This window comes from Mesorhizobium sp. CO1-1-8 (genome assembly GCF_020164875.1).
GTDB lineage: Bacteria > Pseudomonadota > Alphaproteobacteria > Rhizobiales > Rhizobiaceae > Mesorhizobium.
The window spans coordinates 54818-168764 of sequence record NZ_JAIUGZ010000005.1 but is presented as its reverse complement, the minus strand read 5'-3'; the positions used below and the strand labels follow the sequence as shown (position 1 = coordinate 168764).

Annotated in this window: 105 protein-coding genes, 1 tRNA gene, 3 pseudogenes and 1 riboswitch (2 of these 110 cut by a window edge); of the genes and pseudogenes, 54 read left to right on the top strand and 55 right to left on the bottom strand. The window is 61.9% G+C overall.

Features of this window, described 5'->3' with window-relative positions; genetic code table 11:
* The 4 genes from proS to LB558_RS12375 all read left to right on the top strand — a co-directional run.
* Positions 1-858 carry the 3' portion of a proline--tRNA ligase gene (proS, locus tag LB558_RS12390; protein ID WP_224697816.1) on the top strand. 471 nt of this gene lie to the left of the window's left edge, so 858 of the gene's 1329 nt are visible here — the last part of the coding sequence; its start codon lies beyond the left edge, outside the window; its stop codon occupies positions 856-858.
* Entirely contained in the window at positions 855-2141 is a 1287-nt protein-coding gene (locus tag LB558_RS12385; RefSeq protein WP_013531108.1) for a lipoprotein-releasing ABC transporter permease subunit, read from the top strand. The genes proS and LB558_RS12385 overlap by 4 nt, the downstream gene beginning before the upstream one ends.
* On the top strand, positions 2138-2821 hold the full coding sequence (locus LB558_RS12380) for an ABC transporter ATP-binding protein (RefSeq protein WP_174800360.1): 684 nt from the start codon (positions 2138-2140) through the stop codon (positions 2819-2821). The genes LB558_RS12385 and LB558_RS12380 overlap by 4 nt, the downstream gene beginning before the upstream one ends.
* Positions 2822-3220: 399 nt before the next feature.
* Positions 3221-4471: a site-2 protease family protein gene (locus LB558_RS12375; RefSeq protein ID WP_224697815.1), complete on the top strand. Its 1251-nt coding sequence runs from the start codon at positions 3221-3223 to the stop codon at positions 4469-4471.
* 70 nt (positions 4472-4541) lie between these two features.
* Here the strand turns inward: LB558_RS12375 and lipB are convergent, their stop codons facing one another.
* Complete coding sequence (gene lipB, locus LB558_RS12370) at positions 4542-5285, bottom strand: lipoyl(octanoyl) transferase LipB (RefSeq protein ID WP_224697814.1); 744 nt, start codon at positions 5283-5285, stop codon at positions 4542-4544.
* A gap of 235 nt (positions 5286-5520) precedes the next feature.
* Here lipB and LB558_RS12365 point away from each other — a divergent pair.
* Positions 5521-5605: transfer RNA gene (locus LB558_RS12365), tRNA-Leu, on the top strand.
* A gap of 145 nt (positions 5606-5750) precedes the next feature.
* Here the strand turns inward: LB558_RS12365 and LB558_RS12360 are convergent.
* The 9 genes and pseudogenes from LB558_RS12360 to LB558_RS12315 all read right to left on the bottom strand — a co-directional run.
* A pseudogene (locus tag LB558_RS12360) lies at positions 5751-5873 on the bottom strand (integrase); the annotation flags it as partial.
* 106 nt (positions 5874-5979) lie between these two features.
* The gene (locus LB558_RS12355) at positions 5980-6714 is read right to left on the bottom strand and encodes an ABC transporter permease (RefSeq protein WP_224697813.1); all 735 of its coding nucleotides are present in this window, start codon (positions 6712-6714) and stop codon (positions 5980-5982) included.
* On the bottom strand, positions 6711-7424 hold the full coding sequence (locus tag LB558_RS12350) for an ABC transporter permease (RefSeq protein WP_224697812.1): 714 nt from the start codon (positions 7422-7424) through the stop codon (positions 6711-6713). Before LB558_RS12350 ends, LB558_RS12355 begins: the two co-directional genes overlap by 4 nt.
* A 77-nt stretch (positions 7425-7501) precedes the next feature.
* Positions 7502-8299 (bottom strand): transporter substrate-binding domain-containing protein, encoded by a 798-nt coding sequence (locus tag LB558_RS12345; protein ID WP_224697811.1) that lies wholly within the window; start codon positions 8297-8299, stop codon positions 7502-7504.
* Positions 8300-8374: 75 nt separating this feature from the next.
* Positions 8375-10390 carry a DUF2817 domain-containing protein gene (locus tag LB558_RS33050; protein ID WP_318011637.1) on the bottom strand — a complete coding sequence of 672 codons (2016 nt, stop codon included), beginning with the start codon at positions 10388-10390 and terminating at the stop codon, positions 8375-8377.
* Positions 10391-10412: 22 nt separating this feature from the next.
* Positions 10413-11939, bottom strand: coding sequence for an FAD-binding oxidoreductase (locus LB558_RS12330; protein ID WP_224697810.1), 1527 nt, complete (start codon positions 11937-11939; stop codon positions 10413-10415).
* A complete protein-coding gene (hisC, locus tag LB558_RS12325; RefSeq protein WP_224697809.1) occupies positions 11936-13057 on the bottom strand; it encodes a histidinol-phosphate transaminase in 1122 nt (373 codons plus the stop codon). The genes LB558_RS12330 and hisC overlap by 4 nt, the downstream gene beginning before the upstream one ends.
* A 47-nt stretch (positions 13058-13104) precedes the next feature.
* The gene (locus LB558_RS12320; RefSeq protein ID WP_224697808.1) at positions 13105-14229 is read right to left on the bottom strand and encodes a 2Fe-2S iron-sulfur cluster-binding protein; all 1125 of its coding nucleotides are present in this window, start codon (positions 14227-14229) and stop codon (positions 13105-13107) included.
* Complete coding sequence (locus LB558_RS12315; protein ID WP_224697807.1) at positions 14226-15266, bottom strand: aromatic ring-hydroxylating dioxygenase subunit alpha; 1041 nt, start codon at positions 15264-15266, stop codon at positions 14226-14228. The genes LB558_RS12320 and LB558_RS12315 overlap by 4 nt, the downstream gene beginning before the upstream one ends.
* 123 nt (positions 15267-15389) lie before the next feature.
* Here LB558_RS12315 and LB558_RS12310 point away from each other — a divergent pair, with 123 nt between their 5' ends.
* Complete coding sequence (locus LB558_RS12310) at positions 15390-16307, top strand: LysR substrate-binding domain-containing protein (protein WP_224697806.1); 918 nt, start codon at positions 15390-15392, stop codon at positions 16305-16307.
* Between the two features lie 156 nt (positions 16308-16463).
* On the opposite strand, the pseudogene LB558_RS12305 reads toward LB558_RS12310, so the two are convergent.
* Positions 16464-16673 (bottom strand): annotated as a pseudogene (locus LB558_RS12305) (beta-ketoacyl synthase N-terminal-like domain-containing protein); the annotation flags it as partial.
* Positions 16674-16719: 46 nt separating this feature from the next.
* Positions 16720-17298: a TetR/AcrR family transcriptional regulator gene (locus LB558_RS12300; RefSeq protein ID WP_224697805.1), complete on the bottom strand. Its 579-nt coding sequence runs from the start codon at positions 17296-17298 to the stop codon at positions 16720-16722.
* Positions 17299-17383: 85 nt separating this feature from the next.
* On the opposite strand from LB558_RS12300, the gene LB558_RS12295 reads away from it, so the two are divergent.
* From LB558_RS12295 to LB558_RS12285, 3 genes are all read left to right on the top strand, one after another.
* Positions 17384-18496 (top strand): efflux RND transporter periplasmic adaptor subunit, encoded by a 1113-nt coding sequence (locus tag LB558_RS12295; RefSeq protein WP_224698032.1) that lies wholly within the window; start codon positions 17384-17386, stop codon positions 18494-18496.
* 2 nt (positions 18497-18498) lie between these two features.
* Positions 18499-21609: an efflux RND transporter permease subunit gene (locus LB558_RS12290; RefSeq protein ID WP_224697804.1), complete on the top strand. Its 3111-nt coding sequence runs from the start codon at positions 18499-18501 to the stop codon at positions 21607-21609.
* A gap of 200 nt (positions 21610-21809) precedes the next feature.
* Positions 21810-22100: a hypothetical protein gene (locus tag LB558_RS12285; protein WP_224697803.1), complete on the top strand. Its 291-nt coding sequence runs from the start codon at positions 21810-21812 to the stop codon at positions 22098-22100.
* Between the two features lie 730 nt (positions 22101-22830).
* Here LB558_RS12285 and LB558_RS12280 read toward each other — a convergent pair.
* Positions 22831-23217 (bottom strand): annotated as a pseudogene (locus tag LB558_RS12280) (1,3-1,4-beta-glycanase); the annotation flags it as partial.
* A gap of 661 nt (positions 23218-23878) precedes the next feature.
* Between LB558_RS12280 and LB558_RS12275 the strand changes: the two are divergent.
* The 4 genes from LB558_RS12275 (at position 23879) to LB558_RS12260 (ending at position 25582) form a co-directional block, all read left to right on the top strand.
* Positions 23879-24121 carry a hypothetical protein gene (locus tag LB558_RS12275; RefSeq protein ID WP_224697802.1) on the top strand — a complete coding sequence of 81 codons (243 nt, stop codon included), beginning with the start codon at positions 23879-23881 and terminating at the stop codon, positions 24119-24121.
* A 178-nt stretch (positions 24122-24299) separates the two neighbouring features.
* Entirely contained in the window at positions 24300-24593 is a 294-nt protein-coding gene (locus LB558_RS12270; protein WP_224697801.1) for a hypothetical protein, read from the top strand.
* 578 nt (positions 24594-25171) lie between these two features.
* Positions 25172-25372 (top strand): hypothetical protein, encoded by a 201-nt coding sequence (locus tag LB558_RS12265; protein ID WP_224697800.1) that lies wholly within the window; start codon positions 25172-25174, stop codon positions 25370-25372.
* Between the two features lie 3 nt (positions 25373-25375).
* Positions 25376-25582 (top strand): hypothetical protein, encoded by a 207-nt coding sequence (locus LB558_RS12260; RefSeq protein ID WP_224697799.1) that lies wholly within the window; start codon positions 25376-25378, stop codon positions 25580-25582.
* A 253-nt stretch (positions 25583-25835) separates the two neighbouring features.
* On the opposite strand, the gene LB558_RS12255 is transcribed toward LB558_RS12260, so the two are convergent.
* The 3 genes from LB558_RS12255 to LB558_RS12245 all read right to left on the bottom strand — a co-directional run bounded on the left by LB558_RS12255 (position 25836) and on the right by LB558_RS12245 (position 30764).
* Entirely contained in the window at positions 25836-27224 is a 1389-nt protein-coding gene (locus LB558_RS12255) for a phospholipase D-like domain-containing protein (protein ID WP_224697798.1), read from the bottom strand.
* Entirely contained in the window at positions 27169-27495 is a 327-nt protein-coding gene (locus LB558_RS12250; RefSeq protein WP_224697797.1) for a low affinity iron permease family protein, read from the bottom strand. Before LB558_RS12250 ends, LB558_RS12255 begins: the two co-directional genes overlap by 56 nt.
* A gap of 122 nt (positions 27496-27617) precedes the next feature.
* The gene (locus LB558_RS12245; protein ID WP_224697796.1) at positions 27618-30764 is read right to left on the bottom strand and encodes a GAF domain-containing protein; all 3147 of its coding nucleotides are present in this window, start codon (positions 30762-30764) and stop codon (positions 27618-27620) included.
* Between the two features lie 276 nt (positions 30765-31040).
* Here LB558_RS12245 and LB558_RS12240 point away from each other — a divergent pair, with 276 nt between their 5' ends.
* The 3 genes from LB558_RS12240 (at position 31041) to LB558_RS12230 (ending at position 32642) form a co-directional block, all read left to right on the top strand.
* Entirely contained in the window at positions 31041-31289 is a 249-nt protein-coding gene (locus tag LB558_RS12240) for a hypothetical protein (RefSeq protein WP_224697795.1), read from the top strand.
* Positions 31290-31400: 111 nt separating this feature from the next.
* Positions 31401-31685, top strand: a complete 285-nt coding sequence (locus LB558_RS12235) for a DUF6894 family protein (RefSeq protein ID WP_224697794.1) — start codon at positions 31401-31403, stop codon at positions 31683-31685.
* A gap of 6 nt (positions 31686-31691) precedes the next feature.
* Positions 31692-32642, top strand: coding sequence for an NAD(P)/FAD-dependent oxidoreductase (locus LB558_RS12230; RefSeq protein WP_224697793.1), 951 nt, complete (start codon positions 31692-31694; stop codon positions 32640-32642).
* Positions 32643-33385: 743 nt separating this feature from the next.
* Here the strand turns inward: LB558_RS12230 and LB558_RS12220 are convergent.
* From LB558_RS12220 to LB558_RS12210, 3 genes are read right to left on the bottom strand one after another with little or no spacing between them, the layout of a single operon-like run.
* A complete protein-coding gene (locus LB558_RS12220; RefSeq protein WP_224697791.1) occupies positions 33386-33805 on the bottom strand; it encodes a hypothetical protein in 420 nt (139 codons plus the stop codon).
* Between the two features lie 57 nt (positions 33806-33862).
* The gene (locus tag LB558_RS12215) at positions 33863-34099 is read right to left on the bottom strand and encodes a DUF6894 family protein (RefSeq protein ID WP_224697790.1); all 237 of its coding nucleotides are present in this window, start codon (positions 34097-34099) and stop codon (positions 33863-33865) included.
* Between the two features lie 19 nt (positions 34100-34118).
* Positions 34119-34835 carry a Crp/Fnr family transcriptional regulator gene (locus LB558_RS12210; RefSeq protein WP_318011636.1) on the bottom strand — a complete coding sequence of 239 codons (717 nt, stop codon included), beginning with the start codon at positions 34833-34835 and terminating at the stop codon, positions 34119-34121.
* Between the two features lie 1170 nt (positions 34836-36005).
* Between LB558_RS12210 and LB558_RS12205 the strand changes: the two genes are divergently transcribed.
* On the top strand, positions 36006-36830 hold the full coding sequence (locus tag LB558_RS12205) for a Ku protein (RefSeq protein WP_224697788.1): 825 nt from the start codon (positions 36006-36008) through the stop codon (positions 36828-36830).
* Positions 36831-36984: 154 nt separating this feature from the next.
* Here LB558_RS12205 and LB558_RS12200 read toward each other — a convergent pair whose 3' ends face one another.
* Positions 36985-37365 carry a hypothetical protein gene (locus tag LB558_RS12200; RefSeq protein ID WP_224697787.1) on the bottom strand — a complete coding sequence of 127 codons (381 nt, stop codon included), beginning with the start codon at positions 37363-37365 and terminating at the stop codon, positions 36985-36987.
* 449 nt (positions 37366-37814) lie between these two features.
* Between LB558_RS12200 and LB558_RS12195 the strand changes: the two genes are divergently transcribed.
* The gene (locus LB558_RS12195) at positions 37815-38981 is read left to right on the top strand and encodes a beta-glucosidase (RefSeq protein WP_224697786.1); all 1167 of its coding nucleotides are present in this window, start codon (positions 37815-37817) and stop codon (positions 38979-38981) included.
* Positions 38982-39068: 87 nt separating this feature from the next.
* Here the strand turns inward: LB558_RS12195 and glf are convergent, their stop codons facing one another.
* Positions 39069-40211 (bottom strand): UDP-galactopyranose mutase, encoded by a 1143-nt coding sequence (gene glf, locus LB558_RS12190; RefSeq protein WP_224697785.1) that lies wholly within the window; start codon positions 40209-40211, stop codon positions 39069-39071.
* Between the two features lie 2 nt (positions 40212-40213).
* A complete protein-coding gene (locus tag LB558_RS12185) occupies positions 40214-41386 on the bottom strand; it encodes a glycosyltransferase (RefSeq protein WP_224697784.1) in 1173 nt (390 codons plus the stop codon).
* Between the two features lie 354 nt (positions 41387-41740).
* Between LB558_RS12185 and LB558_RS12180 the strand changes: the two genes are divergently transcribed.
* The 5 genes from LB558_RS12180 to LB558_RS12160 all read left to right on the top strand — a co-directional run bounded on the left by LB558_RS12180 (position 41741) and on the right by LB558_RS12160 (position 45815).
* Complete coding sequence (locus LB558_RS12180; RefSeq protein ID WP_224697783.1) at positions 41741-42658, top strand: hypothetical protein; 918 nt, start codon at positions 41741-41743, stop codon at positions 42656-42658.
* A 174-nt stretch (positions 42659-42832) separates the two neighbouring features.
* Positions 42833-43678 (top strand): manganese catalase family protein, encoded by an 846-nt coding sequence (locus tag LB558_RS12175; RefSeq protein ID WP_224697782.1) that lies wholly within the window; start codon positions 42833-42835, stop codon positions 43676-43678.
* A gap of 306 nt (positions 43679-43984) precedes the next feature.
* Positions 43985-44593 (top strand): hypothetical protein, encoded by a 609-nt coding sequence (locus LB558_RS12170; protein ID WP_224697781.1) that lies wholly within the window; start codon positions 43985-43987, stop codon positions 44591-44593.
* Positions 44590-44982 (top strand): phage holin family protein, encoded by a 393-nt coding sequence (locus tag LB558_RS12165; protein ID WP_224697780.1) that lies wholly within the window; start codon positions 44590-44592, stop codon positions 44980-44982. Before LB558_RS12170 ends, LB558_RS12165 begins: the two co-directional genes overlap by 4 nt.
* A complete protein-coding gene (locus LB558_RS12160; RefSeq protein WP_224697779.1) occupies positions 44979-45815 on the top strand; it encodes a hypothetical protein in 837 nt (278 codons plus the stop codon). The genes LB558_RS12165 and LB558_RS12160 overlap by 4 nt, the downstream gene beginning before the upstream one ends.
* Positions 45816-45897: 82 nt before the next feature.
* Here LB558_RS12160 and LB558_RS12155 read toward each other — a convergent pair whose 3' ends face one another.
* From LB558_RS12155 to LB558_RS12110, 10 genes are all read right to left on the bottom strand, one after another.
* Complete coding sequence (locus LB558_RS12155; protein WP_224697778.1) at positions 45898-46314, bottom strand: c-type cytochrome; 417 nt, start codon at positions 46312-46314, stop codon at positions 45898-45900.
* Positions 46295-47173 (bottom strand): cytochrome c oxidase assembly protein, encoded by an 879-nt coding sequence (locus tag LB558_RS12150; RefSeq protein ID WP_224697777.1) that lies wholly within the window; start codon positions 47171-47173, stop codon positions 46295-46297. Before LB558_RS12150 ends, LB558_RS12155 begins: the two co-directional genes overlap by 20 nt.
* Positions 47170-47379 (bottom strand): hypothetical protein, encoded by a 210-nt coding sequence (locus LB558_RS12145; protein ID WP_224697776.1) that lies wholly within the window; start codon positions 47377-47379, stop codon positions 47170-47172. Before LB558_RS12145 ends, LB558_RS12150 begins: the two co-directional genes overlap by 4 nt.
* 133 nt (positions 47380-47512) lie before the next feature.
* Complete coding sequence (locus LB558_RS12140; protein WP_224697775.1) at positions 47513-48118, bottom strand: heme-copper oxidase subunit III; 606 nt, start codon at positions 48116-48118, stop codon at positions 47513-47515.
* Entirely contained in the window at positions 48115-50085 is a 1971-nt protein-coding gene (gene ctaD / locus LB558_RS12135; protein ID WP_224697774.1) for a cytochrome c oxidase subunit I, read from the bottom strand. Before ctaD ends, LB558_RS12140 begins: the two co-directional genes overlap by 4 nt.
* Entirely contained in the window at positions 50082-51077 is a 996-nt protein-coding gene (gene coxB / locus LB558_RS12130; protein ID WP_224698031.1) for a cytochrome c oxidase subunit II, read from the bottom strand. Before coxB ends, ctaD begins: the two co-directional genes overlap by 4 nt.
* A gap of 14 nt (positions 51078-51091) precedes the next feature.
* Positions 51092-51625 (bottom strand): c-type cytochrome, encoded by a 534-nt coding sequence (locus LB558_RS12125; protein WP_224697773.1) that lies wholly within the window; start codon positions 51623-51625, stop codon positions 51092-51094.
* Positions 51622-52491, bottom strand: a complete 870-nt coding sequence (locus tag LB558_RS12120) for a substrate-binding domain-containing protein (protein WP_224697772.1) — start codon at positions 52489-52491, stop codon at positions 51622-51624. Before LB558_RS12120 ends, LB558_RS12125 begins: the two co-directional genes overlap by 4 nt.
* Positions 52472-54352 carry a methanol/ethanol family PQQ-dependent dehydrogenase gene (locus LB558_RS12115; protein ID WP_224697771.1) on the bottom strand — a complete coding sequence of 627 codons (1881 nt, stop codon included), beginning with the start codon at positions 54350-54352 and terminating at the stop codon, positions 52472-52474. The genes LB558_RS12120 and LB558_RS12115 overlap by 20 nt, the downstream gene beginning before the upstream one ends.
* Positions 54349-55263: a heme-binding protein gene (locus LB558_RS12110; RefSeq protein WP_412033462.1), complete on the bottom strand. Its 915-nt coding sequence runs from the start codon at positions 55261-55263 to the stop codon at positions 54349-54351. Before LB558_RS12110 ends, LB558_RS12115 begins: the two co-directional genes overlap by 4 nt.
* Positions 55264-55910: 647 nt before the next feature.
* On the opposite strand from LB558_RS12110, the gene mgtE reads away from it, so the two are divergent.
* Both mgtE and LB558_RS12100 read left to right on the top strand, forming a co-directional pair.
* Positions 55911-57329, top strand: coding sequence for a magnesium transporter (gene mgtE / locus LB558_RS12105; protein WP_224697770.1), 1419 nt, complete (start codon positions 55911-55913; stop codon positions 57327-57329).
* Positions 57330-57485: 156 nt separating this feature from the next.
* Positions 57486-57872, top strand: coding sequence for a MerR family transcriptional regulator (locus LB558_RS12100; RefSeq protein WP_023685221.1), 387 nt, complete (start codon positions 57486-57488; stop codon positions 57870-57872).
* 91 nt (positions 57873-57963) lie between these two features.
* Here the strand turns inward: LB558_RS12100 and LB558_RS12095 are convergent, their stop codons facing one another.
* Complete coding sequence (locus tag LB558_RS12095; RefSeq protein ID WP_013531114.1) at positions 57964-58440, bottom strand: methyltransferase family protein; 477 nt, start codon at positions 58438-58440, stop codon at positions 57964-57966.
* Positions 58437-59435 carry a heparan-alpha-glucosaminide N-acetyltransferase gene (locus LB558_RS12090; RefSeq protein WP_224697769.1) on the bottom strand — a complete coding sequence of 333 codons (999 nt, stop codon included), beginning with the start codon at positions 59433-59435 and terminating at the stop codon, positions 58437-58439. Before LB558_RS12090 ends, LB558_RS12095 begins: the two co-directional genes overlap by 4 nt.
* Before the next feature lie 223 nt (positions 59436-59658).
* Between LB558_RS12090 and LB558_RS12085 the strand changes: the two genes are divergently transcribed.
* From LB558_RS12085 to cobO, 5 genes are all read left to right on the top strand, one after another.
* The gene (locus tag LB558_RS12085) at positions 59659-60858 is read left to right on the top strand and encodes an MFS transporter (protein ID WP_224697768.1); all 1200 of its coding nucleotides are present in this window, start codon (positions 59659-59661) and stop codon (positions 60856-60858) included.
* 63 nt (positions 60859-60921) lie between these two features.
* Positions 60922-61117, top strand: a riboswitch (cobalamin riboswitch).
* A gap of 35 nt (positions 61118-61152) precedes the next feature.
* Positions 61153-61332 (top strand): CbtB domain-containing protein, encoded by a 180-nt coding sequence (locus tag LB558_RS12080; RefSeq protein ID WP_224697767.1) that lies wholly within the window; start codon positions 61153-61155, stop codon positions 61330-61332.
* Between the two features lie 15 nt (positions 61333-61347).
* Positions 61348-62139 (top strand): CbtA family protein, encoded by a 792-nt coding sequence (locus LB558_RS12075; protein WP_224697766.1) that lies wholly within the window; start codon positions 61348-61350, stop codon positions 62137-62139.
* Positions 62132-62647 carry a bifunctional adenosylcobinamide kinase/adenosylcobinamide-phosphate guanylyltransferase gene (cobU, locus tag LB558_RS12070; RefSeq protein WP_224697765.1) on the top strand — a complete coding sequence of 172 codons (516 nt, stop codon included), beginning with the start codon at positions 62132-62134 and terminating at the stop codon, positions 62645-62647. Before LB558_RS12075 ends, cobU begins: the two co-directional genes overlap by 8 nt.
* A gap of 1 nt (position 62648) precedes the next feature.
* On the top strand, positions 62649-63263 hold the full coding sequence (cobO, locus tag LB558_RS12065) for a cob(I)yrinic acid a,c-diamide adenosyltransferase (protein ID WP_224697764.1): 615 nt from the start codon (positions 62649-62651) through the stop codon (positions 63261-63263).
* 39 nt (positions 63264-63302) lie between these two features.
* Here the strand turns inward: cobO and cbiB are convergent, their stop codons facing one another.
* Positions 63303-64271, bottom strand: a complete 969-nt coding sequence (gene cbiB, locus LB558_RS12060) for an adenosylcobinamide-phosphate synthase CbiB (RefSeq protein WP_127258451.1) — start codon at positions 64269-64271, stop codon at positions 63303-63305.
* Here cbiB and cobD point away from each other — a divergent pair.
* Together cobD and LB558_RS12050 are read left to right on the top strand one after the other, a co-directional pair.
* Positions 64270-65319, top strand: coding sequence for a threonine-phosphate decarboxylase CobD (cobD, locus tag LB558_RS12055; protein WP_224697763.1), 1050 nt, complete (start codon positions 64270-64272; stop codon positions 65317-65319). The two genes, cbiB and cobD, sit on opposite strands and share 2 nt — an antisense overlap.
* Positions 65316-65825 carry a tyrosine phosphatase family protein gene (locus tag LB558_RS12050; RefSeq protein ID WP_224697762.1) on the top strand — a complete coding sequence of 170 codons (510 nt, stop codon included), beginning with the start codon at positions 65316-65318 and terminating at the stop codon, positions 65823-65825. The genes cobD and LB558_RS12050 overlap by 4 nt, the downstream gene beginning before the upstream one ends.
* A 230-nt stretch (positions 65826-66055) precedes the next feature.
* On the opposite strand, the gene LB558_RS12045 is transcribed toward LB558_RS12050, so the two are convergent.
* Positions 66056-66859, bottom strand: a complete 804-nt coding sequence (locus LB558_RS12045) for a creatininase family protein (RefSeq protein WP_224697761.1) — start codon at positions 66857-66859, stop codon at positions 66056-66058.
* A gap of 55 nt (positions 66860-66914) precedes the next feature.
* Positions 66915-67298 (bottom strand): RidA family protein, encoded by a 384-nt coding sequence (locus LB558_RS12040; RefSeq protein WP_127258458.1) that lies wholly within the window; start codon positions 67296-67298, stop codon positions 66915-66917.
* A 265-nt stretch (positions 67299-67563) separates the two neighbouring features.
* On the opposite strand from LB558_RS12040, the gene LB558_RS12035 reads away from it, so the two are divergent.
* From LB558_RS12035 to LB558_RS12005, 7 genes are all read left to right on the top strand, one after another.
* Complete coding sequence (locus LB558_RS12035; RefSeq protein WP_224697760.1) at positions 67564-68568, top strand: ABC transporter substrate-binding protein; 1005 nt, start codon at positions 67564-67566, stop codon at positions 68566-68568.
* Positions 68569-68580: 12 nt separating this feature from the next.
* Entirely contained in the window at positions 68581-69408 is an 828-nt protein-coding gene (locus LB558_RS12030) for an ABC transporter ATP-binding protein (RefSeq protein WP_224697759.1), read from the top strand.
* Positions 69395-70246 carry an ABC transporter permease gene (locus LB558_RS12025; RefSeq protein WP_224697758.1) on the top strand — a complete coding sequence of 284 codons (852 nt, stop codon included), beginning with the start codon at positions 69395-69397 and terminating at the stop codon, positions 70244-70246. Before LB558_RS12030 ends, LB558_RS12025 begins: the two co-directional genes overlap by 14 nt.
* A gap of 179 nt (positions 70247-70425) precedes the next feature.
* A complete protein-coding gene (locus tag LB558_RS12020) occupies positions 70426-71727 on the top strand; it encodes a cytosine deaminase (RefSeq protein ID WP_224697757.1) in 1302 nt (433 codons plus the stop codon).
* Positions 71727-73130 carry an FAD-binding oxidoreductase gene (locus LB558_RS12015; RefSeq protein ID WP_224698029.1) on the top strand — a complete coding sequence of 468 codons (1404 nt, stop codon included), beginning with the start codon at positions 71727-71729 and terminating at the stop codon, positions 73128-73130. Before LB558_RS12020 ends, LB558_RS12015 begins: the two co-directional genes overlap by 1 nt.
* Entirely contained in the window at positions 73130-73711 is a 582-nt protein-coding gene (locus tag LB558_RS12010; protein WP_224697756.1) for an NAD(P)H-dependent oxidoreductase, read from the top strand. Before LB558_RS12015 ends, LB558_RS12010 begins: the two co-directional genes overlap by 1 nt.
* The gene (locus tag LB558_RS12005) at positions 73711-74298 is read left to right on the top strand and encodes an NAD(P)H-dependent oxidoreductase (protein ID WP_224697755.1); all 588 of its coding nucleotides are present in this window, start codon (positions 73711-73713) and stop codon (positions 74296-74298) included. Before LB558_RS12010 ends, LB558_RS12005 begins: the two co-directional genes overlap by 1 nt.
* Positions 74299-74463: 165 nt before the next feature.
* Here LB558_RS12005 and LB558_RS12000 read toward each other — a convergent pair whose 3' ends face one another.
* Genes LB558_RS12000 through LB558_RS11980 form a run of 5 tightly spaced genes read right to left on the bottom strand, consistent with a single transcriptional unit; the run spans position 74464 to position 82048 of the window.
* Positions 74464-76914, bottom strand: a complete 2451-nt coding sequence (locus LB558_RS12000; protein WP_224697754.1) for a GcvT family protein — start codon at positions 76912-76914, stop codon at positions 74464-74466.
* Positions 76911-78092 (bottom strand): pyridoxal phosphate-dependent aminotransferase, encoded by a 1182-nt coding sequence (locus LB558_RS11995; protein ID WP_224697753.1) that lies wholly within the window; start codon positions 78090-78092, stop codon positions 76911-76913. The genes LB558_RS12000 and LB558_RS11995 overlap by 4 nt, the downstream gene beginning before the upstream one ends.
* Positions 78085-78990, bottom strand: coding sequence for a homocysteine S-methyltransferase family protein (locus tag LB558_RS11990; RefSeq protein ID WP_224697752.1), 906 nt, complete (start codon positions 78988-78990; stop codon positions 78085-78087). The genes LB558_RS11995 and LB558_RS11990 overlap by 8 nt, the downstream gene beginning before the upstream one ends.
* Complete coding sequence (locus LB558_RS11985) at positions 78987-81440, bottom strand: GcvT family protein (RefSeq protein WP_224697751.1); 2454 nt, start codon at positions 81438-81440, stop codon at positions 78987-78989. The genes LB558_RS11990 and LB558_RS11985 overlap by 4 nt, the downstream gene beginning before the upstream one ends.
* Positions 81441-81460: 20 nt before the next feature.
* Positions 81461-82048 (bottom strand): XRE family transcriptional regulator, encoded by a 588-nt coding sequence (locus LB558_RS11980; RefSeq protein WP_263495235.1) that lies wholly within the window; start codon positions 82046-82048, stop codon positions 81461-81463.
* Between the two features lie 180 nt (positions 82049-82228).
* Here LB558_RS11980 and LB558_RS11975 point away from each other — a divergent pair, with 180 nt between their 5' ends.
* On the top strand, positions 82229-82933 hold the full coding sequence (locus LB558_RS11975) for a nitroreductase (protein ID WP_164762705.1): 705 nt from the start codon (positions 82229-82231) through the stop codon (positions 82931-82933).
* Positions 82934-82944: 11 nt separating this feature from the next.
* Here the strand turns inward: LB558_RS11975 and LB558_RS11970 are convergent, their stop codons facing one another.
* The 5 genes from LB558_RS11970 to LB558_RS11950 form a co-directional block, all read right to left on the bottom strand.
* Positions 82945-84387 (bottom strand): MFS transporter, encoded by a 1443-nt coding sequence (locus tag LB558_RS11970; protein ID WP_224697750.1) that lies wholly within the window; start codon positions 84385-84387, stop codon positions 82945-82947.
* A 174-nt stretch (positions 84388-84561) separates the two neighbouring features.
* Positions 84562-85164 carry a sarcosine oxidase subunit gamma family protein gene (gene soxG / locus LB558_RS11965; protein WP_224697749.1) on the bottom strand — a complete coding sequence of 201 codons (603 nt, stop codon included), beginning with the start codon at positions 85162-85164 and terminating at the stop codon, positions 84562-84564.
* Positions 85157-88150: a sarcosine oxidase subunit alpha gene (locus LB558_RS11960; RefSeq protein ID WP_224697748.1), complete on the bottom strand. Its 2994-nt coding sequence runs from the start codon at positions 88148-88150 to the stop codon at positions 85157-85159. The genes soxG and LB558_RS11960 overlap by 8 nt, the downstream gene beginning before the upstream one ends.
* Entirely contained in the window at positions 88147-88458 is a 312-nt protein-coding gene (locus LB558_RS11955) for a sarcosine oxidase subunit delta (protein ID WP_224697747.1), read from the bottom strand. The genes LB558_RS11960 and LB558_RS11955 overlap by 4 nt, the downstream gene beginning before the upstream one ends.
* Before the next feature lie 69 nt (positions 88459-88527).
* Complete coding sequence (locus LB558_RS11950) at positions 88528-89787, bottom strand: sarcosine oxidase subunit beta (protein WP_224697746.1); 1260 nt, start codon at positions 89785-89787, stop codon at positions 88528-88530.
* Positions 89788-90027: 240 nt separating this feature from the next.
* Here LB558_RS11950 and LB558_RS11945 point away from each other — a divergent pair, with 240 nt between their 5' ends.
* The 12 genes from LB558_RS11945 to LB558_RS11890 all read left to right on the top strand — a co-directional run bounded on the left by LB558_RS11945 (position 90028) and on the right by LB558_RS11890 (position 105202).
* Positions 90028-92514, top strand: coding sequence for a mechanosensitive ion channel family protein (locus tag LB558_RS11945; protein ID WP_224697745.1), 2487 nt, complete (start codon positions 90028-90030; stop codon positions 92512-92514).
* A gap of 155 nt (positions 92515-92669) precedes the next feature.
* A complete protein-coding gene (locus tag LB558_RS11940) occupies positions 92670-92933 on the top strand; it encodes a hypothetical protein (RefSeq protein WP_224697744.1) in 264 nt (87 codons plus the stop codon).
* A 206-nt stretch (positions 92934-93139) separates the two neighbouring features.
* The gene (locus LB558_RS11935; protein WP_224697743.1) at positions 93140-94573 is read left to right on the top strand and encodes a UbiA family prenyltransferase; all 1434 of its coding nucleotides are present in this window, start codon (positions 93140-93142) and stop codon (positions 94571-94573) included.
* Between the two features lie 2 nt (positions 94574-94575).
* On the top strand, positions 94576-95928 hold the full coding sequence (locus LB558_RS11930) for an FAD-binding oxidoreductase (RefSeq protein WP_224697742.1): 1353 nt from the start codon (positions 94576-94578) through the stop codon (positions 95926-95928).
* A 124-nt stretch (positions 95929-96052) separates the two neighbouring features.
* Complete coding sequence (locus LB558_RS11925) at positions 96053-96487, top strand: EamA family transporter (RefSeq protein WP_224698028.1); 435 nt, start codon at positions 96053-96055, stop codon at positions 96485-96487.
* Positions 96484-97491 (top strand): NAD-dependent epimerase/dehydratase family protein, encoded by a 1008-nt coding sequence (locus LB558_RS11920; protein WP_224697741.1) that lies wholly within the window; start codon positions 96484-96486, stop codon positions 97489-97491. Before LB558_RS11925 ends, LB558_RS11920 begins: the two co-directional genes overlap by 4 nt.
* Before the next feature lie 104 nt (positions 97492-97595).
* Complete coding sequence (locus tag LB558_RS11915; RefSeq protein WP_224698027.1) at positions 97596-99026, top strand: aspartate aminotransferase family protein; 1431 nt, start codon at positions 97596-97598, stop codon at positions 99024-99026.
* A 24-nt stretch (positions 99027-99050) separates the two neighbouring features.
* The gene (locus LB558_RS11910) at positions 99051-100283 is read left to right on the top strand and encodes a hypothetical protein (RefSeq protein WP_224697740.1); all 1233 of its coding nucleotides are present in this window, start codon (positions 99051-99053) and stop codon (positions 100281-100283) included.
* The gene (locus LB558_RS11905; RefSeq protein ID WP_224697739.1) at positions 100280-101038 is read left to right on the top strand and encodes an FkbM family methyltransferase; all 759 of its coding nucleotides are present in this window, start codon (positions 100280-100282) and stop codon (positions 101036-101038) included. Before LB558_RS11910 ends, LB558_RS11905 begins: the two co-directional genes overlap by 4 nt.
* A gap of 155 nt (positions 101039-101193) precedes the next feature.
* Positions 101194-103755, top strand: coding sequence for a GcvT family protein (locus tag LB558_RS11900; RefSeq protein WP_224697738.1), 2562 nt, complete (start codon positions 101194-101196; stop codon positions 103753-103755).
* 89 nt (positions 103756-103844) lie between these two features.
* Entirely contained in the window at positions 103845-104693 is an 849-nt protein-coding gene (locus tag LB558_RS11895) for a DUF1194 domain-containing protein (RefSeq protein ID WP_224697737.1), read from the top strand.
* A gap of 164 nt (positions 104694-104857) precedes the next feature.
* Complete coding sequence (locus tag LB558_RS11890; RefSeq protein WP_224697736.1) at positions 104858-105202, top strand: peptidase inhibitor family I36 protein; 345 nt, start codon at positions 104858-104860, stop codon at positions 105200-105202.
* 38 nt (positions 105203-105240) lie between these two features.
* Here LB558_RS11890 and LB558_RS11885 read toward each other — a convergent pair whose 3' ends face one another.
* Positions 105241-106179: a GlxA family transcriptional regulator gene (locus LB558_RS11885; RefSeq protein WP_348625597.1), complete on the bottom strand. Its 939-nt coding sequence runs from the start codon at positions 106177-106179 to the stop codon at positions 105241-105243.
* A gap of 129 nt (positions 106180-106308) precedes the next feature.
* Between LB558_RS11885 and LB558_RS11880 the strand changes: the two genes are divergently transcribed.
* A complete protein-coding gene (locus LB558_RS11880) occupies positions 106309-106536 on the top strand; it encodes a hypothetical protein (protein WP_224697735.1) in 228 nt (75 codons plus the stop codon).
* Here LB558_RS11880 and LB558_RS32900 read toward each other — a convergent pair.
* Positions 106526-106660 (bottom strand): hypothetical protein, encoded by a 135-nt coding sequence (locus tag LB558_RS32900; RefSeq protein ID WP_023812324.1) that lies wholly within the window; start codon positions 106658-106660, stop codon positions 106526-106528. The two genes, LB558_RS11880 and LB558_RS32900, sit on opposite strands and share 11 nt — an antisense overlap.
* Positions 106661-106998: 338 nt before the next feature.
* Positions 106999-107184: a hypothetical protein gene (locus LB558_RS11875; RefSeq protein ID WP_013531162.1), complete on the bottom strand. Its 186-nt coding sequence runs from the start codon at positions 107182-107184 to the stop codon at positions 106999-107001.
* 222 nt (positions 107185-107406) lie between these two features.
* On the opposite strand from LB558_RS11875, the gene LB558_RS11870 reads away from it, so the two are divergent.
* Positions 107407-108306 (top strand): LysR substrate-binding domain-containing protein, encoded by a 900-nt coding sequence (locus tag LB558_RS11870; RefSeq protein WP_224697734.1) that lies wholly within the window; start codon positions 107407-107409, stop codon positions 108304-108306.
* A 27-nt stretch (positions 108307-108333) separates the two neighbouring features.
* Here the strand turns inward: LB558_RS11870 and LB558_RS11865 are convergent, their stop codons facing one another.
* From LB558_RS11865 to LB558_RS11845, 5 genes are all read right to left on the bottom strand, one after another.
* Complete coding sequence (locus LB558_RS11865; protein WP_224697733.1) at positions 108334-109281, bottom strand: alpha/beta hydrolase; 948 nt, start codon at positions 109279-109281, stop codon at positions 108334-108336.
* Between the two features lie 223 nt (positions 109282-109504).
* The gene (locus LB558_RS11860; protein WP_318011631.1) at positions 109505-109687 is read right to left on the bottom strand and encodes a hypothetical protein; all 183 of its coding nucleotides are present in this window, start codon (positions 109685-109687) and stop codon (positions 109505-109507) included.
* Positions 109688-109879: 192 nt separating this feature from the next.
* Positions 109880-112033, bottom strand: coding sequence for an ASKHA domain-containing protein (locus LB558_RS11855; protein WP_224697731.1), 2154 nt, complete (start codon positions 112031-112033; stop codon positions 109880-109882).
* Positions 111984-112958 (bottom strand): methyltetrahydrofolate cobalamin methyltransferase, encoded by a 975-nt coding sequence (locus LB558_RS11850; RefSeq protein WP_057142966.1) that lies wholly within the window; start codon positions 112956-112958, stop codon positions 111984-111986. Before LB558_RS11850 ends, LB558_RS11855 begins: the two co-directional genes overlap by 50 nt.
* Before the next feature lie 81 nt (positions 112959-113039).
* Positions 113040-113947, bottom strand: partial view of a methylenetetrahydrofolate reductase gene (locus LB558_RS11845; protein WP_224697730.1) — the 3' portion only. Its footprint extends 184 nt past the window's final position; the window shows 908 of its 1092 coding nt (coding positions 185-1092); its start codon lies beyond the right edge, outside the window; the stop codon is at positions 113040-113042.

The following is a 113947-nucleotide window of genomic DNA, read 5'->3' as shown; positions in this document are numbered from 1 at the left end:
AAGGACGCCTATTCCTTCGACCTCGACTTCGAGGGCGCCAAGGCGGCCTACAACAGGATGTTCGTATCCTATCTCCGGACTTTTACGCGCATGGGGCTGCAGGCGATACCGATGCGGGCCGACACCGGGCCGATCGGCGGCGATCTCAGCCACGAATTCATCATCCTGGCCGACACCGGCGAGAGCCAGGTCTACTGCCACCGCGACTATCTTTCGCTCGATGTGCCGGGCGCCAACACCGATTTTGCCAACGACGTCGAGATCGCCGACATCGTCAAGACATGGACGACGCCCTACGCGGCCACCGACGAGATGCATGACGAGGCGGCGTGGGAAAAGATCGGTGAGAGCGACAAGGTTTCGGCGCGCGGCATCGAGGTCGGCCACATCTTCCATTTCGGCGACAAATATTCGAAGCCCATGGGTGCCAAGGTGACCGGACCCGACGGCAAGGATCATTTCGTCTCCGGCGGCTCCTACGGCATCGGTCCGTCGCGGCTGGTCGCGGCGATCATCGAAGCCAGCCATGACGACAACGGCATCATCTGGCCGGAGGCGGTGGCGCCGTTCGAAATCGGGCTGATCAACATGAAGGCGGGCGACGCCGAGTGCGACCGCGTCTGTGACGAACTGCATGCCGCTTTCGTCGCCGCCGGCAAGGACGTGCTCTACGACGACACCGATCAGCGGCCGGGCGGCAAGTTCGCCACCGCCGACCTGATCGGCCTTCCCTGGCAAGTGATCGTCGGGCCGCGTGGTGTCGCCGCCGGCGAGATCGAGATCAAGAATCGTAAGACCGGCGAGCGCGAGACGCTGCCGATCGCCGACGCGAAAAAGCGCTTCGGTGTCGCCGCATGAGCGAGGCGGTGGCGGCAAGATCGGTCGGCGCCGGACCCTTTTCCATCTTCGAGCGCATGGTCGCCTGGCGCTATCTGCGTTCGCGGCGCAAGGAGACGGTGATCTCGGTGATCGCCTCGATCTCGTTCCTCGGCATCATGCTGGGCGTCGCCACGCTGATCGTGGTCATGGCGGTGATGAACGGTTTCAGGGCGGAGCTTTTGACGCGCATCCTCGGCGTCAACGGCCACCTGATCGTGCAGCCGCTCGATTCGCCGCTGGAGGACTATGCGCAGGTCGCCAGCCGCATCAACGGTGTAGCAGGCGTCAAATACGCCATCCCGCTGATCGATGGCCAGGTGCTTGCGCAAGGCAATGTCGGCGGCGGAACCGGAGCGCTGGTGCGCGGCATACGCGGCGAGGATCTGAGCAAGATCGCCATCGTTGCCAGCAACATCAAGCAGGGTTCGATCGCCGATTTCGACTCTGGCGAGGGCGTTGCCATCGGCAAGCGCATGGCCGAGAATCTCGGCCTGACGCTTGGCGATACCATCACCTTGATCTCGCCCGACGGCGACGTGACGCCGATCGGCACCACACCGCGCATGAAGGGCTACAAGATCGCGGCGATCTTCGAAGTCGGCATGTCCGAATATGACACGTCCATCGTCTACATGCCGTTCTCGGAAGCGCAGCTTTATTTCAACATGGACGGGCGGGCGCAGACGATCGAGATCTATGTCGACAATCCCGACGATGTCGATGCGCTGAAACCGAAGGTGGAGGCGGCGGCGCAGCGGCCGATCGACATGGTCGACTGGCGACAGCGCAACGAGACCTTCTTCTCCGCCCTGCAGGTCGAACGCAACGTCATGTTCATGATCCTGACGCTGATCGTGCTGGTGGCGGCGCTGAACATCATCTCCGGCCTGATCATGCTGGTGAAGGACAAGGGGCACGACATCGCCATCCTGCGTACCATGGGGGCGTCACGCGGCGCCATCCTGCGCATCTTCCTGATGACGGGTGCGGCGATCGGCGTGACCGGCACGCTTGCCGGTGTGCTGCTCGGCGTGCTGATCTGCACCAACATCGAATCCATCCGCCAGTTCTTCTCATGGATGACCGGCAAGGTGCTATTCAATCCAGAGCTCTATTTCCTCAGCCAGTTGCCGGCGAAGATGGATCCGCGTGAGACGACCTATGTCGTCCTGATGGCGCTCGGCCTGTCCTTCCTGGCAACGGTGTTCCCGGCATGGCGGGCCGCGCGTCTCGATCCGGTCGAAGCCTTGAGGTACGAATAGTGGCCGAGGTCATTATCGAGCTGAAGAGCGTCGAGCGGCACTACGTCCAGGGGCCGCGCAAGCTCACCATTCTCAATGGTGCGGACTTCTCGCTGAAGCGCGGCGAGATGGTGGCGCTGGTGGCGCCGTCGGGCACCGGCAAGTCGACGCTGCTGCACACTGCCGGCCTGCTGGAGCGTCCCGACGCCGGCGACGTCATCCTGGCCGGCCGTGCCTGCGGGCGGCTTTCCGACGACGAGCGCACGGCGATCCGCCGCAACGATGTCGGCTTCGTCTACCAGTTCCATCATCTGCTGCCGGAATTCTCGGCGCTGGAAAACATCATGATGCCGCAGCTCATCAAGGGGCTGAGCCGCAAGGACGCGGCCGAGCGCGCGGCGCAGCTGCTCGATTACATGCAGATCGGCAAACGCGCGTCGCACCGGCCGTCCGAGCTCTCCGGCGGCGAGCAGCAGCGCGTCGCCATTGCGCGTGCGGTCGCCAATGCGCCGCTGGTGCTGCTGGCCGACGAGCCGACCGGCAATCTCGACCCGGTCACCGCGTCCTATGTGTTTGAGGCGCTGGCGGCGCTGGTCAAGCAATCGGGCCTCGCGGCGCTGATCGCCACACACAATCACGAACTGGCATCGCGCATGGATCGGCGTGTCACGCTGGCCGACGGCAAAGTGGTGCCGCTTTAGGGCCGGCGCTGCTCGAAGCGGGCCTGACCTGAGTCTCGACGTGCCCTGGTCGGCGCTGGGCAACTATCGTTCGCCATCAACCTTTCCTTAACCCTGCCGATTTGATCGCAGCAAAAATCCGGTCGCGGGCGGATCGTGCCCGTTGACTTTGAAACAAAATCAGAACAAAATGCGAACATATCAACAACAGGAGAGAGCTATGACCGATCTGGTTCAGGATGTCATCTCACTGGTTTGCATGAGCACCTTTCTCGTTTCCATGGCGATCTGGATCGGAGCCATGTGATTTGGCGGCGTTCGCCGCCGTGGGTCCGATGCGGTCGAAGACCGCTCCGCCGTTAAGCTTTTCTTGCCGTCGCGACGTTAGGGTACCCCGGCAAGACAGGGAGCAACGTCCAGGTGTCGCCCATAGTCACCGCCATTCTGGTGGCCAGCAATCTCGGGCTGATCTTTCTGTTGATGACCGTGCCGCTTGGTTTGCGCACGGTGCGGCTGACCCGTCTGGTGGCGATGGACCGCCGGCGCCTCTGGCAGGCGCTGTGGCCGCTCGGCAGCGATGCTGGCTGGTCCGGTGAGATCCTTTCCGCCGAGGCGCCGGACGGCGAGGGCGTGGTTCGCATCACGCTGTCGTGGGAAGGACGCGACGGCAAGCCCATCGAACGCAGGTCGCGGTTTGAAGACGTCGTCGAAGGCAGCCGCTTCTCGATGCGTGTCATCGAGGACACGGCGCTCGACGCTTCGTTCTGGAAGGATTTTCGTGAGACCGCTGAACTCGTTTCCGAAGGCAACGGCACGCGGGTGACCCTCAGCCAGACCGATCGCTATCGCGGCGTCGCCTTCCTGGTGTTCCGCTATTTCGCCCTGCGCCGCGAACTCTCCAAGCTGCAGCGCTGGGCGCGGACCGGAAAGTATCGCAAGGGCGGCTGGTTCGAGCATCCGCTCAGCCAGGTCGGCTTTGCCGGGCTTTCGGCGCTGATCCTGTGGCCGTTCTTCGGCCTTCACCTCGGCGGCCTGGCGCTGGCCGCGATCCTCACATCGGTCGTCGCCTTGCACGAACTCGGCCACATGGCGGCATTCCGCCTGATGGGCCACAACCGGGCGCGAATGATCTTCATCCCGCTGCTTGGTGGCATCGCCATTGGCGGACGGCCCTATGACAGCCGTTTCGAAGTGGCCTTCGTGGCTTTGATGGGCGCCGGCTTCTCCGCATTCCTGGTGCCGGTTGTGATCGCTGCCAGCACCTTTGCCGGCGCGGAAGGACATAGGCTGGCAGCTGGCCTGCTGGCGACGCTGGCCGGCTTCGCCGCGCTGTTCAACATCGCCAATCTGGTGCCGGTGTGGAAATTCGACGGCGGCCAGGTGCTGCGCCAGATCTGTCCGGGACCGGTCGCGCTGGCGCTGGCTTCCTTCTTCCTGCTTTCGGCTTTCCTGGCCGTGGGTTGGCAGGCCGGCTTTTCCTCCAACTTCCTGCTCGCGACGGGAGCGGTGTTTTCGATCCTCAGCCTGCTGACGATGAGCAGCGGGGTCAAGCCGCGTTACGAGCTGAAGCCGATCCGCACCATCGATCGGTTCGCCATGGCGGCGGCGCTGCTGGCGGTGTTCGCCATCCATGGCTATGGCGTGTTGTGGGCCTCCGCCCAGCTCATCTAAGGGGTGATATTCAGGTGATGGCGGCCTGACCTGACTCTCAACACGTTGAGCCGGAACCGGTCAGGAAGAATCAGCCGGCCTTGCGCTCGGCTTCGACAGGCAAGACCGTGGCTGGACCGAACACATCCTCGAAGGCGGATTTCAGCGCCAAATCAAGGTCGGCCATGGTCAGGGGAAGGCCGAGGTCGACGAGGCTGGTGACGCCGTGGTCCTGCACGCCGCAGGGCACGATGCCGCTGAAATGGTCGAGGTCGGGCTCGACATTGATGGCGATGCCGTGGAAGCTCACCCAGCGCCGCAGCCGAATGCCTATTGCCGCGATCTTGTCCTCGGCCGGCGAGCCATCCGGCAGGGCAGGGCGATCCGGCCGCACGACCCAGACGCCGACCCGGTCCTCGCGGCGCTCGCCCTGCACATTGAAGGCGGCGAGCGTGCCGATGATCCACTGTTCGAGCGCCGCGACGAAGGCGCGGACGTCCTCGCGCCGCCGCTTCAGGTCAAGCATGACGTAAGCGACCCGCTGGCCCGGCCCATGATAGGTGTATTCGCCGCCGCGGCCGGCCGCAAACACCGGGAAGCGGCTGGCGTCGATCAGATCCTCGCCGTGGGCGCTGGTGCCGGCCGTGTAGAGCGGCGGGTGTTCGACCAGCCAGACCATTTCGCCGGCAGCCCCGCTGCGGATCGCCTCGGCGCGCGCCTCCATGAAGGCGAGCGCTTCGGGATAGGCGGTAAGGCCGGGCTCGATCAGCCATTCGACCGGTGCTGAACCGGGAAGCGGCAGGAACGACGTGGCGATCTGGCTGCGTTCGGGCATGGCGTATCGTCTTTTCGCTTATGCATGTCGCGTCCCAAAACCGCCTCGCACCTTTGGGTGACATCAACTTGTCTTCCATATGGCGATATCAGGCGCAAACGTCCAGTTCCGGCGCTGCATTCGGGCCCTGTGGAGCATTATGCCAATCGCCTGACATTATTGCTTGCCGTGCACTTGTTTCGCCGGAAACGATTTGCTACACGCCGCGAGCCGGTCGGTTCCGGCTCTACCACGTGCGGTCGTGGCGGAATTGGTAGACGCGCAGCGTTGAGGTCGCTGTGGGGCAACCCGTGGAAGTTCGAGTCTTCTCGACCGCACCATTTGATTTTTTGGCTATCGAAATCATTGCGATTTCTCAGGTTTTCCCCGCACTTCGTTTGTCTGGTGCGGGCGCTGCGCGTTTTCGATCTTTTCCGAAGCCTGCATCGCTAGCCGTTTCCGACGCTTCGAGTTCGCGCATTGTTACCCCGCTTCGGCCGCCCTGACGGCACCAATCTTCCGAACGCCATGCGCTGATTTCTTCACATGGGCCTCGTTGCAGGCAACCCGGAACATATTTCCGAATGATTCTTTGGTCAGCGGCCGCCCATTGTTGCCAACGAAGCGGACCTCCCCGACAGCGAAGTCCAGTTCGAGTTTGTGCTTTGAGCGGACCGTTTGTTTTCGGATCGCTCTATCTTGCTTAACAGGGGCGTCACGAACCCACGGTTGATCGATTTGGTTGCGGCGCAGCCAAATATCGGCCGGAGGAGGTCTCGTGACGCATGAGAAAGCGCTCTATGGCGCGGATGATCCCGATCAGCAGCAGATTGATCACGAGGTAGAGCACGCCGGCAATGGCGAAAATCTCGAAGATCGCGAAGGTCTGGCTCATCAGCCGCTTGGCGTAGCCGGTGATCTCGAGCACCGTGATCGTCGAGGCAAGGCTGGTCCCCTTGACGACAAGGATGAGCTCATTGCCATAGGCCGGCAGCGCCTGGCGGATGGCGAGCGGAAACTCGATGCGCCGGAACCGCAGCATGCGCGACATGCCGCATGCCTGGGCCGCTTCGACGAGGCCAACCGGAACCGACATCAATCCGCCGCGCAGGATCTCGGACGTGTAGGCAGCCGTGTTCAGCGCGAGTGCCAAGACGGCGCAGCGCGCGCCGTCGCTGATCACCCACCACAAAGCCGCATTATCCTTGATCAGCGAAAGCTGGCCGAGCCCGTAGTAAAACAGGAAGATCTGCACCAGCAGTGGAGTCCCGCGAAAGACGTTGCTGTAATATTTGGCGAAGCCCGATAGGAGCCAGTTCGGCGACAGCCGCATGAGTGCCAGTCCGAGACCGAGATTGAAGCCGATCAGCACCGAAACGAAAGTCAGCGCGGCTGTGAGCCATAGGCCCTTGAGCAGAACGGGAACTGCAAGCTGGATGAGGTCTATCATGCTGCTTTTCTCGTCCGTAGCCTGAGCAGGCGTTCGATCCCATCGAAGCCGGCCTGGCTTACAAGCGTGATGGCGAGATAAACCACCGCCGCAATCAGGTAGAAGATGAACGGATGGCGGGTGGAGTTCGCGCCGATGAAGGAAATGCGCATCAACTCCTGAAGGCCGACCACAGAAACCAAGGCAGTGTCCTTGATGGTGGTCTGCCAGACATTGTTGATACCGGGAACCGCGATGCGCAGCATCTGCGGCGCGATGATGCGGCGAAAGATCCGGCCGCCCGATAGGCCGAGCGCGCGAGCGGCCTCGATATGCCCATCGGGGATCGCCCCCAAGGCTCCGCGCACGACCTCGGTCGAATAGGCGCCGGAAATCGCGCCGATGGCGATGACCGCGATGACGAATGCATAGCCGCTCTCCGCGACGCCGGCATAGCCGAATGCGGTCACGACCTTGGTTACGAATTCAACCGAGCTGAAAAACAGGAGGTAGATGATGAGCAGTTCGGGGACGCCGCGCACCAGCGAGGTATAGGCATCGACCAGCAACGAAAGCGGAAATATCCGCGCCCATTTGATCAGGCCGCAGACAATGCCGATCACCAGCCCGGCCGTCATGCTGACGAGACCCACCAGGATCGTTATCGACGCGCCACGCAGGATGGCGGTCACCCAACCCGCTTCCCAAACCTGCCAGAGACCGAATTCCATCTGAGTTGCCCTAGTGTTGTCGTGCCAATGAAGCGCATACGCCCGGCGGTCCGGGCGCATGCGAGGATTCCAAGGCGTTATTTGCAGGGCCGGGAAATGTCCGTCTTGAACCATTTCTGGCTGGCCTTGCCGACCGAGCCGTCGGCGATCAGTTCGCACAGCGCCTTGTCGATCTTGGCCTTGAGTTCGGTGTTGTCCTGAGCGATGCCGACGCCGATGCCTTCGCCAAGCGTCGGGTCGTACGTGCTCTTGATCTCAACGCCGACCAGCTGGAAGTTCTTGCCATCGGGCTTGTCCAGAAAATCCTGCAAGGCGGATTGATCGGCGAAAGCCGTGTCGATGCGGCCGCTCGCCAGGTCGATCTGCATCTGGTCGAGCGTGTCGTAGGTTTTCAGGTCGGCCTTCGGCGCACGCTTCTCGAGGAAATGCGCATGCGTCGTGCCGGCCTGCACGCCGACCTTCTTGCCATCGAGCGATTTCAGCAGCGTGTCGACATCGGTGATGGCGGCCAGATCAGAACCTTTAGCCGCGACGAACATGTTGGCCAGTTCGGCATAGCCGACGCTGAAATTGATCTCCTTCTTGCGATCAGCGGTGATCGACATGCCCGAGATGATGACGTCGAAGCGCTTGGCCTTCAGCGCCGGGATCAACCCATCGAACGCCTGCACGACGAAATGGCACGTCACTGCTAGTTTGGTGCAGAGCAACGCGCCGACATCGGCGTCGAAACCGGTGACGTTGCCATTTGCGTCGGACATGCTCCATGGCGGGTAGGCGCCTTCCGTTCCGATGGACAACTCGCCTTCGGCCGCCGATGCGCTTCCCATGCTTCCCGCAAGACATGCGAGCAGCGTCAAGACTTTCAATTTCATGTTAGTTCCCCTTGTTGTTGATCTTCATTGCCGTTGTCCGGCGCGAACCGGACGCTTCGAGGATGCGGGCCTGCCTCACAGTGTCCGTGCCAGGAATTGGCGCAGACGCTCCGAGCGCGGGCTGCCGAACAGCTCCGCGGGCGCACCCTCTTCCTCCACCTTTCCCTGGTGGAGAAACAGAACCTTGTGGGAGACCTCGCGCGCGAACTGCATCTCGTGCGTCACGAGGATCATGGTGTTGCCTTCCTCCGCCAGTTGACGGATCACCCGCAGCACCTCGCCGACCAACTCGGGATCAAGCGCCGAAGTCGGTTCATCGAAGAGGATGACCTTGGGCCGCATCGCCAGCGTGCGGGCGATCGCCGCTCGCTGCTGCTGTCCGCCGGACAACTGGCCGGGATAATGGGCGTGCTTGTCGGCGAGCCCGACCTTCTTCAACAAGGCGTGCGCATGTTCGACGGCCTTGTCGCGAGGCTCCTTCAACACATGCCGGGGCGCCTCGACGATGTTTTCCACCACCGTCATGTGCGGCCACAGATTGAAGTTCTGGAAAACCATGCCGACGCGGGCACGGATGCGTTCGACCTGCGCCATATCGGCCGGCCCAACACGACCGTTCGACAGCGGCTTCATCTTGATGACCTCACCGTCGATGGCGACCTTGCCGCCGTCCGGCTGTTCCAGAAGATTGATGCAGCGCAGGAACGTGCTCTTGCCCGAGCCCGACGAGCCGATCATGGAAATGACTTCGCCTGCATGGGCGGTGAGGTTGACGCCCTTCAACACCAGAAGCGAGCCGAAGCTCTTGTGAAGCTCGTCAATCTGCACGGCCGGCGTGGCGATCTTCGCCTCTTCAGCGGGTGCCGGATCCGCCACCACGGCGGGAACGGTCGGCCGCGTCTGTTCGCTGCCGATGGCCGCGTCCTGGGTTACCTCGACAGTCACTAGATCCGCCAGCGCACGGTCGAAATAGCGTAGGCTGCTGGACAGGCAGGTGCGTTGCCAGTCCGGGTCATCCGGAAGGAAGGCAGCGCGCAGCGTGTCCCGGATCCGCTTGCCCAGCGGCGATTCGATCTTACCAAAAAGGTGCAGCCAGTTGTCTGCCTGCACCGCCTCCATGACGGCAGGCCCGTCCAGCGTTCCGCATTCGACGACAAGCGGCAGTACGCGCGCGCTCGGCATTGCCTTGCGGACGGCGTCGGAGACGTAGCCGGTCGCTGTCGCCGCGATGCCGGTGCCGGTCCTGGCGCCCGGGCCGGTCAGCACTGTTGCCAGCGCCGGCCCGAAGATGGATTTGCCCCAGGCAAGGCCGGCATGCTCGGAACTCGCGACCGAAAGCAGAGCCGGATAACCGTAAGGCCCTGCTCCTGTATGCAGGTCGAAGGCGATGACCTGGCGTGCCGCGCCGGCAAAAGTCCTCAGGATTTCGTTCAAGGTGCGGTTCGACCAGACCGGGCCGGCACCGCCGTAGAACATGCCGTCGGCGAACTCATACTGGCCGGCCTCGACGATCGCTGCCAGCCCGGCATGCCCAAGCTTCTTGCGCGCAGCCGCGAGCTTCTCGTCGGCCGCTATGCGGTCCGGGCCTTCCCATTCTCGATAGGCCACGGCATCGTGTAGGCCCGCATAGCCATTGTTGACCGGAATATTCGAAGACCAGTCGATGAAGTTGCGGTTGAGGTCGACATTGTCCTCGTTGACGCGCCGCGACCATGCCGTGCCCCAGGGATTGATAAGGTGAATGGCAAGGATCGCTGTGTCGCTTGGCAGGCGCCGCAGGTTCTTCTGGCTGAGCCAGGCGGTCTGGCAGGTCGAGCCGAACGGACCCTCGACACCATGCGTGCCGGAGATGAGCAAGATCAGCTTGCGCGCATCGCGGCGGCCAAGCAGCGCCACATCCGTAGCCAGCGTCTCGCCATCCGGGCCGTTCAGCGGATGAACATACTCAGACAGGTCCGCGCCCGCCCGCTCAGCGGCGTCGCGAAATCCCTGGCGCAAGATGGTGAAATCACAGGCGTAGGCTGATGCTGGCCCATCATGGTGCATGGTCGATCCCGCTGGACCGCCGGCGGTTGCGGTCAATCCGTTCATTCCCTGTCGTTCCACCGTAGGGCTATTCATCGTTGTGATCGCTCGCGTTCTGGGGTGGCAATCGACGCTCATTGCCGGAAAGGAGCGGCCTTGGGGACCGGACGAACCAGACGTCAGAGGGAAGCACCTTGTCGGGGTTCATGATCGACTGATCGTCCAGCGCAAGTTTCACCCGCTCCATCACGGCGAGCTTCGTCGGGTCAGCCGTCGCCAACAGCGAATGGATGCGCTTGGACCCAACACCGTGCTCGGCGGAAAAGGAACCGCCAATCTCCCGCAGTTGTTGATACAAGACGCCCTCGACAGCCTCCGCCTTGTCAGCCGCCAGCGGACCCTGACGGTTGAGGATGATATGCAGGTTCCCATCGGCCAGGTGCCCGAAGACATAAGGCGCAAGGCCCGGTTCGATCGCGGCGAGTCCGGGCAGGATTCTGTCGAGATAGGCCGGAATTTCCGACAGAGGCACCGAAACGTCGAAGGAAGGCGCATTGGGATGGGCGCGATAGAGCACACTGGTGTCCTCGCGCAACCGCCAAAGGTCGTTCTCTTGCCGCCGCGAGCCGGCGATGATGCCGGTGGCTTCGGGATAGCGCTCCATCACTTCCGAATAGATCCGCTCGAAATCCTCGCGCAGCGCGTCTTCGCGTGCGCCGCCAAGCGACAGCAGAAGGAACAGCGGCTGGTGGAGCGGCACGCCGGGTTCGGACCATTCATGCGCGGCGGCGGCCAGGCTGAAATACGAGGTCCACATCGCCTCCGCCGCGCGCAGATGCCCGGCATCTGATTCAAGCGCCAGGCGAATGGTCCGCAGAGCGGCCTCGACCGATGGAAGCCCGAAAAGCGCGGTGACGCTGGTTCGCGGCGATGGGTCGAGCTTGACGACAACACGGGTGACGATGCCGAGCGTGCCCTCGGCGCCGATGAAGAGATGCTTCAGATCGTAGCCGGCGGAATTCTTAACCACCCGGGTCAGATCGGAATAGACCGATCCGTCGGCCAGCACAGCCTCCAGGCCAAGCACGCGGTGGCACATGACGCCGTTGCGAAAGGCCATCACGCCACCAGCATTGGTGGACACCATGCCGCCGATCGTCGCGGAGCCGCGTGCTGCAAGATCAATGCCTGGCTCCAGTCGATGCTCAAGTGCGGCAGCCTGCAAAGCTTCGAGGGTGACGCCGGCACCGACCACGGCCACGCGTTCGAGCGGATCGAGCCGCTCGATGCAATTCATGCGTACCAGGGAAAGAACGATCTCGCCCGGCCGCGAAACGCTGCCGCCGACCAGGCCCGTCTTCCCGCCTTGCGGCACGATGGGAATCTCGTTCTGGCGGCAGATGCGCACCACCGCCGCGACCTCGTCGGTCGATGAAGGCGCAACGACAATGCCGGCGCTGCGATCCGTACCGTTCGAGCCAAGCTCGATCGCCCCGGCATCATCACCGGTGCGGACATTCAGGGCGCCAACGATATCGCAGATCGCGTCGACAACCGGCAACGGCACCGCTTGCTCGATCCAGTTCGTTTGCCGGGGAGACGCGAGGCCGCTCATCGCCCCGCCAATCCCTGAAGCGCTGTGACCAGCCGATCGTTGTCAGCCGGCAAGCCGATGGTGGCGCGCAGATAGTGCTCGTAGCCGGCTTCGCGCCACGCCTTGACGATGATCCCCTGCTTCAGGAGACCGGCGGCAAGGCTAGAACTGTCGCCCTTGCAGTCGAAGAACAGAAAGTTTGTTTGCGATTGGGCAACCCGGAAACCAAGGCCGGCAAGTGCGGCGGTGGTGCGCACACGCTCGGCTCTGACGCGGCCCGCCGACGCCTTCATCCAGCTTTCGTCGGCCAGTGCCGCGATGGCGGCGGTCTGCGCTGCCGCATTGACGTTGAACGGCGTCTTGGCGGCCGCGATCACCCTTGCCAGTTCGAGGCCGGAACAGACGGAATAGCCAACACGCAGTCCCGCCAGACCATAGGCCTTCGAGAATGTCCGCAGCACCACATGGTCGATGCCGCTGTCGCGCAGGACTTCGATGCCATTGGGCGCGCCGGGATCGGCGAATTCGAAATAGGCCTCGTCCAGGACAAGAAGCGTGCCGGGCCGCACGGCGGCGATCAGCCGTTGCAGGCTGGGATGGTCGAGACCCGGCCCGACCGGGTTCCATGGCGAGGATATGAAGACGATGCGTGGCCGAGCGGCGATCGCCGTCTCGAGCGCGGCGAGATCGAACCCCATTTCGGGTGTCATCGCAATCTTGACGACATCGGCACCGGCCGCCAGCGGTTCTATCTCATGCAGGCCGAAGCTCGGCATGGTGGTGACGACCGAGTCCCCCGGGACCAGAACGGCGCGGGAGATGGCGGCGATCATCTCCTCGGAACCATTGCCGGTAACGATCAGGCCGGGATCGACCGCCAGTTTTTCGCCAAGTGCTGCCCGCAGCGCCGTGCAGGCCGGATCGGCATAGCGCCATGGCTCGAAGGATGAGGAGGCCAATGCGGCCATGACGGCGGGAGAACACCCATCCGGGTTCTCGTTGCTGGCCAGCCGCGCGATGTCGTGGCGGCCACTCAACGCCCGCGCCATCGCGATGTTCATGCCGGCATTGTAGGGCGGCAAGGCGGCGATATGCGGGTTGAGCGGCAGGCTCGACGCTGGTTTGACCGACTGTTCCAAATCCCGACTTCCGTTTCCCCGCGCCAACGCGCGGCATGCCAATCTTTTCAAATATCCAGAACGACTGATCCGCGCGGCTTGGAGCAGCACAGCAGCACTTCGCCTGCTCCAAGCTCATCCAGCGGTTCTTCGAAATAGGTGACGTCGCCCAGGATCAGCCGCGACTTGCATGTGCCGCAGATGCCGGCCCGGCAGCTAAACTCCGGCAACAGACCGTGGTTCTCGGCGAAGTCGAGCAACGATGCGGCCGAGCCATCCCAGACGGCCGTCAGGCCCGACTTCCGGAATTCCACGGTTGTAGCCTCCCCGGCCGGCACGATCCTTGCCGGCGCCGGAACCGCGGGAACTCGTACGGCATCGGGTTCAAGCACCGTCGCAGGGCCGAAGAATTCGTAGGCAATGCGATGCTTCGGCACGCCAAGCTCGCGAAGCAGGGCATAGATCGCCTGCATGAACGGCGGCGGGCCACAGAGGTAGAAATCATAATCATCGATCGGCAGCAGGGGCTGCAGCACCTCGCGCGAAATCATGCCTTCGCTGTGGAAGCGCTGCTCGGCTTTGTCGCGCTCGGACGGGAACCGGTAGCAGTAATGGGCGGTCAGGCCGTGCCGGGTCATGACCAGGCCGGTCACCTCGTCGCGCAAGGCATGCACATCCCCGTTCTCGCAAGCGTGGATGAAGAAGGCACGGCGGTCCGGCATCGCAGCCAGCGCATGCAGCATCGACACCATCGGCGTCAGCCCGACGCCGCCGCTGAGCAGCACGACTGGACGGTTGCTGCACTTGTCGAGCACAAAATCGCCGCGCGGCCCTTCCGCCTGAAGAACGTCGCCGATATCGATCCGGTCATGCAGGAAGGACGAGCCGACCCCGTCGGGCAGCCCCGGCGCGGGTGCTGCTTCACGCTTCACGCTGATCCGATAGCGGGTGCTGTCGGGGGAACAGGAGATGCTGTAGTTGCGCAGCACATATCCCCTTTCGCCGGCTGCCTCCCGCGCTACCGGAATCCGGAACACCAGGAACTGGCCCGGCTGGCAGCCACGCCAGTCCTGTGGATTGACCGGCTCGAGATAGAACGACGTGATGATGGCACTTTCGCGCACCTTCGCGACCACTTTCAGGTCGCGAAACCCGCTCCTTGCGATGGTGTCGCGAGCGGTGAATGCGTTCATTCGGCAGCCGCCAATTGCTGGCTCTCGCTGGCGATCAGCTTGGCCAGGTTGCGGCGAAAGCGCAGCGGTCCGACATCGATCTTGAGATCGAGATTGGGCGTGCGCTTGTTGGCCATGCCTTTGTGCACGGCGTTGAGCACGGCTCGGTCCTCGTCAAAGGCGCCGCGCACGGAGGTGGCGAACTGACGCGAAACCTCCAGGTCCTCGGGGGCGAAATTGCGCATCTGGAACCAGTAATATTTCGTCTGGTTCTCATCGACCGGCGTCATGAAATTGTAGCTGTCCATGAGGAACACGTCGTCGTGCAGGGGCTTGCCCTCACCGCCGGTGCGGGCCGGCACGAAGATCGCCTTGATGATGGCGTTGGAGGGGTAGCGCACCTCGTAGTGCTGCTTGCGATCGCAATTGCCTGAGAATTTGAGGAAAGGCGCATAGAAGGGCGCCGGCGCGGCATCGACCACCCAGCGCCACACGGTCACACCGTCCGCGCCCACGGTGGTTTCGAGCGGCGCATCCTCCATTGCCTGAACGCCGCCGAAGGAGGACTGGTGGACCCACGACACATGCGAGGGGTCGAGCAGGTTGTCGGTCATGTAGAGGTAGTTGCAATCGAGCGCCATCGACTCGCCGCGGTTGACGCCCCATGCCGGATCGCCCCAGTGGTCGACCGCGAAAATCAGCGCGGGGTCGGCCTTTGCTGCTTCACCCATCCATATCCAGAGCAGTCCGTAACGTTCGGCGATCGGATAGGAACGAACGCAGGCGACATGCGGTATCTTTTCCGCGCCCGGCACCCGTGTGCAGGTCCCCGTGCTGTCGAAGGTCAGCCCGTGATAGCCGCATTCGACAGTGTCGCCTTTGATGCGGCCCATGGATAGCGGCAACTTGCGGTGCGGACAGGCATCCTCGAGCGCCGCCACCACGCCATCGGTCCGGCGGTAAAGGACAATATTCTCGCCAAGAATCCGGGTCGGCACCAGCCTGTCGGCGACCTCATGGTCCCATGCGGCAACGTACCAGCAGTTTCGAAGAAACATGGCGTCCTCCCGAGCTTGTGAACGCCTAAACGAATAGCTCTCGGGCGAGAGACGACATAGTGCTTGCATCTGCGTTCTATTTTAGAAATGCTAAAGCAAACCGACCCTAGGATCGTTGCCCAGGTGAAGAAGACGCCCCCACTGCGTGCGATACAGGCCTTCGAGGCTTTCGGGAGGCGCGGCAGCGTGACGGCGGCGGCCAATGAACTCGGCGTCTCCGTCGGCGCGGTCAGCCAGCAGATCCGCAAGGCCGAAGACGCCCTGGAGGCGCGGCTTTTGGAACGGCGCGGCAGGAGTGTCGCCCTTACCGCGCTGGGCCGCGTTTACCATGCAGCGGTTTCCGTCGGCTTCGAACACATTCGCGAAGCCCAGGATCTCATCGAACAGGCCCGGTCTGCGGACACTTTGACCATCTCCTGCCTGCCGTCGTTGGCCAGCAAATGGATTGGCCCGCAGGTCTTGGATTGGCAGATCGACCACCCCGGCGCGACCGTGCGGCTGGTGGGTGCCGAGACGGAGCCAAGGCTGGGCGCCGAACAGGTTGACTTCCGTATCTCCTACGGCACCAAATATCGCGATTTCGAGCACTACACCGAACTGTTCACCGATTGGGTGGTGCCGGCCTGTTCGCCGACGCTGCTGGCGAAACATCCGGTCGGCAAGCCCGCCGATATTCTCGATCTGCCGCTTCTCAGCATCGAATGGGCTCGCGACCACCGCTCGCCGCCGACATGGGCGGAATGGGCCGCAAGCATCGGCGCGGTGTACCGCAGAACATCCGGCGAAGTGGCCTTTTCCCTGTCGAGCGCGGCGATCGATGCGGCGGCCAACGGAAGGGGCTTTGTGCTGGCGCAACTGTCAATGGCTGCCGACGATATCGCGTCGGGCAGGCTCGTCGCCCCGTTCGACAAGCGGATCAGGCTGCCGGAACCTTATTTTCTGGCTTGGGATCGGGCCATTCTTGAGAAGCCTTTTGGTCCTGAGTTGCGAGCCTGGATTGTTTCGATTTCTAAGCGACTGGGCGCAACCTTAGCAGGATAGTCGAACACTGATCTGGAGACGGATATCGGGGTCCGGGCACGAATGGTTCGGCAGTCCAGTCGCGCGCATCAGCGTCTTAGAGACCCAGACATTCTAGTCGGCTGACCGATAGAAAACGACCGTTGTCCTTAGGTCGGTGAAAGACAGCCGGTTGGCCGCCAGGAGGGGATTGGGATCGAAGCCGGCTTCGGGATCCTGTTCCAGGGGAGGGACCGTGCCGTCGATCTTCGCCGGCAGGTCTCCCACGACATGGCCCGGCAGCCTGCGGATGCCCGAGCGACCGGCCAGCAGACGCGATCAGGAGGCTTCCACATGTGCGGCAAGCGGCGTGACCGCTCCCATGCCCGTAACAACGATCCGCCGCATCTATTCTCCCATCACTTGACTGCGTCGCCAGCGCAGCGTGCGGCTTTCAAGCTGCGACTGCTTCGCGAACCTGAGCGGTCGCGGCATCCAGGAAAGCCTGCGCGAGGTCGGGGTGGTTGACCGCCCGCGAGAGGACCACCGCACCGACCATGGTCGAGAGAATGGCCATGGCCTTGCCGCTCGGCGCATCGCCGTCCGGCTCGCCAATCCAGGGGCCTAGCATCCCGAGGTATTCCCCGATCCCCGCTTCGAATGACGCTTTCACCTCGTTGCCCTGTCTGGCGGCATCCGAACCGAGCGCCACGACCGGGCAGCCGTCCATCCTCTCTTCGCGATGTCCATTACTGAGATAGAAGTCGATCACCGCGCCAAGCGGATCTTCGGGTTTCGCCGCGACGGCAGCCGACCATCTGCGGGTCGCGTGTTCCATCGCTCGCCTCGATGCCTGCGCTGCTAGATCCTCCTTGGAGTCGAACTGCTTGTAAAAGGCGCCTTGGGTCAGCCCAGCACCCTTCATCAGCTCCTTCAACCCGATGCCGTCAAAGCCGTGCTCTCGAAATAGGCGGCTTGCCACATCGATCACGGTTTGCCGGTTCTGCTCAGCCTGACTGCGACTAACGCGCATGGTCGGTCTCCTTTTTAGATTGCGTTCGTAATCAATAGCAGATATAGAGTGCGAATGCAATCTATATCAACAGGAGGCAATGGGCATGAAAAAGAGACTCATGATTGGGCTGGGGAGCATCCTGGTCGCGGGCTTAGGGATGGCCGCATTCGTCACACTTTCCCTTCGCACGCAGGCAGCCGCCGCCGTGGCTGACCCGAGGCTAGAACCACCGATCGTCAGACTGGTGACGGCGGTGGCGGTGGCGGGATCCGAACGCGGCTTTACGGGCACAATTGCAGCGCGGGTGCAGAGCAATCTCGGCTTTCGCGTGCCCGGCAAGATCATCGAGCGCCTTGTAAATGTCGGCGAACAGGTCAAGGCGGGCCAACCGCTGCTGCGGATCGATGATACCGATCTGGCCCTTGCGCTCACCGCCAAGCGCAACGCTGTCGCCGCGGCACGCGCTGTCCTGGTTCAGACCAGTGCGGACGAAAAGCGCTATGCAGTTCTGGTCAAGAAGGAGTTGGCGGCAACCCCGCAGCGTTACGAACAGGCGAAGGCAGCACTCGATACCGCGACGGCACAGCTTGCCGCCGCCGAAGCGGATGCGAAGGTCGCGGAAAATGAGGCGGCCTATTCCGTCCTGGACGCGAACGCCGATGGAACGGTCGTCGAAACGCTTGGCGAGCCGGGACAGGTTGTCAGCGCGGGACAGACCGTGGTCCGGATCGCGAACGCCGGCCCCCGCGAAGCGGTGGTCGCGCTTCCCGAAACGATCCGGCCGGCGATCGGCTCGGTAGCCCAGGCGGGCTTGTATGGGGGTGATGGGCGGCATTTTACGGCGCATCTCCGGCAGTTGTCGGATGCCGCCGATCCCCAGACTCGTACCTATGAGGCCCGTTATGTGCTCGATGGTGAGGCGGCAGTAGCACCGCTTGGCGCGACGGTAACCATCCGGCTTCCAAGCCAGGCAAGTCAAACCGAAGTCCAGGTGCCGCTCGGAGCCGTGCTGGATGATGGCCAGAAGACCGGCGTTTGGAGCCTGGATGGTGCAACCTCGACCGTACACTTTCGGATCGTCAAGCTTGTTCGTGTAACCAGCGAAGCCGCCGTGATCTCCGGGCTGAGCTCGGGCGATTCGATTGTTTCGCTCGGCGCTCATCTCCTGCAGGAAGGTGCTCGCGTCAGGACTGCCTCCGAAAACGGGAGCAACTGACAATGAACCTCAATCTTTCCGCGATCGCCGTTCGCGAGCGAGCCGTCACCCTTTTCTTCATTATTCTGCTCGTCGCCGCCGGCGCCTACGCTTTCCTCATGCTTGGACGGGCGGAGGATCCCAACTTCACCATCAAGACCCTGACGGTCACGACGGTATGGCCAGGCGCGACGGCGCGCGAGATGCAGGACCTCGTCGCCGAACCGTTGGAGAAGCGACTTCAGGAACTGACCTGGTACGACCGGGTGGAGACGACAACACGGCCAGGCTATGCCTATTTGACGGTCACGCTGAAGGACAGCGCACCGCCATCCAGCGTACAGGAGGAGTTTTATCAGGCCCGCAAGAAACTCGGGGATGAAGCCCGCAATCTACCGCCCGGCGTGCTCGGCCCCTTCGTCAACGACGAATATTCCGATGTGAGTTTCGCTCTTTACGCCCTCAAGGCGAAGGGCTTGCCGATGCGGGAACTCGCCAGGCAAGCCGAGACCATTCGCCAGGACCTTCTGCACGTGCCTGGCGTCAAGAAGATCAACATCCTTGGCGAACGTCCCGAGCAGATATTCGTCGGGTTTTCCTATGCCAAGCTGGCAACCCTCGGCGTGTCGGCGCAGGATATCGTCGCCGCCTTGCAGCGGCAGAACACCGTCACACCGGCCGGCTCGATCGACACAGAGGGGCCGCAGGTCTTCATCCGGGTCGACGGCGCCTATGACAGTGTCCAGACGATCGCCGACACGCCGATCGTCGCCGCGGGACGGACGCTGAAGCTCTCCGACATCGCCGAGGTCCGGCGCGGCTACGAGGATCCTGCCACCTACATCATCCGTCACGAGGGTGAGCCGACCATCATGCTCGCGGCGGTGATGCAGGAGGGCTGGAATGGCCTTGAACTTGGCAAGGCGCTGGAGGAGAAATCCGCTTCTATCGCACAGACGCTGCCGCTCGGGATGACGCTGGCCAAGGTCAGCGACCAAGCCGTGAACATCGGCTCGTCGGTGAACGAGTTCATGCTCAAATTCGCGATGGCGCTTGGCGTGGTGCTGCTGATCGCGCTGATCAGCATGGGTTGGCGTGTCGGCATCGTCGTGGCCGCCGCCGTTCCTCTGACGCTCGCCGTCGTGTTCCTCATCATGCTCGAAACCGGTCGGTTCTTCGACCGCATCACGCTCGGCGCCCTCATCCTGGCGCTCGGCCTTCTCGTGGACGACGCGATCATCGCCATCGAGGTGATGGTGGTGAAGATGGAAGAGGGCATGGACCGCATCAAGGCGGCGGCGTATGCCTGGAGCCATACCGCGACGCCCATGCTGTCGGGCACGCTCGTGACGATCGCCGGGTTCCTGCCGGTGGGCTTCGCGCGCTCGACGGCCGGCGAATACGCCGGAAACATCTTCTGGGTCGTGGGGTTCGCCCTCATCGTCTCCTGGGTCGTCGCCGTTTTCTTCACCCCGTATATGGGCGTCAAGATGCTGCCCGCGATCAAACCGGTCGAAGGCGGCGTCCACGCCATATACGATACGCCGAACTATCGGCGCCTTCGCCGGCTCATCACCTTTGCCGTGCGGCACAAGTTCGTGACCTGCGCTGCCGTCGGCATCGTCTTCGCGCTTTCGGTTGTCGGCATGGGCAGCCTCAAACAGCAGTTCTTCCCGACATCCGACCGTCCCGAAGTGCTGGTCGAAGTTCGCCTGCCGGAAGGCACCAGCATCGAGACGACGACCGCCACGGTCGAAAAGCTGGAACACTGGCTTGGCGGCCAACCCGAGGCCAAGATCGTGACCAGCTACGTCGGGCAGGGCGCACCCCGTTTTTTCTTCGCCATGGCGCCGGAACTGCCGGATCCAGCCTTCGCCAAAATCGTCGTGCTGACACCAGACGCGGAGGCGCGCGAGGCCTTGAAGCACCGGCTGCGTGAAGCGGTTGCGACAGGGCTTGCCCCCGAAGCGAACATCCGCGTTACGCAACTCGTGTTCGGACCCTACACGCCGTTCCCGGTCGAGTTCCGGGTCATGGGGCCTGATCCCGCGCAATTGTACGCCATCTCTGAAAAAGCCCTCGACGTGATGCGCGGCGTGCCGGACGTGCGGCAGGCCAATCGCGACTGGGGTAATCGCACGCCGGTACTGCGCTTCATCCCGGATCAGGATCGACTGAACCTCATCGGCCTGTCGCCGGCGGAGGTGGCCCAGCAGCTCCAGTTCCTCCTCACCGGCATCCCGGTCACGCAGGTCCGCGAGGACATCCGCAATGTCCCAATCGTGGCACGCAGCGCCGGCGGCGAGCGACTGGATCCATCGCGTCTGGCCGATTTCTCGCTGATGAGCCGGGACGGCCGCCAGATTCCACTCGACCAGATCGGGCACTCGGAAGTCCGTCTGGAAGAACCGATCTTGAAACGCCGCGATCGCACACCCGTCATCACGATCCGCTCGGATATCAATGAGGCGACCCAGCCTCCAGAAGTTTCCAAGCAGATCATGACGGCCCTTCAGCCGCTGATTAAATCCCTGCCTGCCGGCTACCGCATCGAAATGGGAGGATCGATCGAGGAGGCAACCAAGGCCAACACAGCGCTGGGCAAGGTCTTCCCGGCCATGCTCGCCGCCATGCTGATCGTCATCATACTGCAGGTGCGATCCTTCTCGACGATGGCGATGGTCATGCTGACGGCACCGCTCGGCCTCGTTGGCGTCGTACCGATGTTGCTGGCCTTCAACCAGCCCTTCGGATTCAACGCCATCCTGGGCCTGATAGGACTGGCGGGCATCCTGATGCGCAACACGCTGATCCTGACCGAACAGATCAAGGAGAACCGTGCCGCCGGCCTTGACGACTATCACGCCGTCATCGAGGCCACGGTGCAACGCACAAGGCCCGTGATCCTGACCGCACTTGCCGCCGTGCTGGCTTTCATCCCCCTCACGCACTCCGTCTTCTGGGGTTCGATGGCCTATACGCTGATCGGCGGCACGGCGGCCGGCACGGTGCTGATCCTGCTGTTCCTTCCAGCGCTCTACGTCGCGTGGTTCCGGATCAAGCCGGCTGCGGACGAGACCGATAAGGATTCGATTAAGGAACCGGAATTGCAACCAGCGATGGCGGCCGAGTAGGGCTTCGTCGCCGGAGCCTGTTCATGCGGTTGACCTTGCCTCGCATACCCAAGGTCAACCGCAAGAACTTGTCGCTGTGATCGTCAACGCGAACGCCGCAGGTTCGCTTCATCGGTTCTGAAAGACATCATGAATCGTCCGGTCCGAACGTGAACTGATCCCGACGAGGTGCGTGCACGCATCCTTGAAGTGGCGGAGGCATGAGCACGGCCAACGTCTACCGTTTCTTCCCCTCGAGGGGTGCGATCAACGAAGCCATCTGCAGGCGGGTCATGAACGGGGTCGCTGAGATCGCCTTTACGATCGCACGCATGAACGCGCCGGCCTCCGAGAAACTCGACCGGCTCCTGACCGCAGTTCACCGCCACACCAAGACGACACTGATCAAGGAAAGGCGCATGCACGACATGATTGTCGCCGCCATGCAGGAGAACTGGGGTAGGCCGATCGTATTGCGGGAGGCTCGATACGATACACGTCCACGGCACTGACGTGGATGCAGCTGGCTGGGCCGCGTGAAGATCGTCAAGCGCGAGCACAAACTACGCCATGCGACCCTGCAAGCGATCCGGGAGGCGAAGCCATGAGCCCTCGACGCGACGACGCATCCCTCAACAGTGCACATCTCGGGGAAGTGACCGGTGCGAGGGTGGCCGGCCCTGTGGCGGTTTGTTGGGATGTTAGGCGCCGGCCGGGCGGGCGGGGGGTGGGCCGCCGCAAGCACAAGCTAATATACAACCGGCTCTAATGCCTATGGTGCTATCGCGGAATGGCCTGACGGCAGTCTAGGCCATCGGGAGTAATTGCTGCGCTTTCATTCTGCCAGTAGCTTGTAGGCCTGGTCACTTAGCCCACCTTTGTGCCCAGATTGGTCGGCACGCTCACCGTCACCGGTGCTTGGTAACTTGATCGTGCCGACCTCCCTTTTGATACCTGGAACCGATGCCCCTGTGGCAACCGAAAAACTGGCGAACGCGCCGCATTGAAGCTAGTCCGAGCGCTGGCGAAGGCCGTCATTGAGTCCGTGGAGCGTTTGACGCGAAAATAGTTGTGCCGGATATGTAGCGTTGGCAGTAAACGAAGTGGCCCGCCGCTGAGGACACAACTGCAGCGGCGGGCCTTGCTTTCGAGACCTGGCCCGGGGTTGGAAGCCAAGCTGCAAGCCCAACTTCGATTTCAGAAGCAGGTTCCAGCCTTACGACAAGATTTAACGCTTGCCGGAACATCGTCGCCCTTCAAGCCGTCGAGCGTCTGCTGGCCGGAACCGCCGACAATGATATTGTTCAAAGCGTTTCCGAACGCATATTGTTTATCGCCTGTGACCGTCAGATTCTCAAAATTCGCCGGCAGCCTGTAGCTCATCCAGGTCGAGATCGTATCGATACCCTCGTTGGGCATCTCCACCGCTTTATTTTTCGCGGAGTACAGGTAGTAAATATCGTCGCCCTTGCCGCCATACATCGTGACGCTGAAGCTGCCGTCGCCATACAGCGAATCGTTATAGATGCTGCCGTAGAGGGCCGGGCCCGAATTCGTCGCCGAGTACCACTTTGCGGAAGACCCACTATAGGGGAGCGGAACGCCCTTGGCATTGGTTACGGTCGCCATTTTGCTCACAGCTCCGATGGTTTGCTCCAAGCCCTAACACGATGGAAGGCAAAACGAGCCGATACGTTTTGTCTTCCAACTTAGGAGGGTTACCAAAGGGTAAATGCGGAGGGGCCGGACGCGTACCTCAGGCCGTCGGAGGCAATTTGAGCGTGTTTCCGGCGGCGCACTCAAACCACAATGAAGTCGGCTCGTATTCTTCTGCCGCGCTGCCATGTGTCAGGCTAAGCTGTGTCTTGCCCGAGGGGCTGGCATTTACCGTCCGTCTGGCGAAATCAACCCGTTGCTGATGCCCCAGCGGGGCCTCAGGTTCATCAGCGGAGATATTGTTTACGAACGGGTTGCAATGGAACGTCACGACGTTTCGCAGGTTGGTGATGGAGTTTCGCAACCAAGGGAATGAGCCATGACTTCTTCAGACAATTCTTCAGCTGGTATATCACCCCGCCCCGAAAAATCGGGCGGCAGGACCCCGCCAAAGCCGGCGACACCTTCACCGGCCGCAGAGAAAATCTCCGGAGCAGGCCCTGCGATCGCCGAGCGCTCGAAAGACGCCAAGGCGCCCAGAGGCGGTCGTCAGCCTGGGGCTTATGTCAAGGATTAGACGGCCGTGCGTTGAGTTTCGGCTGGCCGCCATAGTCGAAGCGACGAGGAGGTTCTTATGCAGATGATGGAAATTGTCGTCAGCCGGGACGGGACTCCGGTCGTGGAATTCCGCGGAGAGGGAGGCGAGACTATTACAGTCACCCTGCAGGCCGGGCATATACTTCCCGACGACGAACTCATTGCAAAGGCCAAGGCTATGATGATCCAGGTCGCTCAGTTTGGGGTGGGCCAGATCAACAGTGCAGCGATGTCCGACGGGTCGGCCGATGAGGTGATACAATCCGGAATGTCGGCATAGACTAGCTCTATTGCTCCCGATGCGCGGATGGGGACCGCTGAAGCCAGCCCCGCGCAGACGAATTATTGGGGTCATCAGCCAAGCCGATCATGACCATAACCCCTTGCTGATTGGGAAAGTGACGGAATGGCGGAACCTCGGATGCCCGCCGCGCTTAATCCGGCGGAGGAGTTATCTGATGAACGTGACCAAAGAATTTTTTGAAACTTGGCTGCAGGAGAATGTCGGCACTCTTGGTGGCAAAGAGGAAGTGAGCTTCGCCGTGCTGGCCCAGCAATTCGAGCAGGATGCCGAAGCGGCCGGTTATGGTCGCGAGGTGCGTGAGGACGAACTCGGAAACATTGAAGCTGCGATCGAGCAAGCGCTAAAGAACGCCCGAACTGGCGTGCATGGTGACGCCGATGGCGAACCCAGCGATGTGGCAGCTCTCATGGACGCGCTGGAGGTCGAAGATGCCAAAAGCGGGCCGTAGGCTTTACCGGATTCGCTCTATTCGTTTGCCGAAGTTACCGGGGTAGCCTTATGGAGCAGTTTCGCAAGGACATGGCCGCCTTGGCAGAGCCGGCTTTCTGGGTGACGATAGGTTTGCTTCTGGTCCCGTATGCGGTTGGAACCATGCTCCTCGTTTGGACATGCGGCTGCCTATAAGGTTGACACACCCGGTAATGGTTCAACGGCCTAACGCCCGATTTCCTACAATATCGAGCTAATGCGCTTGCAGGCGCCGACGCTATCTGCGCTCGGATAGTTCCAGCTACGGCCCCCCATCACAATGCTCCGATCACACGCCCGAGTATCCGCGCGTTCCCTTACATCGAAAATAGCCCAGCAGCTTGCGAGTTGCCTTGGAACACTTGTGTCATATCGAAGTTCGGCTCCATAGGAGAACCGAGATGGCCATGACACAAGCTGCCAACGACAACCACCAGCCGGGTGAGAAACCGGCACATGCAACCGAAATCTCACTCAAAGGGGCGACAGACCAGTTTAGGGCGGGACGCAGGTGCAAAATGGCACTGCGGGCGACAAGAATCAGGGCGAGGCGCTGAGATGCCGCGGACCAATGATGACGGTCGCAACGAGAAGACCACATCAGTTGCAGCAATCATTGTCGACAAGGAACGTGCTGAGCGCGCGGCCAAGACGGCGCGGTTGAAGGAAGCGCGCCTCGCACAAGCCATCACGCCCGGTCCCATCCAACGCAAGCCGCGTATCACCAAAAAAATTCGCAGGATTTTTGTTGCTGGCTAGGGGGTGTCCGTGACTCGCAATCACGACAAGGAAAGATACGACCGCGCCAAGCGTATCAGCCAAGAGATGCTGGACGCTGAACGCGCACAACGCGCCGAGAAGACGGCGCGGCTGCGACAGGCAAGGCTTGCACAGCGTCCGGTGGAGTCGTCGCCGCCGCAGCCGCAAACTCATCGCAACCCAACCAAGCTCTCAAAAAAGAAGCCGTGAGGTGATTTAGGCTCTCCACATCCTTGCAGAACACTTGGAAGAAACGTGACCAGTCCCGGCGGCGAGCGCCGCTCGGAGGGGAGGCTTCCGCGACTCCAGCAAGGCTGAGAAACGGCCAGTCCAGGAGGTAGGTCGTCGTTCTTACCCTCATTCCACGATCCACGGCGCGGGGCGTTTAACTTGGACCGAGAGCGTCTATCAATACCAATGGCGAGCAATCGCGGGGACTTTGCATCTCCGATCCTCGCCATTATTAAAGCTGGGAGCGAAACCTGCTCGCAAAGTAGTCGGTGACCTTTTCGCTTACCGGACGCGCTTGCCATTCTTCCAGACTGACCTGCCTTGATCGCTTCAGGTCCTCGTTGAAAACGTCTATTTGCGTCCGCGCGAATTCCAAGCCGTAGACATTCAGACTGGCCTCATCGTTGAGGCGCAAGGAACGCTCATCCAAATTAGCCGAGCCAAAGCTCACCCAGACGTCGTCGACGATCAAAAGCTTCGGATGGTACATTGTGGGCTGAAACTCAAAGATGCGCACCCCGGCCTTGAGCAATTCGCCCCAGAAGTAACGTGAACCCTTTCGCACTATAGGCACATCCGTCAGCCAATTGGGAACGATGACATCGACCGAGACGCCTCGCCTCCTTGCATCAAGAATCTGCTGCAGGGCTATGTCGTCCGGCACGAAGTAGGCCATGCCGATACGCAGATGATCCTTGGCCGCGGCTATTGCCGACAACATCATCAGCTCCATGTTCTCCGAGCCGTTTGGCTGCGAAGAAAGTATTAGCTGGGCATCGAGCTCACCAGCGGGCGCAACTGCGGGGTAGAATTTCCCGCCCTGCAATGTCTCGCCGGTCGTCTCGAGCCAGTTTTCGGCGAACGCCGCCTGGAATGCGGCCACGGCGGGTCCTTCGATCCGGTAATGCGTGTCGCGCCATTCATTTGAGTTGCGTGCGTTCCCGCGCCAATTATCGGCAATGCCGACCCCGCCAGTGAAAGCGACCCGGCCATCGACGATCAGCAGCTTGCGATGCGTGCGGTTGTTTACACGGTCCAACGTATACCAGCGTAGCGGCCGATAGCGTTCGAACCTCACACCGGCCGTGGTCATGATGTGGATCAAGTCCTCGTCGAAGGGAAGGCTGCCAACCCAGTCGACGTTCACGCGGACTTCAACGCCTTCGCTGGCCTTCGCCGCCAATGCGATCGCGAACTCGTAGCCGATGGCTCCTGACCAATAAATATATGTCTCCATGTCGACGCTGGACCGAGCCGCCCCGATTGCTTGCAGCATTGACGGAAATATTTCGTCCCCGTTGAGGAGAGTTTGGACCGCATTGGAACCGAACATCTGCCCCTGCGAATAGCTGCTCATCGTCTTGGAAAATTGGGGATCCGTAGCGTCGAACCGGTGGGGGACGATTGATCGTAGAACGCGCGGCTCTGGAATGAGATTTATGATCAGCACCGTGAGCAGGCTGGCGATGGTGGCAACGGCCAGATAGATGAGCACCTTTCGCCAAAGCTCAATGCCGGAGGTCTTCTTGCGGGCGCCTGAAGCAACGGAACCAAAAGGCTGCACGTCAATCGCCCCGCTGCAGGCGATGGCGATGTTTTTCGATCTCCTCGGGCTCTTCATCGTCGATCCGCGTGATGTTTGAAGCCGCCTGATCTGACCGCAGAATCTCGTCAAGCTTGGCGTGGATTGCTTGAGTGTCGCGGTGCTCCGCGCGCTGGATGAACAGCGTCATCGCCCAAGTAAACAATGTAGCGGCTCCATGCCAATCCAAGCTCTGTCGCTCGAAAATCATCCAAAGGATTGCATAGGCCAGCAACACCAGGAACGCAGCGGGACGGGCAGTCAGTGTTCCGATTGAGGTAAGGGCGCTCGTGATCGGATGATTTGCCATTCCAAAGAACTCGCGGCAGTGCCCCTGGTTCCCGCGAGGCGTCATACCGGCCCGTCGTGGCCTAGGTAACGGTACAGTGGCTTATGGGTCGGCCGCTTGAGTACACCGCCTCTGGGCGATCTTTACTTTCGATCGAGCACCTTTCGGACCTTCTCGGCCAACTCGTCGATCGTGTAGGGTTTGGTCAAAAGCTCCGTCCCAAAATCGAGCGTGCCATTGTGAACAATCGCGTTTCGCGCGTAGCCGGTGGTGTAGAGCACCTTTAGGGACGGGTGCGATGTTCTGAGTTTGTCCACCAGTTCGCTGCCTGACATTTCCGGCATGACCACATCGGTGAACAGAAGCGAAGGCACTTGCCCGCTCTCGACGGCGGCAAGTGCGTCTCGTGGCCCCGACATTTCCAGCACGGAATAGCCCAGTTCACGCAGCGCTTCTGCGGCCATCAGGCGGACACGATCTTCATCCTCGACGATCATGATGACCTCGTCTGAACGTCCTGGGTGCTCGCCCGCCAAGGTGGCGCCCGGGCTGTCAGGAACGCCGCCATGCGACCGGCGTAGATAAATCTTCAAGGTGGTTCCGACCCCGACTTCGGAATAGATCTTGACGCTGCCGCCGGACTGACGAACAAATCCATATACTTGACTAAGTCCCAACCCGGTACCCTTGCCGACCCCCTTTGTGGTGAAGAACGGATCGAAGGCTCTTGCCAGCACGTCCGCAGTCATGCCCGTTCCGGTATCGGTGACCGCTATCATCACATACTGGCCCGAGGAGATTGCGTTTTCTCTCGCGTACCGGTCGTCAATGTGGGCGTTAGACGTTTCAATCGTCAGCTTTCCGCCGGCGGGCATGGCGTCGCGTGCGTTGACGCAAAGGTTGAGCAATGCGCTTTCCAATTGCCCTGCATCGGCCTCGACATGCCACAGCGCAGCGGCGAGCACCGTCTCGATTGCTATGGTCTCTCCGAGTGTTCGGCTCAGCAGTTCGCTCATGCCGGAGACGAGTCGATTAGGGTTCAGGCGCGTCGGTGCCAAGGGCTGCTGGCGGGAGAAGGCAAGCAGCCGCTTGGTAAGTTCCGCAGCGCGTTGTGCTCCATCGATTGCACCGGTGACGAAGTGGTTGACGTTCGTGTCGCCGTTTCTGAGCTTGCGCTGCACAAGATTCAAACCGCCAATGATGACAGCCAGCATATTGTTGAAGTCGTGGGCGATGCCACCGGTAAGCTGTCCCACGGCCTCCATCTTCTGCGCCTGGCGCAGGTGCTCTTCTGCTCGGATGCGTTCGGCAACTTCCTCTGCCACACGTTGCTCAAGTGTGGCATTGAGTGTCTGCAGCGCTTTGAACAGTCGGGAGTTGTCGATTGCCGTGGCGGCATGGCCGGCTAGCCCCAGCAAGGCTGTCTCATGCTCTGCGGCAAAGACACCGCGACCGGAATGTCCGAAGAACAGGCCACCCAGCACTTCGCCCGATCGCGAAATGACCGGCACGGCAAGATATGATCGCACGGGAAGATGGCCTTCCGGCATTCCCTTCCTCGGCGGATTTTTTCCATAGCGCGGATCCATGAGGATATCATCGGAACGCACCACCCCGGTCCCGCGAAAAGTAGGCTCGAACACCGCCGTGTTGCGTGGCATGGGGAAGTTTTCGAAAGCGGAGCGTGGCGCTCCCGACAGCGCGTAGAGCATATAGCTATCGCCTTTGTCATCGAGGACATTGTAGAAAAAAGCTCCGAATTGCGCGCCTGACAGTGCGACGCCAGCGTCGGTGACAATCTGGACAATGCGGTCCACGTCCAGCTCGGCTGCCACGGCGGCGGCAGTCGCATTCATCATCTGAAGCTGGTTCTCCACCCGCTTTCGCGCGGTAATATCCATGACGGTGCCGATGAAACGCACCGCGCGTCCGGACCGGAAAAGAGATTCGCCCGTTGCAGCTATCCAACGCTCCTTTCCATCGCGCAGCCCGACCGTCCGATATTCGATGTCGTAACGGGAAGACTCGCCCGGCGCGAGGGCCTGACGTACGGCCTCATCCGCCCGTTCACGGTCTTCCGGATGGAGACCCGCCAAGAACGCGCTCTCATATGTCACCTCCGCCTCAGCTGGCAGGCCGAAGAGAGCTTTGCATCGGTCGTCCCAACGCAGCGCCCTTGTGATGGGATCATAGTCCCACGTTCCGATAGCGGCCGCATCGGTCGCTAGCCTTAGCCGCTCCTCGCTGGCCCGGGCAGCCTGTTCCGAGCGGACGCGCTCGATGTGGGCCCATGACCGCTCCGTCACCTCCGTCAGCAAGGACAGTTCGCGCTGCGACCAGACGCGGCGCTGCTTGTCGTGAACGGCCATTAGCGCAGCCAGACGGCCTTGCTTGACCAAGGGCATGCAGATCGTTGCCGTTATGCCGATATCCTGAAAGGTCTTTGCTTCCGCGGGTGCAATTTCCTCGAGATTGTTGTTGATGACGAGCGGCCGATTGGCGCTCAGATTGTTAACAGCGAGACGACCGAAATCGGCAAGACTGTAGTATCCCCTGATGCTAGGCGAGCCAGGAGCGCTCCAGTCGCCGCGAATGGTGAAGTGGTCCTGGTCCGGCTCCATGTCGGCGTAGGCGCAAATCGAAACGCCAAGATGTTCGCCGAGTAGACGGGTGGTGACCTCCATGACAGCGTCGGCATCTGTCGCCGGGGAGATCTCTCTGCCGAGGCGGTCCAGAAAGGCCAGGCGCTCGGCGTTTTCACGCAGGGCCTTCTCCGCACGAAGCCGTTCAATTGCTGTCCGCGTCCGGTCAGCCACTTCCGAAATCAGAGCAACCTCGGCTGGCGTCCAGTGTCTTGGCTCGGAGTGATTGAGGTACAATAACGCGACCAACCCGCCGTGCTCTGTGACCGGCATGTTGATGACGGATTGAGCGCTGATAGCTTTGAGAGCCTCGGCATGGTCGTGGGTTCGCGGGTCTGTCTCGGCATTCTCGAAGACGACCGTCTCGCCTCGTTTCAAATCATCGACATAGGAACCGTAGTCCCTGAAATTCAGAGTTCCGGCCAGACTTCGGATTCCCGGCGCGTTCCAGTCTCTGTCGATGACTATCGTTTCTTTCTCGAGATCGATCGTGCCATATCCGGCTCGACTGATGCCAAAATGCTTACCAAGCAATTCCGCTGCCGCGAATGCCAGTTCGGCAGGATCATCGATCTCCCGAATCCTGTCACCCAACCCCGCCAAAAGCTCGAAGCGCTCCACTTCAGACAAGCGATCGCGTGACGTCACTCCATGTCGCCCCCGGTTCAGTCGGACTAGATAATGCGGTCAGCCGCGAAGAGTTCCAGGCGCCGAACAATAGGTCGGGGCTAAGCCGCCGACGCATTTGCGAAGAAACTTGCGTCGCGATCGGCGAAGGCATATGCGCCCTCAACGGACGCACGATGCGCAGTGCATCATAGTTTAATGACACCTGCTCGGCTGTGCCGCATAAAGCATCGTCAGCGGCTATGTAACGGGCTCCGCTGCTTGGGAGCAATCCCACTAGCCGAATAGGAGCGCCTGATGCTTAGCCGACCAACCCGGACGAATACGGAAGCTCTCTACCCCAGTGACCTGAACATCCTTCGCGCGGCATTTGACGCGCTGTGCCAGGAATTTGCTATTTCGCCTGACACGGCGGCGGCCTATGCCGTCGCAAGAGAGCTGATCAGGCTGTTCCAAACAGGAATGACGGAAGCGGCCACGCTGATGATTGCCGTGCGCGCACGTTGGCGTAACGATTGGGAGATGGGAGGCAGCAACGCTGCCTGACGGTAGATGGTCATGCGAACACCACCCGTTGCATCCTTTTCGACACCGCCGCGTTGAGCGTCAAACCTGCCAGAAATGTCCGATGCGCTGGCACAACGACTGGAGCGACCGATGCCGAAATTTCGCTTCGAGTTTATCGAAGGCATGTCGCAGCCTGCAATCTTCGCCGATATGGCTGATCGAGATGAGGCTGTCAGAGAAGCGAAGCGCGCTGCCAAGGAGGCCATGCTCGACGGAATTGTCGATGGCGTGGACCCGACCAGTTGGGTGACGAAGGTTTATGATGAGGCAGGCTATCTCGTCGCCACTCTCGAGTTCCGGGATCTGGTCGCCGCGCCCAAGGACACGGAAGAGTTCAAGGAAACAGAAGAGCCTGGCGTTTTGCGGTCGGGCTGAAGCTTGGTGTCTACGCTGTCCCCATCAACCGCCGAGACCGAAGATGTCCTGATCGTTGGAGGCGGGCCGGCGGGACTGACCGCCGCTCAATATCTTGCCCGTTTTCGCCATCGCGTGCTGGTGATCGATGCCGGCGATCCTCGTGCCGCCTTGATCCCAACGAGCCATAACTGTCCTGGCTTTCCCGAAGGAATAAGTGGAGCCGATATTCTGGATCGCCTTCGACGTCACGCCACCTTGTATGGAGCCACTCTGGTTGGAGGGCTGGTCTATTCCCTCACCCCTGCCTATGGGGGGTTCGTCACTGAGACCTCGATCGGCGCAATCCGGACACGCAAGGTGTTTTTGGCGACAGGGATCACCGACACGACACCCGTTATTCCGCGTCTGCGCGAGGCAATTGCCGCAGGTGTCATTCGAGTCTGCCCGGTATGCGACGGGTATGAGGCGATCGACCAGAAGATTGCGGTCGTCGGGCACGACGAGAAAGCCTTGAAAGAGGCCATTTTCCTCAGTCGATTTACACCGCTCATAACGATGCTTGGAAGCGACGCATCCGCCTTTTCGCCCAGCACTCGTCGTGCGGCGAGGGCAAGAGGCATAATCATCGGTGACGCTCTCGATACGCTCTGCCCGGCAGCAGACGGCTGCGAGGCGATTTTGAAAGATGGGACGTCATCCCGCTTCGATGCCATATATCTGGCACTGGGGTGCAAGGTACGTTCTCAACTCGCCGAGGCCGTTGGCGCGAGATGTTGTGAAGACGGCTATGTCACGGTCGACGAGCATCAGCAGACTTCCATCCAAGGCATGTACGCCATTGGCGATGTTGTCAAAGCGTTGAACCAGATAGCCGTCGCTTTTGGACAGGCTGCCATTGCCGCGTCGCATGCCCATCGAGAGTTGGAGAGCGCCGAGTGGACTGGATTTGCAGATCAGTCTTCTCAACGAACATGAAACCACGCGGCTGATCGAGATGTGGCTGCCTTGCGCGTATGACGTCTCGACTCGGTCTACAAGGAGTTACCGCAACTGGCCGAGAAGGTCGATCCCCGAAAGGGTCATGATACAGATCCAAGAGGTTTCCGGGATCAGGATAAACCTTGACCGGATGGAGATGCCCGCGTCCTGCCTGTAACCGCAGGAGATGACCCGCACCGAGAGTTTATACAGCCGCGGAACATTCACTGCTGGTACGAGGTTTGGTTGCAGGCCCTACAATCCTCCCTCATTGTCTGGGCCTTGAGGCTGCCGAAGCAGCTTCGGCCCGTCTCGGCTTTGTCCGGGGCGGGCTCCGGATGTATGGTAGATCACGCCGGTAAAAGGCCGTTGCTGGCTCGAGCGGACGCCATTTTGTTTAGCCTCCGAAATACGCGCGGAACGCTCGTTCTATAGCGCGCGGACGACCTGTTCTGCGATCTCTTGCTGGCAGGTTTCAGAGGCTGCAACCAAAGCTTCAGCCGCCTCGGCCCCTCTCGAGACTGGTGGCGCACGGGAGTTGAGATGCGATGCATAGAGATGCCTTCACACCATCAGAACTGTCCCTACTCAGTCGCGTCTTCGCACGCAGCAAAATCAAAAACGAAACCGCAACCGAGAGGGAACGGCGCGCATCACGTATTCTGGCCTATTACCAAGCGGGGATCACGGATGAAGATGAGCTAGAACAGCTTTCTCGCCAACCGCTGGGCAGGTGACGATTAGTCTTCCTTCTTCAGAGCTTCCGCCTCGTCTTTGAGCTTCGGCCAATCGGCGCCATGCTTGCGAAGCAGCGTTCGCGCCTGCTTGGGGGCAATGTCCGTGAGTTCGACCAGATGTTCGACCTCAAGTTCCTGGCCTTTCGCTACCCGGCTTGCTTCGTTCGCTTTTCGTTGCACTTCGACAACCCACTGCTGAGACAACATGAACGAGCGCTGAGAGCGCGCGTTCCAGAACTGCATTAAAAAATACGCGACACTTATCAGTCGGATTGGGCCAAGTACGAGACGGGCCTGGACTTCTGCTGTGCCTGCCGATTTCTTCCATGTGGGGAACCGGAGCTTGCCTGCCGGTCGCAAATGGCGGCGGCATCTTGGTACGACTGCCTGATCACGCGGCGTTCGGGTTTCCTCGCCGCTCATGCCATTCGATGTGCCGGCGCTCGGCAGCTTTCTGACGCAGCAAGTCCGGTGCGCACGTCACCTCATCAACTTGATCTGAAGCGAGATGCTCAGCCTCAGAATCCTTTCGCCGTTTTCGTTCCGCACTTCAACAAACACTTGCTGCCCGTCCACCTCTGATAGTGCGTCTCTTGTAAGGTCGATGAGGCCCTCGAAGCCCGCGCGGCGGACCTCCTCCAAACCGGCACATTCGATGCCGATTTCATCTTCGATGACCACATCGTGATCCCCGCTATCAAAGAAAAATCGTGCCATCCGAGAGCTTCCGTCACCACTAAACTGCAGGGTTCCTTTGGTGCAGGTAGGTCGTGTCGAAATCCCCTGCATGAGTGAGGGCAAGCCAATCGAGAGCATGCACTGTTGATCCTGTGGTGGCGATGAGGCCTCTACGCCGAAGTTCCTGAAGCATTCGGTTGACGTGGACCGTAGACAAGCCCAATGCATCGCCCAGGGCTGCTTGGGTAATGGGAAGATCCGCAACGTGATCCTGAATGCGTCCAACCGAGCGCAAGCGAAAAATCAGTTCGCACAAAATGTGAGCCATGCGCGTGTATGCCTCGCGTCTTCCCACATTAGTGACCCACTCCCTGTAAATCGCTGCATCGATTAGGGTCGACCGCCAAAAAGCCGTCGCGATTCGAGGATGCTGTTCGCAAATGGCGCGAAGAGCGTCATGTCGCATGAAGCCCAGTCTGGCTGCTGTGAGGGTCGTAAAATTGCAATCCATGACCGACAGATGCAGTCCGTGCAAATCCGGAATATCCCCAGCCACAAAGAAGGATGTAATCTGCCGTTTGCCGTCGCCTGTAAGTTTGGTGGAACCGAGCAGGCCATCCAAAACCACGAACGAACTAACAGGACGGTCACCCTCACGAACCAAGTCGTAGTTGGCCAGAAAATCCTTCTCCTGAATTTGGATGCCTTTCAAAACATCGATATCGCCCCCTCGGAGATCCGAGATGCTCAGGAGCTTGCGAATAACTACATCCATGGATGAGGTGGGTGACAAATTGGCTACCTAACTGATGTTGGTTATCGAACTTGCATTCGCTTCAAAAGTTCCGGGTAGCCGTAAGAGGCGCCGGACTGATGGTCGGCAGTTGGGAACTCAAGACGCGAACGCACCCAGGACCTTGGCCGGGGCCTAAGTGCCCAGCGGCAGAGGGTTGAGGGCTCAGTTCTGTTGCTCGCTTGGTGTGCGGCAAGCTCCCGACGTGAGTATGCCGCACCCATAACGGAGCCGCCCGAGCCACGCATTAACCTATGATTGTTGACGTTAAATCAGCTGCTCCAACCCCGTTGCCCGCCAGGATTCCGCACAAGCCACAGGATGCGATTGGCGAAGGGAGATATCGAATGAAGAAGATCTATCAGGAGCCCATTTTGACAAAGCGTGAGCGACTGTCGTCGATGACGGCTTCGCCCAGCTTATCGACCGTCAGCTCGGGGCCGACTGACTAAAGGCCGCGCTGATTAGTATTACGAAAAGGAAGCTTGTTGGGGCCGTCCGTTCTCCAACTTGCCTGTCTCTCAAGGCCCCTGCCTCCCGGTAGCGGGCCTTTGCTTTGGTGGTTCCCCCCGGAAGGGCCGGGAAGCCCGCCACATTGTATGAACCATTCCGTATTGCGGGGAACATTTTAGCAAACTGTAAATTCAACGGTCTTGTGGTAGGAGGCCAATGTGTCCCGGCGAAGCGTCGACAAAGACCGATTGGAACGCGCAGACCGTGAGGCAAAGATTGCTAACGCGGCCGAGAGAGAGGCGCGAGATACAAAAACCGCGCGACTTCGAGAACAACGCCTTGCTGCCGAAGCCAAGGCTTCGCAAGCATTCAAGAAAGGTCGGTCCAAGGGCTAGGTCTCGCTTCGACGCTGACGCTCGCCCTGAGGCCGCGACGCGGTTTTTCGTCCTTATTAGACCTCATGTTCAAGAACATTTGAAGCGCCCTTGAGCACCGCGTGTGCTTGTGAAGGCAACCTCTGCTCCTGCCGATCGGGTGAAAAGACGCCAGCGCCAGTTGGGAGCTGGCGGGCTGGATGGCGCCGGCCATGCTAGGCTCCGGGAGAACCAATGCCTGGACCTGGCGAGGAGTACTGCCCACGTTGCGGAACAGAACCGTGTGCTTGACGTTGTGCCGAGACCCACGTCTAGGAGAAACGGCATGGTGGCGCCACGCGCGGTGTGGAAGGGCTTTCTGAGGGTCGGTTCCGTGTCATGCGGGGTGAAGATAGTTGGTGCCACAAGCGAGGCATCCAAGATCCACTTCAAGATTTTGAACCGTAAGGACGGTTTACCCGTAAAAGCCGCCTATGTCGATGAAGAGACCGGCGATGTGGTCGAAGCCGAGGAACAGATCAAAGGGTATGAGGCAGACAAGGGTGATTTCATCCACGTCGAGCCGGACGAGATAAAGAAACTGAAGCTTACGTCGCAGCATACACTCGACGTCGATTCCTTTGTTCCGGTTGGCGAGATCGACACTCGTTTTCTGGAGAAACCATACTACTTGATCCCGGCAGACGGTGCCTCCCTGGAGGCCTTTGCCGTCCTGCGCGATGCGATGGCCAAGAAGCGCGTTGCGGCACGCTCCTGCGTCGTACTCTATCAGCGCGGGCGGGAGGTGTTGATACAGCCCCTTGGAAAAGGGATGTTGCTGACCGAGCTACGGACCCATGATGAGATGACATCGGAAGACACCGTCTTCGATGACGTGAAAAGCCCAAAATACGACTCGGATTTGCTGGAAATCGCGGGGCTTCTCATCGACAAGAAGGTGACGAAGTTCGATCCTTCGAAATTCGAGGACACCTACGAGGATGCGTTGATTGCCATGATTGACGCCAAGCGGAAGGGCAAAAAACCCCCGAAACCGGCGCCGAAACCTAAGGAGAACGTGGTGGACTTGGCCTCAGTTCTTCGAAAGAGCCTCGCCAAGGAAGGCATCGGCCAAGATCGGCCAAAGGCCAAGAGCCGCAAATCAGCATAGTCAAAGATAGCGATCACCATCGCTGCGTTGCTCAAAAGGACCAGCGCAATTGCAGTGCTAGGTTAGAAGCGACGGAACTGGGTGTGAGCAAAGTTGATGTCGGCGCCGAAGCAATGCGCGATGAAGAGGCGCAGGGTCCAACGGCCGCTGATCTTCAGGCCGTGAGCCCAGCCTCACGCCTCAAACGTTGAAGCGGTTCGCCCGGCCCTCGACGCCGTGCATGCTGCCCGTCGGAGGCGGGAGCCTTGACCGTGCCTTCATCTATCGTGACTGGGAAAGGTGCGTTCAACACAGCCGGCGCCAGATCCCTCCATACAGCTTGCAGCTTGCTCGGGACTGCAACTGATTCATGCCGATCGTCGGTGCATTGCGATGGCACTTGGTAGGAAGGGTCTGCCCGGATCACCGGCTCCAGATCGTGGGGGAAGTTCGGCGCATGGACGGGCAGTGCTTCGGCCGAATTTTCGCCCTTTTGAGGGATGGCGGGAAGCATTTCAGCGATCTCGATCAGGATATCTTTGACCAGATGTCTCATCTGTGCGCCCGCCCACTGCGCCCATTGCTATGGCGATCAAACTTGTTGAGGCAACCAATGTTCCCGCTTGAAGCTGATGGCGGGCTTTACAGGCAAAGATCGGCGGAGCGGCTCATGCGATACTCCAGGCGACGTCGCTTCGGTCCTCTCGCCTGGCATGATCGATGTCGGAAAGTCGAATTTGAACGTACTGTTCCCTGCCTTTCGTCGGAGCGGGACGATCCGATGACGGCTATGGGCTTCGCCCCCGATTTGCCTTGCGCAGCTTCTTCCCTGGCTGCTGTCTGCCCTCCGTGGGTTCGATCGGGAACAAAGGCTCGACCATCCGGTTTGGAACCATCCCGTTAAGCACTGGACGAATGTGCAGCCTGGCGGATGAGAGACGGCTGCCGGTTCCCGATCTGCATTCGACAGCCGAGATTGAGCCCAAATGCCCAAGGAGACTTGGCATGAGCGAAGCAGGACACAGCGAAGGCAATGAGGTGACTTCGATTGCGGGCACGTCACCGTTCGCCAGTTTTTTCATGGCTGGCTTCGAGTGCTCGTCGCACCGGCGCAAGGACGGCGTTCGCCTCGATCTCATCCGCGCGACGTCGCATTATTTGCATGCCCTGGGCGACTACCGCGGGTGCGCCGAACGCGGTCTTCGTACCGTCCGCGACGGGTTGCGCTGGCACCTCATCGAAACCGCTCCTGGAACCTATGACTGGTCGAGCTGGACGCCGATGGTCGAAGCAGCGCAATCGGCAGGTGTCCAAGTCATCTGGGACATCTTCCACTACGGATCTCCAGACCACGTTGATCAAGGGTCGATGCATTTCATCGATGCCTATGCCTCGTTCGCTGCGGAAGCTGTGAGGGTTCATCGTACAATCGCCGGTACGGCGCCTCTGTTGTGTCCGATCAACGAAATTTCGTTTTTCGCCTGGGCTGTTGAGGTTGGCTATTTCCCGCGCGTCGGCCCGAAGAAGCGGGGGTGGTTCAAGCGGCACCTCGTGAAAGCTGCAATAGCTGGCGTTCGCGCGATGCGGGAGGTCGATCCCGCTTGCAGATTTGTCTGGGCCGAGCCGCTTATCCACATTGCTCCTCGCGACCGAACGCGGACTGAACGGCGCCGGGCCGAAAATGCCCGTCTTGGACAGTTCGAAGCTTACGACATGCTGCTGGGCCGGGCAGAACCTGAGTTGGGGGGCAGCGAAGATGTTGTCGATGTCGTCGGCCTGAATTTTTACCCACACAATCAGTGGTACTTAAACGGGCCCACGATCCCGATGGGACATCACGAGTATCGTGCCCTGTCGGAGATGCTGATCGAGGTCGCGCGTCGCTACGGCAAGCCGATGTTCATCGCCGAGACCGGCTCCGAAGGATCGGGCGGGGCGGCTTGGCTCCATTATGTCTGCGACGAAGTGCGTGCCGCAATCGGTCTCGAAGCGCCGATCGAAGGTATTTGCCTATACCCGATAACCGCCTATCCGGGCTGGGACAATTCGCGGCATGCGGAGGTGGGATTGTTTTCGGTCGTCCAGGCGGACGGCAGCCGACACGTCCGCAAGCCTATCGCGGACGAATTGGCCCGACAGCAAACTTTGTTCCGGGCGAACCCGACGCGTTAAATATATCAGCGGCACGAGGGACTGTTGCCAGCTCCTTTCGGCGCCGCGTTGCCACGCCGATGCTCCCAAGTAGCTCCAGGTGGGGAGCTACAGCACCCCTTCGGCCAACGAGGCCTTCCCCGCGCTCGGCCATTCCGGGACGCTCTTTTGGATGCGGGCGAAGGTGGCCAGGGCCTGCCCGACCACCTGATCCATGTTGTAGTAGCGGTAGGTTGCCAGGCGGCCGACAAACCACACGTCGGGACAGGTTGCGCCGAGCGCTTCGTAGCGCTTGTAGAGCTCTTCGTTTTCGGCCCGCGGCACCGGATAGTACGGGTCCCCGATATCGGTGGGATATTCGTAGGTCAGGCTGGTCCGCGCGTTCTGCTGGCTGGTCAGATGTTTGTACTCGGTGATGCGGGTGTAATCTTCCGTCTGAGGGTAATTGACCACGGCAACCGGCTGAAACTGCTCTTGATCGAGGGTGACGTGCTCAAAACGGAGCGAGCGATAAGGAAGACGTCCAAGCTGCCAGCCGAAGTACTCGTCGATCGGGCCGGTATAGATCAGGCGGTTGAATGGTATCTCGTCACGAATTTCGCGGAAATCGGTCTGCAACATGACCTTGATATTCGGATGATCGAGCATGCGTTCGAACATCCTCGTGTATCCGCCGGCAGGCATCTTCTGGAAGCTGTCGCTGAAATAGCGGTCATCGCGGTTGGTCCTGGTCGGCACTCGTGCCGTCACCGATTTGCTCAACTGGCTCGGATCGACGCCCCATTGCTTTTTGGTGTAGCCACGAAAGAATTTCTCGTAGAGTTCGCGTCCCACGGTGCTTACGACAACATCCTCGGCGGTTCGCACGTCCTCTACCGTCTCGCGCCGCGACGCGAAGAACTCCTCCAACTGTGCGGAATTCAGTTCGAGGCCATAGAGGCGGTTTATCGTGTCGAGATTGATCGGGATGGGGAGCAGTTTCCCATCCACCGCCGCCAGAACCCTATGCTCGTATGTGCGCCATTGAGTGAACTGCGAGAGGTAGTCCACGATCGACTGGCTGTTGGTGTGAAAAATATGTGGCCCGTAACGATGGATGAGGATGCCGGCTTCATTATAGCAATCATAGGCGTTGCCGCCGACATGGCTGCGGCGGTCGACCAGGAGAACACTTTCATGGCGCTGGGAGGCTATCCTTTCAGCAAGCACGCTGCCGGCAAATCCCGCGCCGACGATCAGCCAATCGAACATGGCTATGCGCTCCTGCGGAGTGGAATGACCTTCTTGGCTCGATAGGCACGCTCGATGTGAGCGGTCATGGCACTCCATGTCTTTTGCCAAGACATGTCGGCAAGATAGGCATCGACTTGCGGCAGGAACGTCTCACGAGGTCGCAATAGAATGGAGCGCAGCTTGCTCTCCAAGTCGTCACTGTCGGCTATTTCCACCAGTCCAGCAGCGCCGTAGCTGCGCACAACGTCAACGATTGCCGTCGAGATTACGGGCAGGCCCGCCGCCAGGAACTCTGGCGTCTTGGTTGGGCTGATGAACCGGGTCGCTTCGTTGAGTGCAAACGGCATCCAACCGGCATCCCAATGCCGCAGATAGTCGGGAAGGTCACAGTAGGCTTTCGGGCCCAACCAATGCAAGTTTTCGGCTTTGGGCAGGGTTGCGGGCTCGATCTTGACCACCGGGCCAAGCATGACGAAATGCACATCCGGCATGGTCTCTGCCGCCTGCGCCACGAGTTCGACGTCCAGCCGCTCGTCGATGACGCCGAAATATCCGACTTTGGGATGAGGAATGCCGGCCTGGTCGCCTGGCTCCTTTCCTGAGCGTCTCGCAGTGTGAAAGTGCTTCACATCGATGCTGCTCGGAAAAGGGAAGATCGCGTGGTGCAGATGACGCTTGGTCTCGAACAGGCTCAGGCCACCGGTGAAAACGAGATCGGCGCGGCGCAACAGGGCCTTTTCCATCTGCCCCAACTCGGGCGGCGCATTCTTGAATGCGGAGAGTTCGTCCATGCAGTCGTAGACGCATATGTCTGGGTCGAGGAACTCCGTGAAGCGAAGAGCCATCGGCGTATAATACCAGGCGATCAGCCGGCTGTGCGGCATAGAAGCTATGATCTGCTGAACAAATCTCCGCTGCACGGCATCTGATTTCGCGGCCGACGCGCCGAGCGGAAGCACTGGTGTCACGATTAGAATGTTTGGCGACGCCTCGCTCGTCCGCATTAGCGGCTGTGGCAGTTCTTCGAAAACAGGCTCTTCAAAGTAGACCACTCTCTGCTGCATGGATGCGAGGGTGAGGATATGCTGCGGCCGTTGATGAACGAAATTCCATCGCAAGTGGGAGAAGCAAACCAGTAGATTTTCCCTGCCAGCGTGTTTACTGGCGGATACCCTGCCCAAGGCTGCTTCCATTGAGATGTTCCTTCCCGTAATCTTCGTTTATGTTACGACTAACATTTGTTAATCGGGGGTCGAGGAGAAATAGACTTCGGTGCCAGCTCCTAACTTTCCAGCACGTGAGTTGTTCCAAGGTGAAGTGAGCTCTCAGTCACCGCTCGGATGACGAATGCGACGATATTTCCGCGGAGCCGAGAACGGCCACCCCGCGTCGCCGGGCTTTGAAAGCGTGAGTGACGGGGAATGTCGGTGGAGAACGGACCTGCCGTATTTGCGTTGAAGTCGCTGGTTATAAAATGTGCAGAACATCACGTTGATTCGCCTGCATGACTGGCGACTCGGTTTGGCAGGCAGGATTCCGGGGCTGATATGAAGATCGACTTTGCGACCAATGTTTTTCCGCTGTTTCATCCGCAAAGCGTGGATGATCTCAAAGACCCTTGCCCTGTCTTCGATGGCAGTCTGTGGCACGTCTTCGGCTCTAGTGGCACGGTGACCACCGAAACGTGGAGGATCCTGCACGCCACGGCGCCCGATCTCTATGGACCGTGGACCGAGCATCCGCCGATCGAACTTCCTATCAACGGGAGTGGTGTTGCGGCTCCCGGTGTCATCCACGAAAGCGGCGTCTTTCATATGTTCATCCAGACCGAGTTCATGAAGTCTGGCGGCCGGTGCGAGCATGCGGTTTCGAATGACGGGTTCCATTGGGTGGTTCTTAGCCCGGCAATCCTCGCCATCCCGGACACGGAGGAAGATGGCATTTACGATCCGCATCCCGCAGTTGTTGGCGGCAAGCGCTACCTCGTCTATTCCGCCATGCCAAAATTCACGAGGGTGCCGCAACCCGACATCTACCTCGCACGGAGCCAATCCGACTCGTGGTTCGGTCCCTGGAAGCGGATCGGCAAGATCCTGGACCATAATGATGTTCCTCACCACAATACGAGAGAGGACCCCGACTATGAATGGGGCATAGAAGGCGCACAGTTGGTCGAGTTGCCGGACGGTCGGGTGCTTCTCAATGCCACTTGTTTTCTGCCGAATGGGCTTCGCGGGAACCGGCAGCGCGTGTTTTTCGCCATCGCTGATGACGTTGCTGGACCTTACGTATCGATCGGCCCGGTGCTGGAGCCAGGCCAGCCGGGAGAGAACGGCCACTCGACGGTGATGATCGAAGGCAGCCAACTATCATTGTTTTACCAGAGTCGGGTCGCCACGACCGATCATCGGTGGCGTTATGGCCTGGCCAGATGCGACGTCGCCCTGCTTTCCAGGGTCGCATGATCCGGCCGGTGTCACTGGGCACCGACGGCGTCGACGGACTGGACGGCTCGCATTGCGCAATGTGCTTCCGTAGCTCGTGTCGTTCCGTCGGAAAGCCTGCCGGAATTAAATGTTCCTCCTACGGAACAATGCGTCCGAGCTGAGGTTCGGCTGACTTCAAACCAGGAGCCAGCCATGTATTACACCGACAAGAAATTGCAGTACCCGGTTCGTGTGGAAACGCCGAATCCAGTCTTCGCCCGCGCGTTGCAGCAGGCCATAGGCGGAGTAGAAGGCGAGATACGCGTCGCCTTGCAGTATTTCTTCCAGGCATGGGGATGCCGCGGACCGGCCAAATACCGCGACCTGTTGTTGAACACGGCGACCGAGGAGCTCGGCCATATCGAAATGCTGGCGACTGCGGTCGCCCTCAATCTCGAAGGTGCACCCCTTTCGCTGCAGGAGGACATCTCGTCGGACACGGTCGGCGGCTCGGTCCTCAACGGGATGAACTTCCGCCATATCTTGTCGACCGGCTTGGCCGCACTGCCTGAAAACGCCAACGGCGTTCCCTTCAATGCTTCGCATGTCTATGCCAGCGGCAATCTTGCCGCGGATATGGTCGCAAACGTCACCGCGGAAGGAAGCGGCCGCGTACTTGCTACCCGCCTGTACAACATGACCAACGATCCCGGCATGAAGGACATGCTGTCCTTCCTTATTGCGCGCGACACCATGCACCAACAGCAGTGGCTCGCGGCCATCGAAGACATGGGCGGACTGAACGCGTCTCTGCCGGTCCCCAACTCCTTCCCGCAGGAGAAGGAGTATCAGGACGTATCCTATGCCTTCATCAATTGCTTCGTCGAAGGTGTCGAACCAGCGCGGGGACGTTGGAGCGATGGACCGTCGATGGACGGCAAGGGGGAGTTCTCCCTGGTCGCCGGTGCGCCAATGGGTGAGGAGCCCATGCTTTCGTCACCACGGCCAAGTTCCGGCGCCCAGAGCGAGCAGATGATCGACAGGCGGGCCGCCGAATAGGCAAAGATAGCCATACGAGGGGCAGCCGGTACTCGGCTGTCTCCTGCTTGCGGCTCCCGGAGTTGGGCGCACCCGGTCGTACGAGCACCTGGCGCTGCGTACGATAGCGCAACTTGGTGACTGGTGCGTGCCTGACGAAGCTCTCCGTTTCGCCTGAGATAAATGCTCTCACTTAAGGAACATCGCAGGTTCCTCGAAGTTCGGAAGCCACGGAGGACGTGCACATGAACAGTGTCATCTATCTTATCGGCCTTATCGTCGTCGTGCTCGCGGTCCTCTCCTTCCTCGGTCTTCACTAGGTGGCCCATGCAGCATGAGAACGATCAGGGCGGACAGCCCACCGATTTCGACAAGGCGAAAAGCGACGTTTCCGATAGGCTTCGCCAGGAAGAAGAACGTGCCAGCGAGTTACTTCACGACGCTCGTGACACGGTGACCCGCAAGGCTGGCGACTATGCATCTGAAGCCACGCAGGCCATTTCCGACAAGGCGGAAGAAGCTCAGCGCGACATCGGATCGAGCCTGGCGGCGTTGGGCGGGGCACTGCGCGCGGCCAGCGACCACCTCGCCAACAACGATGAAAGGAACGCATCGAAGTTCGCGTTGGATGCTGCCGGTGGGCTTGAGCGGCTTTCATCGTCCTTGAAACAAAAACCGTTCGGCCAGGTCCTTGAGGAGGTGCAGTCCTTTGGCCGGCAAAATCCCGGTGTCCTGCTTGCGGGATCCGTGTTGGCCGGTTTGGCGCTCGGGCGGTTCATCAAGGCTTCTTCGCCGGCAACGCCCGAATCTCAGGCTGCTCCGGGAGACCTCAAATCACACACCGACCACGCACGGGGTTGGGCCGCTGATCGTTCGCAGGATTTTGGCCTCGTTGGCGATGACGGGGCCAGGCAGAAGGCGGAGCAGGACAGATGAACACCCAGGACAATCCTAGCCTTGCCGGGCTGATCACCGACTTGGCCCAGAATGTCACCACTCTGGTGCAAACCGAGGCCAGGCTGTTTCGGGCCGAGCTTTCTGAAAAGCTTACCAAAGCCGGAGCAGGTGCCGCGGAAGTGCTGGGCGGCGCGATTTGCCTGCTCGCCGCGCTACTGGTGTTGCTGCAGGCACTCGTTATCGCACTGACGCGGGCAGGGCTTGGCGCGGGGTGGTCTTCCCTGCTGGTCGGTGTGGTCGTGGCGGTCCTCGGCGTCATCCTGCTGCGGAGCGGGATGGCCAGCATGGCGCCTTCGGAACTTACCCCCGACCGGACCCAGGAACAGCTCAAGCGCGACGCGAGCGTGATCAAGGAACAAGTGAGATGAAAGAGAAATCCGCAGCCGAACTTGAACGCGAGGCCGAGGCGGCTCGCGCCCGGGTGATGGAGACCGCCGAATCCATTCGAGGCAAGATGACGCCGGGACAATTGCTGGATGAGTTCACCGGGCTGTTCTCGGGAGGGGAGAGTTCGGCCATGCTCGCCAACCTCAGAACGCAGGTCCGAGACAATCCTTTGCCGGTCACCATGGTGGGCGCGGGTCTGGCTTGGCTGATGTTCGGCAGCGGTACCGCAAACACCGCCCACGGTTCGGCTGGCTCAATGCCTTCGGCGCCTGGACGACATGATGAAGGGGAGCGTGGAGGTTTGGGCAGCACGTTTTCCGATGCGGCCGCATCGTTGTCATCGGCTGCTACCAGCGTCAGCGATACCGTTTCGAGCACGGCAAGCAGCGCCGTCGAGGGTTTGACGGGCAGCACCGCCAATGCAAGATCGGTGACCGGCGAAATGGCGGCGAAAGCCACCCGCTCTGCCCAAGATCTGTTTGAGAACCAACCCTTGGCCGTAGCGGCCGCCGGTCTCGCTATCGGCGCTGCTATAGGTGCAATGCTGCCTCATACCGCAACAGAGGATGAGCAACTAGGCGCCTATGGCGACAAGCTTCGCGATACCGCCGAGACCGTGCTCGACAAGGGTCTCGATGAGGCCAAGCAGGTCGCCGCCGAAGCCTATGAGACCATCAAGCAGGAAGCTGGCCGGCAACATATGGAAGCAGACATGATTGCCGATCAGCTCGGCGAGATCGTGAAGTCCACAGCAGACAAGACCGAGCATGCCGTGCGTGAACGGATTTCCGATCCGTCTAAGCATCAAACCTAGCTTGAGATGATCCTGGATCGACGATAGTCGGTCTCTTCCAGAACAGGGTCGGCGTTGTCCGTCAAACGGTGAACCGCTCGAGTCATTTCAGAGCGTAGAGGTAGGCCGCGATATCGCGCGCCTGCTGCTCCGTAATCCGTGTCGATGGCATGGCCGTGTGCGGATTGACTTCCCTTGCCGATCGTATCCAGCGGATCAGGTTCTCTGGATTGTTCGCCAGCCCGCCGCCGATAAAGACGCGGTCAGCAAGACTGGCATCGAGGCGAGGACCGATCTGGCCTTGCGCGCCCGGCACGCCCGCAATCGTATGGCAGCCGGAACAGCCATTCGCAGTGATGATCGGCAACGCTCTCGCAGTGTCACCGCCCGTGGCCGCCTCCGCCTCGTGGCGGACGCGCGCGGCCCGATCGGACCACCAGGTCATTCCGGCCACGGCCGCGACGAGCAGCACCAGCGCAGCGCTGACGGCGGCAAGCAGTCTAGACAAGCTCGTACGCATGCGCCGCCTCCCTGCTTCCGCTCGCTTTGATCCACAGCGAGGCCAGCAGCAGCGCTGCGCCGCCATAGATCAGTCCAGCGGGAACCCACATCACCAGCCCGGCAAGCTGCTGGTCTTCCAGGGGGCTCAAATTCCATAGTGCCGCACCCACCGCGTTCTCCGGGTACCAGAGCCGTGGCGAGAGCAGCAGGAGCACGCCAAGCAGGCCAGTGTGCAGCGAGGTGACGAAAAGATGCATCACTGCGGTCCCATAGGCATGCTGGCGGCCCGGACGCGGCAAGAGTACCCACCAGAACAGCAGCCCTGTTCCGAAGAAGCTCGCGTGCTGTGCATAGTGCATCACGCCGCGTTCGAGCGCGGCCTCGAACAACGCCGGAATGTGCCAGATCCATATGGCTATACCGTGGATAATGGTCGCGCTGATCGGCCGCGTTGCGAAGGCCCAGACCACCCTCAGCCAATTGGCGTGCCCGGCAATTCCCAGAATGCGCCGGAACCGGGTGGGTAGCCCCCACATCAAGGCCGCAGCCGGGCAGGCAGAGACCAACAGCGGCGCTGCCACGGCCATCAGAAGTTCATGCTCGATCATGTGCGCCGCAAATACCTGCTCGCCGAGCGCATGAATCGGGCTGACCAATGCGGCTGTCAACACGCCCCATCCGGCCGTGAACAGCAGAGCCTGGCGCAGCCGCAAAGGCCTGCCGCGGCGGCTGCGCCGCCAAAGCCGGCTCGCGCCCACGACATAAGAGAGTCCGAGGACGGCAAGGGGCAGCGTAATGGGAAGCGCGAGCGTCCATCCGGCCTCGGGTGCGCCGGCGCCGTAGCAGATGGAAGTAGAGAACAGCGCGTCCAGGTTCATCGCAGGCACTCATCCAGGATCAGCGCCGCACTGCCTTGCATGAAAATCACAAGCGCAAAAAGCAACGCCGACAACATTCCGAGGTTGGCGACGAAGCGCTCTGTGCCGCGCGTACGCTCCGGCTTGAATGCGGCACCGCCTCGCCGCTTCGCCCGCCACGACAGTGCCCCGCCGAGCAGCGACAACAAGACGAGCAGCAGCGCCACGGGAAGCACGACCGGCACCTGGCGATTGCATTGCCAAGGCACCAGCGCATAATTCAGCTGTGTCGAGACCGCCCAGGCCAGCGGACCTGACAGAAGACCACCCCAAGACGTTCCTAACCGCAACGCTCGCATGTCAGCCTAGCCTCGGCGCCCAATAGATGAGCAGATAGATCGGGATCCAGGTCAGGACCACGAAATCCCAGTAAAAGACATTGTCGCCGACATCGCCGAAGCGCCGGCCGCTGTAGCCGTGACGCGTGAACATCAGCACTGTCAGCACGATGGTGTCGCCGACATCGGTTATGAGGTGCGTGGTGTGCAGGCCAAGCAGCACCCAGAGCATCGATCCATAGGCGTTGGTGTCCCAATAGATGTTGAGGGCGGGGAATTCGAACCAGCGCACGACGAGCGGAGCGATCCCGAGCAGCGACATGACCACCAGGCCGATCCGCACCGGAACCATGGAGCATTGCTTGGCATAGCGGTGGAGGATGTGGTTGGGCACAAGGCTGACGACAAACAAAATCGTGACGATCGTTCCGGGCCAATGGTTCGGCTGCGGTGCGCCTAGCGGCCATGCTGGCCATGACAGCGCAAGGTAGAGATACGCGCCCGCCGCCAGCGCAAAACCGGTGCCTTCGAGCGCCATAAAGCCCAGCGTGCCCCACCAGGTCGGGCTGTGCGGACCATGCCCGAAGGTCGGCAGTCCTGAAAGATCGGCGGCAACTCGATGCTTCATTCCTGGTCCTCCGGATCGCCCTTCGGCCAGAACCAACCGATCAACGTGATGGCGATCGGCGCGGCGCCCCAGACGATGGCCCAAGGCGTGAAGATCGAATAGAGAAACGTACCACCGACGGCGACCGCCGCGAGAAGCGGCCAGATCGACGGTGTGGCCGATTTCTCGCGAATGTCGGGATGAGCTTCCGCCACGGTGGAGATGAGGAGTTCGCGCGCATCGACGCGGAGCCCGGTCGCTACAGGAAGCGCCTCGCGCTCGGCCCAGAGCGGCTCGATATGGGTGACGATGGGAATGCGTGCGAAATTATAGCTCGGCGGCGGCGAGGATGTTGCCCACTCCAAGGTTCCTGCGTCCCACGGATTGTTGCCGGCCGAGGTGCCTTTCAACGCGCCATGCACAAGGTTGAAGGTGAACAGGACAAAGCTCAGGAAGAAGAGCAGCGCCCCGGCCGAGATGAAAAGGTTGATGTTGCCCCAGCCAAGCTCGGCCGGATAGGTGTAGACCCGCCGTGGCATGCCCCATAGGCCGACGAGATGCATCGGGAAAAAAGCCGCATTAAACCCGATGAAGGCCAGCCAGAAATGCCACCGCCCGAGGCGTTCGCTCATCATGCGGCCGGTGATCTTTGGGAACCAGAAATAAGCCGCGCCAAGCAGCGGGAACACCGAGCCGCCGATCAGCACGTAGTGGAAATGCGCGACGACGAAATAGGTGTCGTGCACCTGAAGATCCAATGGCACAGAGGCGAGCATGACGCCGGTCAGCCCGCCGATGACGAAGATGAAGAAGAAGCCGAAGACGAACAGCAACGGGGTCCGGATCACCGGCCGGCCGTCCCACAGTGTTGCAAGCCAGCAGAATATCTGCACGCCGTTCGGAATGGCGATCATCATGCTGGATGCGGTGAAGAAACTGGCGCCGAGTTTAGGCAATCCCGTGGCGAACATGTGGTGAACCCAGAGCCCGAACGACAGGAAGCCGACTGCGATCAGCGACAGGACTAGCCCGAGATGACCGAATGTCGGTCTCCTGGCGAAAACAGGAATGATTGAGGACACCATGCCCGTCGCCGGCAGGAAGATGATGTAGACTTCCGGATGGCCGAAGAACCAGAAGAGATGTTGGAACAGCAGAGCATCCCCACCTTCCGCCGGGTTGAAGATGTGTGTGCCGACCAGGCGATCAAGGATCAGGAAGGTGGAGGTGATCATCACCGCCGGCATCGCGAAGACGACGACGAAAGAAGTGACCAGCATCGCCCAGACATAGAGCGGGATCTTGTCCAGCGACATGCCGGGGGCTCGCTGCTTGAACACGGTGACGATGGTCGCCACCGCTACGGCCAACGACGACACTTCCGTATAGGTGATCATCTGTGCCCAGACATCGGCGCGCTTGCCCGGTGCGAATTCGGGACCGGACAGCGGCACGTAAGCGAACCAGCCCACATCAGGGGCCATGTTGAGGGCGAAGGACACCCAGGCAAAAGCGCCGCCAGAGACGTAGATCCAATAGCCGAACGCGTTCAGGCGCGGAAACGCGATGTTGCGGGTGCCGACCATCAGCGGCACCAGGTAGATCCCGGTCGCCTGCACGATGGGCACGGCGAACAGAAACATCATCGTAACGCCATGCATGGTGAACAGCTGGTTGTAGAGGTCGGGCCCGATCAGGCCGCGTTGCGGTCCCGAGAGCTGGATACGCATGGCCACAGCGTTGAGGCCGCCAAGACACAGAAAAACAAAAGCGGTGATCAAATAGCGTCGTGCGATCACCTTGTGATCAACGCTAGACAGCGCCCCAAAGATACCGGACGGCGTCCGCCAGGTGCGTTCGAGCCAGCGATGCAGGCTGGCATCATCCATTCCCGTATCCCGGAGGCCGTCACGTTCGGGAGCAAGGTCGCCCTTGGCCGGGTCTGGTTCCTGCATGTGGCGGTCGCCTGTGACATCGGCGCTGCTCATTTCAGCCCCTCGAGATAAGCGACGATTGCGTTGAGCTCATCGCCATTGAGATCTGCCACTGGCATGTGGGAACCCGGCTTGATGCCTTGCGGGTCGGCTATCCAGGCGGCGAGATTGCCGCGGCTCATCGTCAGCGTTCCGGCCGCCAATGTTTTCCGGCTGGCGATGTGGGTGAGATCGGGAGCCACTGTTCCGCCGGCCGGCGTACCCCCGATCCTGTGGCACATCACGCAGGGGCGTTTGAGGAACAAGTCCGCGCCGGCCTTGGCTTCGCCGCTCGCCGGCGGCCCGGCCGGCTGCAACTGGTCGTTCAGCCAGGCATCGAATTTCGGGCGCGGCTCGGCGATGATGAAGCTGCCCATATTGGCATGCTGCGCACCGCAGAATTCAGCGCATTGACCACGGTAGACGCCCGGCTTATCCGCCTTGATATCAAGCACGTTCATGTGGCCCGGGATAAGGTCGAGTTTGCCGGCCAAGCTTGGGATCCAGAAGGAATGGATCACATCGGTCGAGGTCAAAAGCAGCCGCACTGGCTCGCCGGCAGGGATATGGATCTCGTTTGCCGTCGTCAGGATGCGGCTCGGCGTAGCATTCTCGTAACGCACCTCCCACCACCACTGATGCCCGGTTACCCTGATTGTCAGCGCAGCGTCCGAGCCGATGGCGGCAAGCGTCCTGTTAGCGAAAAAGCTCAGCAGCGTAAGTCCGATCAGGATTATGGCGGTCAGCCCGACAGCGCTGACAACCACGCGCATCTTGCGGCGTTCGGCCCCTGCGTTGAGTAAGAGGGGTTCATCGCCGGGACGCGATCGCATGACCAGCGGTGCTGCGAGCGCGATCATCACCAGCACCCACACAACCGCGCAAAGCGCGGTGAAGAACCAGATCAGCCAGGCCAACTCGCCGGCTGCGGGGCCTTTCGGGTCCAGCGCCGACTGCCAGCCTGCGCATCCCTGCAGAAGCAGGACACAGAAGGGGGCAAGCGCCATGAAGGCCAGCCGTTTCACGGCGACTTTCCCAGCGTCGCGGCATCCGGCAGGCGGTTTTCAGACGGGTGCACCATCATATCGTCGTTGCGCTGCGGCGCGGCGGAGGAGGGCGCGTTGCCGCCCAGTGCGCGCACATATGCCGCCAGCTCCCATATCTGGTCGTCGGGTATCTTCTGGCCGAAGCTGGGCATCCCGTTCGGCCTGCCGTCGCGGATCGTGGCGTGGATGCTTTCGATCGAGCTGCCGTAGAGCCACTTCTCGTCCATCAGCGCCGGGCCCATGCCGCCACCGCCATTGGCATGGCAGCCCGAGCAGTTGAACCAGCCGAACAGGCGTTTGCCCTCGCTCATGTGGAAGGCGTTGGCCTCGAAGCTCGCCGCCTTGTTGTCGGCGGGGGAGGGTCGCTGTCCGCCCGGTTCCAACGTGGTCACAGGCGTCGGCTGCTCACCTGAGCCGAGCGCCGATTGCGGTCGCGTGTCGCGCTCCTCGCGCTGGCAGGCGACCAGGGCCAGCGTCAAGGGCAGCAACATCGCCAGAGCATGCCTCATCGCGCCGGACTCCCGGCCATGTCCAGACGCGGTACGCCGTATTGCGCCAGAACCGCGTCGATCTCGGCCTTGTGTCTGGCAAGCGCGCTATTCACATCGCCACGCAGCGCAACGTCCTCGCGCCGAACACCCATTGAGATGTCGTACATCAGCGGCAGTTGCGGTCCGTCGATGCGAGGCGTGACCGGCGTGATCCGGAGCGACACCTTTTGCCTCTGGGCGAAATAGCCGGCGAGCGGACCCCAGACCACGGCCAGATCGATCTCACCGTTCGCGACTGCTTCGACGATGCGCGCCGGAGGGTTGGGAGCGGAGTAGTCGCCATAGACGGAATAGCCGATCAGATGTCCGACGATGCCGCGGCGGCCAAGCGCCTGGACAGGCGGCGAGTTGGCGCCATCGTCGCCGATGAGCTGAACACCGATGCGCAACTCTTGCAACCGCGGGTCGTTGAAGGAGGTCACGTCCGGGCCGTCCTGGCGGGTCACGAAGACATAGGACGAACGGTAGTAAGGCGTGGTGGTGCGCAGCATTTCGAGATTGGCAGGCGTGCCGGGCACGAGATCGCAAAGGCCTGCCTTCAGCGTGTTGCGGATGAAGCCACGACGCTGCGCCCACCAGGTATACGTCAGCTTGGCGCCGAGATCAGTGGCGATAATTTCCGCGATCCTGTTCTCGAAGCCTTGACCGGCCGCGTTGGAAAACGGCATGTTGTTCGGGTCGGCGCACACTCTCAACTCACGTGCATTGGCAATAGCCGGCAAGAGCAACAAGGCGAGCCCGGCCATGCCGATCGCCACCCGTTGGAACGCCTTTCGCGCCGGACGTACGGTCAAGTCCAATCCATCAAGGCAGCCGGAACACATAAAGCGTGCCTCCCGCCGTGGTAGCGTTCTTCAGATCCTTCATCGCATTCACGAAGCCAAGTGCCGCGGTGGCATCGCGAGGGTCTAGGTCGCCCGAAACGATAGCGCCGGCCCAGCCACCGACGCCTGACAGAATTGCGACATATTGGTGCCCATCGGGGCCGCGATAGGTGATCGGCTGGCCGATGATGCCGGACGATGTCTTAAACTGCCAAAGCAGATCGCCAGTCTTGGCGCTGACCGCCTTGAACCAGCCTTCCATGGTCCCGTAAAAGACGACATCGCCGGCAGTGACGACGGTGCCGCTCCACACCGGGAAGTTCTCTTTCAGGACCCAGGCCGGCTTGGCGGCGGCAACATCCCAGGCGGTGAAGGCACCACGATTGCCGCCTGGCCCGGGTATCATGCGTACGTTCATGCCAACATAAGGCGTGCCTGCGATGTAGTTTACCTCGACGCCTTCTTCGTCCATGCAGAGATTGTTATGGGGGATGTAGAGCAGGCCGGTCTTCGGCGAAAAGGCCGATGGTTGCCAGTCCTTGAGGCCGGATGCCGTCGGGCAAATGTCTCGGACCACCTTGCCGGTGCCGGTTCTCTTGTCGGGGTTTGCAATCAGGCGGCCGGTCTTCAGATCGACGCCTTTGCTGGAATTAACCGGGCCATAGGCTGTGGCCGACAGCACCTCGCCAGTGGTTCGATCGAGGATATAGAGGTAGCCGTTCCGTTCCGGTCGGACGAGGACCTTGCGCGGCTTGCCCTGCCAGGTCATGTCCAGAAGGACCTGCTCGTTGATGCCGTCATAGTCATGGAGGTCATGCGGGCTCCACGGATAGAACCACTTCGCCGCTCCGGTATCGGCGTCACGCGCGAAAATACCGGACGTCCATTTGTTGTCGCCTGGCCGCAAATCCGGATTCCACGGTCCTGGATTGCCTGTGCCGTGGAAGATCAAGTTCAAGTCCGGATCGTAGGAGATCCAGCCCCACATATTGCCGCCGCCGATCTTCCAGGCTTCCGGCGGCCATGTCGTCACGCCAAGGTCTGTGCCCTTATCCATGTCGTAGTGGGGCTTGAAGTCCGGGCCGATCAGCACATCCTTGTCGGGCCCAGTGCCATATGCCGTCCAGACAACATGCCCGTCTCCGGCATCCAGCGCCTTGACCCAGCCGCGGACGCCCATTTCGCCGCCGGAATTGCCGACCAGAACTTTGCCCTTCACCACCAGCGGCGCCATGGTGATGGTCTCGCCGATGTTGATGTTGCCGATATGAGCGTTCCAGATCGGCTTGCCCGTATTGGCATCGAGCGCGATCGTGTGGCCGTCCAGCGTGTTGAAGAAGATGCGTCCGTCGGCGAAGGCCGCTCCGCGGTTGACGACATCGCAGCAGGCCACTCCTTGTGCCGCCGGCTCGGGGTTGGGCTCGTACTTCCACTTCATCGGCGCGCCGGGCCTGGAAAGGTCGAGCGCGTAGACGATGTTGGGAAAGGGCGTGACGATGTACATGATGTTGCCGACGACCAGCGGCGCTGCTTCCTGGCCTTTGTTCACGCCGGTCGAGAAGGTGAAGGCGACCTGCAGGTTCTTGACGTTGCCGTCGTTGATCTCGGTCAGTTCGCTGAAGCGGGTCGACGCGTAGTTCTTGGCCGGCATTGTCCATTGCCCGTCATCGGGTGGCGCTGCGGCGGCGGGCGGCGCAATAGCCGCTGCCGATGGAGGCTCCGAGGCACCGCTCAGGAATGGGCCGCATGCCAGCAGCATCACCGAGAGTATGCAGGTGCGAAAGGAATTCCAGATCGCCAATGCGCGGACGCCTTGTCCTGCGTCAACGCGCGCCGGTGCCGGGTGCAGCATGCCTTTCATTTGTGGATCGAGCCTCCCACGCCGGCGCCGAGCTCCGCCGCGATGTCAGCCTCGGTGCCGGCACAAAGCGGATGGCCCCAGCCCGAGGCGCTTTTGCCGCCGGGATCGAGATCGTAGACGATGGCGTCTTTGCGATTGGGATTGACCCCGGCGGGAACCTTGTCGAGGCCAAGCGCCGCGCGAACACGCCAGGCGACATTGTGATCGGCGCATGAGGAATCTCCGGAGACCCCGAGGCCTCCGACGATGCTCTTGCCGTCATAGAGGGCAAGCCCGCCGCCAAACACAACGACGCCTCCAATCGGCTTGCCGACGAGGGGATCGCTGGCACTTCCAAACGTTTTGGGATCGCCCGCATAGGCTGCGGCCTGGTTGACCGGATTGGTCTCCTGCAAGCCGAAAAGCGGCCCGCCCGGCTGCGCCCCCGCGTAGAGATTGGCAGTCGATAGGGCCATTTGCGCCAGGCTGAGCCCATTGGCCGTATTGGCCTTCTCTGCCGCAACGAGGCGACTGCCTGGCCATTGCGAATCGGCGGTGGGACCGCTGAAAGCGATCGCGCACACCGCGCCGTCCCGGGCAACGATAGCGGCCCATTCGTTGGTCTCAAAGCCACCGTTGGCAGGTCCGCCGCTTGCTTTCACATTGGCCTTGAGGACAGCGAGCAGCTTATCGTGGTCGGCCGGGCAGGGCGCCTGTGCCATGGCTTGGCCCTGTGGGAACAAGCCACCCGTCAACAACGCCAGACCAAAGACTGATAGCAAAGGCTGACAGCGATACATAGTCCTGCCCATTCGTTCGAGCATCAAAGAATCCCGGAGCACTCTGGCAGACTGGAAGCGCGAGAATGAATCCGTGATCCAATGCCGTCGGTATTTAACTTGGGCGATGCAGCTATGTTCCTGCTTCTGCAAAAAATCGCGCAGCTCCTCATACGTCGATGCCACCCGAACATATTCTTCCTGGGAACACGTGGACCATCGAAAGCAGTGATAAGATTTTCTATAAGGTGACCGCTGCTCCGCAGCGATGTGTCGCGGTCTCGTGCCAAGGTTGGGGCGACACACATCCTTAAAGTTCCGGATTGCCGTAACTCCCCCTTCGTTCAGGTCCGCCTTCTCGGTCCGCGTGACATGACAACAACGAGTGGTTGCTTGCCCCAAGATGAGTGTGCCGTCGGTATTCCAAAACCGAATAGCCCAAGCCGCCCCCTTGAAATCCGGCGCACAAGCCTAAGAGGCTGGGAATCCTCTAGGCGGAGTGGTGCGGGCCACGTGCCGGTTTTTGCAACGATGTCAAAGGCACATTTTGGCCCGCACCTTGTGTATGTTGTTGCATAGCCTAAGAGTGACACTCTTCTCGACCGCACCATTCTCTTTCCAGAATCCGATTTGTGCCGGTCTGCCCCGCTGCGGGCCGGGCGCATTTCGTTTGATATTCCCGCACTTTACGCCACTTTCTTTTTGAGCAGCGGATTCTCCCAAAACCGGTTTCCCCCTTGGGTCCGATGCTCTAGACCTGATTTGCACCTTTTCCGGGATTCTTGTGGCGGGAGGCGCTGGTGGAAGGCGAGCACGAACGGACGACCGGCGCCAAGGCCGCCGAGGACAACCACGCCGACATCTATGGCGAGGACGGCGCCGTGCTTTCGTCCTTCCTGGCGCGGATTGGCGCGGCGATCGCCGACCGCGACACGCTGACCCTCAAGCATGAAGTCGACGACCTGCACCAGTCGGAACTCGGCGACCTGCTCGAGGCGCTGCATCCCGAACAGCGCCGCGCGCTGGTCGAACTTCTGGGCGCCGATTTCGACTTCTCCTCGCTGACGGAAGTCGACGAGGCGATCCGTATGGAGATCGTCGACAATCTGCCCAATGCGCAGATCGCGCAGGCGGTGCAGGAGCTCGATTCCGACGACGCCGTCTACATTCTCGAGGATCTCGACCAGGAAGACCAGGACGAGATCCTGTCGCAACTGCCGTTCACCGAGCGGATCAGGCTGCGCCGCTCGCTCGATTATCCCGAAGAGACGGCCGGCCGGCGCATGCAGACCGAGTTCGTCGCGGTTCCGCCGTTCTGGACGATCGGCCAGACCATCGACTACATGCGCGAGGACAACAACCTTCCCGAGCGCTTCAGCCAGATCTTCGTCATCGACCCGACCTTCAAGCTGCTCGGCGCCATCGACCTCGACCAGATCCTGCGCACCAAGCGTTCGGTCAAGGTCGAGGAAGTGATGCACGAGACGCGGCACGCCATTCCGGCCACCATGGACCAGGAAGAGGCGGCGCGGGAATTCGAGCAGTACGATCTTCTGTCGGCCGCGGTCGTCGACGAGAACGAACGGCTGGTTGGCGTTCTGACCATCGACGATGTCGTCGACGTGATCCAGCAGGAGGCCGAGGAAGATTTGATGCGAATGGGCGGCGTCGGCGACGAAGAGCTTTCCGACAGCATCTTTTCGACCTCGCGCTCACGCGTTCCGTGGTTGCTGATCAATCTTCTGACCGCGTTCCTGGCGGCGTCGGTGATCAGCCTGTTCGACCGCACGATCGAACATATCGTGGCACTGGCGGTGCTGATGCCGATCGTCGCCGGCATGGGCGGCAATGCCGGCTCGCAAACCATGACCGTCACCGTGCGGGCGTTGGCGACCAGGGATCTCGACATCTACAATGCCGGCCGCATCATTCGCCGCGAGATGGGTGTCGGCTTCATCAATGGCATCGTCTTCGCCATCCTTATCGGCATCGTTGCGGCAGCCTGGTTCCGTGATCCCAATCTGGGCGGCATCATCGCGGCGGCGATGATCATCAACATGTTCGTGGCCGCCCTGGCCGGCATCCTGATCCCGCTGCTGCTCGATCGTTTCAAGATCGATCCGGCGGTTGCTTCGGCGGTCTTCGTCACCACGGTCACCGACGTCGTCGGCTTCTTTGCGTTTCTCGGCATTGCCACGTGGTGGTTCGGCGTACCCTGAAGACACGCCTTTGGCTCAATTGACTTTTACGTAAATGCCGTGCGAGGCTTGCGCGGGGCGCCATGTCGATTACGGCATGGCATGGGTTTTGGTTCGGGACAGAAGGGTGACGCCGGCAGGGCGATCGCCCCGGAGTTTCGGCGTGCGGGAGTGGCAATGCGAGAATATTATTCGATCACTGAGTTGACCCGCGAGTTCGACGTGTCGACGCGGACGCTGCGCTTTTACGAGGACGAAGGGCTGGTGCAGCCGGTGCGGCGTGGCCGCACGCGGCTGTTTCGCCCCTCCGACCGGCACCTCATCCGCCAGATCATGCGCGGCAAAAGGCTTGGCTTCTCGATCAACGAGATCCGCGAAATCATCCAGATGTACAAGGAGCCGCCCGGCGAAGTCGGCCAGCTCAACCTGATGATCAAGCGCATCGAGGAAAAGCGCGAGGATCTCCGGCAGAAACGCCGCGACCTCGAGGAGACGCTGGCTGAACTCGACCAGGCCGAGGAGTCCTGCGTCGAGCGGCTGGTTGAGCTTGGCGTGAACACGTAGCATAAATTTCAAGAGGTTGGAGGACAGCGCCCCCGCCGTCCTGTCGAACATCTCCCCCGCGAGGGGGGAGATTGGCCGTTTGAACGCCAGCTCAAATCCAGCGGCGCACGCGTTTCGCGTAGTCGCGGTATTTCTTGCCGAATTTTGCCGCCAGCACCTTTTCCTCGCCTTCGATCGCCACCTTTTGCGTGGCATAGGCGGCGATGAACGCCAGCGGCAGGAACCACACGATGCCCGAGACAAAGGCAACGCCGATCAACAGCAGCGTGTTGGCCAGATACATCGGATTGCGGGTGACGCCGAAGGGACCCGTGGTGACCAGGTGATCGGGCACAGCGTTCGGGTTGAGCGTGGTCTTGGCCCGGATCATGGTGCGGATCGCGGTGAACCAGAGTGCGGCGACCGCAAACAGTGCCACCCAGCCGGCCGCGAACAGGATATCGCCCAGCAGGTCACCGATCCAGGGCAGGGGATAGAGCAGGCCCAGCGCGATGCTGATGGCGATCGCGGCGATATAGATCAGCGGCGGCCACGGTATGAGCCCCGGCTTCGGCTGGTTCTCGGTCATTTGACCCCTTCCTCCGTCAACTTGCTGTCGGTCTTGGCGGTGCACATGCCGGCAAGATCGGACAGATGCGTCTTCCATTCGGCAGTCTGGTCGTTGTTGTAGAGCCTATCAAGCGTGGCCTCGCCCTCGAGCGTATCGAGCATGCAGACACAGTAGCTCGTACAGAACTCGGTGTCGCGCGACTGCTCGCAGGACAGTTGGCAGGTTTTCAGGAAATTCACCTGCGGGGTTTCGACCTGCGCCGGCATGATCTGCGAGAACAGCCAGACGCAGCCGATCAGCAGCGGCTGGTGGATCAAATAGAAGGCCAGGCTGTGCCGGCCGATGAACACCAGCGGGTTGGCCAAGCGAACGGGCGCCAGATTGGCCAGCCCGGCAAGCAGGCCGAACCCGGCGGCGAGTTTCGTCACCGCGATGCCCGCAAGCACGGCGCCGAACCATGGAAACAGCGGAACGTAGTCGTTGGAGCGCGGATTGTTCGCCGACAGGCCGACCCACCACAGCCATGGGTGATTGAAGGCCTCGAGGCGCAGATAGACGGGGGCGGCGATGACGAGCGCGGCGACGGCAAGCGTCAGCAGCGCGGGCAGGCGCAGGAAGGCGAGGCCGAGCAGGCTGGCCAGCGCGATCTCGTGCAAGATGCCGAAGAAGATGAAGCCGTCCGGGGTGGCGATGCGGGTGACGACCGAAATCGCGATCGCCGCTCCGGCGACCATGGCAAACCGCTTCCAGAAGCCGTTCCAGCGGATTTGTCGGCCATGGGCGAGGTACAGGCTGACGCCAACCAGGAACAGGAAGGTCGAGGCTATGCAGCGCGCGTAGATCTTCCACCAGCCGAAGGCGGTCAGGCCGGGATCGGTGTAGCCGAAGAACTCCAGATCCCAGGTGAAATGGTAGCTTGCCATGGCGATCAGCGCGATGCCGCGCACAATGTCGATGGCGACGATGCGCTTTGGTCGATCCTGAACGGGTGCGGTCGGCGTTTGGATGCTCATGGTCTCGCATTCTGATTCAGCCCTGCTGGAGGACTATCACGGTTGCCCCGGACAAAAGAAGACCGGTAACTCTGCCGATTACGCCGGATCAGCCGTGGCATTGGGCCAGTGCCGGGAAGCCTTTGGCCGGCTTCGCTTTTGCCGGATGCACGTCGGTTTCCTCTTATTGGCGCTGGGGTCGCCACGGCAGATTTGACCCGGTGAATCTGCTTCGGGGAAAGCAATGTCCACCCATGTGCGCCATCCGATCTGGTTACCGGCCCTCAAGGCCGCGGACGCGCGCACCTTCGCCTCGCTCTATGCGGTTGAATCCTTTGCTCGCGCCACGGTGTCGAGCGTCATCCCGATCCAGGCCTATGAGATCCTGCACAACGAGCAGATCGTCTCGATCCTCTACACCGTGGTGGCGATGCTCGGCCTGTCGGTGACATTGTTCATGCCGATGCTGATCCGCCGCTTTGCCCGCCGCTGGGTCTACACATCAGGCGCCTGCCTGCTGGCCATCGGCTCGCTGTTCTTCGTCACCGACACGCTTGCCGGGCAACTGGCCGGCATGCTGTGCCGGGTGATGGGCGCCAGCGCGCTGTCGATCACGCTCAACCTCTACATCATGGACCACATCCGCAAGACCGACTTCATGCAGGCCGAATCGCTGCGCATGGCGTGGTCGATGCTGGCCTGGACCGGCGGGCCGACGCTAGGCATCTTCCTCTACACGCGCTTCGGCGTCTATGCCGCGCATGGTGCGGTCGCGGTGTTCGCGTTAGCCCTGCTGGCACTGTTCTGGACCTACCGGCTCGGCGACAACCCGTCGATCCGCCCGGGCAAGACGCGACCAGTCAACCCGCTCGCCAATATCGGCCGCTTCGTCGCGCAGCCCAGGCTCAGGCTGGCCTGGCTGATCGCCTTTGGGCGCTCCTGTTTCTGGACGACGTTCTTTGTCTATGGGCCGCTGTTCATGGTCGTTACGGGTGAGGGCAAGCTGGCCGGCGGCCTGCTGGTTTCGGCCGGCAACGCGCTTTTGTTCATGGCGATTTTCTGGGGCAAGGCAGGAAAGCGCTTTGGCGGCCGCGGGACCATGACATTCGCCTATTTCGCGATGTCGGCCGCGCTGCTTGCGGCGGGTTTCGTTGGCGAAACCGTGCCGCTGCTTACCGGCGCCTTCCTGCTCTGCGGCGCCTTCTTCACCATTGCGCTCGACGCACTCGGCTCGACCGCCTTCATGCGCTCGGTGCGCTCCTACGAAAGATCGCAGATGGCGGCGGTCTACCGCACCTATCTCGACTTTTCCGAGCTGACGCCGCCGCTGGTCTATTCGGTGGTGCTGGCCTTCTTCGGCCTGGGCTCGGTGTTCGTCACGCTCGGCCTGCTGGCGGCGGTCTGCGGCTTTGTGACGTGGCGCTATCTGCCGAAATCGCTTTGACCCATGGCGCATTCGCAATGGTCGCCGGCGGAATTTGGTTTGCCGGGGGCGAGGATTCTGCCTATAGTCACCAGTGTCGCCGGTTCCATTTTGGAGCCAAGAGGGAATGCGGTGAGGGCGAATTCGCCCAATGCCGTGGCTGCCCCCGCAACTGTGTGCGGTAGTCCTCTCCATATGCCACTGAAGATTTTTCTTCGGGAAGGTGGGGAAGGACGCTGATCCGTGAGCCAGGAGACCTGCCGGCGACAGGAAACTGACTTCGATGCCCTCGGGTGGAGGGCGAAAGGACAAGACATGACTACCGCTTCCGTCTCCCTCGGCGCCTCCGTCTCCTCGCAGTCGCGCTTCATGCAGCTCGCGCTTGCCGCGCTGCTAGGCATTTTCGTGATAGGCTTTGTCGGCTTCTCGCATATCGATGCGGTCCACAACGCGGCTCACGACTATCGCCATTCGATGGCGTTTCCTTGTCACTGACGAGGGGCTGACATCATGAATCTGTTTCGCAACGTCGTGTTCATCGCGGCGACCGCAGGGCTCGTGGCCGGCGTCGTTCTCGCCTGCCTGCAGGCCTATGCCACCGTGCCGCTGATCCTGAAGGCCGAAGTCTACGAACAGGCGGGCGGCGGGCATCACCATGACCATGCCGCTCCGGCCGCAACGGATAGCAATGCGATGAGCACAACTGCTCCGGCGGGAGATACCATGAGCTCTGCCGCCCCGGCGGCGGAAGCCGCTCCGGCAGACGAAGGCTGGGCGCCGGCAGACGGTTTCGAGCGTTTCGCCTTCAGCGTGCTTGCCAACATCGTCACCGGCATCGGCTTCGCGCTGATCCTGGTCGCGGTTTCCGAATTCGCTGGCGGCATCGGCGGTTGGCGCCAGGGCGTGTTCTGGGGCCTGGCCGGCTTTGCCGTGTTCACGCTGGCGCCGGGCCTCGGCCTGCCGCCGGAACTGCCGGCCATGCCGGCCGCCGATCTCACCCAGCGCCAGATCTGGTGGTGGGCAACGGTGGCGGCAACCGCTGCCGGTCTCGGCCTGATCGCTTTCCGAAAGTCGCTGCCGCTGGCGATCCTTGCCGTCCTTTTGATCGTCGCACCGCATGTTGTCGGTGCACCGCAGCCCGACAGTTACGAGACGGCGATTCCGGAAGGGCTGCATCACCAGTTCGTGGTGGCGGTGACCGTCACCAATCTGGTGTTCTGGCTGGTGCTCGGCGCGGTCGTCGGCGTGGTGCGCGGCCGCTTCACCGGCACCGCGACCAGCCTGCGCGACAGCTTTGCCTGATCGCAAGACACTGACCTTCCTCATCGGCGGTGCGCGCTCCGGCAAGAGTGTGCACGCCGAAATTTTGGCGACCGCCTTGCCGCCGCCCTGGACCTATGTCGCCACGGCGCAAGCCTATGATGACGAGATGCGCGAGCGCATCGCGCTGCACCGATCGCGGCGCGGCGAAGGCTGGACGACCATCGACGCACCGCTCAATCTCGCCGGTACGCTTGCTGCCTTGCCGGAGGATCGGCCGGTGCTCGTCGACTGCCTGACGCTGTGGCTGACCAACCATATGCTGGCCGAACACGATTTCGACCTTGAATGCCGGCGCTTGGCGGAGGTGCTGTCGCGGCCGCGGGGACCCTGGTTCGTGGTGTCCAATGAGGTCGGACAAGGCATCGTGCCGGAAAATGCACTGGCGCGCCGGTTTCGCGATGCCGCCGGTCGGCTCAACCAGCAGGTCGCCGCTGTCGCCGATACGGTGCTGCTGATGGTGGCGGGGCTGCCGCTCAAGGTGAAATGACATGACCGACATCGACGATAAGGACGAAGAACGCCACCGCGCCAAGATGGCCAAGCGCAAGGCGGTGCAGGATGCCGAAGTGGCGAGCAAGACGGTCGAGAAGGGGTTGCTGATCGTCAACACCGGTCCCGGCAAGGGCAAGAGCACGGCTGCCTTCGGGCTGGCGCTGCGCATGCTCGGCTACGGCAAGCGTGTCGGTGTCGTCCAGTTCATCAAGGGCAAATGGCACACCGGCGAGAAGGACGCGTTTGCTGCCTTCGGAGACCGCGTCGTCTGGCACGCGATGGGCGAGGGGTTCACCTGGGAAACGCAGGATCTGAAGCGTGACATCGCCGCCGCCGAAGCCGCGTGGGCCAAGGTGCTCGAACTGATGGCCGATCCGTCGATCAGCCTGCTGGTGCTGGACGAACTGAACATTGCCTTACGCTACGACTACCTCGATCTCGACAAGGTGGTTGCAGCGTTGAAAGCGCGGCGCGAGGGCCTGCATGTCGTCGTCACCGGCCGCAACGCCAAGCCGGCGCTGGTCGAGGCCGCCGACCTGGTCACCGAGATGGGCGTTACCAAGCACCATTTTTCCGCAGGCGTGAAGGCTCAGCAGGGGATCGAGTTCTGAACGCTTCTTATCCTCCCCACAAGGGGAGGGTAAAGTGGGTCACACCACGATAACGATGACCGAAACCAACCCAAACAGCGCGATCAGCAGATAGTCGGCGACGCGATAGAGTTTCAGCGCTTGCCTGATGTCGAGGCTGTCGGCTTCGCGGCGGCCGCCTTCGCCCATGAAGACGTCGTCGACCAGCACGCCGCCGTAGCTGCGCGGCCCGGCGAGCGCCAGGCCGAGCGCACCGGCCATCGCCGCTTCCGGCCAGCCGGCATTGGGCGAGCGGTGTTTTTTCGCGTCGCGCCATACCGCATGCCAGGCATTTTTCGCATCAGCGCCTTTGACGAAGAACGCCGCGAGCACGATCAGCAGCGCCGTCAGCCGCGACGCCGGCAGGTTGATCCAGTCGTCGAAGCGCGCCGCCGCCCAGCCGAACGCCTCGTGGCGCGGGGTGCGGTGGCCGATCATCGAATCGGCGGTGTTGGCGGCCTTGTAGGCGGCGCCGCCGGCCAGGCCGCCGACGCCGGTCCAGAAGGCAGGGGCGACGATGCCGTCGGAAAAATTCTCGGCCAGGCTCTCGATCGCCGCGCGGCAGACACCGGCCCTGTCGAGCGTTTCGGGGTCGCGGCCGACGATCCGCGAAACGGCAAGGCGGGCCAAAGCGAGGCCGCCGGTGTCGAGGGCGTCAGCCACCGCCTCGACATGCTCATAGAGGCTCTTCTGCGACAGAAGCGACGTTGCCAGAAGGGCCGTGATGACCAGACCCATGGGAACGAACCAGAACAGGATCTGCACGCTGAGGCCGATCACCGCCGGCACCAGCACGATGACCAGCAGCGCCTGGACACCACGCTTGCGACGCAGCGCGTCGGGATCAGTGGCGTGGTTGAGCCTGCGGTCGAGAAAGGATATCAGCCTGCCGAACCACGTCACCGGATGGCCGACGGCACGAAACAGCCAGTCGGGGTAACCGAGGGCGAATTCGACGGCCAATGACAGGAAAGCGATCAGGACTGACATGAAGCTTCTTAATGGGGCGGTTGTGGACCATGGTGGAAGTCTTGGCCGCGCGAGGGTGCTTTTCCCCAACGCCCTGCTGCCTTTCGTCGACCTCTCGACCGGTATCAATCCGCACTCCTACCCGCTTTTCGACTTACCCGCCACCATCCTGTCGCGGTTGCCGGAAGCCGCGCGCACGCGCGACCTGACAGAGATCGCGGCCAGTACTTACGGCGCGCCGTCGCCAGCCAACGTCGTGGCGGCGCCCGGCACGCAGATCCTGTTGCCGCGCGTCGCCTCGCTGGTCAGCCCCGGCAAGGCGCTGGTGCTGGGCCCGACCTACGCCGAACATGTCCGCGCTGCCGGGATTGCCGGGCACGAGGTGACCGAGGTCGGCGATTTCGCTGATCTGGCGGACGCCGACCTTGCCATCATCGTCAATCCGAACAATCCGGATGGGCGCATCATCGCGCGCGACCGGTTGCTGGCACTGGCCGCCGGACTGCACGCCAAGGGCGGGCTGCTGGTCGTCGACGAGGCGTTCATGGATGTCGGCCCGCGTCAGCACAGCCTCGCGGGCGATGTCGGTCAGGGCGGTATCGTCGTGCTGCGCTCGTTCGGCAAGTTCTTCGGTCTGGCCGGACTGCGGCTTGGGTTTGCTCTCTCCGACGCAGCGACTGTCGAACGGCTGGAAACGCAATTCGGACCATGGGCCGTCGCCGGGCCGGCGCTGGAATACGGCATCCGCGCGCTTGCCGACATCGGGTGGCAGGACGCGATGCGATCATCCCTTGCGGGTGCATCGGCGCGGCTCGATGCGCTGTTCGGCCGCTTCGGCATTGCCGTCGCGGGCGGCACCACACTGTACCGTTTCCTCCGCTTGGCCGATGCCGCCGATCTGTTTTCCGCGCTTGGCCGGCGCGGCATCCTGCTTCGCCATTTTGCTGACCGGCCTGACGTTCTGCGCGCCGGGCTGCCGGGGAATGAGGAGGAATGGCAGCGGCTCGAAACCGCTCTTGCCGAATGGGCGTCGCGGCGCGAGGATCAATCGAGGGGTTCAAAACAATGATCCATGTCTGCTCGCTGGCAAAGATCGAGGAAACGGTGGCCAGGACCGGCGCCGACCGCATGCTGTCGCTGCTTGCCGCCGGAACGGAGGTGGTCCGGCCGGCCTCGATATCGAGGGAGAACCATCTGCATCTGGTCATGCACGATATCGCGGTGGCGCAGGACGGCATGACGATGCCCGGCGAAGATCATGTCCGCAACCTGCTCGATTTCGCACGCCGATGGGACCGGGCAAGGCCGATGCTCGTGCATTGCTATGCCGGCATCAGCCGCTCGACGGCTTCGGCCTATATCATCGCGGCCGCATTGGCGCCAAAGCGTGACGAGGCCGAACTGGCGCATACGTTGCGGGCGCTGTCGCCCTCGGCGACACCCAATCCGCGGCTGATCGCGGTGGCAGATGCGTTGCTTGATCGCAACGGCCGCATGGTCGAGGCGATCGAATCGATCGGGCGCGGTGCGGATGCCTTTGAAGGCACGCCCTTTGCGCTGAGGATCGACAGCTAGCTTTGGCCCTGTATCGTTGTTCGATTGTCGAGTGCCTTCATTCGCCCAATCCTCATGCCCGTGGCGCACCCGGACAATGAACACGTCGCCTTTCAAAATCTGCTGTGCGGAAATCTCCGGTGCGAAGCGCGATTGTCTGATCCGCCTCCTCCGTCGCCTCGTTTGTTCAAGACGATCTGGCATAGCGATGACAGCGCTTGCCTTTCGATGCCAGACCACTGGTTTGGAGGCTACGTCAACCACTCCGCGAGCTTGGCCTTGCGAACATCCCTGAGCAGGCTGATGAACCCGTCGGCCTGATAGTCTGCCGTCAGCCGGCCTTTCTCTGCCGTCGCGATGCTGGCGTCGCCGACGACGCCGTTCGGATTGAGGTCGCTGGCGATCCAGGCGAAGGCGTGGGTGCCGGTGTGGCGCAGCAGCGATAATTCCTTTTCGGCCTCGGCGACATTGGAAACGAAATTGTCTGCCTTGCCCATGTCGACGAGGTCCGGCCGGAAATGCAGCATCAGCGAGGTCTCGACGTCGCCGCCATGGATGCCGTGACGGTCCTCGAGTTCGGTGTACATGCCGGCCGGGCGGCCAAAGCGCTGCCAGCTGGTTTTTACCGCCAGCATCTTTTCAAGCACGCGCAATTCGCGCGTGACGATGCCCATGATCTCCTCGTTGCCGCCATGCGAATTGACGACGATCAGCTTGCGCACGCCGGCGCGCGCGATCGACAGGCCAAGCTCGGTCCAGGCTTCGACCAGCGTCGTTGCCGGCAGAGTGAGGGTGCCCGGCGCATGCAGATGTTCGTTGGATTTGCCCACTGCCTGGACCGGCAGGATGCGGATGTCGAGATCATCGGGCAGGCGCGAAATGACCGTGTCGAGCATGCCGTTCATGATCGAGGTGTCGGTCGAAACAGGCAGATGCGGCCCATGCTGCTCGATCGCCGCCACCGGCAGCACAGCGATCGTCGCCTCCGGGTCGATCGAGGCGTATTCGGTGGTCCGGTAATCGCCCCACCAGACGCGTCTTTTGGCTACGGTCATGTCATGCCTCTTCAATGGTTAGGGCAGACCTAACGCGGGACAGGCTTCCTGTCGATCACCCGGCCGCGATGGCCTCGACCTCGACCTTGAATTCGGGGCGCGCAAAGCCGGAAACGATCATCAGCGTCGAGGCCGGTGCGGGGCTGGAAAACAGCCGGTCGCGGACATCCATATAGGGCCGCAGATGCGCGCGGTCGGTGACATAGGCGTTGATGCGCACAATATCCCTGAGACCCAGGCCGGCTTCGCCGAGAATCGCCGCGATGTTTTGAAAGCAGAGTTCGGCCTGCGCGCCGGCGTCTTCGGGTATCTGGTCGTCCGCGGTGATGGCGACCTGACCCGAGCACAGCACCAGCCGCTTGCCAGCCGGAACCTCGACGCCGTGGCTGTAGCGGGCAAAGGGCGGCTTGATCGACTTCGGGGTGAGGAATCTGAACATGGCAATCTCCGGTTTGGCCGTAGCCTAAGGCTTGACCCATTGTACCTTCAAGATGGCGGTGCATGTTGCCCGGGCGATTGTGGACAGCCGTTCAAAAAATAGGCACGATGCCTTTCGTACAGCATGACCCGCCCGCCCTTGGCATGGCAACGTCTTTCAAGCGGGCGGTCCCGGCGCCAGACGCCCGTGGCATGTGTCTTGCTTCTTGAATCTTTGGTGTCGAGCCTGGCGCGTGGCGCGCCGGAGCAAACAGAGGGTGGTGTCGATGTACGGAAAACAGAAGATTTCGGTGGCGGTTGTGGCCCTGCTTGCAGCCAGCACGCTGGGTGCGGCTGCGAATGAGAAAGTCACCTTCGGCACCAACTGGTTGGCCGAGCCGGAGCATGGCGGATATTACCAGTCTGTTGCGGACGGCACCTATGCCGCCTGCGGCCTCGACGTCACCATCATGCAGGGCGGTCCGCAGGTTAGCGGCCGGCCGATGCTGCTTGCCGGCAAGATCGATTTCTACATGGGCGGCAATCTGCTGTCGGCTTTCGATGCCGTCCAGCAAGGCATTCCGATGCGCGTGGTGGCGGCGGACTTCCAGAAGGATCCACAGGTCATCATGTCCCACCCCGGCGAGGGGCTCGACAAGTGGGAAGATCTCAAGAACGCCGACCAGTATATTCTGGGTGACGAAGGCGTGCAGACCTTCTTCCAGTGGATGGTCACGGCGCTTGGCTTCGACGCCTCAAAGCGCGCGCCCTACACCTACAACACCGCTCCCTTCCTCGCCAACAAGAAGTCGATCCAGCAGGGCTACGTCACCTCCGAGCCGTTCGCGGTCAAGAAGGAGGGCGGCTTCGTGCCGAACCAGTTCCTGCTTGCCGACTATGGCTGGGACACCTACTCGACGACGATCGAGGTGATGCAGGATACGATCGACAAGAAGCCGGAGGTCGTCCAGTGCTTCGTCGATGGCTCGGCCAAGGGCTGGTACAAATATCTCTACGGCGACAACAAGGCCGCCAACGACCTGATCAAGAAAGACAACCCCGACATGAGCGACGAGCAGATCGCGTTCTCGATCGAGCAGATGAAGAAGTTCGGCCTTGCCGATTCCGGCGACACCGAAAAGCTCGGCATCGGCGCCATGACCGACGAGCGGATCAAGAGTTTCTACGACAAGATGGTCAAGGCCAAGGTCACGCCAGCCGGCATCGACATCAAGAAGGCCTACACGCTGACCTTCATCAACAAGGGCGTCGGGCTCGAGCTGAAGAAATAGGCCGGTCCCGGCATGATAAGGGAAAAGGTGGCGCAAGCGCCGGCTGCGTCGGGTGCGGCCCCGACGCTTCTGGCGCTGCGCGGCGTCGGCAAGGTCTTCTCCAACGGCGTGACGGCGCTCAGCGACGTCAACCTGACCATCCGGGAAGGCGATTTCCTCAGCCTGCTCGGGCCGTCGGGGTGCGGGAAGTCGACGGCGCTGCGGCTGATCGCCGGCCTGTCGACGCCGACCTCCGGCGTGCTCGACTGGCGCGGCGGCGGCTCGCTTGACCGTTCGAACATCGGCTTCGTCTTCCAGGAGCCGACGCTGCTGCCCTGGGCCAATGTTTTCGACAATGTCTGGCTGCCGCTTCGGCTGAAAGGCATTTCGCGTGCCAAGGCGACACCGGCGATCACGGAGATGCTGGCGCGGGTTCATCTGACCGGTTTCGAAGACGCGGTGCCGCGCGAACTGTCCGGCGGCATGAAGATGCGCGTCTCGATCGCACGCGCCATGGTGACCAAACCGCGTGTGCTGCTGATGGACGAGCCATTCGCGGCACTCGACGAGATCACCCGCTTCAAGCTCAACAACGATCTCTTGGAACTGTGGCAGGACGAACGCTTCACGGTCGTCTTCGTCACCCACAGCGTCTTTGAAAGCGTGTTCCTCTCCAACCGCGTGGTCGTCATGGCGGCGCGGCCGGGCAGGGTGTTCGACGACCTCGCCATCGAGGCTTCCTATCCGCGTGACGAGGCGTTTCGCACCTCGCCCGACTATGCGGCATTGTGCCGTCAGGCCTCCGATGTGCTGGTCAAGGCCATCAACTCAACAGCAGGCGCGCATCATGACGGCCATTGACGAGCGCGTGCTCGAACTCGACCCCGAGGAAGCACGCCGCGTGCGCCAGGAGCGGTTCGAACGGAGCGGCCGCTGGGTGCTGCCGCTGGCGATCATGATCCTGGCGATCTGGCTGTGGGATCGGATCTGCGTCTGGAACGAGATTCCGCAGTACATACTGCCGCGACCGGGCGTGGTGCTGTGGACGCTCTACAATGACGCCGGCCTGCTGTTTTCCTCGCTGCTGGTGACCTTGCGCATCACCTTCCTCAGCCTTGCCCTGGCGGTTGTCGGCGGGGTCGGGCTGGCGGTGCTGTTCGCGCAATCGAAATGGGTGGAGATGTCGTTCTTCCCCTTCGCCATCGTGCTGCAGGTGACGCCGATCGTGGCGATCTTTCCGCTGATCAACATCTATGTGAACGACCAGACGACCAAGCTTCTGCTGTGCGCCTGGATCGTCGCCTTCTTTCCGATCCTGTCCAACACCACGCTTGGCCTCAACTCCGTCGACCGCAATCTGCGCGACATGTTCAAGCTCAATGGCGCGACGCGCTGGCAGCAATTGCGCTATCTCCGCCTGCCGGCGGCGATGCCCTATTTCCTCGGCGGGTTGAAGATCGCCGGAGGCCTGTCGCTGATCGGCGCCGTGGTGGCCGAATTCGTCGCCGGCACCACCGGCCAGTCGTCCGGCCTTGCCTCGCGCATCATCGAGGCCGGCTACCGGCTCAACGCGCCGCGGCTGTTTGCGGCGCTGTTCCTGATCTCGCTCACCGGCATCCTGATCTTCCTCGTGCTGTCGCTGATTTCGCATCTCATTTTGCGGCGCTGGCACGAAAGCGCACTGAAGCAGGAGCGCTAGGTGACTGAAAGGTTGGTGCGAAACACCCCTCTCTGTCCTGCCGGACATCTCCCCCTCAAGGGGGGAGATCGGCTGTGTGTTTTGCTTTCGCCAATTGTGAGTGCCGAAAGAGAGGCGGTTCGAACGAAGCTGCCAATCTCCCCCCTAGAGGGGGCCGGCAGGACAGAGGGGGGTAGGCCTTGATACCAGCCTCTGGCTCTTATCAGCTCGCTAACGTCCGTATTCATCAATCACTGACGTCGGGCCTTACTGCGACTTACGATAATGACGGTTTCACGCTGGCCAACATTGCCGTCGCCGACGGCAAGATCGCCAGCATTGCAGCGCATGGCAAATCGAAGGCACGTGCCGATGCCATCGATCTTGGCGGCCGCATCGTGCTGCCGTGTTTCGTCGACTGCCACACACATATCGACAAGGGCCATATCTGGCCGCGAAAACCCAATCCCGACGGCACGTTCATGGGCGCGTTGAATGCCGCCGGTGCCGATCGTGTGGCACGCTGGAGCGCCGAGGATTTGGCCCGGCGCATGGATTTCTCGCTGTGCTGCGCCTACGCCCATGGCACCCGGGCGCTGCGTACCCACATCGACAGCGTCGCGCCGCAGGAGGATATCTCCTGGCCGGTGTTCGAGGCGATGCGCGAGGAATGGCGCGGCCGCATCGAGTTGCAGGGCGCCTGTTTGCTCGGCATCGAAGGCGTGCGTGACAAAAAGTGGTTCGACAGGCTGGCAAAAAGGGTTGCCGCGGCAAAGGGCGTGCTCGGTGTCGTCACCTATATGGTGCCGGACCTCGAAGAACTGCTCGACCATGTCTTCGCGCAAGCCATCAAGCATGGCCTCGATCTCGATTTCCATGCCGACGAGACCGATGATATCTCCGCCATATCGCTGAAGAAGATCGCCGAGGCCGCTCTTTGGAATGGTTTCGAAGGCAAGATCCTCGTCGGCCATTGCTGCTCGCTGGCGCGCCAGCCGGACCTCGACGTGCTCGACACGCTGGACAAGGTGGCGAAGGCCGGGCTCGCCGTCGTCTCGCTGCCGATGTGCAATCTCTATCTGCAGGATCGGCGCGGCGACGGCACGACGCCGCGCTGGCGTGGCGTGACGCTGCTGCACGAGATGAAGGCGAGGGGCATTCCGGTCGCAGTTGCTTCCGACAACACGCGTGATCCCTTCTATGCCTATGGCGATCTCGACATGCTGGAGGTCTACCGCATGGCGACGCGCATCCTACACTTCGATCATCCGGTTGCCGACTGGCCGCAGGCGGTCACCGCGACGCCGGCCAAGGCGATGCGGCTTGATGGCTTCGGCACGCTGGCTGCCGGCGGCGATGCGGATTTCATCGTGTTCAAAGGCCGAAGCTGGACGGAATTGCTGTCGCGGCCCGAATCGGATCGCATCGTTGTGCGCGGCGGCAAGGCGATCGACCGGCAATTGCCCGATTATGCCGAACTCGACGAACTGATGGTGGAATGATGGACGTTTCGGCGCTCAAACGCGATCTCGAAGGCCTGAAGATCGACGACAATCCAGCCATCGTCCAGCAGAAGAGCCGCGACTTCTACTGGTACAGCCCGGTGCTGAAGCAGCAGTTAGACCATGTCACCGGCGACCTGATCGTGACGCCGAAGAACGAGGCCGAACTGATCCGCGTGCTTGCCGCCTGTCATCGCCATGGCGTGCCGGTGACACCGCGCGGCAGCGGCACCGGCAATTACGGCCAGGCGATGCCGCTCTCAGGCGGCGTCGTGCTCAACCTTGCCGAGATGAACGAGATCAAGTCGATCGCCCCGGGTCGCGTCGTGACCGGACCGGGGGCCATTCTGGCCGATATCGACAAGGCAACGCGGGCGCATTCCGGGCAGGAACTCCGGCTATCGCCCTCCACCTACAACACCGCTTCGATCGGCGGCTTCATCGCCGGCGGTTCGGGCGGCGTCGGCTCGATCAATTTCGGCGGGTTGCGCGATTTCGGCAATGTGCTGCGCCTGCGCGTGGTGACGATGGAAGGTGAGCCGAAAGCGCTCGAGCTCATCGGCGAGGACCTGCACAAGGTCACCCACGCCTACGGCACCAACGGCATCATATCGGAGGTCGAGATGCCGCTGACCGCGGCTTATGAATGGATCGACATCATCGTCGGCTTCGACGCTTTCATGGATGCTGCCCGCTATGGCAATGCGCTGGCCTGCCAGGACGGTATCCTGACCAAGCTGATCACGCCGATAGCGGCACCCGTGCCGCAGCTCTATTTCAAGCGGCATCAGAAGTTCCTGAAGCAGGGGCAAAGCATTTGCGTCATCATGGTGGCGCGGCACGGGCTGGACGCTTTCCTGGCCTTCACCAGCCGGGCCGGTGGCGAGGTGATCTACAATGCCGCCACGGCGACGCCGGACGAGAAGAAGGGCCTGCCGCCGGCCTATGAGCTGGCCTGGAACCACACGACGCTGAGGGCACTGCGCGTCGATCCTTCGATCACCTATCTGCAGTCACTCTATCCCTTTCCCAACCAGCTCGCGCTGGTCGAAAAGATGGATACGATGTTTCCGGACGAGGTATTCTCGCATCTGGAATTCGTGCGGCTGGACGGCAACATCACCTGCTTCGGCCTGCCCTTGGTGAAGTTCACCACCGAAGCAAGGCTCGACGAGATCGTGCGCCTGCATGAGGCGAATGGCTGCCCGATCTTTAACCCGCACCGCTACACTCTGGAAGAGGGCGGCATGAAGCAGACGGATGCCGTGCAGCTTGCCTTCAAGCGCGAGACTGACCCGCAGGGCCTGCTCAACCCCGGCAAGATGATCGCCTGGGAGAACCCGGATTATGATTACCGTTCGGGGCGGACTTTTTTGTTCAAGGGGCTGCAGAAGGTGGGATGATGAACATCCTCGTCCTCTACGCGCATCCGGTCGAGACCAGCTTCAATGCCGGCCTGCACCGGATGATCGTCGAGCGCCTGACGGTGGCGGGCCATACGGTCGACGACTGCGATCTCCATGCCGAGGGTTTCGATCCGCGACTGACGCGCCAGGAACGACTGGACTATCACAACCAGCGTGGCCCCGCCGACGCGGTTGCGCCTTACGTCGAGCGCCTGCTGCGCGCCGATGCGCTGGTGCTTTCCTATCCGGTCTGGAACTATGGCTTTCCAGCGATCCTGAAAGGCTTTTTCGATCGCGTCTTCCTGCCCGGCGTGTCGTTCAAACTGGTCGACGGCAAGGCGCAGCCGTCGCTGCACAACATACGCAAGGTCGCGGCGGTGACCACCTATGGCGGCAGCCGGTTCCGCGCCATGCTGATGGGCGATCCGCCGCGCAAATTGATCAAGCGCATGCTGCGCGCCACCGTCAAACCGGGCGCGCCGGTGAGCTATCTTGCGCATTATTCGATGAATCTGTCGACCGACAGCACGCGCAAGACCTTCATGGCCAAGGTCGCGGCCAGTATGGATGCCTTCTGATGCGCGCGCTGGTGGTTTACTGCCATCCGGTGCCGGAGAGTTTTTGCGCCGCCATCCGCGACACTGCCATCGACGTGCTGAAGCGACGAGGCTGGGAGGTGCGGCTGCTCGACCTCTATGCCGAGAAGTTCGACCCGGTGATGGGTTGCGACGAGCGACGCTCCTACAATGACCAGGCGCCGCAGGACCCGGCGCTGAAGCCGCATTTCGAACTGCTCAACTGGGCCGAAGCGATCCTGTTTGTCTATCCGACCTGGTGGTACGGACTGCCGGCGATGCTGAAGGGCTGGCTCGACCGGGTGTGGGCGACGGACGTCGCCTTCAAGCTGCCGGCGGGCAAGGGTCGGATCAAATCGCTGATGACGCATGTGACCAAGGTCGGCGTCATAACCACCTGCGGCGCGCCGACCTGGTGGAGCGTCGTCGTCGGCCAGCCGGGACGCAAGACCCTTTTGCGCGGCATGCGCGCACTGTGCGCGACGCGCTGCCGGACATTCTTCCTGGCGCACTATCTGATGGATTCCTCGACGCCGGCGACAAGGGTGGCGTTTTTGGCGAAGGTGCGAGGGAAGCTGGAGCGGTTTTGAGTTTTCACCCTCCCCCTTGTGGGGAGGGTCGCGCAGCAAATGCCGCAAAGCCGCTTTTGCGAAGCGGGTAGGGGTCTCTTAGGGCGCTACCCCACCCCGTCCAGCAATCTCCGCTCCGCTCCGACTGCGAGCCGACCCTTCCCACAAGGGGGAGGGTGAGAAGCACTACATCCTCACCCGTTCCGACTTCGGATCGTACATCGGCTTCAATGACGCTTCCGCCGCAAAACGCTCGCCGGCGATCTCGATCTCGTAGGTTGAGACCAGCACATCCGCCTCGCTCTCGCCCTCGCAAGGCACATAGCCTAGCCCGACCGCGCCGCCGAGGTGATGGCCGTAATTGCCAGATGTGATCGGGCCGACAATCTTGCCGTCGCGCAGGATCGCCTCGTTGTGGAAGAGCAGGGGTTGCGGGTCTTTCAGCCGGAACTGGACCAGCCTGCGGTTCAATCCGGTCTCCTTCTTGCGCAGCACAGCATCACGGCCGATGAAGTCGCCCTTGGCCGTCTTTACAGCGAAGCCGAGGCCGGCTTCCAGCACATTGTCCTCATCGGTGATGTCGTGGCCGAAATGCCGAAAAGCCTTTTCGATGCGGCAGGAATCCAGCGTATGGAGGCCGCAGAGTTTCAGGCCGACTTCGGCGCCGGCCTCATCGATCGCCTCGAAGATATGGGCGGCCTGATCAGTCGAGACATAGAGTTCCCAGCCGAGCTCGCCGACATAGGTGACGCGGTGGGCGCGGGCCAGGCCCATGCCGATCTCGATTTCCTGGAACGTGCCGAACGGATTTTTCTCATTGGAGAAATCGTTCGGGCTGACCTTCTGGATCAGCTTTCTCGCGTCCGGGCCCATCAGGCAGAGCACGCTTTCGGCCGCCGTCACGTCGGTGATGACGACGAACTCGTCGGCGACGTGTTTGCGCAGCCAAGCCAGATCGCGCTGCAGCGTGGCGCCTGGGACGACGAGGAAGAACGCCGTCTCGGACAACCGCGAGACCGTGAGATCGCTCTCTATGCCGCCGCGCCGGTTGAGCATCTGGGTGTAGACGATCTTGCCCGGCATCACGTCCATGTCGTTGGCGCAGAGCTTCTGCAGGAAAGCGCAGGCATCGCTGCCCTCGACACGGATCTTGCCGAAGGAGGTCATGTCGAACAGGCCGACGCCGTTCCTCACCGCCAGATGCTCCTCGCGCTGGTTGTCGAACCAGTTCTGCCGTTTCCAGGAGTAGCGGTATTCACGCTCCTGGCCCTCGAGGGCGAACCAGTTGGCGCGCTCCCAGCCAGCGACTTCGCCGAACACGGCGCCACGTGCCTTGAGATGCTCATGGAGCGGCGACCGCCTGATGTTTCTGGAGGTTGCCATCTGCCGGTAGGGGAAATGGTCGGCATAGAGCAGGCCGAGCGTTTCGGAGACACGCTCCTTGAGATAGCGGCGGTTCTTCTGGAACGGCTGGGCGCGGCGGATGTCGACTTCCCACAGGTCGAAAGGCGCCTCGCCGTCGTTGATCCACTGCGCCAGCGCCATACCAGCACCGCCGGAGGAGACGATGCCGATCGAATTGTAACCGGTCGCCATCCAGTAGCCGGACAGTTCCGGCGCCTCGCCAAGATAGTAGCGATCGTCGGGCGTAAAACTCTCCGGTCCGTTGAAGAAGGTGTGGATGCCGGCGGTCGCCAGCATCGGCATGCGGTTGACGCCCATTTCGAGGATCGGTTCGAAATGCTCCATGTCCTCCGGCAGCTGGTCGAAGCAGAAATCCTCACGGATGCCGTCCATGCCCCACGGCTTGGCCACGGGCTCGAAGGCGCCGAGCATCATCTTGCCTGCGTCTTCCTTGTAGTAGGCGCACTCGTCGGGCACGCGCAGCACCGGGAGGCGGGTGAGGCCGGGGATCGGCTCGGTGACGAGATAAAAATGCTCGCAGGCGTGCAGCGGGATGGTGACGCCGTTCCGCGCGCCCAGTTCGCGGGCCCACATGCCGGCGCAATTGATGACGATGTCGGCTTCGATCGTGCCTTGTTCTTCGCCCTGTGCCCAGGACACGCCGGTGACGCGGCCGGCCTTGCTGTGGACCTTGGTGACCTTCACATTTTCCATGATGGTCGCTCCGCGCTGGCGCGCGCCCTTGGCCAGCGCCATGGCGATGTTGGCGGGGTCGCATTGGCCGTCGAGCGGCAGATGCACGGCGCCGACGACATCGGAAACATTGAGATGCGGGTACATCTCGCTGACTTCCCTGGGCGAAATCTCGCGCACATCGACATCGAAGGCACGGGCGAGCGATGCCTGCCTGTAAATCTCGTGCTTGCGCTCCTCGGTCAGCGCTACGGTGATCGAACCGACCTGGCGCATGCCGGTGCCGACTTCCGTCTCGGCTTCCAGCTTGACGTAGAGGTCGGCGGAATATTTCGCCAGCCGCGTCATGTTCTGCGAACCGCGCAACTGGCCGATCAGGCCGGCGGCATGCCATGTCGTGCCCGACGTAAGCTGCTTGCGTTCGAGAAGCACGATATCGGTCCAGCCGAGCTTGGCCAGGTGATAGGCGACCGAGCAGCCGGAAACGCCGCCACCGATAATGACCGCTCTTGCTTTGGCGGGAACTGCCTTGGCGGTCATGCTGCCTCGCGACGGTAGCTGAAAGCAAAGCGGCGCAGACGAAGTGCAGCTTCCCGCAGCACGGGTTCGGGCTGGCAGAGGCTGATGCGAATGTGGCCGGCGGCGGCCTCGCCGAAGCTGGAGCCGGGCATCACGCCAACCTTTTCGTTGTCGAGCAGGGCCCAGGCGAATTTCTCGTCATCCGGTTCGACGGCCGAGATGTCGAGCATGACATACATGCCGCCCTCCGACCCGCGCACGGTGACATCGTTCATGCCCCGCACGGCGTCGAGCAAGACGGTGCGGCGTGCCGCGTAACGTTCGGCGATCTCACTGATGCCATAACGGTTCTCCAGCGCCTCGGAGCAAGCGATCGAGATGAAGGCCGGCAGGCCGTAGGTCGTCACCAGATTGAGATTGATCATGAGTGTGATCATCTCTTCCGGTCCCGTTAGCCAGCCCATGCGCCAGCCGGTCATGCCGTGGCTCTTGGACATCGAATTGATGACCAGCGTACGCTCGTTCATCCCTGGCAGCGAGCGCGGCGAGACGTGCTCGCCGCCGCCGAGCGTCCAGTAAACTTCGTCCGACAGCAGCCAGAGGTCGTGCTCCCGGCAGACTTCTGCCAACTGCTCCAGCCTCTCGCGCGAATAGACCGCACCGGTCGGATTGTTCGGCGTGTTGATCAGGATGGCGCGCGTGTTCGGCCGAATTGCCGCGCGGATCATGTCGGCACGTGGCTGGAAGCCATCCTCGGCCGGTGTCTCGACGACGGTGAATTCAGCGCCTGCGGCGCTGAACGTGTTGGGATAGGTGGCATAATAGGGCGCCACGACGATGGCGTGATCGCCTTGGTCGAGCACGCCCTGTACCGCCGCGTAGAGTGCGGCCTGGCCGCCCGGCGTGGCGATCACCTGATCCGGCGACGTCTCGACGCCGGTGCAGGCGCTCGAAGCTGCCGCCATCGCCTTGCGCAGGCGCGGCAGGCCAGGAAGCGGGGTGTAGTGGTGATTGCTGCCGCGAACCGCGGTCACGCAGGCTTCGATGGTCTGCGAAGGCGTATCGAAATCATGGTCGCCGACCGACAACATGATGATGTCTTCGCCTGCCTCCTTGCGCGTCCAGGCGGCGAAATGGACTTCCCAGCCGTCCTTGCCCGAAGGCACGATGCCGGAAATGCGCGATGATGGTCTAGGCATGCAAAACTCCCGAAATTTCGTAGCCGGCCTGTTCGAGCCGGTCGCGCAGAGCGGCGATGTGCGGAGGTCCGACTTCGCAGCAGCCGCCAACGATGCTTGCCCCAGCCTCCACCCAGCCGATCGCCTGGTCGGCATAAGCATCCGGGCCAAGGTCGTGACGAGCGTGCAGCACATCGACGGTGCCACCGTGCTTGAGTGCTTCGGTTGAAGTGAAGCCATTGGCGTAGGCGCCGACCGGGCCGCCGAGGTCGATCAGTTCAGGCAAAGCCGCGGCGATTGCTTCCGGCCGGCAGCAATTGACCAGCCGCGCGGCGACTGCCAGGCCGTCGAGCGCGCTTGCCGCGGTGGCTATTGCTTCGCCGCTGCGCAGCCGCGGCTTGCCGTGGTCGGCCAGCGTCCACGACACCCATACCGGCTTGCCGCTTTCCGATGCCGCGGTGACCGCCGCGCGGGCTTCGTCCGCCGACGCCATGGTTTCACACAACAACAGGTCGACGCCATCGGCCTGCTCGGCAACGATGCGGCGGTAAATATCGAGCGTCTCCTCGAAGGAAATGGTCAGCGCCGGTGCATAGCTGCCGAAAAGTGGCGACAGGCAGCCGGCGATGGCTGCATCGCCGGCCTCGTCGCGGGCCTGCCTGGCTAATTCGATGCCGCGCTTCTGTAATGGCTTGAAGAGGTCTTCCGCACCCTCGCGCGCCAGGCGTTCGGGTGTCGCAGAATAGGTGTTGATGGTGATGACGCGTGCGCCGGCACGGATGAATTCCGCGTGCAGGTCGCGCACCAGATCCGGCTCGTCGATCAGCACCCTGGCCGACCATAGCGGCGTCGGCTCGGATTTGCTGCGGCGGACCAGTTCCTGGCCCATCCCGCCATCGGTGAGGATGATTTTCTTCATGCGCGCAGCCTTTCGTTCTTCGGATCCCACAGCGGTTCATCCTTCTGCACGATCGCCTGAAAGCGGTCACCGAAGATTTCGATCTCGACTGATGTACCTGGTTCGGCCAGGTCGGCGCGCAGCATGCCGAGCGCGATTGATTTGTCGATCCGATGACCCCAGCCGCCTGACGTCGTCTCGCCGACGATCTTGCCGTCGTGCCACAGCGTCGACACTGAAGGGGCGTCGCAGTCGCCGGGGTTCTCGACGACCAGCGTGACGAAGCGCTTCTTCACGCCTTGCTGCTTTTCGTTCAGCAGTGCCGCCTTGCCGCGAAAGTCGGGCTTGTCCCATTTGACGAAGCGTTCGAGCCCGCCCTGCAGGATCGAATAGTCGGTCGAGAGATCGCCCTTCCAGGTGCGGTAGCCTTTTTCGAGCCTGAGCGAATCCAGCGCGTACATGCCGAACGGCTTCAGTCCGTGCTGCTGGCCTGCCGCGCAGATGGCATCGAAGATGGCGGCGGTGTCGTCGATCCTGGTGTGGATTTCCCAGCCGAGTTCGCCGGCAAAGGAGACGCGCACGAGTTTGGCCCAGCGACCGGCGATCTTTGTCTCCTGATGCGTCAGCCATGGCAGAGTGAGGTCGGCTTCGCAGACGTCAGCGAGGATTTTTCGCGAGTTCGGGCCGGCCAGGATCTGGGTCGAGAATTCCTCGGTCCGGTCGATCAGCTTGAACGGTGCGTCCTTGGGCATGCGCGATTTCAGCCACTCGAAATCGTGCCATTGCGCGACCGCCGCGGTGATCAGCGTCATTAGGTTGTCGTCGTGGCGCACCACGGACATTTCGGTGACGATGCGGCCCTTGTCGTCGGCGAAATAGACGAGGCCGATGCGGCCTGGCTTCGGCACCAGCCCGGTGACCTGCAGGCTCAGCCATTCGGCGGCACCGGGACCGTCAAGGTTGAAGCGCGAGAAGCCCGGCAGGTCCAAAATGCCGGCGGCATCGCGCACGGCCAGGCATTCTTCACGCACACGATGGTACCAGGGTCCTTCGCGGCGGAAGGTCAGTGTCGCTTCCTCTGAAACATCATCGCCGTCTTGCGCATACCAGGTAGCGCGCTCCCAGCCATTATAGGCATCGAAGCGGCCGCCGAGCGCCTTGATGCGATCATGGATTGGCGACAGCTTGCGGTCGCGCCCTTCCGGCCAGGCATGGCGCGGAAACTGGATCGCGTATTCGTTGCCGTAAATCTCCATGCCCTTGACGACGCAATAATCCGGCGCCGAAGCAAAGGAGGTGAAGCGGCGCGGGTCGCACGACCACATGTCCCATTCGGTCTGGCCCTCTGTCACCCATTCGGCCAGCACCTTGCCGGCGCCGCCACCCTGGGCAATGCCGAAGGTGAAGACGCAGGCCTCGAAGGCATTGGGAACGCCGGGCATCGGGCCGATCAGCGGATTGCCGTCCGGTGTGTAGGGGATCGGCCCGTTGATGACCTTGGACAGCCCGGCGGTGCCCAGGATCGGCACGCGGGCGACGGCGTCGGCCAGATAGTGCTCCAGCCGGTCGAGGTCGTCGGGGAACAGCTGGAAGGAAAAATCCTCCGGCATCGGGTCGTTGTGGGTGGCCCAATGCGCGCGGCAATTGCGCTCATAGGGGCCGAGATTCATGCCGTTCTTTTCCTGGCGCAGATAGTAGGAGGTGTCGACGTCGCGCAGCAGGGGCAGTTTCTTGCCCTGTTCCTTCGACCATGCCGCTAGTTCGGGGATCTCCTCGAACAAAATGTACTGATGGCTCATGACCATCATCGGCACGTCGCGGCCGAACATCCGGCCGACTTCGGCGGCGCGGTAGCCGGCGGCATTGACGACGATCTCGCAGCGGATCTCGCCTTGTGCCGTCTCGACCATCCACTCGTCGTTCTCGCGGCGCACGCCTGTGACCGGGCAGAAGCGGATGATCCTGGCGCCCATGTCGCGCGCGCCCTTGGCAAGCGCCTGGGTGAGCTGCGCCGGATCGATGTCGCCGTCGCTCGGATCGTAGAGCGCGCCTTTCAGGTCATGCGTCTCGATGAAGGGATAGCGACGCTGGATCTCGTCGACGCCGACAATGTCGATGTCCATACCCTGGTAGAGGCCCATGCCCTTGGCGCGCTGGAATTCCTGCATGCGCTCGACCGAGTGGGCAAGGCGCAGCGAGCCGGTGACGTGATAGTTCATGGGATAGTCGACCGCGTCGGCCAGTCCGCGATAAAGCTCGGTCGAATAGCGCTGCATGTTCATCAGCGACCAGGACGAGGAGAAGGTCGGCACGTTGCCGGCGGCATGCCAGGTCGAGCCGGAGGTCAACTCGTTCTTTTCGAGCAGCACGCAGTCGGTCCAGCCCGCCTTGGCGAGATGATAGAGCGCGGAGGTGCCGACGGCGCCGCCTCCGATGATCACCACGCGCGCCGTGCTCGGCAAACCCGCCATGTTCTTCTCCAAACTTGAACTCAATAGACGGGTGGTGAAACCACCCAGATGATAATTGCAGGCTCGGCACCCGGATTGCGCCAGCGGTAGGGCTTGCCTTCGAAGCGAAAGGAGTCGCCCTCGCCAAGCCGATGCCAGACACCTCCGATCTCGATGTCGAACAGTCCGGACGCGACGTATCCGGCTTCCTCGGTCGGTCGCTGCGCCTCGGCCTTCAGTTCCGCGCCCGGCGCGAAAACCGAACGCACCATCTCGAAGCTACCGCCGAGATCGGGCGACAGAAGCTCCTCCACCAAGCCGGATTCGCTTGTGCCAAGCGTGCGGCGCCTGCCGGCGCGCACGACCACGCCACGTTCGCTTTCGACAGGTACGTCATGGCTGAAGAACAGGCTGATCGGCACGCCGAACAGTTCGGCGAAGGCTCGGAGGTCACCGAGCGATGGCGTCGACAGGCCACGCTCGACCTGGCTGACCCAGCCGACCGAACGGCCAAGCTTCAGGCCGATCTCCGCGAGTGTCAGCCCGCGCGCCTTGCGCAAGGCCCTGATATCGCCGGCCAGCACGCGTTCGTCAGGTCCCTGCAATGTTCTTGCGGTAGTCGAAGGCAAAATGCTCTCTTCATGAAAAAATTCGGTCAAATTTCATGAGAAATCAAGCTCATGAAAAAATCAAGTAGATTTTCACGGATGCACAAGATTTGCTTGCGCGATTTTGACGGTTCATGCAAAGGCTCCGCCGAGAGCGGCGAGTGGGGACGTCCGATCGAGACAAAGGGTAAGGGACGGCCCATGCTGGAAAATAACCCCCGAATTGCGGGCGATGCCGAGATTGTCGACGAGGCGATCCTGTCGCGCCGTTCGGTGCGCGCATTCCTGCCCGACATGGTCGACGACGACACCATCCGCGCCATTTTGGCGGTTGCGGCGCGCGCTCCATCCGGCACCAACATGCAGCCATGGAAGGTCTATGTCACCAAGGGCGAGAGCAAGCAGCGGATATCAGACGCCATTCTCAATTCTGGCATTCGCGCCGAAAAAGCTGATTGGGACGAGTACCGGTATTATCCCACGCAGTTCTTCGAGCCGTATCTGACTCGCCGCCGCGCCAACGGTTTCGGCCTCTATGGCGCGCTTGGGATCGGTCGCCGCGAGGTCGACAAGATGCGCGCCCAGCATGACCGCAACTTCGTCTTCTTCGATGCTCCGGTCGGCATGATCTTCACCATCGACCGCCGCCTCAACCAGGGCTCGTGGATCGACTACGGCATGTTCCTGCAGAACATCATGGTCGCAGCTAGGGGGAGGGGTCTGCACACCTGTCCGCAGGCGGCCTTCGCGCCCTATCACCGGCAGATCAGGCCGGTGCTCGACATTCCGGACGAAGAGATCGTCGTCTGCGGCATGGCGCTTGGTTATGAGGATACGTCAAAACCTGAAAACGCCTTCCGCACCGACCGCGTGCCGCTGGAAGAGTGGGTGACGTTCAGCGAATAAGCCAGCCAGCCTCATTCCGTATTCATCGGGGCACCGTGGCCGCTGACATGGGCGCCGTCCTGCGGCGTCAGCTTGAGGTAGGCGAGCAGCGCGCAGAGCGTGATGACGCCCTCGATCACGAACAGGATGCGGAAGTCGTCGGCGACGGCCGGGCCGCCGCCAGCCAGAAACGACAGCGCCGCGGCGGCGAGGCCGACGCTGATCGCCACCGCCAGCTGCCATAATATGTAATAGAGCGCGCTGAAACGGGCGAGCTGCTCGGGCGCGATGTCGGAATAGGCGAGGTTGCCGGTCGAGGCCCATTGCGCGGAGCGGAAGACGCCGAAGACGAAGATGTAGGTGAGCACGATCCACACTGGCGTCGTCGCCTGCACCAGCGCGAAGCCGGCAACCAGGGCGGCGACGATGGGCGTGTTGTAGACCAGCACGCGGCGGAAGCCGAAACGGTTGAGGACGCGCGGCATGAAGAACCGCATCGCCACCGAGCCGACCGCGGCGACAAAAGTCAGCGATCCCGCCTGAACCGCGCTCATGCCGAAGCCGAGCTGGAACATCAATGGCAGCAGGAAGACGACCGAGCTGAGGCCGATCGTGTCCAGCCCACCGCCGGTCAGGAACGAAATGCGGAAGGTGCGGATGCGCAAAAGCTTGAGATCGAGCAGCGGATTGCGCACACGCAGGCAGTAGAACGAGGCGATGGTCAGGATGACGAGCGCCAGCGCCAGTTCGGCGGCGATGATGCCGCCCGCGGCGTCCTTGGCGGCCAGCGAATCCATGCCGAAGACCAGCAGGACCATGCCGCTGCCGACCAGCAGGAAGCCCGGAAAATCGAACGGCGTGCGCACCGGCCTGGTCATCGTCGGAAACAGCGAGGCGGCAAGAATTGCCGCAGCCAGCGCGAACGGCACGTTGATAAAGAAGATCCAGCGCCAGGAAATGTAGGTGGTCAGCGCGCCGCCGACGAGCGGGCCGACCAGCGGTCCGGACTGGCCGGCCAGCGAGATGTACATGTTGATCTTCAGCGTTCGGCTGCGCGGAAAGGTCGACAGGATGACGACCTGGCCGAGCGTGCCCATTAAGGCGCCGCCAAAGCCTTGCAGCGCACGCGCACCAACCAGCGTCCAGATGTTGTCGGACAGTCCGCACAGCGCCGACGAGGCAGCGAACACCAGCAAGGCAAAGCAGTAGACGTTGCGCAAGCCGAAGCGGTCGGCGGCCCAGCCGCCAAGCGGCATCGAGATGATCAGGCTGGCAACATAGACGGTAATCAAGAGGCCGAGCTGGCTGGGCGGACGGCCGAGGCTTTCGCTGATGCCCGGCAGCGCGGTCACCACGACATTCTGGTCGAGGCTGGTCATGAACACGCCGCAGGCAACCGTCAGCGGCAGCAGGAGCAGGGCTCTGGCCGGCACATCGGCGCGATCCGAGGCGCCGGCGGATAGTTCTGCGGTCATGGAGATGTTCGAACCAAACGAATGTGCCGACTCTTGAAGAAGGGATTTTCATATCCATGGGCCGGTTGGGCGGCCACGTTTTCGCACCATGGGCGCCTGCGGCCTGATTCTCTAGCGGCAGAAGCGGCAGGCGTTGATGCCAGATGCAGGCAACGCAGCGATATGACCGCAGGCCTATTGCACCTCGTAGCCGACTTCCTCGCTGGCGTGGCAGAGCGCCTTCCAGAACGAGCGTGCAAAGGAGCGGAAGACATAGATGTCGAACTGGTCGGCACTGGTGCGCTGGATCTGGGCGAAGACGTCGTGGTGAGCGGTCGAGCGGCCTGCGCCGACAGGGAAGGCCGGCAGCGAAAAGTCGATGGCGAAGAATTTCGCCAGTACCCATTCGGCCTTCGGCCCGGCAATGCGGATGGCGGTGCGGCCATGCGACAGGTCGGTGACCGTGCCGATAGCCGGGGTCACCACCTTGGCAAAGGCAGCGGCCAACCCTTCGGCCTCGTCGGCAACGGTGAACTTTCCCGGCGCGAAGCCGAACACCGACTTAACCCCGTCGCTCACTCCGCCGCCGGCGCCATCGGGCAGCGCAAGCCCGGTGACGGTTCGGATGGCAGCGATCAGCCTCTTCTCCTCGCCGGGCCAGGCGGCGAGCTGCACGATCGAGCCCGGCCTCGTCTCGGTCAGGATGATCTCGACACCGTGCTCGAAATTGCCGTGCGAGCCGACATGGAATTCGGGCTCAAGCGGCGACAAGGGCTCGGGTGATTGGTGCTCAACCATGCATGCGGCTCCCGTCCGGATCGAAGAAGTGGTTGGAGACGATCTCGACCGGCCCGAACCGGTTGCGCAAGGGATCCGAGACATGAGCGCGCGTGCCTTGCCGTGCCTTGCCGCCCTTGACCAGCGCCAGCGCGATATGTTTGCCGAGCGCCGGCGAATAACAGCAGGCGGTGATATGGCCGATGGAGCCGTGCGGATTGGCTTCGTCAACCGCCTCGACGATGTGCGCGCCGCCATTGAGCGGCCGGTTATCGAGCGCGATAAGGCCGACCAGTTCGAGGCGGTCCGATGCGATCAAGCCTTCGCGGTCCATCATCGCCGAGCCGATGAAAGGCTTCTTCTTCGACAGCATCCAGTCGAGATGCAGGTCGCGTGCCGTGGTGCGGCCGTCGATCTCGGCGCCGGTGACATGGCCCTTTTCGATGCGCATGGTGCCCAGTGCCTCGAGCCCGTAGGTGACCAGCCCAAACGGCTTGCCGGCTGCAACAAGCGCTTCCCAGACATGGGTGCCGTAGCCGGCGCCGGAATAGACCTCGAAAGCCATTTCACCGGAGAAGGACAGCCGGCAAATCATCACCGGCACGCCTGCTATATCGCCACGCACGATGCCCATGAAGGGCAGGGTGGCATTGTCGACCGATGTGCCGGTGACACAGGCGGCAAGGATCTGCCTGGCCCTCGGGCCGCCGATCGCGGCACCCGCCCATTCGTCGGTCACCGAGGTGACGTGGACTTTCAGCTCCGGCCAGATCACGTCGAGGAAATATTCCAGATGCTGCATCACCTTGCCGGCATTGGCCGTGGTGGTGGTCATCAGGAAATCCTGCTCGCCGAGCCGCCATGTGGTGCCGTCATCGAAGGCAAGACCGTCCTCGCGCAGCATCAGGCCATAACGCGCCTTGCCGACGGCGAGCGTCGAAAACATGTTGGTGTAGACGCGGTCGAGGAATGCGGCGGCGTCAGGGCCTTGCACGGCAATCTTGCCCAGTGTCGAAACATCGACGATCCCTGCGCTCTCGCGTGTCGCCTTGGCCTCGCGCACATAGGCTTGCTCGACCGTCTCGCCGGCATGGCCATAGATCATCGGCCGGTACCAGAGGCCGGCGGAATACATCGTCGCGCCATTGGCCAGATGCCAGTCATGCATCGGCGTCAGCCGCTCGGGCTTCAGGTCGCCGAAGCGTTCCGCCGCCAGCGAGCCGATCGACACCGGCGCAAAGGGCGGCCGGAAGCGTGTCGTGCCGACCTCGGGGATCGGCTTGCCCAGCGCTTCGGCCATGATGGCTAGGCCAGGCACGTTGGAGCTCTTGCCCTGGTCGGTCGCCATGCCGAGCGTGGTGTAGCGCTTGAGATGCTCGACCGAGACGAAGCCTTCCCGGTGTGCCAGCCGCACGTCCTCAGCCGTGACGTCGTGCTGGAAATCGACAAAGCTCTTGCCCTTGGCCCTGATCTCGAACACCGGGGCGGGATCGGGATCACCAGGCACTGCTTCGACGGTCGGCAGCATGGATGGTGCGCTCTGCCCGCCGGCGGCGGCGAGGCCGGCGGCGCGTCCTTCGGCGAGCGCTTCCAGCGTCGAAAAACTGCCGGTGAAGGCGCCGGCGCCGATCCAGCTCTGTGTCGGCTTTGGCGGCAGGAAAGCTTGCCGCGCTGCGTTCCATTCCGCCTTGGCACCGGCCTGGCTGGCCAGATGGATGGTCGGCGACCAGCCGCCCGACATCAGCAGGCAATCGGCATGGATGCTGCGTGGATCGCCGATGAGCGTGCCGTTGGTCATGTCGAAGCGCTGCAACTTGAGACCGGACAGCGCCTTGCCGCCTTCGGTGGCAACGACGGCATGGCCAGCGAAGATCTCGGCCTCGGCTTCCGTGGCCAGCTTGCGCATCTCCGGCGAAAGTTCCGGCCTGACATCGGCGATGGCGACGACCGCGGCACCGGCCTTCTTCAAGGCGACGGCCGCCCGATAGGCGCTGTCATTGTTGGTGAACAGCGCGATCCGCTCGCCCGGCAGCACGCCGAATTCGTTGGCATAGCGCTCGGCTGCATGCGCCAGCATCACGCCTGGCCGGTCATTGCCGGGGAACACGAGCGGCCGCTCGAACGCACCAGTGGCCAGGACCACGGATTTGGCGAGGATCGCCCAATAGCGATGGCGCGGCTCGCCCTTGCCTGGCTGATCCTTGTGGTCGCTTACCCGTTCGAGCGCGGCAAGCGTGTTGTTGTCGTAGTAACCCCACACCGTGGTGCGCGGCAGAAGCCGGACGTTGTCGCGGCCTGCGAGTTGGGCGACGGTGCGGCGCGCCCAATCGGCGGCAGGCGCGCCATCGATCGTTTCATCGGACCAGTTGGCCGAGCCGCCGAAAAGCGGCTCGAGATCGGCCAGCATGACGCGCGCACCCTGATCGGCGGCGGCCTTGGCGGCCATCAGGCCGGCCGGCCCTGAGCCGACCACCAGCACGTCGCAAAAGGCGTTCATGCGCTCGTAGCGGGCCGGGTCTTTCGCCGATCCGGCACTGCCGAGACCGGCTGCGCGGCGGATGAAGTGTTCGCAGAACATCCAGAAATGCGTGCCTTTGAGCGGACCGAACACCGGCCCCATGAAGGTCTTGTAGTAGAACCCGGCCGACAGGATGTTGCCGCCAAGCTGGTTGACGGCGTTGACGTCCCAGGCAAGCGAGGGAAAGCGGTTCTGGCTGATGGCAACCAGCCCGTCATGGATCTCGACCATGGTCGCCGGGATGTTGGGCTCGCGAACCTCGCCCTTCAGCACCGTCACCAGCGCGTTGGGCTCCTCGACGCCGGCAGTCAACAGGCCGCGCGGGCGGTGGTATTTGAACGAGCGGCCGTACAGCGTGACGCCCTTGGCCAGCAGGGCTGACGCCAGCGTGTCGCCGGCATGGCCGGTGTAGGATGCGCCATCGAAGGTGAAGCGGATGGTTTTCAGCCGGTCGATGCGGCCGCCAGTGTCGGTGCGGCGCGGGCTCATGACTTGTCCTCCGCCCTGCGGCGCGCGGTCGAGCCATGATCGCCGCGCCCATGATCACCCCGCATGAAGGCGACGCTGGAAATCTCATGCGTCAGCGTGTTGCGCACGACCCGCAGATGCGTGCGGCAACCGCCGGAATGCTGCCAGATCTCGTTGTGATCCCCGGCCGGGTTCAGCCTGTCATAGACATAGGCATTCCACGCCTCGAAATTCTGCGAGGCGGGGTCGGGACGCTCACGATTGCCGTCCCCCTGATAGGTGAACTCGATGACGTCGCGCGGGCCGCAATAGGGGCAAGTGATCAACATTGGACTTTATCTTCTTGTTTGACCATGATCTTGTCGGAAAACCGGCCTCCACTTTTCCGGATCATGGTCCTAATGCAGCCGCGGGTTTGCACCCTGGCCCTTGTCGTCGATCACCAGGCCGCGGTGGAAGCGGTCGAGCGTGAAGGGGGCGTTGAGGTCGTGCGGCTGGTCCTTGGCGATGGTCCAAGCAAAGCACCAGCCGGAAGCCGGCGTCGCCTTGAAGCCGCCATAGCACCAGCCGCAGTTGAGATACATGCCGGGCAGGGGACCGGTGGTGATGATCGGCGAGCCGTCCATCGACATGTCGCAGACGCCGCCCCAGGAGCGCAGCATGCGCACGCGGGCAAGACCCGGAAACAGCGCCAGCATTTCGCTCATCACCTCGTCGACGACAGGCAGGTTGCCGCGCTGGGCGTAGCTGTTGTAGCCGTCGATGTCGCCGCCATAGATGAGGCCGCCCTTGTCCGACTGCGACATGTAGAAATGGCCCATGCCGAAGGTGACGACCGTGTCGATGAAGGGTTTCAGCGATTCCGTCACGAAGGCCTGCAGCACATGGCTCTCGATCGGCATCGTCTCGATGCCTGCCAGCTGCATGACCCGTCCGGTGCTGCCGGCGACCGCAACGGCCACCTTCCTGGCGCGGATGTCGCCGCGCGAAGTGGTGACGCCTGATATACGGTCGCCATCGCGCAGGAAGCCGGTGACCTCGCAATTCTCGATGATGTCGACGCCGCGACGGTCGGCGCCACGCGCATAGCCCCAGGCCACCGCATCGTGGCGGGCGGTGCCGGCGCGGCGCTGCATCAGGCCGCCGACGACCGGAAAGCGGGCGCTGTCGGAGATATCGAGCGCCGGGATCAGACGTTTGATTTGGGCCGGTGTCATCAATTCCGCGTCGACGCCGAGATGGCGCATGGCGTTGCCGCGCCTTGCATAGTCGTCGAACTGGGCCGGCGTGTGCGCCAGGTTCAAGCAGCCGCGCTGCGAGAACATGACATTGTAGTTGAGCTCGTGCGACAGGTTCTCCCACAACTTCATCGAGTGTTCGTAGAAGCGGGTGTTGGCCGGCAGCAGATAGTTCGAGCGCACGGCCGTGGTGTTGCGGCCGACATTGCCGGAGCCGAGCCAACCCTTTTCCACAACCGCGACATTGGTGATGCCGTGTTCCTTGGCGAGATAGTAGGCGGTCGCCAGCCCGTGACCGCCGCCACCGATGATGATGACGTCATAGGACGCCTTCGGGTCCGGCTTGCGCCATGCCGGCTTCCAATCCTTGTTTCCCTTGAGCGCGTTCGCGAGCAGCGAAAAGGCCGAGTACTCTGCCATTGATGTCATCCGGTTCGGGCGATGCGGCAGACTATAGAGCAGGCCGCATCCGCAAAGCCAATATTGCGCCATTGCCTTTCGACTGGCCGACGCTTGGGATGGGAGCAATCGGAGTGAGTGATCGGTTGAGGCCAGTGATCGGGTGGGCTCGCGATACGACGGCTTGCCCCATGATAGGGCCGTCTTTATCAAGTGTAGGCTTTCAAATTGCCTTTGCCGCCGATGAGTCGCCAACAAATCATGCTTTTCCGATTGCTTCGTCTCATTTTGATCCTCACGCTTGCCGTCTCGGCGCCGATGTCGTTCGATGCGGTGGCACAGGGGCTTGGCCAGGCTCCTGCCGGACTGGTCGCCGACCAGCAGAAGATCATCCAGGCGCTGACGACCAAGACCGACAATTTCGAAAAGCAGATCCAGCAGGACGCCGAGGAGGATAGCAGCCTCGTCGATATCCGCTTGCAGCTCGAGGAGTTGTCGCGGCAATCGCTGAACAGCGCACTGGCCTTCCGAACGCGTCTTGGCGAGATCAACGGCCGGCTCGAGCAGCTTGGCGCGGCACCTGCGGCAGGTCAGCCGCCGGAGCCCGACATCGTCAGCGGCGAACGCGAGGCGCTGGTGTCGGAAAAGGCGGAGATCAACGCCGTCATTGCGCAAGCCCAATCGCTTTCGATCCGTATCAGCGGGCTGATCGACCAGATCGGCAACATGCGCAGCGAGCTGTTCCGCAATGTGCTCACCAAGCGCTATGTGCTGTCCGACGCGCTCAGCCCGCAGGTCTTTTCGGACGCCAGGGACGAATTCGGCAATTTCTACAAGGCGGTGTCGTCATGGCTAAGCTTCGCTTTCAAGTTCAAGTTCCAGGCCATCCTGGCGGCAACCTTCGTGGCGCTCGGGCTGGCGCTGGTGCTGCTGGTCGGTGGCCGGCGTCTTTTCGGGCGTGTGTTCGAAGCCGACCCTGCCAATGAGGATCCATCCTATCTCAGCCGCTTGTCGGTGGCCTTCTGGTCGACCTTGCTGCCGACGCTGGCCGTCGGCGTGTTTTTGGCCTCCACGGTGTTCTTTTTCAACTATTACAATGTGTTGCGTGGTGACATCGGCCTCTTCCTGAATGCGCTCGCGGCCGTCATCGGGGTGGTGTTCTGCGTCAACCGATTGACCAATGCGGCGCTCGAGCCGCGGCTGCCGAATTGGCGCCTTATCCCGGTCGAGACAGGTCCGGCGCGCTGGCTGGTGCGGCTGACGACCGCAATGGCCGTGGTCATCGGCGTCAACTATTTCCTGTCGGTCATCAACGACAAGATGGGCTCGCCGCTGTCGCTGACCATCGCCCGGAGTTTCGGCGCCACCATCATCGTCGGCGTCATCCTGATCCTGATGGCGATGCTGAGGCCGTTCAAGGCGCATGACGGAAGCTGGCGGCCGTGGCCGGCATGGCTGCGCTATACGGCGCTTGCGCTCGGTCTTTTCACCATCGTCGCGGCGCTGCTCGGTTACATCGGCCTTGCTCTGTTCGTTTCGTTGCAGGTCGTCGTTACCGGCACCGTGCTGATTACCGCCTATATCGGCTTCCTGTCTGCGCGGGCGATCGGCGAGGAGGGTGCTTTCGCCAACACGACCGTCGGGCGATGGCTGTCGGCCAGTTCCAGCTACGAGGACACCGCACTCGACCAACTCGGCCTTGTCGTCAGCGTCGCCATCAATGTGATGATCGTGCTGGTGTTCCTGCCTCTGATCCTGCTGATGTGGGGTTTCCAGCCCGGCGATATCCAGGCTTGGGCCTACAAGCTCGCCACCGGGATCAACATCGGCTCGGTGACGATCTCGGTCACCGGCATCCTCTCCGGCATCGTCGTCTTCGTCATAGGCTATTTCCTGACGCGCTGGTTCCAGGGCTGGCTCGACGGTTCCGTGATGGCGCGTGGCAAGGTCGATACCGGGGTGCGCAACTCGATCCGGCTGGCGGTCGGCTATGCCGGCGTCGCGCTCGCGGCACTGGTCGGCATCTCGGCTGCGGGCATCGATCTGTCCAGCCTGGCGCTGGTCGCCGGCGCGCTTTCCCTCGGTATCGGCTTTGGCCTGCAGAACGTGGTGTCCAATTTCGTTTCCGGCCTGATCCTGTTGGCCGAACGGCCGTTCAAGGTGGGCGACTGGATCGTTGCCGGCGATGTCAGCGGCACAGTCAAGAAGATCAGCGTGCGCGCCACCGAGATCGAAACCTTCCAGCGGCAATCGGTGATCCTGCCCAACTCGAACCTGATCAACAACGCCGTCGGCAACTGGACGCACCGCAACAAGCTCGGCCGCATCGACATCAAGATCGGCGTCGCTTATGGCAGCGACGTCAAACAGGTTCATGCCGTCCTGCTGGAGATCGCCCGCAGCCACCCGATGGTGCTGAAGAACCCCGAACCCTTCGTGCTGTTTTCCAATTTCGGCCCTGCCGCCCTGGAATTCGAGATCCGCGTGTTCCTGGCCGATGTGATGAACGGCAACATCGCGCAGAACGACATCCGTTTTGCCGTCCTGGAAAAATTCAGCAGCGAACACATCGAGATCCCCTCGACGCCGCGCGCCGTGGTCGAGGCCCACAAGCCCAAGGCCTGGCCGACAGACGACGACAAGATCGAGGCCGACTTCGCCGAACAGGAGCAGATAAGGGCCGAAGCCGAGGCGGAGAAGAAGCGACTGGTCAAGTCCCGCAAAACCAAGAAGCCGGATCCGGACTAGGCTCCGACTCCGTCGACCTCAATCCTGCCGGAATCGATTGCGGCATGAATGGGGCATTCAGTTGCGGTTCAGCTTCCATCTCATATAAGCTCCATGCAAAGGCGAAAATGCCTCGCGAAATGCAACAGAGGCGGTGGGAACACCGATATTGCACCATGTGGAAGTCTCTCGTCGCTGCCGTCGCCCTGATCGCCGCCATCGGCTCGGTCCATGCCGCGAGCGCGGTCAACAAGGACGCCGAGACCCGCACGCTGGTCGTGACCGAGGGCGGCAGCAAGACCGACCTTGCGTTGGCCGGTGGCGAAACGGTTGAGTTCTGCCCGAATGGCTGCTTCGTCACCTTGCCCAATGGCGACCTCGAAGCCCTGACCGGTTCGGAAACCGTCGAGATCTCGGGCGGTGTCGCCCGCATCAAGTAATCCAGGCGTCACGATTGCAGAGGCCGGGCATTTGCCCGGCCTTTTATCGTTTTCGGTAGCGGTTGTTTAACAATGACGCCGAAAATACCGGCATGGCAGCCGTCTGCAACCGTGCGTTTTAACGTTCGCTACGCCGTCGCCCGCTACACCAGCCTCAAGACGCCGAAAAGCGGCGCGGAACTCTACGCGGGCAGGGCAGGACGGACATGGATGCGCGGTCGGACAGGAACGCAATACCGCTTGCGGTCGATCTCGACGGCACGCTGATCGCAACCGACTTGTTGTGGGAAGGGCTGTTCATCCTTCTCAAGAAGAATCCACTCTATATCTTCCTCGTACCGTTCTGGATCGCCGGCGGGCCGGCGCGGCTGAAGCAGGCGATCGCGCAGCGCATCGACATCGATCCGGCATCGCTGCCCTATCGCGAGGTGCTGCTTTGCCGCCTCCGGACCGAGCACGCCGAAGGCCGCAAAATCGTGCTTGCGACCGGTACGCCGCGCAAGTTTGCCGATGCTATCGCGGCCCATCTCGGCATTTTCGACCAGGTGCTGGCCACCGATGGACTCGCCAATCTCACCTCGGGCAGGAAGCGCGCCTCGCTGATCGCAGCCTATGGCGATGGCGGTTTCGACTATGCCGGCAACAGCCGCCATGACCTCCAGGTCTTCGATGCCGCACGCAACGCGATCGTCGTCGCGCCCGACCGCCATGCCGCGCGCTGGCAAGCGGCACATGGCGCCGAGACGGTGCCGGTGCCGAAGCCGACTTTGCAGACCATCGTCAAGATGCTGCGCGTGCACCAGTGGCTGAAGAATTCGCTGATCGCAGTGCCGATGGTGCTCTCGCATGAATATTTCAACACCGACATGATCTGGGAATGCCTGCTGGCATTCGTCTCGTTCAGCGCGGTGGCATCGGCCATCTACATCCTCAACGATTTCTTCGACCTCGCGCTCGACCGCAAACACCTCACCAAGCGCAACAGGCCGTTCGCCAGCGGTGCGCTGTCGATCCCGTTCGGACTTGGCGCGATCGCGGTGCTTCTGGCGATCGGTATCGGAACCGGGCTGTTCCTGTCGCCCGAATTCATGGCTGTGCTCGGCGGCTACATGGTCGTCACCACTGCCTATTCGCTGTCGTTCAAACGCATGCTGCTGGTCGATGTGCTGACGCTCGCCGGCCTCTACACGATCCGCGTCCTGGCCGGCGCGGCGGCGACCGGCGTCGACGTCTCGTTCTGGCTATTGGCCTTCTCTATCTTCTTCTTCCTGTCGCTGGCGTTGGTGAAGCGCTTCGTCGAATTGCGCACCACCGCCATCCCGCCTGGCGAGCGCATTGCCGGTCGTGGCTATCGCACCGAAGACCAGGAGATCGTCGCCCAGGCCGGCATGGCCTCGGCCTTCTCCTCGGCGCTGGTACTGGCACTCTACATGGACAGTGTCGCGGTGCGGGAACTCTATCCGCATCCATGGCTGATCTGGCCGCTGGCGCCGATCGTGCTTTATCTCACCATGCGCGTCTGGATCCTGGCGCGCCGCAACGAGATGCATGACGATCCGGTCGTGTTCATCATCCGCGACTGGCGCAGCCAGATCGTGGTGCTGATCGGTGCGGTGATGCTGGTCATCGGGGGCTGGTAGGCATGGCCATCGAGCGGTTCCCAAGCTTCGGCCTTGCCACACCGCCGGCGCCGCGCGCCATCGGCGCCGACGAGGCGATCGCGCTGCTGAAGGGCGGTCAGGCCAAACCGGCGTCGCTGCTTGCCTATGGCAATGGCCGCTCCTACGGCGATTCCTGCCAGAACGAGGCCGGAGCGGTCGTCGATATGCGATCGCTGAACCGGATCCACGCCTTCAACGCCGAAACCGGTGTTCTCGAGGCGGATGCCGGCGTGCTGTTGTCCGACATCATCGCCCACGCCGCCCCTTACGGCTTCTTCCCGGCCGTTGTGCCAGGCACGCAATTCGTCACGCTCGGCGGGGCCATCGCCAATGATGTGCATGGCAAGAACCATCACCGGCGCGGCACCTTCGGCTGCCATGTCGAGAGCTTCACGCTGCTCAGGTCCGATGGAAAGACCCATCGCTGCTCGGCGACAGACAATGCGCGGCTGTTTGCGGCAACGATCGGCGGCATGGGGCTGACCGGTCTCATCCTGTCGGCCTCGATCCGGTTGATGCGGGTGCATTCCCTCGACATCGTCGAGAAGGCGACGCCGTTTCGCGATCTTGGCGAATTCTTCGACCTGGCCGAGGCTGCCGATCAGGCCAACGAATATGCGGTCGCCTGGATCGACCAGTTGGCCGGCGGCCGCAACAGCGGTCGCGGCCTGCTGTTGTCGGGCAATCATGCCGAGCACGGCTCACATGCCGCCTCGCGCGTCGGCGGCAATTTCTCGGTGCCAGTCCAGCCGCCGTTCAATGTGCTCAGCCGGCCGTTCCTGACCGCCTTCAACGCTGCCTACAGGGGGAGGAAGAGCCGGGCAACGGTGCCGCGCCGGGCCGGATATCAGGGCTTCTTCTTCCCGCTCGACGGCGTGCGCGACTGGAACCGGCTTTATGGGCCGAAAGGGCTTTTCCAGCACCAGAGCGTGGTGCCGGAAGAGACGGCGCGGGAGGCCGTGCCGGCATTGCTGGCGGCTGCAAGGCAAGCCGGGCAGGGCTCGTTCCTCACGGTGCTGAAACGCTTTGGCTCTATCCGCTCGCCAGCGCTGCTGTCGTTTCCGCGTCCCGGCTACACGCTGACACTGGATTTCCCCAATAAGGGCGCCGCGACGCTGACACTGCTGCGGGAGCTCGACCGCATCACGGTCGAGGCCGGCGGCGCAGTCAATCCGTACAAGGACGCCCGCATGGGGGCCGAAATCTTCGCTTCGTCCTTTCCCGAATGGCAGCGGCTGGAAGCGCTCCGAGACCACGCCTTCATGTCTGACTTCTGGGCGCGCACTGCGAAGAGATTGGATGCGCGACGAGACTCGGTTGAGGCGGCCGAATAGATAAAAATCGAATAATTCTTGGTTAATTGACGGTTAATAGCGCGATTCACTCAAAATATTGTTGGGACTTCACCAAATGTTTGCGGGTTTGTAGTAGGAAGCGTGAAGAGGTGGCTTGGAACTCATGAAATACATCGTCTTCATTCTCTTTACCGTCATGACCAATGCCGCCGCGCAGCTAATGCTGAAGCAAGGCATGATGTCGCTCGGACCGATCTCGTTCGAGGGCGTCAATCCGCTCGTCAAGCTGCTGCAGATCGTCTTCAGCCCCTGGGTGTTCCTGGGCCTGTGCACATTCGTCATCTCGATGGCCTCGCACCTCTACGTGCTGTCCAAGGTCGAGCTCTCCTTCGCCTATCCGTTCCTCAGCCTCGCCTATGTTGCCGTCGCCATCTTCGCCTATTTCGTCTTCCGCGAGGACCTCAATGGCTGGCGGATCGCCGGCATCGCCTTCATCTGCGTCGGCACGGTGCTGATCGCGCAAAGTGGGCGAGGGCATGAGGACCAGACGGCTTCCATCACGCCCGACAATATCCAAGCAAACGAGACTGTTCGATGAGACATGTGATTTTCGGCGGCGACGGTTTCGTCGGCCGCCATCTTGCCCCTAAGCTCGTGGCCGATGGTGAAGAGGTTGTCGTCGCCGACATCGTCAAAAGCGACCTGCCGCATTACCGCGGCGCCCGCTTTATCCAGTGCGACGTCACCGATCCGGCCTCGGTCGCCGCGGTTGGGCTCAAGGCCGACGACATGGTCTACAATTTGTCGGCCAAGATGCTGTCGCCGATCCAGGTGCGCGCCAAGCGGCACGATTTTTTCTTCCCGGTGAATTTCCACGGTACCGAGCACATCATGCAGGCCATGGACAGGGCCGGCGCGGCCAAACTCGTCCACTACACGACCGACATGATCTACGGCCACACGGTCACGCAGCCTATGACCGAGGAGCACCCGGTGGCGCCCCTGGGCGAATATGGCTGGTCGAAGCAGAAGACAGAGGAGCTTGCCGCCGAATGGCGCAAGCGCGGCATGTCGATCTCGCTGTTTCGCCCGCGCCTGATCATCGGTCCCGGCCGGCTCGGCATCCTGGAAAAACTGTTCAAGCTGATCGACTGGAATTTTCCGGTGCCGATGATCGGTTCGGGCAGGAATCCCTATCAGTTCATCTCGGTGTTCGACTGCGCCGAGGCCGCCCGCGCGGCCTGGAAGGCCGGCGTGCCAAACGAGGCCTATAATCTCGGTTCGCTCAATCCGCCGCCGGTCAAGAAGCTGCTCGGCGATCTGATCAGGCATGCCGGCTCGAAATCGATCCTGATCCCGACACCGGGCTGGGCGGTCAAGCGCACGCTCGACCTGCTCGACCTGATGAACATGCCGATCATGGACCCGGAACAGTATCTGATCGCCGACGAGGAGTGCGTGCTCGACGTGTCCAAGGCCGGGCGTCAGCTCGGCTGGGTGCCGCAATATCGCGACGAGGACATGCTGATCGCTGCCTATAGCGAGTACCGCGCCAAGAAGGCCGGTCACGCAGTCGCCACCACACATGTGCCCGCCGAATAGCGGCTCGCAAAACTGCTTTCGTTGCGCCCGATCCTGGTCGTGCGCGCAGACAGGAGATTGAAATGACCGTCATGGCCAAGCCCGAACAGACCAACTTGCGCACCATGGTCAGCGCGCCGTCGCTGTCGCCCGCCACCATCGCCAAGCCCGATTTGATCAGCGTCGAGCAGGCCAAGGCGATGGACGTCGCCCGCATGACCGATCTGTTCAAGGCGCATCTCAACCCCGGCCAGCTGCATTTCATGAAGCTGCTCGGCTTCCACAAGATCAAGATCGAGCGCGCCGAAGGCATGTTCTACATCGACCAGAACGGCCGCAAGATCCTCGATTTCTTCGGTGGCTTCGGTTCGCTGGCCTTCGGCCACAACCATCCGCGCATTCTGGAAGCACGCAAGAAATTCCAGGAGGAGAAGCGCCAGGAAATCGCCATCGCCTTCATGTCGCAATATGCGGCGGCACTTGCGCACAACATCGCCAAATGCTCGCCCGGCGATCTCGACATGGTGTTTTTGGGCTCGTCCGGCTCGGAAGCCATGGAAGCGGCGGTGAAGCTTGCCGAGCGCGCCGCCGGCTCGAAGCGGCCGAAGATTGTCTATGCCGAGAATTCCTTCCACGGCAAGACCAAGGGTGTGCTGGGCATCACCGACGGCCAGCTCTACCGCGCCGACTTCAAGGTGGCCGAAAACACGGTCCGCATCCCGTTTGCCGACATCGGGGCGGTCGAGCGCCTGTTCCGTTCCGACCCGGAGGTCGGCGTCATCGTGCTGGAAACCATCCAGGGCGGCGGCGGCATCATCCAGGCGCCTGCCGAATATTGGCAGAAGCTGAGGGCGCTCTGCGATCAGTATGGCGTGCTGTGGGTCGCCGACGAAGTGCAATGCGGCTATGGCCGTTCGGGCCGCTTCTATGCTTTCGAGCATTACGGCGTCCTTCCCGACGTGACGGCGCTGGCCAAGTCGCTCGGCGCCGGCAAGGCGGCGGTCGGCGCGATGATCGCCCGGCGCGAGGTCTACATGAAGGCCTATGGCACGCCGAAAACGGCGATGATCCATGCCATGGCCACCTTCGGCGGCATGGGCGAGGCCTGCGTCACCTCAATCGAGGGGCTCAACGTGCTCTACGACGAGGGGCTGATCGACAATGCCGCCGTCACTGGCGACTATTTGCTGCAGCGCCTGCAGACGCTCAGGGAAAAGTACCCGAAGATCATCAAGGATGTGCGCGGCAAGGGTCTTATGGTCGGCCTGGAGTTCCATGACTTCTCGCAGACCTTGCCGATGGTGCTGCGGCCGATCGTCAGCGTGCTCGACGACAAGCTGAAGGGCTCGCTGTCGGGCTTTGTTGGGGCGCTGCTTTTGCGCGACTACGACGTGCTGGTCGCCTTCACCGAATACAACCGCAACGTCATCCGGCTGGAGCCGCCGCTGATCTGCCAGCGCGAGCATGTCGACCGCTTCGTCGATGCCTTCGACAGCTTGCTGTCGCGCGGCATCGTGTCGATCGTGAAGGACTTCGTCAAAAGCCAAGTCCGTTAGAAACGAAGCTCGCTGAGTTCGACAATGCTGACCAGGTCGCCCGCCCCAGACAACCTACTCGACCGGCTCACCGGGGTCGGCCTGGCGTGGGGCGAGGGGACTTATGCGCGGCTGGCGGCACCGATCGGCGCGGCGGCCTTTGCCCTCTATATCCTTTTTACGGCGTTCACGGCATGGGTGCTGCCCGACGCCAACTGGGACATGCTGCCCTATCTCGCTATATCGGAGGAAGGCACCTATCCCGATGCGCAGGCGCTGCATGACTACGCCTACAACACCGTCAAATCAGGCGTTTCAGCTGGCGACTACAAGGCGCTGACCGATGATGGCGGCGGCTTCCGCAGCCACATGACGGAGGATGCCGCCGACTTCCATTCGCTGCTCGGCATGTACCGGATCAAATTCCTCTATGCCGAGATCCTGTCGACACTGAGCGCGGAGATGTCGCCGGTCGAGGCAATGCGCCTGGTATCGGTGTTCTCCGTGCTGCTGTTCGGCGCGATCGCGCTGCTCTGGCTGCGCTTGGAAAAGGCACTGGCTTTAGCGCCGGTGGTCGGCGCGGTGCTGATCATGGCCGATTTCGGCGATGCGGCGCGTGCCTCGACGCCGGATCTGCTCACATCGGCGCTGTTGCTGAGCGGGCTCTATGCCTATGTTCGTGGCCACGAGGTGGCGACCGCGATCCTGCTCTTCCTCGCTTTCATGGTGCGGCCGGACAATATTGTTTTCCTTGCGATTTTCGCTGTGCTGCTGGTCGCGTACCGGCAGTGGGCATGGGGCGCGCTGGCCGGTTTTGCGGCTTCTTTCGTCGCCTATTTCGCCATCTCGCACTGGGCGCATCATCCCGGCTGGTGGCCGCATTTGTGGTTCTCCAGCATCGAGCAGCACTACAATATGGACGGGTTCGAGCCGCCATTCTCGGTCGCGGCCTATCTCAGGGCGTTTGCTACCTCGCTGCTGCGCGCCGTCAGCCTGAACAGCTGGGTCGGCGTGTCGGTGTTGGCACTGGCCGGCTGGTTTGCCGCCGCCCGCGCGGGCTTCCGCCTCGATCGCCGCGCCGGCATCCTGTTTGCGGCGCTGGTGCTCGGTGCGCTGGCGAAGTTCACCGTCTTCCCGATCCACGACACCCGGATCTATTTCCCCCATCTGATCCCGCCATTCCTGCTGCTGGCGACGCCGTTCATGGCGCTGTGGGCAGCCGTAGCTCGCGGCCAGAATCGCGCTGCCATGCAAATCATTCCCGGAGACAAGTCATGAGTTCGCTATCCAGCTTGGCCCGCGTTGCCTTGGCGCTTGGTCTTCCCAAGGGCGTTCTCGATCGCGGCCCGTCGCTGCGCGGCACGAAATTCCTGGCCAAGGCGGCGCTGAAAACGCGCTTCGGCGGGGCAGGGCGACCGTTCCAGATGGTCAATGTCGGCGCCTGCGACGGCGCGCTGTTCGACGATGTGACACCGTGGCTACACCGGATTCCCGGTGCACGGGCCATGCTTGTCGAGCCGATCCCGTACAACCAGAAGAGACTGCGCGCCAATTATCCCGACACCGGCCGGTTCATCATCGAGCCGGTGGCGGTGACAAAGACCAAGGGGACGATCACCGTCCACACCTTCGATGCCGCCGCGCTCGAGGCCGGCACGCTGCCGATCGAATTCATCGGCTGCTCGTCGGTTACCGACACCAATCTGATGTCGGGCAAGAATGCCTGGGGCGAGGCCGACGCCAACTTCAACAAGTTCGCGCCGCATCTCAGGGACATCGAGGTGCCATCCGAGACCTTGCAGACGCTGCTCGACCGCAACGGCATCACCCATATCGACGCCTTCCTCGTCGATTGCGAGGGCGCCGACTGGATCGTCTTCGAACAGCTAGACCTCAAGCGCTACCGCCCCGGCATGATCAAGGTCGAGGTCGGCGCGCTGCCGGCCGCCGAGATCGGCCAGGTCGTGGTCAAGCTCAAGACTTCGGGCTACCAGGTTGGTTTCCAGGCCGAGGACATCTGGGCCTTCGCCTGAGTTAACCCACCGAAAAGCGAACCGTCCGGGACGCCCGGTGTGAAGCATTCTGCCGTCTGGTCGCTCGGCTTTTTGCCAATGTCGCAAACAGGCTTCATCAGCGCCACCGCTCCGCCCTATAGTCCGCCCGCTTTATCATTTTGGAGTCGCGGGCAATGGCAGAGTTTCCGAAAAAGGCGAAGGTCGTCATCGTCGGTCTGGGCGGTATTGTCGGCGCATCGATCGCCCATCACCTGATCGAACGCGGCTGGGACGATATTGTCGGCATCGACAAATCAGGCATCCCGACCGATATCGGCTCGACGGCACATGCCTCCGACTTCTGCTACACGACCAGCCACGATTTCCTGTCCTGCTGGACGACGCTCTACTCCATCGATTTCTACGAGAAGATGGGCCACTACGCGCGTATCGGCGGCCTCGAGGTCGCGCGTGTCGGCGACGACAGCCGCATGGAGGAGATCAAGCGCAAGATCGCCTCGGCCAAGGCGTTTGGCACGCGCGCCCGCCTGATCGAGCCGGCCGAGATCAAGGAAAAATTTCCGCTGATCGAAGAAGCGATTGTGCAGGGCGGCCTGTGGGATCCCGATGCCGGCTTGGTCATCCCGCGCTCTCAGACGGTCGCCGGCAAGCTGGTCGACCAGGCGGAAGGGTCGGGCAAGCTCAAATCCTTCGCCAACACATCGGCCCGGTCGCTTGTCGTCAAGGACGGCCGCATATCAGGCGTGGTGACGGACCGCGGCACCATCGAGGCCGACTATGTCGTCGTCTGCGCCGGGATCTGGGGCCGGCTGATCGCGGAAATGGTGGGCGAAGACCTGCCCGTCATGCCGATCGACCATCCGCTGACCTTCTTCGGCCCCTACAACGAGTTCGCCGGCACCGGCAAGGAGATCGGCTGGCCGCTGCTACGCGACCAGGGCAATTCGGCCTATATGCGCGACACCGGTGATCCCAAGACCGCCGAGGGCGGGCAGATCGAATGGGGTTATTACGAAGAGGCCAATCCGCGCCTTTGCCATCCGCGCGACTTGCTTGAAAAGGACCAGGCGCGGCTTTCACCCTCGCAGCGCGACCTCGACATGGAACAGATCCTGGCGCCGCTCGAACGCGCCATGGAACTGACGCCGATCCTCGGCGAACTCGGTTACAACGAGAGCCATTCCTTCAACGGGCTTCTCCAGGTGACGGCCGATGGCGGCCCGTCCATGGGCGAAAGCCAGAAGGTGCGGGGCCTCTGGTATGCCGTCGCCATCTGGGTCAAGGATGGTCCCGGTATGGGCAAGCTCATCGCCGACTGGATGACCGACGGCCGCACGGAAATCGACCATCACGCTATCGACTATGCGCGCTTCTATCCGCACCAGACCAAGGAGCAGTTCATCTGGGATCGCTGCACCGAGACGGCGATGAAGGTCTACAATCCGGCGGTGCATCCGCGCGAGCCGTTCTCCAAGGCCCGCAACATCAGGCGATCGCCGTTCTGGGAGCGCGAGAAGGAGCTCGGCGGCTATTTCATGGAGTTGGGTGGCTGGGAGCGCGCACATGGTTATGCCGCCAACGAGCATCTCTTGGAGAAATACGGAAACCGCGTGCCGGTGCGTGAGAACGAGTGGGACAACCGCCATTTCTGGCGCGTGTCCAATGCCGAACATCTCGCGATGAGCGAGGATTGCGGCATCGTCAACCTGTCGCATTTCGCCATGTATGACATCGAGGGTCCCGACCATGTCGCGCTGCTAGAATGGCTTTGCGCGGCCAAGATCGGCGGCGACAACAACGTCGGTAAGGGCATCTACACCCACTTCCTCGACGAGGAAGGCATGGTGCGGGCCGACTTTACCGTCATCCGCATGGCCGACCGCTGTCGTTTGATCGACGGGGCGGACGCCGGTCCGCGCGACTTCCAGTACATGCGCCGCACGGCACAGGACAAAGGTTTCGATGTCACCATCACCGACGTGACCGAGAAATATGTCACCATCGGCATCTGGGGGCCGAACGCCCGGGCGACCTTGCAGAAGGTGGTCGAAAATCCGGACGGGCTCACTGTTGAGAACTTCCCATTCGCAGCGATCAAGCCGGTCCGGATCGGCGGCAAGGACGTCACCGCTTTCCGCATCTCCTATGTCGGCGAGCAGGGCTGGGAACTGCATATGCGCTACGAGGACGGTCTCGCTGTCTGGGACGCGCTGCGCTCGACCGGCGTGATGCCTTTCGGCGTCGAGACCTATGCCAACACGCGCCGCATGGAAAAGAGCCTGCGCCTGCAGAATGCCGACCTTTTGACCGAATACAATCTGCTCGAGGCGGATCTCGCTCGTCCAAAGGTCAAGGAGAACGATTTCTGCGGTAAGGCGAAGCACGTCGAATACCGCGCCCGCCAGCACCAGCCGGCCATGCTGTGCACGCTGGTGATGACCGAAAATGTCGATGCGAAGGGCGTGGCCCGCTATCCGGTCGGCACGATGCCGGTGATGGACCCGAAGACTGGCGAGACGCTGGTCGACGATCTTGGCAGGCGGTCCTTCACCACCTCGATGGCCTATGGCCCGACCATCGGCAAGAATATCGGTCTTGCCTATCTGCCGTGGGCGTATGCCCAGGAAGGCCGCAAGCTCACGATCGAGTATTTCGGTGAGACCTATCCCGTCGAAGTGGCGGCCGTCGGCTACAAGCCGCTCTATGATCCGGAGAATTTGAAGCCGCGCAGCTGATTGCTGGCCGGCGCAAAGGGCATGAAGGCAAAAGCCTGGCCGTCGGCTTTTCTCTTTTTAAACAGGCTGTTTTCGCTTACCCTTGCGGCATGTCTGCTTTTGCCTGCGCAAGACATTTCCTTTCAGGCTGCGCCGCGCTCGCGCTGACGCTTTGGCTGACGCCAGTATCCCTCGCGGACGAGCCGGTCGACGTCGAGTTGGTGCTGGCCGTCGATGTCTCGCTGTCGATGTCTCCGGACGAACTCGAAATCCAGCGTCACGGCTACGCAGCGGCACTGACACACGACAATGTGCTGCAGGCCATTGCCGATGGTGCTTATGGCAAGATCGCCGTCACCTATGTCGAATGGGCCGGCACTAGCTGGCAGCGCGTCATCGTGCCGTGGACAGTAATCGCCAGCCGCACCGACGCGGAGCGCGTGGTTGCGCAATTGTCGGCGCAACCGCCCAACAGCGCGCGGCGCACCTCGATCTCCGGAGCGCTGGAGTTCGGCAACGACCTGTTCGCCGAAAGCGGCTACCAGGGCACGAAGCGGGTCATCGACATTTCGGGCGACGGCCCCAACAATCAGGGTGCGCCGGTCAATCTGACCCGCGACGATCTGATCAAGCAAGGCATCGTCATCAACGGCCTGCCGCTGATGACGCGAGGCGATTTTTCGGGCGCCTATGACGTCAATAATCTCGATCGCTACTACAGCGACTGCGTCATCGGTGGTCCCGGAGCCTTCATGATCCCGGTCAATGACTGGACGCAGTTTCCCGAAGCCATCCGTCGCAAGCTGGTGCTGGAACTCGCCGGTCCGGCCTCGCCGCAATGGGCGGCGGAAGAAGCCGCGCATCCGCCGGTGATATTGGCGCAGGAGAGATCCACCACCGACTGTCTGGTCGGCGAGAAAATGTGGCGGAACCGCAGCTGGATGTTCGACAGCCGCTAAAGCTCTTCCCCGTTGAGCGTATCTTTGGCCAAACCGGCTCCATTCTTGCCCGCTGCCCATCTGTTCGGGCTTGCGCTCCAGGCTTGCCTCTGCGACCGAAGCAGTGGCAAACTGGGCGGGCCGCATGACCCAGCCAGGAGCGCGGCCGAACCGAGGAAACACCGATGAGACGTCTTGCCATCCTGACCGCAGTCGCGTCCGTGCTTTATGCCGACGTCGCCAGCGCCCAATACAACGACCAGGCTGCCTGCATCATGTTCGAGAACGGGAATTTTCGCGGGCGGTCCATCGGCATGGGTGCTGAGGACTCCGTGAATTTTCGTGGTGGCCAGTTCTGGAATGACCGTGTGTCGTCGGTGATCGTTCGCCGCGGCTGCACGCTCGTGGCCTACGAGGATTCTCGGATGGGCGGCCGCTCGATCGAGATCACGCGCAGGATCCGCAATTTGGGCGGCAGTGACTGGAACGACCGCATCTCCTCGGCGGAATGCACCTGCGACGACTACTGAGGTTCAGGCGGCGGAGTGCAGACCGGTTACGCATCGGATCAGGCCGCCAGCAGCTGCTTGCGGTCGACGCGCTCCTGCTGCGGCGAGCGGGCGTAGAGTTCTCGGTAGCATTTGGAGAAATGCGAGGCCGAGACGAAGCCGCAGGCGACCGCCACCTCGACCACCGGCATCGAGGACTGGATCAAGAGATGCCTGGCGCGGTCGAGCCGGATTTCCAGATAGTAGCGGGCAGGGGAGCGGCCCATCTCGGTGCGGAACAGCCGCTCGATCTGGCGGCGCGACAGGTCGACATGGTCGGCGATCTCGATCAGTGACAGCGGCTCCGACAGATTGCCCTCCATCAATTCGATGATGGTCAGCACTTTCGAGTTCTGGACGCCGAGGCGGGCGCGTAGCGGCAGGCGCTGGCGGTCGGTGGGGCTGCGCACGCGGTCGGTCAGCACCTGCTCACAGACGCGGTTGACGAGGTTCTCGTCAAAGTCGTCGCCGATCAGCTTCAGCATCATGTCGAGTGCGGCGGTGCCGCCGGCGCAGGTGTAGATGTTCTGGTCGATCTCGAAGAGGTCGGCAAAGACATTGGCCTTCGGGAACGCCTCGGAAAAGCCCGGCAGGTTCTCCCAGTGGATGGCGCAGCGCTTGTTGGACAACAGGCCGGCGGCGGCGAGGATATGCGCGCCGGTGCACAAGCCGCCGACGGCGACGCCGCGATTGTATTCCTCGCGCAGCCAGGCGAAGGCGGACTTGTTCTGGTAACGCTCGACATTGATGCCGCTGCAGACGATGGCCATGTTCGGCCGGTCGGGGCCTGCCATCTTCTTGCGCTCATCCTCGAGCGAGGTGTTGACCGCGCATTCGACTCCGTTCGAGGCGCGCACCGGCTTGCCGTCGATGCTGGCGAGGCGCCAGCGATAGGCCTCGTAGCCGAGCATGCGATTGGCCGAGCGCAGCGGGTCGAGCGCGGTCGCAAAAGCGATCATGGTGAAATCGGGGATAAGGAAGAATACAAACGATCGCTTGATCGGATGCTTTACGGCGTTCAAGGGAACCTCACACAGCCATGGCGCGAACAGGATGTCGCGAATAGCATAGCGACATCAGGAAAAACCATGTCTGTCAATCGGCTACGCCGCTACGACAAGATTAAATTTGCGACATGGGTCGCAAATGGGCAATCGGCGTGCAGCGAGCCCTGGAAATGGCACGAACTATTCAAGGGACGGGCAACATACGGCCTGCGCGCAGCACAAAAACGCCGCCTTGGCTGGAGCCAGGCGGCGTTACAGTTTTCAAGCAGCGGCAGGGATGCGCTGCCTCTAAAAATTTTCAGGCGATGAAGCCGAGGCGCGCCGCATTCATGGCGCCGGTCTGGCCGGGCATGGTGTTGGCAAGACGCTGACGCTCGAGAGCGGTGGTCAGGTTCATTTCGCGGCGGGCAAAGAGGCGTGCAAAAAGCTTCATAATCATCTCCATTTGTTGCTCAGACGGGTCGCCTTCGCTTGATGGAGTGGGGCAGCTCGTTTGCTGGCGCTGATATAGGCTTGTGTAAGCAGAAACTAAATCGCAAAAGCGAAGCGCTTGATATGAAATGCGACATCGATTGCGCCAGATTTGGGCAGGATGCCCAAAATTTAAGATTATTTACAAGGCATTAATTGAAAACGGGAGCTGCTATGCGGCTTTCTCATATGCGTCATGCGCTGGAAACATGGCTCCAAAACTCATTTGAATACAAATGAAACAGAGAAGGCCTGCCGGGCGGTTCGCGCGGCAGGCCTTCAGCACATGGTACACACGATCTACTTTGCTCCAGCCCAGGATCCGATGCCATTGCGAGTACCGGTCTTGGTGTCGGAAGCTTCAGGCCAGCCGATATCCTTCTGCAGCTCGATCGGCAGGGAGCGGATGGCGCGCTCGGTCTGGTAGCGCGCGCGGGCCGCGCTGAATTCGGTCGCGATGCGACCGAGGGACGACAGGATAGACATTTCATTCTCCTTTGGTGGTTGGCGGATGCCAGACGGCGAGTTGGTTACGCCGGGTTTGTTTCAACTTCATTTCGTGTCGAATGCAGGTCTGTGTCGGGGGTCGTTTCATGGCTGCTTGTGGCAGCAACCTGCCTCGATGGAGTTGACTATCCTCCCAATCTGATGTTCAATCAAACGAAATGGAATGATGATTTGTATCAGAAAAATTGAAGGTCGGTTCCCATGAACGCCCCGCTCAATCATCCGCTGCCGCTGCTCGATCTCGACGTTTTGCGCACTTTCGTGGCGATTGCCGAGACCGGCAGCTTCACCACCGCCGCCAATGCCGTCTTCCGCACGCCATCGGCCGTTTCCATGCAGATCAAGAAGCTGGAGGATATTCTCGGCCGCTCCGTGTTCGCCCGCGACGCCCGCTCGGTGTCGCTGACCACGGACGGCGAAATGCTGCTCGGCTACGCCCGCCGGCTGCTGTCGATCAACCGCGAGGTGGTGTCGAAGTTCATCATTCCCGAGATTGTCGGTGTGGTGCGGCTTGGTTCACCGGACGACTACGGCGAGCGCGTGCTGCCGCATGTGCTGAAGCGTTTCGCGCAGTCGCATCCGTCGATCGCCGTCGACGTCACCATCGACCAGAGCAGCAATTTGCGCCGGCGCATGGACGACCGGGCGCTCGACATCACGCTGTTGACCAATTCCTACAAGACCAGCGCACTCGGCGCCGAGGTGCTGCTGACCGAGCCGATCGTCTGGGCCGGCGCCAAGGGCGGCTGCGCGCATCTGCGCGAGCCCTTGCCGGTGTCGCTTTGGGAAGAGGGCTGCGCCTGGCGCGCCGGAGCGCTCGATGCGCTTGGCCGGGAGGGCCGCAACTACCGCATCGCCTATATGAGCGCGCACACGGCCGGCCAGCGCGCCGCGATCATGTCCGATCTCGCCGTGGCGCCGTTGCCGAAGTCGTTCCTCGGCAATGACATGGTCGAACTCTGCCCGAAGGACGGCATGCCTGACATCGGGACCTACAATCTGGCGATGGTGGTGGCGCCGGACGCCAGCGCCACGGTCAAGGCCGTTGCCGACCACATTCGCGCGACTTTCGAAGTCTTCCGGGAAACCGGCAAGTTCTGACCGGCTGGTAAGGACGATGCTATAGAGCTACTCCGCCGCTTCGGCGGGGCGCTCTTCAGTCCTTATTCTCGTGTCTTGCACGATCCGGCTCTCCCCGAGAAATTCGACGATGCGCTCGCGGGCGCGCCGCGCTTCCGGCATGTCGATCAGCGGCCAGACGTGGAACATGCCTTCCTCGTAGACAAGATCGATTTCAACGCCGGCGGCGCGGGCTTTTTCGGCGAAGATCAGATTGTCGGGCGTCAAAAGATCGCGCGAGCCGGTTAAAAGCAGTGTTCTTGGCAGCACTGACAGATCTCCATAGACCGGGCTGATATGCCAGTCGCTGGGATCGATGCCGGCACTGTACAGACGAATTGCCTCTCGTCCGCCAGCTATGCCCAGCCAAGGGTCGTTGCGTTCCGCCTCGAACACTGCGGGATTGGAGAGCGACACGTCGAGACCCGGCGAAATGAGCACATGCCGCGACGGCAGGGACAGTCCTTCTTCGGCGGCCATCATGGTCAGGACCACAGCCATATTGCCGCCGGCGGAATCGCCCATGAAGACGATGTCTTCGGCCTCCGTCTCGGCGAGCATCTGCCGGTAGACATCGCCAACCATTCCGAACATGGCGTGGAAATCGTGTTCGGGGGCGATTGGATAGATCGGCACCGTGATTGCGTAGCCCAATCGATCCGCCATCTCGGCGATCAGGTGCCAATGATAGGGCGTGATTTCAAAGACATAGGCGCCGCCGTGCAAGTAGAGAATCCGCTTCTGTTCGCCGGACTTGGGTGGGATTTCGTAAACGGGGAAGCCATCGACCGTATGCATCTCGATGTCGAGACGCTGGTGCAGCGAGGCGGGCGGCCGGTGGTTCTCGGTCTTGCGCGCGGCCGCGATCCAGCGCTGCAGATTTTCCGGACTGGCAAATGCCTGCTTACGGCTGTGCCGCAGGACAAAAGATACGACATGGCTTTTCAAGCTAGGCATGCGGATACACGAACTTCGGCCAAAGCCGACTAAGAGAACCCCCTAAATTAGAAGATCGTGCCGTGGCTGAAAATGTCAAGATTTACGCCCGCGTCTACACGGCGGTGTGATCCGCGCCGTGGTCAGCGACGCGGTAAAAGTGCGGCACGCAGCCGGTTGCTCGTCGCCGGGGACATGCGAGATCCCTGGCGCATGCCGAGCAATTTGCATTTGTCGGCGAAGGTCATCGGCGTGCGGCGCTCCAGATGGTGTTGATGAGTGCTGCCTTTTCGCTGGATCGCGGCGATACCGGCCAACCAATGTCCTTCTGGATTTCAGGCGGCAGGCTGTTCAGCAGGCGCCGTGCCTTGCTCCGGTCGTGAGCATTCTTAATGGCCGTGCCATAGCGGCCGAGGCTTTCGAGCATTGACATCGTCGTCTCCCCTGGAGCGTTGCGGCGGCTGAAAGATATTCCTGCCTGCCGTTCGATGCCGGTTGAATGCGCCTGCCATGTATCTGGCGAATTTCACGAAAACAGCGTTTTTGTTTCCGGATCAAGGGATCCGGAAACATTTGCATGCAAACGAGTTTGGAAAGACGGCGGCTCGAGCGCGGCCGCCTATTCCCGGCCGCGCCGCCGCCCCTCGTGGCCGTCGCGCGAACGCCGACGCGGAGCAGCGTCGCCGGCAACGCCGTCCTCGCTGACCGTCTTGCGTGGCGGCAGTTTCACCGCCGCCGACAATTTGGGGAACGGATCGACCTTGTTGGGCAGCGCCATGGCGTAGACGAAATGCTCCTGGAATTTCGGTTCCAGCGCCGTCTCGATCTTCTCGATCTTGCTGACCGTGTCCTCGATCTCGCGGCGGTAGCCGCGGTTGAGCAGTGCCATGCGGGCACCGGCACCGGCGGCGTTGCCGACGGCCGAGACCTTGTCGAGGTCGCAATCCGGGATCAGCCCGAGCACCATGGCGTATTTCGGATCGATGAAGGAGCCGAAGGCGCCAGCGAAATGGATGCGGTCGACATGCTCGGTGTTCTGCTTTTCCATCAACAGCTTGGTGCCGGCATAAAGCGCTGCCTTGGCAAGCTGGATGGCGCGCACGTCGGTCTGGGTGATGGTGATCTTCGGCCCATCTTCCGTCAATGCGGCGGAGCCTTCCTTCAGCACATAGGAGAAGGTGCGGCCGTTGGCGGTGACGCGCGGCGAGCGGGCCGAAAGTCCGCCATCGATGACGCCGTCCTCGGAAATGATGCCGGCGAGATACATCTCCGCCACCACTTCGATGATGCCGGAACCGCAGATGCCGGTGACGCCGGTTGCCTGGACGCTTTCCAGGAAGCCCGGCTCGTCGGACCACAGCTCAGAGCCGATGACGCGGTATTTCGGCTCCAGCGTATCGGGATCGATGCGCACGCGCTCGATGGCACCTGGGGCGGCGCGCTGGCCGCCGGAGATTTCGGCACCCTCGAAGGCAGGGCCGGTGGGCGAGGAGGCCGCAACCACCCGCTGGCGATTGCCGAGTACGATCTCGGCATTGGTGCCGACATCGACGATCAGCATCATCTCGTCCTGGCGATGCGGGCCTTCCGACAGCGTCACCGCCGCCGCGTCCGCTCCGACATGGCCGGCGATGCAAGGCAGCATGTAGAGCCTAGCGCCCTGGTTGAGTTTCAGGCCGATGTCGGATGCCTTGATATGCACGGCGCCCGAAACGGCCAGAGCAAAGGGCGCGCCGCCAAGCTCGGTCGGATCGATGCCGAGGAACAGATGATGCATGATCGGATTGCCGACGAAGACGCTGTCCAGGATGTCGTTGCGCTGCACATTGCCTTCGGCGCAGACCTTGTCGACGAGACCCGAGATCGCCTCGCGCACAGCGACCGTCATGCCTTCGCGGCCGTCCGGGTTCATCATCACATAGGAGACGCGACTCATCAGATCCTCGCCGAAGCGGATCTGCGGGTTCGACGTACCCGACGAGGCGGCGACGCGGCCCGACAGCAGCGATACCAGATGCATGGCGATGGTTGTCGAGCCGATATCGCAGGCCAGCCCATAGGCTTCGTTCTTGAGGCCGGGCCAAAGTGCCACGACGCGCGCGGTCTCTGAGTCGGCATCCTTGTAGATGGCGGCGGTCGCGGTCCAGTTGCCCCTGCGCAGGATGCCTTGCACCTGCGGCAGCAGATAAAAATCGAAATCGAGGCTTTTCAGGCCCCAATCGTGCATCAGCGCGATCTTCAGCCTGTCGAGATCGCCAAGCGGCTTGTGCATGTCGGGTTCTTCGATCTCGACATAGCACATGCGGATCGCTGAATCGCGGGCGATCACTCTCGTGTCGGCATCCTTGCGGATGGTCTGCGCATTGATGACCGTGTCCTGCGGCACGTCGATGACGAGGTCGCCGAGGATCTGCGCCGAGCAGGAGAGGCGGCGCCGTTCGGGCAGGCCACGGACGCGCTCATAGCGCTCTTCCTTGGCGCCCTTGGGCGTGATGTGGTCGTTGGAGGAGGTGATCTTGTGCTTGGCGAAATTGCCTTCCTGGACCTCGATTTGGCAGCGTCCACAGGTGGCGCGTCCGCCGCACACACTTTCGACATAGACGCCAAGCTGGCGCGCGGCGTCTAGCACGGGCGTTCCGACTGGAAAACGCCCGCGCTTGCCCGACGGCATGAACAGCACGAGCGGGTCGGTGATGTTTGCAGGTGAATTCACGATTGCGCGCTTATCCTCGGCCCATCCGGGCTTCACGGCCGCCACGGCGGCGGCCGCCATTGCTGGCGCCGTCGCCCGGGGCGTTGACTTGCGTCGGGGCGGCGACCGCCTGGCCGCCTTCGGCCGGCTTGTAGTCCTTGTAGGTGCGGATCCAGTTGGTGCAGTTCTCGTCGGTGCCGTTCAGCACATTGGCGCCGCGCACGGCTTCCATTTCCTGCGGACGCACCGGGTTCATGATGGCTGATGTCATTCCGGCGCCGATCACCATCGGGATGAACGCGGCGTTGATGCCGTGGCGGTGCGGCAGGCCGAACGAGATGTTGGACAGGCCGCATGTGGTGTTGACCTTGAGCTCCTCGCGCAGACGGCGCAGCAGCGCAAAAACCTGGCGGCCGGCGTCGCCCAGCGCGCCGATCGGCATGACCAGCGGGTCGACGACGACGTCATGCGCCGGAATGCCGAAATCGGCGCAGCGCTGCACGATCTTCTTGGCGACGGCAAAGCGCACGTCCGGGTCCATCGAAATACCGGTCTCGTCGTTGGAGATGGCAACGACCGGCACGTTGTACTTCTTGACCAGCGGCAGGATGGCTTCGAGCTTTTCTTCCTCGCCGGTGACGGAGTTGACCAGCGGGCGGCCCTTGGCAACCTTCAGTGCGGCTTCGATCGCGGCGGTGACGGAACTGTCGATCGACAGCGGCAGATCGACCAGCCCTTGCACGATCTCCAGCGTCTGCACCAAAAGGCCGGGTTCGGTCTCGTTCGGATTGACCGAGGTGACGCCGGCATTGACGTCGAGCATGGTGGCGCCACAGGCTGCCTGCTCCAATGCGTCCCTGATGACGGTCTCGAAATTGCCCGCGATCATCTCGGCGGCCAGCTTCTTGCGGCCGGTCGGGTTGATGCGTTCACCGATCACGCAGAACGGCTGGTCGAAGCCGATGATGATTTCTCGTGTCGCCGAAGCGACGATGGTACGGGTCATGAATTCTCTCCGCCGTGATATAAAGATTTCTTTATATCGTTGTCTGGTTTCGTTCAAGCGAATGGGTGGCCGTCCGCGCCGTCAGTGCGCAGTCTTCACCATGTCCACCTGCGTTTCGGTGATGTCGTCGTGCAAGATGCTGTCGAGCCGGTCGGCGACGAGCTGATCGTCGCGGCGGATCTCACGTTTCCATGGCTGGCGTCCCTTCAGCACGCCCGATTCATCGACGATCTCGGCAACATATTCTTCCTGCCGGTAGGCCATCACGTGAACGCCGGAAACGCCGGATATTTCCTTCACCTCGTTGATGATGTCGATGCAGAGCTGCTTGCCTTCCTTTTTCTGGTCTTGGGCGCCTTCCAGCCGCTTGATGATAGAATCGGGAATATGGATGCCCGGCACGTTCGAGCGGATCCACTTGGCCGTCTTGGCCGAGGCGAGCGGGCCGACGCCGACCAGGATGAAGCATTTTTCGGTGTAGCCGAGGTCGCGCACCTTCTGCATGTAGGTGCGGAACATCGGCACGTCGAAGCAATACTGGCTCTGTACGAATTGCGCGCCGGCGGCGATCTTCTTGCCCAGCCGATGCGGACGGAAATCGATCGGCGGCGCGAACGGATTGATCGCGGCACCCAGGAAAAGCTGCGGCGGCGTCGTCAGCTTGCGGCCGGACAGGAACTTGCCATTGTCGCGCATGATGCGGCAGGTTTCCAGGAGGGACATGCAGTCGAGGTCGAACACCGGCTTGGCGCCGGGCTGGTCGCCGGCCTGCACGCCGTCGCCGGTCAGGCACAGCATGTTGGCGACGCCCATCGCGGCACCACCCAGCACGTCGCCCTGAATGGCGATCCGGTTCTTGTCGCGGCAGGCGATCTGCATGATTGGCGCATAGCCCATGCGGGTCAAAAGCGCACAGATGCCGACCGACGACATGTGGCAATTGGCGCCCGATGCGTCGACGGCGTTGATGGCGTCGACCCAGCCGTCGA

Excerpts from the sequence above, each read along its gene's own strand:
- LB558_RS12295 (WP_224698032.1), top strand. The coding sequence starts at position 17,384 with ATGAAAAAGAGACTCATGATTGGGCTGGGGAGCATCCTGGTCGCGGGC.
- LB558_RS12170 (WP_224697781.1), top strand. The coding sequence starts at position 43,985 with ATGCAGCATGAGAACGATCAGGGCGGACAGCCCACCGATTTCGACAAG.
- LB558_RS12330 (WP_224697810.1), bottom strand. The coding sequence starts at position 11,939 with ATGAGCGGCCTCGCGTCTCCCCGGCAAACGAACTGGATCGAGCAAGCG.
- LB558_RS11920 (WP_224697741.1), top strand. The coding sequence starts at position 96,484 with ATGAGACATGTGATTTTCGGCGGCGACGGTTTCGTCGGCCGCCATCTT.
- LB558_RS11940 (WP_224697744.1), top strand. The coding sequence starts at position 92,670 with ATGTGGAAGTCTCTCGTCGCTGCCGTCGCCCTGATCGCCGCCATCGGC.
- LB558_RS12210 (WP_318011636.1), bottom strand. The coding sequence starts at position 34,835 with ATGGATGTAGTTATTCGCAAGCTCCTGAGCATCTCGGATCTCCGAGGG.
- LB558_RS12385 (WP_013531108.1), top strand. The coding sequence starts at position 855 with ATGAGCGAGGCGGTGGCGGCAAGATCGGTCGGCGCCGGACCCTTTTCC.
- LB558_RS12025 (WP_224697758.1), top strand. The coding sequence starts at position 69,395 with ATGACGGCCATTGACGAGCGCGTGCTCGAACTCGACCCCGAGGAAGCA.
- LB558_RS12290 (WP_224697804.1), top strand. The coding sequence starts at position 18,499 with ATGAACCTCAATCTTTCCGCGATCGCCGTTCGCGAGCGAGCCGTCACC.
- LB558_RS12045 (WP_224697761.1), bottom strand. The coding sequence starts at position 66,859 with ATGACCGTAGCCAAAAGACGCGTCTGGTGGGGCGATTACCGGACCACC.
- LB558_RS12300 (WP_224697805.1), bottom strand. The coding sequence starts at position 17,298 with ATGCGCGTTAGTCGCAGTCAGGCTGAGCAGAACCGGCAAACCGTGATC.
- LB558_RS11850 (WP_057142966.1), bottom strand. The coding sequence starts at position 112,958 with ATGACCCGTACCATCGTCGCTTCGGCGACACGAGAAATCATCATCGGC.
- LB558_RS11855 (WP_224697731.1), bottom strand. The coding sequence starts at position 112,033 with ATGGCGGCCGCCGCCGTGGCGGCCGTGAAGCCCGGATGGGCCGAGGAT.
- LB558_RS12200 (WP_224697787.1), bottom strand. The coding sequence starts at position 37,365 with ATGAGACATCTGGTCAAAGATATCCTGATCGAGATCGCTGAAATGCTT.
- LB558_RS11875 (WP_013531162.1), bottom strand. The coding sequence starts at position 107,184 with ATGTCTATCCTGTCGTCCCTCGGTCGCATCGCGACCGAATTCAGCGCG.
- LB558_RS12235 (WP_224697794.1), top strand. The coding sequence starts at position 31,401 with ATGCCGAAATTTCGCTTCGAGTTTATCGAAGGCATGTCGCAGCCTGCA.
- LB558_RS12115 (WP_224697771.1), bottom strand. The coding sequence starts at position 54,352 with ATGAAAGGCATGCTGCACCCGGCACCGGCGCGCGTTGACGCAGGACAA.
- cobO (WP_224697764.1), top strand. The coding sequence starts at position 62,649 with ATGACCGACATCGACGATAAGGACGAAGAACGCCACCGCGCCAAGATG.
- LB558_RS32900 (WP_023812324.1), bottom strand. The coding sequence starts at position 106,660 with ATGAAGCTTTTTGCACGCCTCTTTGCCCGCCGCGAAATGAACCTGACC.
- LB558_RS33050 (WP_318011637.1), bottom strand. The coding sequence starts at position 10,390 with ATGAACGGATTGACCGCAACCGCCGGCGGTCCAGCGGGATCGACCATG.
- cbiB (WP_127258451.1), bottom strand. The coding sequence starts at position 64,271 with ATGTCAGTCCTGATCGCTTTCCTGTCATTGGCCGTCGAATTCGCCCTC.
- LB558_RS12005 (WP_224697755.1), top strand. The coding sequence starts at position 73,711 with ATGCGCGCGCTGGTGGTTTACTGCCATCCGGTGCCGGAGAGTTTTTGC.
- LB558_RS12080 (WP_224697767.1), top strand. The coding sequence starts at position 61,153 with ATGACTACCGCTTCCGTCTCCCTCGGCGCCTCCGTCTCCTCGCAGTCG.
- LB558_RS11935 (WP_224697743.1), top strand. The coding sequence starts at position 93,140 with ATGGATGCGCGGTCGGACAGGAACGCAATACCGCTTGCGGTCGATCTC.
- LB558_RS12185 (WP_224697784.1), bottom strand. The coding sequence starts at position 41,386 with ATGGAAGCAGCCTTGGGCAGGGTATCCGCCAGTAAACACGCTGGCAGG.
- LB558_RS12275 (WP_224697802.1), top strand. The coding sequence starts at position 23,879 with ATGCAGATGATGGAAATTGTCGTCAGCCGGGACGGGACTCCGGTCGTG.
- LB558_RS11870 (WP_224697734.1), top strand. The coding sequence starts at position 107,407 with ATGAACGCCCCGCTCAATCATCCGCTGCCGCTGCTCGATCTCGACGTT.
- LB558_RS12000 (WP_224697754.1), bottom strand. The coding sequence starts at position 76,914 with ATGACCGCCAAGGCAGTTCCCGCCAAAGCAAGAGCGGTCATTATCGGT.
- LB558_RS12355 (WP_224697813.1), bottom strand. The coding sequence starts at position 6,714 with ATGATAGACCTCATCCAGCTTGCAGTTCCCGTTCTGCTCAAGGGCCTA.
- LB558_RS11900 (WP_224697738.1), top strand. The coding sequence starts at position 101,194 with ATGGCAGAGTTTCCGAAAAAGGCGAAGGTCGTCATCGTCGGTCTGGGC.
- LB558_RS12120 (WP_224697772.1), bottom strand. The coding sequence starts at position 52,491 with ATGTGTTCCGGCTGCCTTGATGGATTGGACTTGACCGTACGTCCGGCG.
- LB558_RS12150 (WP_224697777.1), bottom strand. The coding sequence starts at position 47,173 with ATGAACCTGGACGCGCTGTTCTCTACTTCCATCTGCTACGGCGCCGGC.
- LB558_RS11885 (WP_348625597.1), bottom strand. The coding sequence starts at position 106,179 with ATGATCGCTTTTGCGACCGCGCTCGACCCGCTGCGCTCGGCCAATCGC.
- LB558_RS11995 (WP_224697753.1), bottom strand. The coding sequence starts at position 78,092 with ATGCCTAGACCATCATCGCGCATTTCCGGCATCGTGCCTTCGGGCAAG.
- LB558_RS12350 (WP_224697812.1), bottom strand. The coding sequence starts at position 7,424 with ATGGAATTCGGTCTCTGGCAGGTTTGGGAAGCGGGTTGGGTGACCGCC.
- LB558_RS11925 (WP_224698028.1), top strand. The coding sequence starts at position 96,053 with ATGAAATACATCGTCTTCATTCTCTTTACCGTCATGACCAATGCCGCC.
- LB558_RS12205 (WP_224697788.1), top strand. The coding sequence starts at position 36,006 with ATGGTGGCGCCACGCGCGGTGTGGAAGGGCTTTCTGAGGGTCGGTTCC.
- LB558_RS12315 (WP_224697807.1), bottom strand. The coding sequence starts at position 15,266 with ATGTTTCTTCGAAACTGCTGGTACGTTGCCGCATGGGACCATGAGGTC.
- LB558_RS12250 (WP_224697797.1), bottom strand. The coding sequence starts at position 27,495 with ATGGCAAATCATCCGATCACGAGCGCCCTTACCTCAATCGGAACACTG.
- LB558_RS12125 (WP_224697773.1), bottom strand. The coding sequence starts at position 51,625 with ATGAGGCATGCTCTGGCGATGTTGCTGCCCTTGACGCTGGCCCTGGTC.
- LB558_RS11880 (WP_224697735.1), top strand. The coding sequence starts at position 106,309 with ATGTCTGTCAATCGGCTACGCCGCTACGACAAGATTAAATTTGCGACA.
- lipB (WP_224697814.1), bottom strand. The coding sequence starts at position 5,285 with ATGCCCGAACGCAGCCAGATCGCCACGTCGTTCCTGCCGCTTCCCGGT.
- LB558_RS11895 (WP_224697737.1), top strand. The coding sequence starts at position 103,845 with ATGTCTGCTTTTGCCTGCGCAAGACATTTCCTTTCAGGCTGCGCCGCG.
- LB558_RS12085 (WP_224697768.1), top strand. The coding sequence starts at position 59,659 with ATGTCCACCCATGTGCGCCATCCGATCTGGTTACCGGCCCTCAAGGCC.
- LB558_RS11950 (WP_224697746.1), bottom strand. The coding sequence starts at position 89,787 with ATGGCAGAGTACTCGGCCTTTTCGCTGCTCGCGAACGCGCTCAAGGGA.
- LB558_RS12265 (WP_224697800.1), top strand. The coding sequence starts at position 25,172 with ATGCCGCGGACCAATGATGACGGTCGCAACGAGAAGACCACATCAGTT.
- LB558_RS12175 (WP_224697782.1), top strand. The coding sequence starts at position 42,833 with ATGTATTACACCGACAAGAAATTGCAGTACCCGGTTCGTGTGGAAACG.
- LB558_RS12095 (WP_013531114.1), bottom strand. The coding sequence starts at position 58,440 with ATGACCGAGAACCAGCCGAAGCCGGGGCTCATACCGTGGCCGCCGCTG.
- LB558_RS12075 (WP_224697766.1), top strand. The coding sequence starts at position 61,348 with ATGAATCTGTTTCGCAACGTCGTGTTCATCGCGGCGACCGCAGGGCTC.
- LB558_RS12270 (WP_224697801.1), top strand. The coding sequence starts at position 24,300 with ATGAACGTGACCAAAGAATTTTTTGAAACTTGGCTGCAGGAGAATGTC.
- LB558_RS11955 (WP_224697747.1), bottom strand. The coding sequence starts at position 88,458 with ATGTTGATCACTTGCCCCTATTGCGGCCCGCGCGACGTCATCGAGTTC.
- glf (WP_224697785.1), bottom strand. The coding sequence starts at position 40,211 with ATGTTCGATTGGCTGATCGTCGGCGCGGGATTTGCCGGCAGCGTGCTT.
- LB558_RS12010 (WP_224697756.1), top strand. The coding sequence starts at position 73,130 with ATGAACATCCTCGTCCTCTACGCGCATCCGGTCGAGACCAGCTTCAAT.
- LB558_RS12165 (WP_224697780.1), top strand. The coding sequence starts at position 44,590 with ATGAACACCCAGGACAATCCTAGCCTTGCCGGGCTGATCACCGACTTG.
- LB558_RS12160 (WP_224697779.1), top strand. The coding sequence starts at position 44,979 with ATGAAAGAGAAATCCGCAGCCGAACTTGAACGCGAGGCCGAGGCGGCT.
- LB558_RS11985 (WP_224697751.1), bottom strand. The coding sequence starts at position 81,440 with ATGGCGGGTTTGCCGAGCACGGCGCGCGTGGTGATCATCGGAGGCGGC.
- LB558_RS11945 (WP_224697745.1), top strand. The coding sequence starts at position 90,028 with ATGCTTTTCCGATTGCTTCGTCTCATTTTGATCCTCACGCTTGCCGTC.
- LB558_RS12140 (WP_224697775.1), bottom strand. The coding sequence starts at position 48,118 with ATGAAGCATCGAGTTGCCGCCGATCTTTCAGGACTGCCGACCTTCGGG.
- LB558_RS12040 (WP_127258458.1), bottom strand. The coding sequence starts at position 67,298 with ATGTTCAGATTCCTCACCCCGAAGTCGATCAAGCCGCCCTTTGCCCGC.
- LB558_RS11960 (WP_224697748.1), bottom strand. The coding sequence starts at position 88,150 with ATGAGCCCGCGCCGCACCGACACTGGCGGCCGCATCGACCGGCTGAAA.
- LB558_RS11905 (WP_224697739.1), top strand. The coding sequence starts at position 100,280 with ATGAGTTCGCTATCCAGCTTGGCCCGCGTTGCCTTGGCGCTTGGTCTT.
- LB558_RS11860 (WP_318011631.1), bottom strand. The coding sequence starts at position 109,687 with ATGCTCGAAAGCCTCGGCCGCTATGGCACGGCCATTAAGAATGCTCAC.
- LB558_RS12240 (WP_224697795.1), top strand. The coding sequence starts at position 31,041 with ATGCTTAGCCGACCAACCCGGACGAATACGGAAGCTCTCTACCCCAGT.
- LB558_RS11975 (WP_164762705.1), top strand. The coding sequence starts at position 82,229 with ATGCTGGAAAATAACCCCCGAATTGCGGGCGATGCCGAGATTGTCGAC.
- LB558_RS11990 (WP_224697752.1), bottom strand. The coding sequence starts at position 78,990 with ATGAAGAAAATCATCCTCACCGATGGCGGGATGGGCCAGGAACTGGTC.
- soxG (WP_224697749.1), bottom strand. The coding sequence starts at position 85,164 with ATGGTTGAGCACCAATCACCCGAGCCCTTGTCGCCGCTTGAGCCCGAA.
- LB558_RS12195 (WP_224697786.1), top strand. The coding sequence starts at position 37,815 with ATGAGCGAAGCAGGACACAGCGAAGGCAATGAGGTGACTTCGATTGCG.
- LB558_RS12015 (WP_224698029.1), top strand. The coding sequence starts at position 71,727 with ATGGACGTTTCGGCGCTCAAACGCGATCTCGAAGGCCTGAAGATCGAC.
- LB558_RS11915 (WP_224698027.1), top strand. The coding sequence starts at position 97,596 with ATGGTCAGCGCGCCGTCGCTGTCGCCCGCCACCATCGCCAAGCCCGAT.
- LB558_RS12220 (WP_224697791.1), bottom strand. The coding sequence starts at position 33,805 with ATGAGCGGCGAGGAAACCCGAACGCCGCGTGATCAGGCAGTCGTACCA.
- LB558_RS11930 (WP_224697742.1), top strand. The coding sequence starts at position 94,576 with ATGGCCATCGAGCGGTTCCCAAGCTTCGGCCTTGCCACACCGCCGGCG.
- LB558_RS12155 (WP_224697778.1), bottom strand. The coding sequence starts at position 46,314 with ATGCGTACGAGCTTGTCTAGACTGCTTGCCGCCGTCAGCGCTGCGCTG.
- LB558_RS12255 (WP_224697798.1), bottom strand. The coding sequence starts at position 27,224 with ATGAAGAGCCCGAGGAGATCGAAAAACATCGCCATCGCCTGCAGCGGG.
- LB558_RS11865 (WP_224697733.1), bottom strand. The coding sequence starts at position 109,281 with ATGCCTAGCTTGAAAAGCCATGTCGTATCTTTTGTCCTGCGGCACAGC.
- coxB (WP_224698031.1), bottom strand. The coding sequence starts at position 51,077 with ATGGCGCTTGCCCCCTTCTGTGTCCTGCTTCTGCAGGGATGCGCAGGC.
- LB558_RS12030 (WP_224697759.1), top strand. The coding sequence starts at position 68,581 with ATGATAAGGGAAAAGGTGGCGCAAGCGCCGGCTGCGTCGGGTGCGGCC.
- LB558_RS12320 (WP_224697808.1), bottom strand. The coding sequence starts at position 14,229 with ATGAACGCATTCACCGCTCGCGACACCATCGCAAGGAGCGGGTTTCGC.
- LB558_RS12035 (WP_224697760.1), top strand. The coding sequence starts at position 67,564 with ATGTACGGAAAACAGAAGATTTCGGTGGCGGTTGTGGCCCTGCTTGCA.
- LB558_RS12285 (WP_224697803.1), top strand. The coding sequence starts at position 21,810 with ATGAGCACGGCCAACGTCTACCGTTTCTTCCCCTCGAGGGGTGCGATC.
- LB558_RS12345 (WP_224697811.1), bottom strand. The coding sequence starts at position 8,299 with ATGAAATTGAAAGTCTTGACGCTGCTCGCATGTCTTGCGGGAAGCATG.
- cobD (WP_224697763.1), top strand. The coding sequence starts at position 64,270 with ATGAAGCTTCTTAATGGGGCGGTTGTGGACCATGGTGGAAGTCTTGGC.
- ctaD (WP_224697774.1), bottom strand. The coding sequence starts at position 50,085 with ATGAGCAGCGCCGATGTCACAGGCGACCGCCACATGCAGGAACCAGAC.
- LB558_RS12050 (WP_224697762.1), top strand. The coding sequence starts at position 65,316 with ATGATCCATGTCTGCTCGCTGGCAAAGATCGAGGAAACGGTGGCCAGG.
- LB558_RS11890 (WP_224697736.1), top strand. The coding sequence starts at position 104,858 with ATGAGACGTCTTGCCATCCTGACCGCAGTCGCGTCCGTGCTTTATGCC.
- LB558_RS12180 (WP_224697783.1), top strand. The coding sequence starts at position 41,741 with ATGAAGATCGACTTTGCGACCAATGTTTTTCCGCTGTTTCATCCGCAA.
- LB558_RS12215 (WP_224697790.1), bottom strand. The coding sequence starts at position 34,099 with ATGGCACGATTTTTCTTTGATAGCGGGGATCACGATGTGGTCATCGAA.
- LB558_RS11910 (WP_224697740.1), top strand. The coding sequence starts at position 99,051 with ATGCTGACCAGGTCGCCCGCCCCAGACAACCTACTCGACCGGCTCACC.
- LB558_RS12100 (WP_023685221.1), top strand. The coding sequence starts at position 57,486 with ATGCGAGAATATTATTCGATCACTGAGTTGACCCGCGAGTTCGACGTG.
- LB558_RS12090 (WP_224697769.1), bottom strand. The coding sequence starts at position 59,435 with ATGAGCATCCAAACGCCGACCGCACCCGTTCAGGATCGACCAAAGCGC.
- LB558_RS11970 (WP_224697750.1), bottom strand. The coding sequence starts at position 84,387 with ATGACCGCAGAACTATCCGCCGGCGCCTCGGATCGCGCCGATGTGCCG.